85 protein-coding genes, 3 tRNA genes and 3 pseudogenes (1 of these 91 running past the window's edge) are annotated in these 115,343 nt (G+C 66.8%); 48 read left to right on the top strand and 43 right to left on the bottom strand.

Annotation, left to right across the window (positions count from 1 at the left end):
* Nucleotides 1–164 precede the first annotated feature (164 nt).
* The gene (locus IU514_RS09290; RefSeq protein ID WP_228760619.1) at nt 165–1,964 is read left to right on the top strand and encodes a S8 family peptidase; all 1,800 of its coding nucleotides are present in this window, start codon (nt 165–167) and stop codon (nt 1,962–1,964) included.
* Nucleotides 1,965–2,905: 941 nt separating this feature from the next.
* Here IU514_RS09290 and IU514_RS09295 read toward each other — a convergent pair.
* Nucleotides 2,906–4,621 carry a tetratricopeptide repeat-containing sulfotransferase family protein gene (locus IU514_RS09295; protein ID WP_194930845.1) on the bottom strand — a complete coding sequence of 572 codons (1,716 nt, stop codon included), beginning with the start codon at nt 4,619–4,621 and terminating at the stop codon, nt 2,906–2,908.
* A gap of 141 nt (nt 4,622–4,762) precedes the next feature.
* Here IU514_RS09295 and IU514_RS09300 point away from each other — a divergent pair, with 141 nt between their 5' ends.
* From IU514_RS09300 to sugE, 5 genes are all read left to right on the top strand, one after another.
* Complete coding sequence (locus tag IU514_RS09300) at nt 4,763–6,436, top strand: M4 family metallopeptidase (RefSeq protein ID WP_228760620.1); 1,674 nt, start codon at nt 4,763–4,765, stop codon at nt 6,434–6,436.
* Between the two features lie 390 nt (nt 6,437–6,826).
* Complete coding sequence (locus IU514_RS09305; protein ID WP_194930846.1) at nt 6,827–9,448, top strand: winged helix-turn-helix domain-containing protein; 2,622 nt, start codon at nt 6,827–6,829, stop codon at nt 9,446–9,448.
* A gap of 97 nt (nt 9,449–9,545) precedes the next feature.
* Nucleotides 9,546–12,002, top strand: a complete 2,457-nt coding sequence (rnr, locus tag IU514_RS09310) for a ribonuclease R (protein WP_194930847.1) — start codon at nt 9,546–9,548, stop codon at nt 12,000–12,002.
* A 50-nt stretch (nt 12,003–12,052) separates the two neighbouring features.
* Nucleotides 12,053–12,817: a 23S rRNA (guanosine(2251)-2'-O)-methyltransferase RlmB gene (gene rlmB, locus IU514_RS09315; RefSeq protein ID WP_194930848.1), complete on the top strand. Its 765-nt coding sequence runs from the start codon at nt 12,053–12,055 to the stop codon at nt 12,815–12,817.
* Between the two features lie 79 nt (nt 12,818–12,896).
* A complete protein-coding gene (sugE, locus tag IU514_RS09320) occupies nt 12,897–13,214 on the top strand; it encodes a quaternary ammonium compound efflux SMR transporter SugE (protein WP_194930849.1) in 318 nt (105 codons plus the stop codon).
* Nucleotides 13,215–13,292: 78 nt separating this feature from the next.
* Here the strand turns inward: sugE and rnt are convergent.
* From rnt to IU514_RS09390, 14 genes and pseudogenes are all read right to left on the bottom strand, one after another.
* Nucleotides 13,293–13,913 (bottom strand): annotated as a pseudogene (gene rnt, locus IU514_RS09325) (ribonuclease T); the annotation flags it as partial.
* Between the two features lie 42 nt (nt 13,914–13,955).
* A complete protein-coding gene (locus IU514_RS09330; RefSeq protein WP_194930851.1) occupies nt 13,956–14,717 on the bottom strand; it encodes an HvfC family RiPP maturation protein in 762 nt (253 codons plus the stop codon).
* The gene (locus tag IU514_RS09335; protein WP_194930852.1) at nt 14,704–15,585 is read right to left on the bottom strand and encodes an HvfB family MNIO-type RiPP peptide maturase; all 882 of its coding nucleotides are present in this window, start codon (nt 15,583–15,585) and stop codon (nt 14,704–14,706) included. The genes IU514_RS09330 and IU514_RS09335 overlap by 14 nt, the downstream gene beginning before the upstream one ends.
* 7 nt (nt 15,586–15,592) lie before the next feature.
* On the bottom strand, nt 15,593–15,991 hold the full coding sequence (locus IU514_RS09340) for an HvfA family oxazolone/thioamide-modified RiPP metallophore (RefSeq protein WP_194930853.1): 399 nt from the start codon (nt 15,989–15,991) through the stop codon (nt 15,593–15,595).
* Between the two features lie 411 nt (nt 15,992–16,402).
* Nucleotides 16,403–17,113: a phosphate signaling complex protein PhoU gene (phoU, locus tag IU514_RS09345; RefSeq protein ID WP_194930854.1), complete on the bottom strand. Its 711-nt coding sequence runs from the start codon at nt 17,111–17,113 to the stop codon at nt 16,403–16,405.
* Nucleotides 17,114–17,242: 129 nt separating this feature from the next.
* Entirely contained in the window at nt 17,243–18,052 is an 810-nt protein-coding gene (gene pstB, locus IU514_RS09350; RefSeq protein ID WP_194930855.1) for a phosphate ABC transporter ATP-binding protein PstB, read from the bottom strand.
* Nucleotides 18,053–18,092: 40 nt separating this feature from the next.
* The gene (gene pstA / locus IU514_RS09355) at nt 18,093–18,983 is read right to left on the bottom strand and encodes a phosphate ABC transporter permease PstA (RefSeq protein WP_194930856.1); all 891 of its coding nucleotides are present in this window, start codon (nt 18,981–18,983) and stop codon (nt 18,093–18,095) included.
* Nucleotides 18,983–19,948, bottom strand: coding sequence for a phosphate ABC transporter permease subunit PstC (gene pstC, locus IU514_RS09360; RefSeq protein WP_194930857.1), 966 nt, complete (start codon nt 19,946–19,948; stop codon nt 18,983–18,985). The genes pstA and pstC overlap by 1 nt, the downstream gene beginning before the upstream one ends.
* A gap of 58 nt (nt 19,949–20,006) precedes the next feature.
* The gene (gene pstS / locus IU514_RS09365) at nt 20,007–21,095 is read right to left on the bottom strand and encodes a phosphate ABC transporter substrate-binding protein PstS (protein WP_194930858.1); all 1,089 of its coding nucleotides are present in this window, start codon (nt 21,093–21,095) and stop codon (nt 20,007–20,009) included.
* A gap of 198 nt (nt 21,096–21,293) precedes the next feature.
* Entirely contained in the window at nt 21,294–22,313 is a 1,020-nt protein-coding gene (gene pstS, locus IU514_RS09370; RefSeq protein ID WP_324187807.1) for a phosphate ABC transporter substrate-binding protein PstS, read from the bottom strand.
* 198 nt (nt 22,314–22,511) lie between these two features.
* On the bottom strand, nt 22,512–23,795 hold the full coding sequence (locus IU514_RS09375; protein WP_194930860.1) for an OprO/OprP family phosphate-selective porin: 1,284 nt from the start codon (nt 23,793–23,795) through the stop codon (nt 22,512–22,514).
* A gap of 132 nt (nt 23,796–23,927) precedes the next feature.
* A complete protein-coding gene (nth, locus tag IU514_RS09380) occupies nt 23,928–24,635 on the bottom strand; it encodes an endonuclease III (RefSeq protein WP_194930861.1) in 708 nt (235 codons plus the stop codon).
* Nucleotides 24,632–24,967 (bottom strand): hypothetical protein, encoded by a 336-nt coding sequence (locus IU514_RS09385; RefSeq protein WP_194931149.1) that lies wholly within the window; start codon nt 24,965–24,967, stop codon nt 24,632–24,634. Before IU514_RS09385 ends, nth begins: the two co-directional genes overlap by 4 nt.
* A gap of 68 nt (nt 24,968–25,035) precedes the next feature.
* Entirely contained in the window at nt 25,036–25,818 is a 783-nt protein-coding gene (locus IU514_RS09390; protein ID WP_194930862.1) for an enoyl-CoA hydratase/isomerase family protein, read from the bottom strand.
* Nucleotides 25,819–25,996: 178 nt separating this feature from the next.
* Here IU514_RS09390 and IU514_RS09395 point away from each other — a divergent pair, with 178 nt between their 5' ends.
* The 4 genes and pseudogenes from IU514_RS09395 (at nt 25,997) to IU514_RS09410 (ending at nt 29,937) form a co-directional block, all read left to right on the top strand.
* A complete protein-coding gene (locus IU514_RS09395) occupies nt 25,997–26,683 on the top strand; it encodes an FKBP-type peptidyl-prolyl cis-trans isomerase N-terminal domain-containing protein (RefSeq protein WP_194930863.1) in 687 nt (228 codons plus the stop codon).
* A gap of 151 nt (nt 26,684–26,834) precedes the next feature.
* Nucleotides 26,835–27,655: pseudogene (locus IU514_RS09400) on the top strand (NUDIX hydrolase).
* Between the two features lie 10 nt (nt 27,656–27,665).
* Nucleotides 27,666–28,514, top strand: a complete 849-nt coding sequence (locus tag IU514_RS09405; protein WP_194930864.1) for a sulfurtransferase — start codon at nt 27,666–27,668, stop codon at nt 28,512–28,514.
* An 88-nt stretch (nt 28,515–28,602) separates the two neighbouring features.
* Nucleotides 28,603–29,937 carry a substrate-binding domain-containing protein gene (locus IU514_RS09410; protein WP_194930865.1) on the top strand — a complete coding sequence of 445 codons (1,335 nt, stop codon included), beginning with the start codon at nt 28,603–28,605 and terminating at the stop codon, nt 29,935–29,937.
* Between the two features lie 34 nt (nt 29,938–29,971).
* Here IU514_RS09410 and IU514_RS09415 read toward each other — a convergent pair whose 3' ends face one another.
* Nucleotides 29,972–30,733, bottom strand: a complete 762-nt coding sequence (locus IU514_RS09415; protein ID WP_194930866.1) for an enoyl-CoA hydratase/isomerase family protein — start codon at nt 30,731–30,733, stop codon at nt 29,972–29,974.
* A 67-nt stretch (nt 30,734–30,800) separates the two neighbouring features.
* Between IU514_RS09415 and IU514_RS09420 the strand changes: the two genes are divergently transcribed.
* On the top strand, nt 30,801–31,253 hold the full coding sequence (locus IU514_RS09420) for a copper chaperone PCu(A)C (protein WP_194930867.1): 453 nt from the start codon (nt 30,801–30,803) through the stop codon (nt 31,251–31,253).
* Nucleotides 31,254–31,344: 91 nt separating this feature from the next.
* Here the strand turns inward: IU514_RS09420 and IU514_RS09425 are convergent, their stop codons facing one another.
* The 3 genes and pseudogenes from IU514_RS09425 to IU514_RS09435 all read right to left on the bottom strand — a co-directional run bounded on the left by IU514_RS09425 (nt 31,345) and on the right by IU514_RS09435 (nt 35,126).
* On the bottom strand, nt 31,345–31,737 hold the full coding sequence (locus IU514_RS09425; protein WP_324187818.1) for an acyl-CoA thioesterase: 393 nt from the start codon (nt 31,735–31,737) through the stop codon (nt 31,345–31,347).
* A pseudogene (gene uvrA / locus IU514_RS09430) lies at nt 31,734–34,781 on the bottom strand (excinuclease ABC subunit UvrA). Before uvrA ends, IU514_RS09425 begins: the two are co-directional and overlap by 4 nt.
* 153 nt (nt 34,782–34,934) lie before the next feature.
* Nucleotides 34,935–35,126 (bottom strand): hypothetical protein, encoded by a 192-nt coding sequence (locus IU514_RS09435; protein WP_194930870.1) that lies wholly within the window; start codon nt 35,124–35,126, stop codon nt 34,935–34,937.
* 183 nt (nt 35,127–35,309) lie between these two features.
* On the opposite strand from IU514_RS09435, the gene rplU reads away from it, so the two are divergent.
* The 3 genes from rplU to cgtA all read left to right on the top strand — a co-directional run bounded on the left by rplU (nt 35,310) and on the right by cgtA (nt 37,107).
* Nucleotides 35,310–35,618 (top strand): 50S ribosomal protein L21, encoded by a 309-nt coding sequence (gene rplU / locus IU514_RS09440; RefSeq protein WP_194930871.1) that lies wholly within the window; start codon nt 35,310–35,312, stop codon nt 35,616–35,618.
* Nucleotides 35,619–35,633: 15 nt separating this feature from the next.
* Nucleotides 35,634–35,891 carry a 50S ribosomal protein L27 gene (rpmA, locus tag IU514_RS09445; protein WP_194930872.1) on the top strand — a complete coding sequence of 86 codons (258 nt, stop codon included), beginning with the start codon at nt 35,634–35,636 and terminating at the stop codon, nt 35,889–35,891.
* 148 nt (nt 35,892–36,039) lie between these two features.
* Nucleotides 36,040–37,107 (top strand): Obg family GTPase CgtA, encoded by a 1,068-nt coding sequence (cgtA, locus tag IU514_RS09450; RefSeq protein ID WP_194930873.1) that lies wholly within the window; start codon nt 36,040–36,042, stop codon nt 37,105–37,107.
* A gap of 94 nt (nt 37,108–37,201) precedes the next feature.
* Here cgtA and rpsT read toward each other — a convergent pair whose 3' ends face one another.
* A complete protein-coding gene (gene rpsT, locus IU514_RS09455; RefSeq protein WP_194930874.1) occupies nt 37,202–37,471 on the bottom strand; it encodes a 30S ribosomal protein S20 in 270 nt (89 codons plus the stop codon).
* 125 nt (nt 37,472–37,596) lie between these two features.
* Between rpsT and murJ the strand changes: the two genes are divergently transcribed.
* From murJ to ispH, 5 genes are all read left to right on the top strand, one after another.
* Nucleotides 37,597–39,183 carry a murein biosynthesis integral membrane protein MurJ gene (gene murJ / locus IU514_RS09460; RefSeq protein WP_194930875.1) on the top strand — a complete coding sequence of 529 codons (1,587 nt, stop codon included), beginning with the start codon at nt 37,597–37,599 and terminating at the stop codon, nt 39,181–39,183.
* 54 nt (nt 39,184–39,237) lie between these two features.
* The gene (locus IU514_RS09465) at nt 39,238–40,203 is read left to right on the top strand and encodes a bifunctional riboflavin kinase/FAD synthetase (protein ID WP_194930876.1); all 966 of its coding nucleotides are present in this window, start codon (nt 39,238–39,240) and stop codon (nt 40,201–40,203) included.
* Between the two features lie 72 nt (nt 40,204–40,275).
* Complete coding sequence (ileS, locus tag IU514_RS09470) at nt 40,276–43,089, top strand: isoleucine--tRNA ligase (protein ID WP_228760621.1); 2,814 nt, start codon at nt 40,276–40,278, stop codon at nt 43,087–43,089.
* Nucleotides 43,089–43,586 carry a signal peptidase II gene (gene lspA / locus IU514_RS09475; RefSeq protein ID WP_194930878.1) on the top strand — a complete coding sequence of 166 codons (498 nt, stop codon included), beginning with the start codon at nt 43,089–43,091 and terminating at the stop codon, nt 43,584–43,586. Before ileS ends, lspA begins: the two co-directional genes overlap by 1 nt.
* Nucleotides 43,587–43,665: 79 nt before the next feature.
* Nucleotides 43,666–44,616 carry a 4-hydroxy-3-methylbut-2-enyl diphosphate reductase gene (ispH, locus tag IU514_RS09480; protein WP_194930879.1) on the top strand — a complete coding sequence of 317 codons (951 nt, stop codon included), beginning with the start codon at nt 43,666–43,668 and terminating at the stop codon, nt 44,614–44,616.
* Nucleotides 44,617–44,662: 46 nt separating this feature from the next.
* Here the strand turns inward: ispH and IU514_RS09485 are convergent, their stop codons facing one another.
* Nucleotides 44,663–45,148 carry a hypothetical protein gene (locus IU514_RS09485; RefSeq protein WP_194930880.1) on the bottom strand — a complete coding sequence of 162 codons (486 nt, stop codon included), beginning with the start codon at nt 45,146–45,148 and terminating at the stop codon, nt 44,663–44,665.
* Between the two features lie 177 nt (nt 45,149–45,325).
* Here IU514_RS09485 and IU514_RS09490 point away from each other — a divergent pair.
* From IU514_RS09490 to radA, 3 genes are all read left to right on the top strand, one after another.
* A tRNA-Thr gene (locus IU514_RS09490) sits at nt 45,326–45,401 on the top strand.
* A 281-nt stretch (nt 45,402–45,682) separates the two neighbouring features.
* Nucleotides 45,683–45,970, top strand: a complete 288-nt coding sequence (locus IU514_RS09495; protein WP_194930881.1) for a hypothetical protein — start codon at nt 45,683–45,685, stop codon at nt 45,968–45,970.
* A gap of 81 nt (nt 45,971–46,051) precedes the next feature.
* Nucleotides 46,052–47,461, top strand: a complete 1,410-nt coding sequence (gene radA / locus IU514_RS09500) for a DNA repair protein RadA (RefSeq protein ID WP_194930882.1) — start codon at nt 46,052–46,054, stop codon at nt 47,459–47,461.
* A 61-nt stretch (nt 47,462–47,522) separates the two neighbouring features.
* On the opposite strand, the gene IU514_RS09505 is transcribed toward radA, so the two are convergent.
* The 5 genes from IU514_RS09505 to IU514_RS09525 form a co-directional block, all read right to left on the bottom strand.
* Complete coding sequence (locus IU514_RS09505) at nt 47,523–49,097, bottom strand: DHA2 family efflux MFS transporter permease subunit (RefSeq protein ID WP_194930883.1); 1,575 nt, start codon at nt 49,095–49,097, stop codon at nt 47,523–47,525.
* A gap of 19 nt (nt 49,098–49,116) precedes the next feature.
* Nucleotides 49,117–50,304: an HlyD/EmrA/EmrK family protein gene (locus IU514_RS09510; protein ID WP_194930884.1), complete on the bottom strand. Its 1,188-nt coding sequence runs from the start codon at nt 50,302–50,304 to the stop codon at nt 49,117–49,119.
* On the bottom strand, nt 50,301–51,794 hold the full coding sequence (locus IU514_RS09515) for an efflux transporter outer membrane subunit (protein WP_194930885.1): 1,494 nt from the start codon (nt 51,792–51,794) through the stop codon (nt 50,301–50,303). The genes IU514_RS09510 and IU514_RS09515 overlap by 4 nt, the downstream gene beginning before the upstream one ends.
* Before the next feature lie 2 nt (nt 51,795–51,796).
* Nucleotides 51,797–52,249 (bottom strand): MarR family winged helix-turn-helix transcriptional regulator, encoded by a 453-nt coding sequence (locus IU514_RS09520; protein ID WP_194930886.1) that lies wholly within the window; start codon nt 52,247–52,249, stop codon nt 51,797–51,799.
* Nucleotides 52,250–52,342: 93 nt separating this feature from the next.
* Entirely contained in the window at nt 52,343–53,134 is a 792-nt protein-coding gene (locus tag IU514_RS09525; protein WP_194930887.1) for a cytochrome C assembly family protein, read from the bottom strand.
* Between the two features lie 119 nt (nt 53,135–53,253).
* Between IU514_RS09525 and ffh the strand changes: the two genes are divergently transcribed.
* The 6 genes from ffh to IU514_RS09555 all read left to right on the top strand — a co-directional run bounded on the left by ffh (nt 53,254) and on the right by IU514_RS09555 (nt 57,973).
* The gene (gene ffh, locus IU514_RS09530; protein ID WP_194930888.1) at nt 53,254–54,621 is read left to right on the top strand and encodes a signal recognition particle protein; all 1,368 of its coding nucleotides are present in this window, start codon (nt 53,254–53,256) and stop codon (nt 54,619–54,621) included.
* 259 nt (nt 54,622–54,880) lie between these two features.
* Nucleotides 54,881–55,138 (top strand): 30S ribosomal protein S16, encoded by a 258-nt coding sequence (rpsP, locus tag IU514_RS09535; protein ID WP_194930889.1) that lies wholly within the window; start codon nt 54,881–54,883, stop codon nt 55,136–55,138.
* 43 nt (nt 55,139–55,181) lie between these two features.
* Nucleotides 55,182–55,697 (top strand): ribosome maturation factor RimM, encoded by a 516-nt coding sequence (rimM, locus tag IU514_RS09540; protein WP_194930890.1) that lies wholly within the window; start codon nt 55,182–55,184, stop codon nt 55,695–55,697.
* Nucleotides 55,698–55,708: 11 nt separating this feature from the next.
* The gene (trmD, locus tag IU514_RS09545) at nt 55,709–56,491 is read left to right on the top strand and encodes a tRNA (guanosine(37)-N1)-methyltransferase TrmD (protein WP_194930891.1); all 783 of its coding nucleotides are present in this window, start codon (nt 55,709–55,711) and stop codon (nt 56,489–56,491) included.
* 148 nt (nt 56,492–56,639) lie between these two features.
* Nucleotides 56,640–57,029 carry a 50S ribosomal protein L19 gene (gene rplS, locus IU514_RS09550; protein WP_194930892.1) on the top strand — a complete coding sequence of 130 codons (390 nt, stop codon included), beginning with the start codon at nt 56,640–56,642 and terminating at the stop codon, nt 57,027–57,029.
* A gap of 182 nt (nt 57,030–57,211) precedes the next feature.
* On the top strand, nt 57,212–57,973 hold the full coding sequence (locus tag IU514_RS09555; protein WP_194930893.1) for a Mut7-C RNAse domain-containing protein: 762 nt from the start codon (nt 57,212–57,214) through the stop codon (nt 57,971–57,973).
* Here the strand turns inward: IU514_RS09555 and IU514_RS09560 are convergent.
* Nucleotides 57,970–59,451 carry an MATE family efflux transporter gene (locus IU514_RS09560; RefSeq protein ID WP_194930894.1) on the bottom strand — a complete coding sequence of 494 codons (1,482 nt, stop codon included), beginning with the start codon at nt 59,449–59,451 and terminating at the stop codon, nt 57,970–57,972. The genes IU514_RS09555 and IU514_RS09560 overlap by 4 nt on opposite strands.
* Before the next feature lie 161 nt (nt 59,452–59,612).
* Here IU514_RS09560 and IU514_RS09565 point away from each other — a divergent pair, with 161 nt between their 5' ends.
* Nucleotides 59,613–60,020 carry an RNA-binding S4 domain-containing protein gene (locus tag IU514_RS09565; RefSeq protein WP_324187808.1) on the top strand — a complete coding sequence of 136 codons (408 nt, stop codon included), beginning with the start codon at nt 59,613–59,615 and terminating at the stop codon, nt 60,018–60,020.
* 40 nt (nt 60,021–60,060) lie between these two features.
* On the opposite strand, the gene IU514_RS09570 is transcribed toward IU514_RS09565, so the two are convergent.
* The 3 genes from IU514_RS09570 to mutS all read right to left on the bottom strand — a co-directional run bounded on the left by IU514_RS09570 (nt 60,061) and on the right by mutS (nt 65,999).
* A complete protein-coding gene (locus tag IU514_RS09570; RefSeq protein ID WP_194930896.1) occupies nt 60,061–60,681 on the bottom strand; it encodes a DUF937 domain-containing protein in 621 nt (206 codons plus the stop codon).
* A gap of 184 nt (nt 60,682–60,865) precedes the next feature.
* Nucleotides 60,866–63,046 carry a catalase/peroxidase HPI gene (gene katG / locus IU514_RS09575; protein WP_194930897.1) on the bottom strand — a complete coding sequence of 727 codons (2,181 nt, stop codon included), beginning with the start codon at nt 63,044–63,046 and terminating at the stop codon, nt 60,866–60,868.
* Between the two features lie 376 nt (nt 63,047–63,422).
* On the bottom strand, nt 63,423–65,999 hold the full coding sequence (mutS, locus tag IU514_RS09580; RefSeq protein ID WP_228760623.1) for a DNA mismatch repair protein MutS: 2,577 nt from the start codon (nt 65,997–65,999) through the stop codon (nt 63,423–63,425).
* A gap of 274 nt (nt 66,000–66,273) precedes the next feature.
* Between mutS and IU514_RS09585 the strand changes: the two genes are divergently transcribed.
* The 9 genes from IU514_RS09585 to IU514_RS09625 all read left to right on the top strand — a co-directional run bounded on the left by IU514_RS09585 (nt 66,274) and on the right by IU514_RS09625 (nt 75,388).
* Nucleotides 66,274–68,859, top strand: a complete 2,586-nt coding sequence (locus IU514_RS09585; RefSeq protein WP_228760624.1) for a TonB-dependent receptor — start codon at nt 66,274–66,276, stop codon at nt 68,857–68,859.
* 82 nt (nt 68,860–68,941) lie between these two features.
* On the top strand, nt 68,942–69,442 hold the full coding sequence (locus IU514_RS09590) for a CinA family protein (protein WP_194930898.1): 501 nt from the start codon (nt 68,942–68,944) through the stop codon (nt 69,440–69,442).
* A 51-nt stretch (nt 69,443–69,493) separates the two neighbouring features.
* Nucleotides 69,494–70,141 carry a transcriptional repressor LexA gene (lexA, locus tag IU514_RS09595; protein WP_194930899.1) on the top strand — a complete coding sequence of 216 codons (648 nt, stop codon included), beginning with the start codon at nt 69,494–69,496 and terminating at the stop codon, nt 70,139–70,141.
* Between the two features lie 183 nt (nt 70,142–70,324).
* A complete protein-coding gene (recA, locus tag IU514_RS09600) occupies nt 70,325–71,362 on the top strand; it encodes a recombinase RecA (protein ID WP_194930900.1) in 1,038 nt (345 codons plus the stop codon).
* Between the two features lie 17 nt (nt 71,363–71,379).
* The gene (gene recX / locus IU514_RS09605) at nt 71,380–71,892 is read left to right on the top strand and encodes a recombination regulator RecX (RefSeq protein ID WP_194930901.1); all 513 of its coding nucleotides are present in this window, start codon (nt 71,380–71,382) and stop codon (nt 71,890–71,892) included.
* Between the two features lie 163 nt (nt 71,893–72,055).
* Nucleotides 72,056–74,689, top strand: coding sequence for an alanine--tRNA ligase (gene alaS, locus IU514_RS09610; protein WP_194930902.1), 2,634 nt, complete (start codon nt 72,056–72,058; stop codon nt 74,687–74,689).
* Between the two features lie 141 nt (nt 74,690–74,830).
* Complete coding sequence (csrA, locus tag IU514_RS09615) at nt 74,831–75,031, top strand: carbon storage regulator CsrA (protein WP_194930903.1); 201 nt, start codon at nt 74,831–74,833, stop codon at nt 75,029–75,031.
* Between the two features lie 79 nt (nt 75,032–75,110).
* A tRNA-Ser gene (locus tag IU514_RS09620) sits at nt 75,111–75,203 on the top strand.
* A 108-nt stretch (nt 75,204–75,311) separates the two neighbouring features.
* Nucleotides 75,312–75,388: transfer RNA gene (locus tag IU514_RS09625), tRNA-Arg, on the top strand.
* Between the two features lie 91 nt (nt 75,389–75,479).
* On the opposite strand, the gene IU514_RS09630 is transcribed toward IU514_RS09625, so the two are convergent.
* From IU514_RS09630 to IU514_RS09645, 4 genes are all read right to left on the bottom strand, one after another.
* A complete protein-coding gene (locus IU514_RS09630; RefSeq protein ID WP_228760625.1) occupies nt 75,480–75,968 on the bottom strand; it encodes a serine acetyltransferase in 489 nt (162 codons plus the stop codon).
* A 191-nt stretch (nt 75,969–76,159) separates the two neighbouring features.
* Complete coding sequence (locus IU514_RS09635) at nt 76,160–76,750, bottom strand: serine O-acetyltransferase (protein WP_194930905.1); 591 nt, start codon at nt 76,748–76,750, stop codon at nt 76,160–76,162.
* 70 nt (nt 76,751–76,820) lie between these two features.
* A complete protein-coding gene (locus IU514_RS09640) occupies nt 76,821–78,041 on the bottom strand; it encodes a carboxylate--amine ligase (protein ID WP_194930906.1) in 1,221 nt (406 codons plus the stop codon).
* 196 nt (nt 78,042–78,237) lie between these two features.
* Nucleotides 78,238–79,077, bottom strand: a complete 840-nt coding sequence (locus tag IU514_RS09645; RefSeq protein WP_194930907.1) for a methyltransferase, TIGR04325 family — start codon at nt 79,075–79,077, stop codon at nt 78,238–78,240.
* A 126-nt stretch (nt 79,078–79,203) separates the two neighbouring features.
* Here IU514_RS09645 and IU514_RS09650 point away from each other — a divergent pair, with 126 nt between their 5' ends.
* Both IU514_RS09650 and IU514_RS09655 read left to right on the top strand, forming a co-directional pair.
* Nucleotides 79,204–80,121, top strand: a complete 918-nt coding sequence (locus IU514_RS09650; protein WP_194930908.1) for a 4'-phosphopantetheinyl transferase family protein — start codon at nt 79,204–79,206, stop codon at nt 80,119–80,121.
* The gene (locus IU514_RS09655; protein ID WP_324187809.1) at nt 80,118–81,512 is read left to right on the top strand and encodes a TIGR03013 family XrtA/PEP-CTERM system glycosyltransferase; all 1,395 of its coding nucleotides are present in this window, start codon (nt 80,118–80,120) and stop codon (nt 81,510–81,512) included. Before IU514_RS09650 ends, IU514_RS09655 begins: the two co-directional genes overlap by 4 nt.
* A gap of 19 nt (nt 81,513–81,531) precedes the next feature.
* Here the strand turns inward: IU514_RS09655 and IU514_RS09660 are convergent, their stop codons facing one another.
* Complete coding sequence (locus tag IU514_RS09660) at nt 81,532–82,077, bottom strand: J domain-containing protein (protein ID WP_194930909.1); 546 nt, start codon at nt 82,075–82,077, stop codon at nt 81,532–81,534.
* 220 nt (nt 82,078–82,297) lie between these two features.
* On the opposite strand from IU514_RS09660, the gene IU514_RS09665 reads away from it, so the two are divergent.
* Genes IU514_RS09665 through IU514_RS09690 form a run of 6 tightly spaced genes read left to right on the top strand, consistent with a single transcriptional unit; the run spans nt 82,298 to nt 100,374 of the window.
* The gene (locus IU514_RS09665) at nt 82,298–83,260 is read left to right on the top strand and encodes a cupin-like domain-containing protein (protein WP_194930910.1); all 963 of its coding nucleotides are present in this window, start codon (nt 82,298–82,300) and stop codon (nt 83,258–83,260) included.
* 8 nt (nt 83,261–83,268) lie between these two features.
* Nucleotides 83,269–90,516 (top strand): hybrid non-ribosomal peptide synthetase/type I polyketide synthase, encoded by a 7,248-nt coding sequence (locus tag IU514_RS09670; protein ID WP_228760626.1) that lies wholly within the window; start codon nt 83,269–83,271, stop codon nt 90,514–90,516.
* 5 nt (nt 90,517–90,521) lie between these two features.
* Entirely contained in the window at nt 90,522–97,004 is a 6,483-nt protein-coding gene (locus IU514_RS09675) for a non-ribosomal peptide synthetase (protein ID WP_194930912.1), read from the top strand.
* Between the two features lie 19 nt (nt 97,005–97,023).
* Nucleotides 97,024–97,875, top strand: coding sequence for an alpha/beta hydrolase family protein (locus IU514_RS09680; RefSeq protein WP_194930913.1), 852 nt, complete (start codon nt 97,024–97,026; stop codon nt 97,873–97,875).
* Nucleotides 97,876–97,879: 4 nt separating this feature from the next.
* Nucleotides 97,880–98,698, top strand: a complete 819-nt coding sequence (locus IU514_RS09685; RefSeq protein ID WP_194930914.1) for an alpha/beta fold hydrolase — start codon at nt 97,880–97,882, stop codon at nt 98,696–98,698.
* Nucleotides 98,695–100,374: a glucosamine inositolphosphorylceramide transferase family protein gene (locus tag IU514_RS09690; RefSeq protein WP_194930915.1), complete on the top strand. Its 1,680-nt coding sequence runs from the start codon at nt 98,695–98,697 to the stop codon at nt 100,372–100,374. Before IU514_RS09685 ends, IU514_RS09690 begins: the two co-directional genes overlap by 4 nt.
* 63 nt (nt 100,375–100,437) lie before the next feature.
* Here IU514_RS09690 and IU514_RS09695 read toward each other — a convergent pair whose 3' ends face one another.
* Nucleotides 100,438–102,759 carry a choice-of-anchor Q domain-containing protein gene (locus IU514_RS09695; RefSeq protein ID WP_194930916.1) on the bottom strand — a complete coding sequence of 774 codons (2,322 nt, stop codon included), beginning with the start codon at nt 102,757–102,759 and terminating at the stop codon, nt 100,438–100,440.
* A 596-nt stretch (nt 102,760–103,355) separates the two neighbouring features.
* Here IU514_RS09695 and IU514_RS09700 point away from each other — a divergent pair.
* Nucleotides 103,356–104,924, top strand: a complete 1,569-nt coding sequence (locus tag IU514_RS09700; RefSeq protein ID WP_194930917.1) for a lipopolysaccharide biosynthesis protein — start codon at nt 103,356–103,358, stop codon at nt 104,922–104,924.
* 18 nt (nt 104,925–104,942) lie between these two features.
* Nucleotides 104,943–105,692 (top strand): YdcF family protein, encoded by a 750-nt coding sequence (locus IU514_RS09705; protein ID WP_194930918.1) that lies wholly within the window; start codon nt 104,943–104,945, stop codon nt 105,690–105,692.
* A gap of 4 nt (nt 105,693–105,696) precedes the next feature.
* Here the strand turns inward: IU514_RS09705 and IU514_RS09710 are convergent, their stop codons facing one another.
* The 7 genes in view from IU514_RS09710 to IU514_RS09740 are tightly spaced (at most 3 nt apart) and all read right to left on the bottom strand, a layout consistent with a single transcriptional unit that may run on beyond the window.
* Entirely contained in the window at nt 105,697–107,331 is a 1,635-nt protein-coding gene (locus tag IU514_RS09710; protein WP_324187819.1) for a right-handed parallel beta-helix repeat-containing protein, read from the bottom strand.
* A 2-nt stretch (nt 107,332–107,333) separates the two neighbouring features.
* The gene (locus IU514_RS09715; protein ID WP_194930920.1) at nt 107,334–108,674 is read right to left on the bottom strand and encodes an O-antigen ligase family protein; all 1,341 of its coding nucleotides are present in this window, start codon (nt 108,672–108,674) and stop codon (nt 107,334–107,336) included.
* A 1-nt stretch (nt 108,675) separates the two neighbouring features.
* Nucleotides 108,676–110,553 (bottom strand): asparagine synthase (glutamine-hydrolyzing), encoded by a 1,878-nt coding sequence (asnB, locus tag IU514_RS09720; protein ID WP_194930921.1) that lies wholly within the window; start codon nt 110,551–110,553, stop codon nt 108,676–108,678.
* A gap of 3 nt (nt 110,554–110,556) precedes the next feature.
* Nucleotides 110,557–111,744 carry a glycosyltransferase family 4 protein gene (locus tag IU514_RS09725; RefSeq protein WP_194930922.1) on the bottom strand — a complete coding sequence of 396 codons (1,188 nt, stop codon included), beginning with the start codon at nt 111,742–111,744 and terminating at the stop codon, nt 110,557–110,559.
* Nucleotides 111,741–112,919 carry a glycosyltransferase family 4 protein gene (locus IU514_RS09730; protein WP_194930923.1) on the bottom strand — a complete coding sequence of 393 codons (1,179 nt, stop codon included), beginning with the start codon at nt 112,917–112,919 and terminating at the stop codon, nt 111,741–111,743. Before IU514_RS09730 ends, IU514_RS09725 begins: the two co-directional genes overlap by 4 nt.
* A complete protein-coding gene (locus tag IU514_RS09735; RefSeq protein WP_194930924.1) occupies nt 112,909–114,210 on the bottom strand; it encodes a glycosyltransferase family 4 protein in 1,302 nt (433 codons plus the stop codon). The genes IU514_RS09730 and IU514_RS09735 overlap by 11 nt, the downstream gene beginning before the upstream one ends.
* A protein-coding gene (locus IU514_RS09740; RefSeq protein ID WP_194930925.1) for a glycosyltransferase family 2 protein crosses the window boundary here: on the bottom strand, nt 114,207–115,343 show its 3' portion. 45 nt of this gene lie beyond the right edge of the window; 1,137 of the gene's 1,182 nt are visible here — the last part of the coding sequence; its start codon lies off the right edge, out of view; it ends in the stop codon at nt 114,207–114,209. Before IU514_RS09740 ends, IU514_RS09735 begins: the two co-directional genes overlap by 4 nt.

Genomic DNA, 115,343 nt, shown 5'->3' on the forward strand with positions numbered 1-115,343 from the left:
CCCCCCCCCCCCCCCCCCCCCCCCCCCCCCCCCCCCCCCCCCCCCCCCCCCCCCCCCCCCCCCCCCCCCCCCCCCCCCCCCCCCCCCCCCCCCCCCCCCCCCCCCCCGCCGCGCCCCCCCCCCCCCCCCCCCCCCCCCCGCGACACCCAGACCAGGACACACACATGAAGATCAGCCGTATGACCGCCAGCCTCCTGCTGGCCTGCGCCTGCGCGCCGGCTTTCGCCGCCGGCCGCGTCGACCTGACCGCACTGAACGACGCCACCATCACCGCCTCGCCGCGCTTCATCGTCAAGTACAGGAACGGCAGCGTTGAGCAGCTGAAGCTCACCGAGCGCCAGCGCTCGCTCGACCTGGCCGTCTCCCGTACGAAGACGAAGATGGGCGCGACCTCCCAGACCATCGCCGGCCACGCGTTCAAGGCCGTTACCGTGCGCGGCACCGCCAACGGTTCGCACGTCATCCGCGCCAACAAGCGCCTGACCCGCGCCGAAGCCCAGGCGCTGATGAACGAGATCGCCGCCAATCCGAACGTGGAGTCGGTGAAGGTCGACGCGATGATGCAGGCCGCCGCGCTGCCGAACGACCCGGCGCTGGCAACGCACCAGATCTGGCACTACGGCACCGGCGCCGGCGGCGCGCGCGTGACCTCGGCGTGGGACAGCGGTGCGACCGGTGCCGGCGTCGTGGTCGCGGTGCTCGACACCGGCGCGACGGCGCACACCGATCTGGCCGGCAACCTGCTGCCGGGCTATGACTTCATCACCGACATGCTCGTGTCCGGTCGCGGCGAGGATGGCCGCGCCGCCGGTGGCTGGGATACGGGCGACTGGACCACCGCAGGCGAATGCGGTGCCGGCTCGGCCGCGCGCAACAGCAGCTGGCACGGCACGCACGTGAGCGGCACCATCGCCGAGACGACCAACAACGGCGTCGGTGGCGCCGGCGTCGCGCCGGACGCCAAGATCGTGCCGGTTCGCGTGCTCGGCCATTGCGGCGGTTACCTCTCGGACATCAACGACGCGATCGTGTGGGCGGCCGGCGGCCACATCGACGGCGTACCGGACAACACCACTCCGGCCGAAGTGATCAACATGAGCCTCGGCGGCGTGCACGCGTGCCAGGTCGAGACCCAGTCCGCGATCAACCAGGCCGTCTCGCTCGGCGCCACCATCGTGGTCGCCGCGGGCAACAGCAACACCGATGTCTCCAGCCATTCGCCGGCCAACTGCGCCAACGTCGTCACCATCGGCGCCAGCGGCTCGATGGGCCAGCGCGCCGGCTACTCCAACTACGGCATCGGCGTGGACCTGGCGGCCCCGGGCGGCGCCGGTAGCGAAGGCGTGCCCAACGGCTACGTCTGGTCGACCCACAACAAGGGCACCACCACGCCGGTGGCGAATCCCGAGGGCGACAGGATTGTCGGCATGGGCGGCACCTCGATGGCGTCGCCGCACGTGGCCGGCGTCGTCGCGCTGATGCAGAGCGTGGCCCCGCAGGTCCTGACGCCGGTGCAGGTCGAAGACCTGCTGGTCTCCACCGCGCGCCCGTTCCCGGCCAAGCCGGACAGGCCGATTGGCTCGGGCATCGTCGACGCCGAAGCGGCCGTCAACGCCGCCCGCAACTGGGGCAAGCCGGTGGAAGGCATCGCGCTGACCGCGGGCGTCGCCACCGCGCTGCCGTCGCTGACCTCGCCGCAGAGCGTGATCTACAAGATCTCCGTGCCGGCCGGCGCCACCCGCCTCGAACTGCTGACCTACGGCGGCCGCGGCGGCAACCTGGCGATGTCCACGCAGTACGAAGCCGAGCCGACGCCGTCGAAGAACCTCGGCACTTCGGCCCGTCCGGGGACCAACCAGATCATCACCATCAACGCGCCGGCCTTCGGCACCTACTACGTGAAGGTCGTGGGCAACTCGCAGACGGCGGTCACCGGTGCGCTGATCCGGGCCACGGTGCGCTGAGCAGTCGGTATCGACCTCTAAGCCACTCTCTCCGAAGGCTAGCCCGCCGGATGTTTCCGGCGGGCTTTTTTTATGGTGGCAATGCGGGGCCGGCAGGTGCATCGCGGGATGGGCCGCGGCCGGGTCTGCTTGTCGTTCTTCGCCGATTGCGGAAGGTGCGTGTGACCGCGCCTTCGCCTTGCGCGCTAACTAGCGGAGTTCTCACCGTTCGTCCTGAGCGTAGGCCGGAGTCGAAGGAAGGAACGGTTCGGCGATGTATCCCCGCACGGACTCTGGCCTGCGATGCGTCTGCCATCAGAAAACGACGGTGTGCATCAGCGGTGTGCGCCGAACGCCATTTACTCGGCGTTCGCGCAGTGACCGGACGCATCATCGGACCGCTTCATCCTTCGACTCCGGCCTACGGCCTACGCTCAGGACGAACGGTGAGGAGCCTGGAGCCCGGAGCCTCGGCGATCAGGCTTTTTGCCCGTTCGCTGGAGCTCGGAGCCTCAGCGATGGGGCTTTTTGCTCGCTCGATGGAGCTCGGAGCTCCGGCGATGAGGCTTTTTGCCCGTTCGATGGAGCCCGGAGCCTCGGCGATGAGGCTTTTTGCTCGATCGATGGAGCGCGGAGCTCCGGCGATGAGGCTTTTTGCTCGATCGATGGAGCTCGGAGCTCCGGCGATGAGGCTTTTTGCTCGATCTATGGAGCTCGGGGCTTCGGCGACGAGCCTTTTGCTCGATCGATGGAGCTCGGAGCTTCAGCTGAGACTTCTTGCCTATGCCGGCCTCCAGCGCCAACCGTGCGCGCGTAATGCTCCCGCGGCCTGGGCACAAAAAAGCCCGCCGGAATCGCTTCCGGCGGGCGTCCCGCGCTGGCGCACCCCCACGGCCGTCAGCGTGTTCCCGTGATACGAAACCGCGGCACCTCGCCGCGGCCGTCTCAGATGTACTCGCGGCTCAGGCGCCGCCGGCCGCGGCCAGCGGCAGTTCGTCCGCCTCCGCGGTTTCTGCCTCGTAGGCACGGACGAGGTCCGACAGCAGCGCCTGCACCGGAGCCATGCCGGTCGCGTAGCGGCGCCAACCGCCGACGTTGCGCGTGTGGATCGGCTGGCGCAGCTGCAGCGTGCTGGCGGTGGTGGTGACCGACTTGTTGGCGAGGATGTTGGTGACGCCTTCCACGTGCGGCAGGCCGAGGTAGGCCTGCACGCGTCGCGCCTCGATGTCGGGCTGCGATGCCAGGTATTCGTAACGGACGTCGAGGATCCGACCCGGCGCGATGGCATGCCAATGACGCATCAGCCGCGCGTAGTTGCGGTAGTGCGTGGCCAGCTCGTCCAGCGCGTAGCTGTACGGGTAGTACTTGTGCGCGAACAGCTCCTTCAGGTTGGAGAAGCAGCTGTCCAGCGGGTGGCGGCGCAGGTGGATGATCTTGGCGTGCGGCAGGGCCTTCAGGATCGCGCCGCACCACTGGAAGTTCATCGGGTGCTTGTCGACATAGAACGCGCGGCCGTCGGCGACCCACTCGGTCTTGGCCAGGTAGCGGCGGCCGAGCAGCGTCGGATCCAGGCGGGCGACATACTTCCCGATGTCCGGGTCCAGTGTCAGTGACAGGCGCTGGTTGTTGACCCACTGCATCTGCTGGCGGAAATCGTTGAGCTCGCCGCAGGTCTTGATCTGCGGATGGTTGCCGAGGATGCGCTCGAGCAGGGTGGTGCCGGTGCGCGGCATGCCGACGACGAAGACCGGCGTGACGTCGCGCGGGACGTCGCCACAGGCGTCCAGGAAGCGCCCGGACGTCGCCGCGATCAGCGCGTCAATGGCCGCGGTTTCGCGGGCCGGATCGTGGTCGGTGACGCCGCGCCGCGCCTGCGCGCCGGCCATCAGCGAGGCCCACGCCTCGTCGGTCCTGCCCAGCGTGTCCAGCTCCTTGAACAGGCCGTAGTGCAGGTAGGTGAGGTCGTCGTTGCTGAGGTCGGGAGCCTTCAGTACTTCGCGCATGCGCGCGATGCGTTCGGGTGCGCCTTCCTTGCGTCCGAACTGGGCGCAGGACCAATGCGCATGGCCATAGTGGGGGGCGCCGGCGACAGCTTCCTCGAGGGCGGCGACCGAGGCATCGATCGGGCCGATGAAGCCCTGCACCGTCCCCTGCATGTGCGCGACGGACGGGGTGTCGAATCCGTTGGCGCGGGCTAGCTGCAGGCAGCGCAGGGCGCGCGGCTGGTCCTCCAGCGTGCTGTACAGGCGGCCCAATTCGATCCGCAGGTCCGCGTTGGCCGGGTGCTCGGGATCGACCAGGCCCAGCGTCGCGTACGCGAGATGGTGCTCGCCGACATCGACCAGGACATGGACGATTTCGAGGATCTCCGCGGCCGGCGCATTCAGGGCGCGTGTTGCGGCCTGATAGGCGTTGTGGGTGGCCTCCCGGGTCAGTCCCGCCGCGTGGCAGGTCCGCGACAGCATGGTGTAGGCCATCGGCTGGTCGGGCGCATGCTGGATCAGCTGCGCGCACAGTGCTTCGGCATCGCCGAAACGGCGCTGCTGGAACAGGGCGACGGCCTTCTCCCAGATGGATGCGAGATCGAGTTGCTGCATGGCGGATACCGGGTCGATAAGGAAGCCGGCGCAGTCCGTGGCATCGGTGCGGCGAGCGCCGTTGCTCGCGCCCAGGGGCATTGCGCCCGCATATGTAGTTGACCACCCCGGAGGGGGTGCAGGACCCCCCGCAATGGGGGGTTTCCGGGCACCGAGACGCAGCGCGAGTCTTCCGGGGTCGCGGTCGTCCGCGATGTCCAAATCATTTGAGGGGAATTTTTGATGTCGTCGCTTGCTAAGGCCATTTCCGTGGCCATTCTCATGGGCGCTGCCGGCCAGTCGGTCGCGGCCATCAATGGAGCGGCGGTGGACCGCGCCCATGCCGCCATTCGCCAGAACCCGACGGCGATCCGCGCGTCCGCTGCCGATGCCTTCACGGCGCGCAGCGTGTCGGTCGACGCCGACGGAACGGAGCACGTGCGCATGGACCGCACCTACCGTGGCCTGCGCGTGATCGGTGGCGACATGGTCGTGCACTCGCGCGGCGGCGTCATGAAGAGCGCCAGCCTGACCCTGGCCAAGCCGATCAACGTCGGCGTCACGCCGGGTCTGTCGGCCGACGACGCGATCGTCGCGGCGGGCGTGCAGTTCGGCACGCAGTTCAATGCCGTGCCGACCACCAGCCTGGTGGTGTTCGCCGGTCGCAACAATCCGAAGCTGGCCTATGACGTGGTGTACGCCGGCATGACGAAGGAAGGCACGCCGCAGCGCCTGCACTACTTCGTCGATGCGCTGAATGGCGAGATCCTCGCCACCGACAGCGCCGTCAAGACCGGCACGCTGCCGGGCGACCGTTACGGCACCGGCACTCCGCCGAGCCCGCCGGTCCTCACGCCGGCGACCGGCACCGGTAATTCGCTGTTCGCTGGCACGCAACCGCTGGGCACGGCGTGGAACGCCAGCCGCCGCCTGTTCGAGCTGAAGGACCTGACGCGCGGCAGCACGCACATCAAGGACCTGGGCAACGGCTACCGCCTCGAGGCCGGCACGCTGGTGGTCGATGCCGACAACAAGTGGGGCAACGGCGCGATGAGCGATCGCGTGAGCACCGGCGTCGACGCGGCCTACGGCTTTGCCAAGACCTGGGACTACTACAAGAGCAATTTCGGCCGCGAAGGCATCCGCGGCGACGGCGCGGGTGCCTGGGGTGGCATCCACTACTTCATCAACTACGTCAACGCCTTCTGGAGCGACGAGTGCTTCTGCATGGCGTTCGGCGACGGCGACGGCACCAGCATCCGTCCGCTGGTGACGATCGACATCATCGGCCACGAAGTCAGCCACGGCGTCACCGCCAGCACCGCCGGCCTGATCTACAGCGGCGAGTCTGGCGGCCTGAATGAGGCCACGTCGGACATCTTCGGCGCGATGATCGAGTACTACGCCAACAACGCGAAGCAGCCGCCGAACTACGTGATCGGCGAGCAGATCTTCGTCAACCAGGCCTGGAACAAGAACATCCGCACGATGTTCAAGCCGTACCTGGACAAGATCTCGCCGGACTGCTACCCGAACGACGCCAACCCGGCGGGTGGCGGCAACAGGACGCCGGCCGCGTGGGCCGGGTTGGACGTGCACTACAACTCGGGCGTGGCCAACCACTTCTTCTACCTGCTCGCCGAAGGCGCGGTGGTGCCGGCCGGCTACGAAGCCGGCACGCCGGCCAACCTGGGCCCGAGCGACCTGGTCTGCAACGGCAACACCGGCCTGGCCGGCATCGGCCGCGACGCCGCCCAGCAGATCTGGTACCGCGCGCTGACGACGTACTTCACCTCGACCACCAACTACGCCGCCGCCCGCGTGGCCACCCTGCAGGCCGCCGAGGACCTGTTCGGTGCCGGCTCGCCGCAGGTCACCGCCGTGGCCGATGCCTGGAACGCAGTGAGCGTCCTCTGAGGAACAGGGCATGCGGGCCTCTCCATAAGGGGAGGCCCGCCTGACCCCAGGAAAAACCCGCCGGTCCCGGCGGGTTTTTTTTGCCCGGCCGGAACGGCGCCTACCGGGTCTCCCCATCCGCAGGCGGTGCGTAAAAAACATGACGCCCCCCCGACGTGGGTGGGGGATTTCCGGGGACGTATGCCCCCCAAATTGAGGGCTCGGCAACCCCCCGGAGCCCCGATGGCCTTCAAATCCCTGTATGCGCCGGCCGACGCCGCCGGCCTGAGGCGGGCGCTGAGCTCCAGGGCTTCGTCACGGGGACATGGAGTGCCTACGGATTCCTCATATGGCCGGCGTATGCTGGCCGCAGTGCTCAGCGTCGACCCTGCCCGCTGGCACGCCGGGACCATGCATGAATCCGAGCTCACGCTGAAGGCCACGCCTCCGCGCATCCCGCGGACTGCCATAGAGCGCGCGAGGCTGCAGGCGTACTGGAACGACGCCCATGAACGCACCGCGCTGGCGGTCGTCGCTCCGGCGGGGTTCGGCAAGACCACGCTGCTGCTGCAGTGGCGCCGCCGATGGCTGGCGCATGGAGCGCGGGTCGCCTGGCTGACGGCCGACGACCACGACGACCCGGTGCGCTTTGCCGAGGCCCTGCTGCAGTCGATCCGCGAAGCGAGCGGGCGCCAGTCCTCGGCCAGCGCACAGGCGCGCAGCACGGGCTTCGATGCGCTGACCGAATTGCTCGGCGACATCGCCCAGCAAGGCGTCGAAACCGTGCTGATGATCGACGATGCCGAACGGTTGCCCAAGGCTACCTTGCGCGGTCCTGTTCACTACCTGCTGCTCAACGCGCCGGCCAATCTGCACCTGGTGTTCGGTTCGCGATTGGCGCTGCAGTTGCCGGTGGCGGAACTCACTGCCAAGGGCAACTTCGCCACGTTGTCGGCCGATGCGTTGCGCCTGCGGCTGGAGGAGTCGATCGAACTCCTCGAAAAGCGCCTGCCGCAACTGGGCGTGGATGAGCGCGCGCATCTGCATGACATCACCGAGGGTTGGCCGCTCGGATTGCAGCTGGCGATCGCCGCGATCGAGCACGCGCCCGACCAGGCGGCAGAACTCCAGGTGCTGTCGGCACGCCACGGAACCATCCAGGAGTACTTCGTCGAATCGCTGCTGGCGCAGCTTTCTCCGGCGCTGGCGGACTTCCTGACCCGCATCGCCATCCTCGACCGCATGAGCGCCGACCTGTGCGCGGCCGTGACGGGCGACGCGAACGCGGCGGAACTGCTCGACCAGCTCGCGAAGGAAACGCCGATCGTGATGGTGGCCGAAGGCCGGGACTCGATGCGCCTGCACGCACTCGCGCGGGACTTCCTGCTCGCCCGTTTCGAGCACCTGCCCAAGGCCGAGCAGGTGGAGTTGCACACCCGGGCTGCGCACTGGTTTGCCGGGTGCGAGCGTTTCCACGAGGCTGCCGGCCATGCGCTCGCCGCGGGGGATCGGGTACAGGCGCAGGCGTTCGCGGCGCGCTCGCTGTGGACGTTGAGCACGTCGGGCAATTACGCCGAGGCGCGCGAGTGGATTGCCCATATCCCGGCGAAGATGATGGCCAACGACCTCGACCTCCGGCTGGCTGTCGCCTCGATCCTCGCGCTGGGCGATCGCAGCGAGTACGCGCTGGAGATCGCCCGGCAGGCGATCGCTGATCCGGGCACGCCACCGTTGTCGTTGGCGGTCGCACTACGCGTCGCCGCTGGCGCCGCGGCGTACTCCGACCGCGTGGGCATGATGCGGGACCTCACCGCGCGCTGGCCGGAAGACGTCGCACAGGCCGAACCGCTTCACGCGGTGTCGCGGCTGAACACCGGAGCCCTTGCGGCATTGCATGACGGCGCCACCAGCGAAGTCCGCGAGCGCGTCGCGCAGGCACTGCACCACGGCAGCGACGGTTCGCTCCGGCTCGCCGCGGCCTTCGGGCAGATGCTGCTGGGCTTCAGTCACGTCTGGGACGGCGACGTCTGCCTCGCCGAGGTCGTGGTGCGGCCGGCGCTGGCCAAGGCCGAACGCGAGCGGCATCGGCGCAGCATGGTGCCGAGCCTGCTGGCCAGCGTGCTCGCCGCCGCGGTGTTCGAACGCGACCAGCCGGCGGCGGCACAGGCCCTGCTGGCGAACCGGCTCGACGTCATCGAACGCAGCGGGTTCCCCGACAACGTACTGCTGGCGTATCGCACGCTTGCCTACCTCGCGCTCAGCCAGAACGACGAGCGTCGTGCGCTGAACGTGCTGAAGAACCTCGAGGCCGTCGCCGAACGGCGGCAGCTGCCGCGGCTGCAGGCGCATGCGCTGGCCGAACAGGTCCGCATCCACGCGCTGCACGGCCGGCACGAGACGGTCGCCGCCTTGCTGCAGGCACTTGAGGGCATGGCCGCCGAGTTCGACCGGGACGATCGGCAGCCGTTGATCGCCGAGTACCGCTTGATGCTCGCCATCGCGCGTACGCACGCGGCGTTGGCCAAGCGCGACCTCGACGATGCGGACCAGCACCTTGCGGAAGCCGATGCGTTGGCGGCGCGGCTGCATCGCGGCCGTGCCGCTCTCACCGTCATGGTGCTGCGCGCCGTCGTCGCGCGGCAGCGTGGCAGCGACGAGGCGATGCCGCTGCTGCAGGAGGCGATGGGCCTGGCCCGGATCGCCGGCTGCACCCGCCTGCTCCCCGACACCCATCCTCTCGCCGTGGAAATGGCATCGGACATGACACTTCCACCCGAAAGCCCGCCGATGCCGCCGCCCGCCAAGGCCCCGGCCCAGATCGTGATGCCCGTGCGCAACGGCCTGTTGACCTGCAAGGAGGCCGAGATCCTGAACCTGCTCGGCAAGGGCATGTCGAACAAGCTGATCGCGCGCACGCTGGATGTCAGCGGAGAGACCGTGAAGTGGCACCTCAAGAACCTCTTCCTGAAACTCTCGGCCGCCTCGCGCAAGCATGCGGTCGACCGCGCGCGGCTGCTCGGGCTGGTCCAATAGGCGCAGTCCAAGCGTAGGCGCGGTCCAGGCCGCGTTCGTCATGGCAGCGTGGGACGATGGCGACGCCGTGTTCATGGCGATGTGCGACCATGGCTGAATGAGCAAGAAGCCCCCGAGTCGCGGCAAGTCCAGCAATCGCACCTCCGCCGGTCCCTCCGGCAAGCCTGCCAAGTCCGGCAGGAAGGCCGCAGCCCCACGCCCGGCCTGGCTTCCCGAGAACCTGCAGCACGGTCCTCCGCCGAGGAAGGGCGGCAAGTCGCCGTCAGCGGGCGCGCCGTCCGAACGCCGCGGCGGGCCACCGGCGCCGTACCACGATCCCCATGCCGAGCGTGAGGCCAGCCGCTACGCGCAGCCGATCGCCAGCCGCGAAGTGATCCTGAACATGCTCGCCTCCGCCGACGGCCCGATGCCTGCCGAGGAACTGGCCGAGCGCCTGCACCTGACCGAGCCCGATCGCTTCGAGGCACTGGGCAAGCGTCTGGGCGCGATGGTTCGCGACGGTCAGTTGCTGCGCAACCGCAAGGACGAGTACGCGCCCGCGGAGCGCATGGACCTGGTCCCGGGCGTGGTGATCGCCAATCCGGACGGATTCGGTTTCCTGCGCCCGGACTCGGGCGGGGATGATCTGTTCCTGCCGCCGTTCGAGATGCGCAAGGCGATGCACGGCGACCGCGTGCTGGCCTGCGTCACCGGCATGGACCGCCGTGGCCGCCGCGAAGGCGCGATCGTCGAGGTGCTGGAGCGCAGGCTCAACCGCCTTATCGGCCGCTTCGTCGTCGAAGCCGGCATCGGCTATGTCGTGCCTGACGATCGCCGCATCCAGCGCAACGTGATGATTCCACCGGACGCGCACATGGATGCACGCAACGGCCAGCTGGTCGTGTGCGAACTGGTGCAGGCGCCGGATCCGCAGCGGCCGCCGATCGGCCGTGTGCTGGCGGTGCTGGGCGATCGCCTGACCGCGTCGCTGGCGGTGCAGGCGGCGATCCACGGACACGAGATTCCGCACGAGTTCCCGCAGGCGGTGCTCGACGAAGCCGCGGCGGTGCCGTTGACGGTCGATGCGGCCACCGCGGCACAGCGCGTCGACCTGCGCCAGACGCCGCTGGTCACCATCGACGGCGAAGACGCCAAGGATTTCGACGACGCGGTCTACTGCGAGACCAACCGCAACGGTTTCCGGCTTGTCGTCGCCATCGCCGACGTCTCGCACTACGTGCGGCCCGGCACGCCGCTGGATGAAGAGGCCACGAAGCGGGCGACCTCGGTCTACTTCCCCGGCTTCGTCGTGCCGATGCTGCCGGAGACGCTCTCCAACGGCATCTGCTCGCTCAATCCGAAGGTCGACCGGCTGTGCTTCGTCTGCGACATGCAGATCGATCGCGACGGCGAGGTGACACAGTCGAAGTTCTACGAAGCGGTGATGAACTCGCACGCGCGACTGACCTACACGCAGGTCTGGAACGCGGTGGGCGAGGGCATCCCGCAGGACGCGCATGAAGACGCGCTTGGGCAGATCGGCTCGCTGCTGCCCGACATCCAGCGCCTGCACCAGCTCTTCCAGATCCTCGTCAAGGCGCGCGAGCGCCGCGGCGCGATCGAGTTCGAGTCGAGCGAAGTGCGCTTCGTGCTGGGACCGAAGGGCGAGGTTGTGCAGGCCGGCATGCTGCAACGGAACGACGCGCACAAGCTGATCGAGGAATGCATGATCGCCGCGAACGTGGAGGCGGCGAAATACCTGCTGGCGCACCACGTGCCGGCGCCGTACCGCATCCATGAGCGCCCGCCGGAGCAGAAGTACGCCGACCTCCAGGAGTTCCTGAAGGAGTTCAAGCTGCGGATGCCGCCCTGGGGCAAGGTCGAGCCGCGCGACTTCACTGCGCTGCTGAAGAAGATCCGTGAGCGGCCGGATGCGGCGCTGATCGAGTCGGTGCTGCTGCGCAGCCAGTCGCTGGCGGTGTATTCGCCGGACAACGTCGGCCACTTCGGCCTGGCGCTGGAGGCTTATGCGCACTTCACCTCGCCGATCCGCCGCTACCCCGACCTGCTGGTGCACCGTGCGATCAAGCACGCGCTCAGCGGCGCGAAGCCGGAGAAGTACCAGTACTCGCCGAGCGGGATGGCCGCGCTGACGCTGCAGTGTTCCGAGCGCGAGCGCCGCGCCGACGAGGCCGAGCGCGAGGTCGACGAGCGCTACCGGGCCGCCTGGATGGAGCAGCATGTCGGCGGCGAGTTCGAGGGCACGATCAGCGGCGTGACCAGCTTCGGCCTGTTTGTCGAGCTCGACGAATCCAAGGTCAACGGGCTGATCCACGTGACCCAGCTGCCCCACGACTATTACCATTTCGACCCGATCCGGAAGACCCTGGCCGGCGAGCGCACCGGACGGGAGTTCCGCCTGGGCGACCGCGTCAACATCGTCGTGATGAAGGCCAGCGTCGAGGACCGCAAGATCGACTTCAAGCTGGTCGAGAACGCGTCGGTCAGAGCGGGTGGCGCCAAGCCACTGCCGCCGCGTGGCCAGCCGGCAAAGCGGGTCAAGCAGAAATATTGATCGTCGCCGCTGCGTGAGCAGCGGCGCCAAACAACACGATTGGAAAAGCAATGAGTCAGAAGCAGTGGATCGCCGGTATCAACGCAGTTTCGGCGGCCTTGGAACACGATGCCGAACACGTGCGCGAAGTGCTGATCGAAGCGGGCGCGAAGAATCCGCGCCTCGTCGAGATCGAGGCCAACGCGCGGCGCATGGATATCGACGTGCGCCGCGTCGCCACGCAGGCGCTCGAAGGCGTGGTCGGCAACCTGCGCCACCAGGGCGTGGTCGCGCGCTATGCCGCGGCCAAGACCTGGAACGAAAACGAGCTGGAAGGGCTGGTCGAAGCCGCCGAAGGCCGCGCGCTGCTGCTGATCCTCGACGGCGTGCAGGACCCGCACAACCTCGGCGCCTGCCTGCGCAGCGCCGCGGCGGCGGGTGTGACGGCAGTGATCTTCCCGAAGGACAAGGCCGTGCAGGTCAATGCGACCGTGCGCAAGACCTCGGCCGGCGCCGCCGACAGCATCGCCGTGATCCCGGTGACCAACCTCTCGCGCACGATGCGCGACTTGCAGAAGCTCGGCGTGTGGCTGTACGGCCTCGCCGGCGAAGCGGAGACGTCGCTGTATTCGCTGGACCTGCGCGGCAATGTCGGCCTGGTGCTGGGCAGCGAGGGCGACGGCCTGCGCCGGCTGTCGCGCGAGAACTGCGACCAGCTGGTGATGATTCCGATGCCGGGCGCCAGTGGTTCCGGCGTGGAGAGCCTGAACGTTTCCGTGGCTGCAGGCGTGACGTTGTTCGAGGCGGTGCGTCAGCGCAGCATGCCCGTGAAATAATCGCCGTCACTCAGGAAGCGGGGACGACCCCGCCTCTCCACTCTCATCCGGGGACGGCCCCACTCGATTGGAGAGTGAAATGGCCTGGATCATCCTCGTGCTCGCCGGCCTGTTCGAAGTGGCCTGGGCGATCGGACTGAAATACACCGAAGGATTCACGCGACTGTGGCCGACCGTCGGCACGGTCGTGGCGATGATCATCAGTCTCGGATTGCTCGGCGTAGCGATGAAGTCGCTGCCGGTCGGCACTGCCTATGCGATCTGGGTCGGTGTCGGCGCCGTCGGCACCGTCATCCTCGGCATCGTGCTGTTCCAGGAGCCGATGAATGCGCTGCGCCTGGTCAGCGTCGGACTGATCATTGCCGGGCTGATCGGGCTGAAACTGGCGACGCCCTGATCAGGGCGCGCAAGGGTCCACAGGCTCGGCGCCGGGCGGCGCGGGTTCCGCAGACATCGCGCCGCCCAGCGACGGCAACGGCGACGGCCACGCATTGACGATCTTGCAGAACAGCTGCGCGGTGCGTTCGGTGTCGTAGACGGCCGAGTGCGCCTCCTCGCCGTTCCAGTCCAGCCCGGCCGCCTGCACGGCGCGCGCCAGTACGGTCTGGCCGTACGCGACGCCGGCCAGCGTGACCGTGTCGAATACGCTGAAGGGGTGGAACGGATTGCGCTTATGGCCGCTGCGGTTCACCGCGGCATTGAGGAAGTTCAGGTCGAAGTGCGCGTTGTGGCCGACCAGGATCGCGCGCTGGCAGCCGTGCTTCTTCAGCGCGGCGCGGACCGGTGCGAACACGCATTCCAGCGCGGCGCGTTCGGGCTTGGCGTCGCGGAACGGGTGATCGATGTCGATACCGGTGACTTCCAGCGACTTCGGGTCGATCTCGGTGCCGCTGGCGGGCACGACGTGGCTGCTGGTGATGTCGCTGACGACCAGCAGGCCGTTCTCGTCGATGTCGATCGGAGCGACGGCGATCTCGAGCAGGGCGTGGCGGTTCCAGTCGAAGCCACCGGTCTCCACGTCGACGACGACGGGCAGGAAGCCGCGAAATCGGGTGGCGAGGCGGGGCGCGGCGGCAGCGGTATCGGCATTGGGCATGACGAAAGCCTAGCAGACGCGCGCGCGGCGTCCGCTCCCGAGTCAGCGGGTTTCGATGCCGAGGACGACGCCGGTGGCGTGCATTTGTTCGAGAAGCAGCTGCCCTTGTTCGAGAAAAGCCGTCACGTTGGCATCGCCGGCTTCGAGCGCGAGTGCCTGCAGCTGTTCGCGGCCGCTGAGCCCGGAAGCCTCACCGAGCCGTTGCAGCAAGCGGAATGCCAGCGGGCTGAGCGTGGAGAAGCGCACGGTGCCGTCGGATTCCCGGCGCAGCAACAGCAGCGTGGGCGCGGGCGGCGGTGTGTCGGGCTGGTGATCGGGTCCGATCTGGTGCACCGGCCAGCGGTACGCCAGGTACCACGCGAGCGGCGACAGCACCGGTACGCCATCGAGCAGATCGCCTTGCGGATCGTACGCCGGCCCGTCGGTCTCGGCGATCTGCAGCGCCAGCTCCACCCACTCGTAATGCGCGAGCTCGAGCAGGAAGGGCGGATCGTTGGGCTCGCGCGACTCGAGGAAGCGCAGGAACTCGCGCGGCAGCTCCGGAAACAGCGGCGTCTGGCAGCGATGGTCGCGGAAGAACTCCCGCACCAATGTCTTCCAGCGGCTTTCGCCGAGCAGGCGGCTGATGACCGGAAAGTTGCCGGAAAGCAGGTTCTCGACGTTGTTGAACAACAGGTCGCGGTAGACCGCCAGGCGCCGTTCTTCGATGCCGGCCGGTGCCGGCTGGCCCTGTGGGTCGCGCAGGTGGCGGGTCAGCGACAGCTGCTGCTCGCGCAGGCGCGACGGAGCTTCAGGCGCGCGCATGCCGGGAGGGCAAACCGGTGCTGTCGTGCAGGATGCGGCGCACCGAATCGAGTTCGGCCACCAGCTCTGCGTACGGCGGGAAGTTGAAATCGCGTTCGAGCAGGGTCGGGCGCGGGCCGAAACGGCGATAGGCCTCGGCCAGCAGCAACCACACGGCGTCCTTCACCGGCGCACCGTGCGTATCGATCTTCAGGCCCTCGGCTTCGTCGTAGTGGCCGGCGACGTGGATGTAGGCGATCCGCTCTCCGGGCAGCGCGGCCAGGAATGCGTGTGGGTCGTAGCGATGGTTGATCGCGTTGACATAGATGTTGTTGACGTCGAGCAGCAGGTCGCAATCGGCTTCCGCGAGCACGGCGTTGAGGAACTCGATCTCGCTGAGCGGACGCTGGCCGGGATCGAGGCCGGGTGTGGCGTAGTAGGAGACGTTCTCGACCGCGATGCGGCGGCCGACGATGTCCTGGGTCTGGCGGATGCGCGCGGCGACGTGCTGGACCGCTTCGTCGCTGAAGGGGATCGGCAGCAGGTCGTACAACTGTCCGTCGTCGCTGCAGTAACTCAGGTGCTCGCTGTAGATCGGCACGCGGTGTTCGTCGAGAAATCGGCGCACGCGCACCAGGAAGGTTTCATCGAGCGGAGCGAAGCCGCCCAGCGACAACGACAACCCGTGGCAGACGATCGGGAAACGTGCGCTGAGCTGCTGCAACGCCTCGCCGAAGCGTCCGCCGACGCCGATCCAGTTCTCCGGGGCGCATTCGAGGAAGTCGAAGTCCTGTCGCCCGGCGTCGCGCGCCGCGACCTGCAGCGGACCCAGCAGGGCCCGCCGCAGGCCGAGACCGGCGGCATCGCGTGCGATGGCGCGCACGGTCATGCCTGGCTTACGCCATGCCGCCGCACTTGCCTTCGCCGCACTTGCCTTCCATGTCGCCCTTCTTCTTGTCGGCACCGCACTTGCCTTCGCCACACTTGCCTTCCATGTGGGCCTTCAGCTCGGCTTCGTCGATGAAGCCGTCCTTGTTGGTGTCGTGCGCGGCGAACTTGCTGGTATCGCCCTTGTGGGCCGCACCGTATTCCGCCTGCGAGACCTTGCCGTCCTTGTCGGTGTCCATCTTGCCGACGCCGCACTTGCCTTCGCCGGCCTTCGCGGCCTGCTCGCCGCCCAGCATGTAGCCGGCCGTGAGGTCGGTCATCGCGAACGCGGACGTGGACAGGGCCAAGCCGCCGACCAGGGCGGCACCGATCGCCAGGGCGACGGGTTTGTTGGTTTGCTTCGACATGGCTGGAGCTCCAGTTGCGTGATGGCGGGCGGGCCCGCATGGGACGGTCCGGAAACGAATCGGGCCGATGGAAAACTCATGGGTCTGCATGGCACAGCGCCGGCTGCGGCGCGAGGGCGACATGATGCCGCCAATTGGCGGGGAGCGGGGAAGGGGCGATGGGGGATCTGGCGCCGCGGCCTCGCTGCCCGCGCTCGCGTGGAACGGCGCGCTGACGGTCGCTTTCTGGTCGCCGATGGCTCAGCCGGGTCATGCTGCGCGTCGTCCTCCTCTACGACCCGGGGAATGGTGACGGCGCCGCAGGCGCCGCACATAGCCCAAGAGTTGGGGTCGCAGACAGAAAAACGGCGCGGAGGGGGCTCCGCGCCGTCGGGTTACGCGTAATTCAGGTTTGTCGGCAGGACGTCAACGTCAGGGCGTGACCGTCGTGCTGCTGTCATCGCGCTTCTCACGCGGAGGCAGCTGTTCCTCGCCCTTGACCAGGAACCATACATTCTCGGCGATGTTGGTCGCGTGGTCGCCGATGCGTTCGATGTTCTTGGCCATGAACAGCAGGTGCGTGCAGGCTGTGATGCTGCGCGCGTCCTCCATCATGTAGGTCAGCAGTTCGCGGAACAGCGCGGTGTAGGCGACGTCGATCTCGGCATCGCGCGCACGCACGCGCTGCGCCAGTTCGATGTCGCTGTCGCGGTAGGCGGTCATCACATCGCGGACCTGCTGCACGGCGAGGACGCCGATCGCCTGCAGGCCGCTGACGTGCGGCAGCGGCGGCAGCACGTTCAGCGCCGTGGAGCGCTTGGCGACGTTGGCGGCGTAGTCGCCGATGCGTTCGATGTCGGCGGTGATGCGGATCGCGGCGAGGATCTCGCGCAGGTCGCGCGCCATCGGCCCGCGCAGCGCCAGCTTCATGACGTCGTGGCTGACTTCCTGTTCCAGCGCGTCGATCGCCTCGTCGTTGGCGATGATGCGTTCGGCGGCCTTGTCGTCGCGGCGCTGCACGACGTCGAGCGCGGCCTGCAGCTGCGCGGCGGCCATTTCGCCCATGCGCAAGGTCTCGTTGAGGAGGCGGCGCTGCTCTTCGTCGTAGCTCTTGACGATGTGGTCGTGCATTGGGTTGCCCATGTTGGTGTCCTGATATGTCTACACCCTTCTCCCGCTTGCGAAAGAAGGTGCCCGGAGGGCGGATGAGGGTGCTCCGGCGATTCCCTCACCCCAACCCCTCTCCCGCTTGCGGGGGAGGGGCTTGAAGCATCAGCCGAACCTACCGGTGATGTAGTCCTCGGTCTGCTGCTTGGTCGGGTTGGAGAAAATGGTTTCCGTGGTGCCGTGCTCGATCAGGTCGCCCAGGTACATGAAGGCGGTGTAGTCCGAGACGCGCGCCGCCTGCTGCATGTTGTGTGTGACGATCGCTATCGTGTAGTCCTTCTTCAGCTCCTCGACCAGCTGCTCGATGCGGCTGGTGGAGATCGGGTCCAGCGCCGAAGTCGGTTCGTCGAGCAGCAGCACGTCAGGGCGCAGCGCCACCGCGCGGGCGATGCACAGACGCTGCTGCTGACCGCCGGAGAGGCCGAGCGCGCTCTGTCCCAGCTTGTCCTTGACCTCGTCCCACAGCGCACCCTGGCGCAGCGCATGCTCGACGCGGTCGTTCATCTCGCTCTTGGACAGCTTCTCGTGATGGCGGATGCCGTAGGCGATGTTCTCGAAGATCGTCATCGGGAACGGCACCGGCTTCTGGAACACCATGCCGACCTTGCTGCGCAGCCGGTTCATCGGGTACTTGGGGTCGAGGATGTTCTGGCCATCCAGCAACACCTCACCGCGGGCTTCCAGCTTCGGGTAGAGCGCATAGATGCGATTGAAGATACGCAGCAGCGTCGACTTGCCGCAGCCCGACGGCCCGATCAGCGCGGTGACGCGCTTCTCCGGGATTTCCAGGTTGATGTCCTTCAACGCATGGAACTTGTCGTAGTAGAAGTTGAGCCCGCGCGCGGCGAGCTTCACCGGCGCCGCGGACGCGAGTTCGCGCGGCTTGGTGGCGACACTGATGCGGGCATCGTTCATGGCCGTGCTTCCAGCGGGCGATCCAGGTGTTCCAGCGAAGTTAGTCATGGCTGATCTTGTTGCGCAGCACGATGGAGCGGGCCACCAGGCTGACGATGAGGACGAAGACGGTGAGCACCAGCGCGCCGGCCCAGGCCAGCACCTGCCAGGACTCGTACGGGCTGCCGGCGAACTGGTTCATCACCACCGGCACGCTCGCCATCGGCTGCAGGACGTTGCTGCTCCAGTACTGGTTGCCGAATGCCGTGAACAGCAGCGGTGCGGTTTCGCCGGAGATGCGCGCCAGCGCCAGCAGCACGCCGGTGACGATGCCGGCCGAAGCGCTGCGGTACAGCACCTGCACGATCACCTTCCACTGCGGCACGCCCAGCGACAGCGCGGCCTCGCGCATCTGCGCCGGTACCAGGCGAAGCATCTCGTCGGTGGTGCGCACCACCACCGGCAGCACGATGAAGGCCAGCGAGATCGCACCGGCCAGCGCGGAGAAGTTGCCGCCAGTCTGCATCACCACCAGCGTGTAGACGAACAGGCCGAGCACGATCGACGGCGCCGACAGCAGGATGTCGTTGACGAAGCGGACCACCGTGCCGATCTTGCGGGCGTGGCCGTACTCGGCCAGCCAGGTGCCGGCGGCGATGCCGAGCGGCGTGCCGATCAGGATCGCGATCACGCACATCACGGCACTGCCGAAGAAGGCGTTCATCAGGCCGCCCTCCTGCATCGGCGGCGGCGTGTTCTGGGTGAACAGCGCCCAGTTGATGCCACCGAGGCCCTTGGAGATCAGCGTCCACAGGATCCAGCCGAGGAAGAACAGGCCGAACAGCGCGGCGGCGCAGGCCAGCAGGACGGAGACCGCGTTGACGATGCGGCGGCGACGGTACAGCGCGTCGGCCGTCTTCAGTTCCTTGGCGGAAATGGCAGTCGCGTTCATCAGTTGCCCTCCTTGCGCGACAGCTGGAGCAGCATCAGGCGGGCGATCGCCAGCACGACGAAGGTCACGATGAACAGCACGAAGCCGAGCAGCAGCAGCGCCGAGCGGTAGGTTTCAGTGGCTTCGCCGAAGTCGTTGGCGATCAGCGCGGCGATGGTCGTGCCCGGCTCCAGCAGCGAGGCCGAGAAGTTGACGCTGTTGCCGATCACGAAAGCCACTGCCATCGTCTCGCCGAGCGCGCGGCCCAGGCCGAGGAAGATGCCGCCGATCACGGCCGAGCGCGTGTACGGCAGCACGATGTCCCAGCTGACTTCCCACTTGGTCGAGCCGAGCGCGTAGGCCGACTCCTTGAGCCGCGTCGGCACGGTGAGGAACACCTCACGCATCACCGAGGAGATGAACGGGATCACCATGATCGCCAGCACGACGCCGGCGGTCAGCATGCCGATGCCCAGCGGCGGGCCCTGGAACAGCTTGCCGATCAGAGGCAGGCTGCCGACGTGGTCGTTGAGCCACGGGGTCACGTACTCGGTCATCACCGGCACCAGCACGAACAGGCCCCACATGCCGTAGATGATCGAAGGAATGCCGGCCAGCAGTTCGATGGCGGTGCCGATCGGGCCGCGGGCCCAGCGCGGGGCTACCTCGGTCAGGAAGAACGCGATGCCGAAGCTCACCGGCACGGCGATCAGCATCGCGATCATCGCGGTGACGACGGTGCCGTAGATCGGCACCAGCGCGCCGTACTTGTCCTCGACCGGATTCCATTCCGAGGTGAAGAAGAAATCGAGGCCGGACGCGGCGAGCACGTGGCGGCCACCCCACAGCATCGACAGCGCGGCGCTGGCCAGCGCGACCAGCACGAAGACGACCGTGCCGATCAGCACGTAGCGGAACAGCCGGTCGTTGCGCGCGTCCTTGTCGTCGCGTGCGCTTGCAGGAGCGGGGAGGGTGGTGGTGTTCATCGGGTCGTGGTTGGAGGCCTGCCGGCGTTGAGACCGTGTGGGTACACGGTCCGGTGCGTCACTTGAACTCTGCAGCCCAGTACGCCTCGACCTGCTGCACCAGCTCCGGCGGCAGCGGCACGTAGTCCAGCGCCTGCGCCTGGTTCTGGCCGTTCTCGAAGGCCCACTTGAAGAAGGCGATCGTGTCGGCGCTGCGCTTGGCGTCCTTGGGCTGCTTGTACATCAGGATGAAGTTGGTCGCGGTGATCGGCCACGCCTCCGGAGCGGTGGCATTGGTGATCACCAGGTTGAAGTCCTTCGCGCTCTTCCAGTCCGCCGCCGAGGCCGCGGCCTGGAACGACTTCGCATTGGGCTGCACCCAGTTGCCGGACGCGTTCTGCAACGACGCGTGCGCCATCTTGTTCTGCATCGCGTAGGCCAGTTCGACGTAGCCGATCGATCCCTTGATCTGCTTCACGTACGAAGCGACGCCTTCGTTGCCCTTGCCGCCGACGCCACCCGTCCACTGCACCGAGGTGCCTTCGCCGACCTTGGTCTTCCACTCGGGGCTGACCTTGGACAGGTAGTTCGTGAAGTTGAAGGTGGTGCCCGAGCCGTCGGAGCGGTGGACGATGTTGATCTTGGTCGCGGGAAGCGTGACGCCCGGATTCAGTGCGGCGATCGCCGGATCGTTCCAGGACGTGATCTTGCCGAGGAAGACGTCGGCCAGCAGCGGGCCGGTCAGGCGCAGCTTGCCCGCCTCGATGCCCTCCAGGTTGACCACGGGCACGACACCGCCGATTGCCGACGGGAACTGGCCGAGGCCGGACGCGGCCAGGTCTTCGCTGGTCAGCGGCTTGTCGGAGGAACCGAAGTCGACCGTGCCCGCCTTGATCTGGGCGATGCCGCCGCCGGAGCCGATCGACTGGTAGTTGACCTTGGCGCCGGTGGCCTTGTTGTAGTCGTCCGACCACTTGGAGATCAGCGGGTAGATGAAGGTCGCACCTGCGCCGGTGATCTGCGCGGCGACCTTGTCGCCGGCCGGCGCGGCTGCGGTGGCGGTGCTGCCTTCGGCAGGGGCCTGGGCGTCGCCGGCAGGCTTGCAGGCCGCCATGGTCAGGGCGATGGCGAAGGCGAGGGCGGCGAGACGGGCCGACGACGGGTTCATGCGCAACTCCGGGGTAAAGAGGGTCCGGCTCGGTGGCCGGGCTGCGCCATTGGATGATCTTTTTGTTACACCCCGATGACATCGAACGGTCACATTTCTGTAGCGTTCGTTCAGACAAAGAAAAAGCGGGCCCGGAGGCCCGCTTGTTCAGGTTGCGCCTGTTCAGCCACCGAGCCGGATGGCTCAGTAGCTCACGGCTTAGTAGCTCATATTTGCCGACCAGTACTTCTCGATCTGCTGGACCAGGGCGTCCGGCAGCGGCACGTAGTCCAGGGCCTTGGCCTGGGTGTCGCCGTTGGCGTAGACCCAGCGGAAGAATTCCTTGGCGTTCTTGGCGCCGTCGGCGTTCTTCGGCTGCTTGTACATCAGGATGAAGTTGGTGGCGGTGATCGGCCAGGAGTTCTCACCCGGGGCGTTGGTCATCACCAGGTAGAAGTCCTTCGCTGTGCCCCAGTCGGCGCTCGCGGCGGCGGCCTGGAACGTCTCGTCGGAGGGCAGCACGAAGTTGCCCGCGGCGTTCTTCATGCGCGAGTAGGCCATCTTGTTCTGCAGCGCGTACGACAGTTCGACGTAGCCGATGCCGCCCTTGATCTGCTTCACGTAGGCGGCCACGCCTTCGTTGCCCTTGCCGCCGATGCCGACCGGCCACTTCACGGCCGTGCCTTCGCCCACCTGCGACTTCCACTCCGGGCTGACCTTGGACAGGTAGTTGACGAAGTTGAAGGTGGTGCCCGAACCGTCGGAGCGGTGCACGACAGTGATCTTCGCGTCGGGCAGCTTCACGCCGCCGTTGAGCGCGACGATGCGCGGGTCGTTCCACTTGGTGACCTTGCCGAGGAAGATGTCGGCCAGGACCGCACCGTCAAGCTTCATCGCGCCCGACACCACGCCCGGGACGTTGACCACCGGCACCACGCCGCCGATCACCGACGGGAACTGCGCCAGGCCGAACTTGGCCAGCTCTTCCGGCTTGAGCGGAGCGTCGGACGAGCCGAAGTCCACGGTCGCGGCCTTGATCTGGGCGATGCCGCCGCCGGAACCGATCGACTGGTAGTTCACGCGCTTGCCGGCGGTCTTGGCGTAGTCGGCCGACCACTTCGACATGACCGGGTACACGAACGAAGCGCCGGCGCCGGTGACATCGGCGGCCTGCGCGTTGATCGCGAACGAGGCGGCCAGCGCCAGCGTCGCGATGCGGATATGGGTGGTTTTGAACACGAGAGTCTCCTGGAGAGAGGCGGCGGAGCATGACGCCCGCTTCGCCGCGCATTTCATAACGGTTGGATGACAACCCCGAGACCGGCGCATGACATCTGTGTGACAGCGCGCTCCGACGGGCACGTGGCAACAAAAAGGGGCGCGGTGAACCGCGCCCCGAAATGAATCACACGATCAGGGGGAGGGAGAAACGATGGATTACCAGTACAGCTGGACGCGGGCTTCCAGGATGTCCGGGTTGTCGTCGACGACGCGGTTCACCAGGACGTTGTTGTTGGCCGGGTTGTCGGCGTACGGAGCGGCCGGCGTGCGGATGAAGTACTTCGAGCTGTCGACCTTCACGTAATTCAGCATGAACTTGAAGTTGGAGCGCCAGTACCAGTTCACGCCGAGGGTCCAGGTGTCCATCTCGCCGCCGAGGACGCCATCGATGCGCGAAGCGGCGGTCGGCGTGGCGCCCGGGATCACGGTGCCGTCGTTGAGGTCCATCGTGTCGAAGCGCAGGCCGACCTGCCACATGCCGCGGCCGGGTTCGTCGGGCAGCGGGGTGGTCGGCACGCCGTCCTTGTAGCCCCAGGTCTCGCCGGTGATGTTCCACAGACCGCTGACGTACCAGCTGTCGCCGTCGAAGTCCTTCGACTGCAGCGCGTTGCCGTTGTTGTAACGGTCAACCGACGTCTTCATGTACTCGCCCTGCAGCTTGACCGGGCCGGTGACCCACATCGCTTCGCCGCCGATGGTCTTCTGGCGGTCGGCGTTGGTCATGTTGCCGGTGTCGACCAGGCGCTGGCCGGCGAGGTCGGCGTCCGGACGGGCGCGCAGGCGCACGGTGTCCTGGAAGGTGTCGTAATCCACGTACGACAGACCGAGGTGCAGGATGCTGCCCTTGTCGTTGATCGGCGCCCAGTTGCCGCGCACGCCGTAGCCCGGGCCGTGCGGCGTCGGAGCCGGATGCTCGGTCAGCTCGCGGGTGAAGAAGCTGCCGGTCACGCCCCAGTTGTTGTCGCCGTAACGGTAGGCGGCGCCGAGGCGGCGGGCGATGCCGAAGGTGTTGGTGACCATCGACTTCGAGATGAAGTCGTTGTTCTTGGTCGACGACAGCTCTTCCAGGCTGTTGGGCTGCTTGAACTGGCCCAACTGGAAGAAGTGGTTGGCGTTGCCGCCGAGCTTGTACTTGGCATTGACGTCGAGCCACTTGTCGGCCTTGGCGTCGTAGCCCAGGACCCACTCGATGTTGCCCGGGCCCTTGCCCTTCAGCACGAGTTCGGCACGGCGCATCTCGTTGTCGCTGCTCTTGCCGTCCGGAGCGTCGCCGTTGAGGTTGGCGAAGTCGTTGTTGAAGTCGTTGTAGTCGGCCTGGACCAGACCTTCGAACGAGATCTCCGAACCGCCGATGACGTCGAAGGCGATTTCGGCGTGTGCGGCCGGCGCGACCAGCGCGGCGAGCAGCGCGACGGACAGGGTGCTGCGGGACAGTTTCATGGGTGGGTGCCCTGAGGCGTGGGAAGATGCCGCGCAGCCTAGGGTGTGAAAGTTGCGTAAATATGACAGCGCTGACTTATTTCCGGGGGATGACGGGGTGATGACCCGTGCCTTGCCCGCCTTGGCGGAAAGCTAGGAAGAAAGCGGTTCCGGCTCGCCTGGTGTCTTGTCTTTGAACCGACACAGATCGCGGATCGCGCAGTGCGGGCAATCCGGCTTGCGTGCCTTGCAGACATAGCGGCCGTGCAGGATCAACCAGTGGTGGGCATCGTGCAGGTAGGCCGGCGGGACCACCTTGAGCAGTCCGTCCTCGACCGCGCGCACGTCCTTGCCCGGAGCCAGGCCGGTACGGTTGGCGACACGGAAGATGTGGGTGTCCACCGCCATGGTCGGCTCGCCGAAGGCGGTGTTGAGCACGACGTTGGCGGTCTTGCGGCCGACGCCGGGCAGGGCTTCGAGCGCGTCCCGGTCGCGCGGGACTTCGCCGCCGTGGTGCTCGATCAGCTGCTCGGCCATGGCGACGACATTCGCCGCCTTGGTGTTGTACAGGCCGATCGTGGAGATGTAGGGCTTCAGTCCTTCCACGCCCAGCGCCGCGATCTGCTGCGGGGTGTTGGCGATCGGGAACAGGCGTCGGGTTGCCTTGTTGACGCCGACGTCGGTGGCTTGCGCCGATAGCGTCACCGCTACGAGCAGCTCGTACGGATTGGAGAACTCGAGTTCCGTGGTCGGCTTGGGGTTGAGCGTTTTAAGCCGCGAGAACATCTCCTCGATCTGCTCGGCGGACAGCAGGCTGACGCGCCGCCTGGCGGCCTTCTTCTTGCGGACGACGGGGCTCATGGCTTGTGGCGGTCGGCGGCCTTGGCGCGCGCCCGGGCCAGCGCGGCGGCGGCCGCGGAGGGCAGGGCCGGTTTGGCCGGGACGGTTTCGCTTGCGGCCGCCGCAGGTGCCCGCGGCGCCTCGCGTTGCCGGTCTCGTTCGCGCTGGCGGCGCTGCAGGCGCGCCTCGCGGGCGCGGTAGCGGTCACGGGCGGCCAGTGCCCGCACGCGTGCATCGCGGGCCGCCCGGACCTGCGCCTGGCAGGCGGGTGTGCAGGCGGCGCAGGTCACATCGTCGAGCAGACCCAGTTCGAGCGCGCGATCGACATCGTCCGCGGCCAGTGCGGCCGCGATGGCGTGCGTCTTCGCGCCTTCGGCCCGGGTGCAGCCGCAGAGGCAGGCCGGCGTCGGCTCGGTGGAGGTCACTGACCGGTGAAGGAGGGCTTGCGGCGTTCGAGGAACGCCGTGGTTCCTTCGCGCATGTCCTGCGTCGAGAACATCAGGCCGAACTGCGCGGTCTCGTATTCGAGGCCTTCCTCGATGCCGCATTCGCCGCCGACGTTGACGCAGTCCAGGATGCCGCGCAGCGCGAGCGGTGCGGCATTGGCCAGCTGGTCGGCAAGCTTCATGGTCTCGGCTTCGAGTTCGGCGGCAGCGACCACGCGGTTGACGATGCCCAGCTCACGCGCACGCGCCGCATCGATCGGCGCACCCGCCAGGCAAAGTTCCAGGGTCGCGGCGCGACCAGCCAGGCGCAGCAGGCGCTGGGTGCCGCCAAAGCCCGGGATCAGGCCGAGGTTGATTTCCGGCTGGCCGACCTTGGCCGTGTCGGCGGCAATGCGAAGGTGGCAGCCCATCGCCAGTTCGAGGCCGCCGCCCAGGGCGAAGCCGTTGACCATGGCGATCACCGGCTTGGGCATCTTCTCGACGCCGCGCATCAGCTTTTGCCCGCGCAGCGAGAAGTCGCGGCCCTGGACCGGGGTCAGCGAGTTCATCTCGGCGATGTCGGCGCCGGCGACGAACGCCTTGGGGCCGGCGCCGGTCAGGACCACGCAGCGCACGCCCGGATCGGCCGCCGCCGCATGGAAGGCGGCCAGCAGGGCATCCAGCGTCTCCGCGTTGAGCGCGTTCAGCTTGTCGGGGCGGTTGACGGTGATGACTCGGACGGCGCCGCGGTCGGCGGTCAGGACGGGCATTTCGGACATGGAGTTAAAAGATCGTTTTTTTTGGAATCGGGAGAGAGGCCGGCACCGCGGAACTTCAAGCAGGACGCGGGGTCTAGATCGGGCGGTGTCAGTGGCGATTAAGCCGGGGCACCGCTATCCTAGCGCGTCCATCCGGGCGGGTTCGACCGCCCTGATCCAATACCGGAGATTCCACCGAATGAAGTTGCGTTTGATTGCTGCCGCCGTCGCGGCCATGGCTCTGACCGCCGGCAACGCCGTCGCGCAGGACACTTCGACCGAGAAGGGGAAGCTCAGCTACGCCCTCGGTTACGACCTCGGCCGCAACGCGATTGAGAGCGGCGAGCAGATCGATGTGAACACCATCATCAAGGGCCTGCAGGACGGCTACGGCAAGAAGCAGCCGTCGGTGCCGGTCGAGCAGCTGCGCAGCGCCGTGCAGAACATGCAGCAGCGCCAGCAGACCAAGGCCAAGGCTGCGTGGGACAAGGCTTCCGCCGAGAACAAGACCAAGAGCGACACGTTCCTGGCATCGAACAAGGGCAAGACCGGCGTGAAGGTTCTGCCGAGCGGCGTGCAGTACCGCGTCGTCGAGAACGGCACCGGCGCCAAGCCGACCCAGGCCAACACCGTGCAGCTGGAAGTCGCTGGCCCGTACGCGTGGGGCGAGCGTCCGCAGCAGGCCCGTCCGGCGCAGTCGATCCCGGCCATCAAGGTCAGCGAGATCGAAATGCCGGCGATGCGCGAAGCGCTGCTGCAGATGCCGGCCGGTTCGAAGTGGGAAATCACCCTGCCGCCGGACAAGGCCTACGGTGCCGACCCGCGCACGCCGTTCCCGCCGAACGTGGCCGTGCAGTTCGAAGTCAAGCTGGTCAGCGTCAAGTGACGTGTTGGGCCGCTCGCGCATAGCGAGCGGTCTTGCCAGCCAAAGCGAACGAAGTCGGGTCGGCTCAATGCCGGCCCGACTTTTTTTCAGGAGTGCCTCCGATCATGTGTCGGTTGAATCCCCCACGCTCCCGACTTAGGTTGTCGATCCAATGAATACCCTGTTCCGCGCCGTGCTCAGCCCATGCATCGGTGTCTGCAGCCTGCGCGACGATGGACTGTGCGAAGGCTGCCTTCGTTCTTCCGCGGAGATCGCGCGCTGGTCGCAGATGAGCGACGACGAACGCCTGCGCCTGATGGAACACGTACTGCCCTCACGAGAAGCGCGGCGCTGATGACGCCGCCCGTGGCCGATCGCGCAGATCTGCTTGCCGCGCTGCATCCGCTGGCGCAGGCGCCGCAAGGCCCGGGCTGGAATCGCGCCGAACTCGCCGACTTCGTTGCGCCCGATGCGGCGCTCGTCGAAGCAGCCGTGCTGGTCGGCCTGGTACCGCGCGAGGCAGGCACCGGCGTGCTGCTCACCCGGCGCACGGATCTGCTGCGCCACCACGCCGGCCAGGTGAGTTTTCCCGGCGGGCGAATCGAACTCTTCGATGCCGACGCCGTCGCCGCCGCGGTGCGCGAAGCAGGCGAGGAGATCGGCCTGGTCCCGCAGCAGATCTCGCCGTTGGGATACCTCGATCCGTTGGCAACGATCACCGGCTTCCGCGTGATGCCGGTGGTGGCGACCATCGCCACCGACTACGTTCCCCGGCCCGACCCGAACGAAGTGGCCGAGGTCTTCGAAGTGCCGTTGTCGTTCGTGCTGGACCCGGCCAACCTGACGGTCAGGACGCTCGACCTGCGCGGACGGCCGCGCCAGGTGCTGGAATTCGTGAACCGGGGAGTGCCCGCCCAGCGTATCTGGGGGGCTACCGCGTCGATACTCTGGAACCTCCGCGCACGCCTGGAAGGCGAAGGTTCCCCACACTGAGGGGGTCGTAATGGCAGGCTGGACGAATCTGGTGCAGGCCGAAACCCTGGCGATCGCGTTGAGTCGCCCGGACCTGGCCATCGTGGATTGCCGTTTCTCGTTGGCCGCGCCCGGCGCGGGCGAGGCCGCGTTCCAGCAGGGCCATATCCCGCATGCGGTCTACGCGCACCTGGATCGCGACCTGTCCGACATGCGCAAGCACGGGGAGGGCCGGCATCCGTGGCCCGACGCCAGCGACTTCACCGCCAAGCTGGCTGCGTGGGGCATCACCCCGGATCATCAGGTGGTCGCTTACGACGACGGGGATGGCGCACACGCGGCGCGCTTCTGGTTCCTCATGCGCGCGCTGGGGCATGAAAAGGTCGCAGTGCTCGACGGCGGCTGGGCACGCTGGACCGCGATCGGCCAGCCGGTGGATACGCACTACCGGGCGCCGGCGCCGCGCAAGTATTCAGGCGAGTTCGATTCCTCGCGCCTGCTTGATCCCGCGCAGGTGCAGGAGCGGCTCGATGCCGGGGACCTCCTGCTCGATGCGCGTGCTGCGGCGCGTTTCCGCGGCGAGACCGAGCCGCTCGACCGCATCGCCGGACACGTTCCCGGTGCACGCAACCGGCCCTACGCCGACAACCTGGCCGATGGCCGCTTCAAGCCGCCGGCGCAACTGGCCGACGAGTTCCGCGCGCTGCTCGATGGCCGCTCGCCCGACCATGCCGTCGTCATGTGCGGTTCCGGCGTGACCGCGTGCCATCACCTGCTGGCGATGGAGCGTGCGGGACTGCGTGGCGCGCGACTCTTCACCGGCTCGTGGAGTGGCTGGATCAGCGATCCGGCGCGCCCCATCGCCACCGGAGATGCGTGACCGCATCGCGATGTGATCGCCGTCGTGTAATGCGGCGGTAACCAACAGGGCCGATCCTTGCGCGATTTCGCACAGGGGAGTGCGCGCGATGTTGCGTGCGATCGGTTCTGCTTTGTTGTTGTCGTTGATTGGTTTTGCCGGCGTGCCGGCGCACGCGCAGGACGTGGAGCGCGTGCGCATCCGGGGATCGCAGACGCTGGCGACCGGCCTGGTGCCGGCGGTCGCATCGTCGTGGCTGCGCGACATCGGTTACGAAGATCTTCGCGTGGTGCGCAAGGGGGCGCTCACCGAGATCCACGCCGTGCGCGACGATCTTCCGCTGATCGTCGAGATCGGCGCCAGCAGTTCCGCCATCGGCTTCACCGACCTGGTTGACGGCAACGCGCAGTTGGCGATGATGACGCGCCGTCCGACCGCGCAGGAGCTGGACGCCGGTTGGCAGCTCGGCGACCTGGCCTCGCAGGACCAGGAGTTCGTGCTGGCGCTCGACGGCGTGGCCGTCATTGTCAACCAGCGCAATCCGGTGGCTGGGTTGAGCCTGGCGCAACTGCAACGCATGTTCGCAGGGCAGATGCGCGACTGGCGCGAGGCCGGTGGTACCGCCGGCGCGCCGGCGCTGCACGTATTGGCAGCACCGTCGGCGGCGCGCGACCTCATGGAAGAGCGCGTGATGCGCGGCACGCGCTGGGCTTCGGCGCGCACGCATGCGGACCTGCGCGGCCTGCTTGCGGCCGTCGCCGCCGACCCGGGCGCCATTGCCTTCGTCGACCTGCAGCAGGCGTTGCCGGCTGGCGTGCGGCCGCTCGCGCTGTCGGACGGCGGCCGCGCCATCGCACCGACCCGGGTCGCCGTGATGAGCGAGGACTATCCGCTGACGAGGCGGCTGTACCTCTACGGAAGCCAGATGATGGGCGCACTGGCGCGCAGCTTCGCGCTGTACGCAATGACGCTGCCCGGGCAGCACGCAGTGGAGCGGGCTGGTTATCGTGCGGTCATGCTGCGTCCAGGCCAGCCTGGACCCATGCTTGCCGGGCCGGTCGATTACCGCCAGCTCGTGCATGACGCCGTGCGCCTTCCACTCAGCCTGCGCTTCAACTTCGCCGGCAACAACGACAGCGGCGTCGCCGCCAGCGTCTACGACAGCCGGTCGGTGCGCGACATCGAACGGGTGGCGGCGTTGATGAAGCAGCCTGCCTATCGCGGACGCAGCCTGATCGTGGTGGGCTTCGGCGATGCCGGTGCGGGGTCCGCGGCCGCCGCGATGATGATGAGCAACGACCGCGCCGACATGGTTGCCCATGAACTGATGGCGATGGGTCTGCAGGTCGCGCATGCGCGCGGCATGGGCGCGCTGCTGCCGCTGATGCGCGCGGCCGGCGATGCGCGTTACCGCAACGAACGCGTCGAGATCTGGTTGCGTTGAGGCAGAATGCTGCGGCTCGCTGCCGCGGCGTTCGTCAGGCCTTGCCGAGCTTCGCCACCAACGCACGCAGCGCCGCCTGCGTGCCGGCGTCATACCAGGAGCCAATGAAGCGATCGAGCTCGATGTGGCGCGGCTGCAGCGCCTCGATGAGATCGGCACGGGCCAGCGCGCGGGTCTGCAGCATCGCCTGCGGCGGCAGGGTCAGCAGGCCCTCCAGCCAGATGCGTGCGCGCTCCGAGACGTTTTCGATTTCGACCAGTTCGTCGACCAGCCCCAACCGGACTGCTTGCTCGGCGTCGATCATTTCGCCTGCCACCAGCAGGCGCTCGGCGCGATAAGTGCCGACCACGCGGCGCATCAGGCGCTGGATGCCCTCCGGCGCCACCAGTCCGACCTGGGTTTCGTTGAGGCCGATGCGGAACGGCCCCGAAGCCATGATCCGGTAATCGCAGCACAGGGCGAGCACGCAGCCGCCGGCCGGTGCGTGGCCCGCGATCGCTGCGACCACCGGCACCGGACAGGTGGCCAGCACCATCGCGGCATCGAAGAAGACCTCCCAGGCCAGCGTCAGCGCGTGGCGGTCGTCGCCGAGCGACAGCAGGTGCGGAACATCGAGTCCTGCCGAAAAGACCTTCGGGCCACCCGACAGGATGACGCCACGTGCGCCGCTCGCGACGGCGGCGGAGAGCGCGGACGCGAGGTCGTGGCAGAGCGCGGGATTCAGCGCGTTGACCGGCGGGCGCGCCAGTTTCACTTCGACGATGTCGCCGTGGCGCTGGGTTTCGACGAGGCTCATGCAGTCATTCCTTGGCCGATGGGGGAGCCGGGAGTCCATGCTCCCAAGCAGCCGGTATCATAGGCCTATGACGTCCTTTCGCACCTGCATCGCCGTGCTCGCGCTTGCCGCAGGCGCAGCCATCTCCTTCGCGCCCGCGCATGCGGCCGATTGCCTGCCCAGCGTTCGCGACGGCTGGGTCCGCATGCCGCCCGCGTCGATGCCGATGATGGCCGGCTTCGGCACGATCGAGAACCGCTGCACCGCGCCCGTCACGATCGTCGGCGTCAGCAGCCCCGCATTCGCCGATGTGTCGTTGCACGAGACCCGCATCGTCGACGGCGTCAGCCGCATGCGTGCGCTACCTGAGCTGCGCATCGGTCCGGGCGGCTCAGCCACGCTCAAGCCTGGCGGCATGCACCTGATGCTGATGCAGCCGCGCGCGCCGCTGAAGCCCGGTAGCAAGGTGGCGGTGGAGTTTGCGCTGAAGGGCGGCGGCAAGCTGCTCGGCGAGTTTGTGGTGCGCAAGCCGGGCGAGTAATGCAGCGCGCAGCACGCGCCATTCGTGTGGAATGGCGCGGATGACGATCAGCAGCAGCTGATCAGCAGAGGTCGATCAGAGCAGGAGCCGATCAGGAGCACGCCGTGCGCACGGCTTCCGGAAGCGTGGCGGCGCGGCCGCTGTTGCGGTCGATCCACACCATCACCACGTTGCCGTCGCAGTACAGGACATCGCCATCCTTCGCGTCGACGATGCGATGGCCGATGCTGAGACTGGTGTTGCCCAGGCGCTCGACAAAGAGTTCGATCGCCACCTCCGCGGGCCATTCGATGGGCCGGCGGTAGTTGAGGTTGGCGGCCGCTACGACCGGCGCGACATGGTCGTCCAAGCCCTGGCCCGGCACGGTCAGCATCCAGTGCAGGCGCGCTTCTTCCAGATAGCTCAGGTACTGCGAATTGTTGACGTGGTTGAACGCGTCCAGGTCGCGCCAGCGCACCGACAGCGGTACGCGGATCAGCGTCACCGGAGCCGGAGCGACCGCCTCGGCTTTCGCAGCCGGCGTGGCGATCTGTTCGATCGCCGTCGTCTCGGCAGCGACGGCCTTGGCGCTTTTCTTCGCGGCCGGCCGGCGCTTGCGCGGTGCCGGTTTCTTCGCCTTGGGGGTAGCGGTGTCGCTCATGCGGCGGATTTCTTCTTCGATTTCGGTTTGGATTCGCCCGGCGTGACGCCCAGCAGCGGTGCCAGGAAGCGGCCGGTGTGCGAATGCGGCAGCGCGGCGATCTGTTCCGGCGTGCCGGTGGCGAGGATGGTGCCGCCACGATGGCCACCTTCCGGCCCGAGGTCGATCACCCAGTCGGCGGTCTTGATGACGTCGAGGTTGTGCTCGATGACCACGACGGTGTTGCCGTCGTCGCGCAGGCGGTGCAGTACCGCGAGCAGGTGCTCGATGTCGTGGAAATGCAGGCCGGTGGTCGGTTCATCGAGGATGTAGAGCGTGCGTCCCGTGTCGCGCCGGGAGAGCTCCTTCGACAGCTTCACGCGCTGCGCCTCGCCGCCCGACAGCGTGGTCGCGCTCTGGCCGAGCTTGATGTAGCTCAGGCCGACGTCCAGCAGCGTTTCCAGCTTGCGCGCGATCGCCGGGATGGCCTCGAACAGGCCCAGCGCATCTTCGACGGTCATCTCCAGCACGTCGTTGATGTTGTAGCCCTTGTAAAGGATCTCCAGCGTCTCGCGGTTGTAGCGCTTGCCGCCGCACACGTCGCAGGGAACGTACACGTCGGGGAGGAAGTGCATCTCGACCTTGATCAGGCCGTCGCCCTGGCAGGCTTCGCAGCGGCCGCCGCGCACGTTGAAGCTGAAACGGCCCGGCGAATAGCCACGGGCGCGCGCCTCGGGAACCTGCGCGAACAGTTCGCGCAGCGGCGTGAACAGGCCGGTGTAGGTGGCTGGGTTGCTGCGAGGCGTGCGGCCGATCGGCGACTGGTCGATGTCGACAACCTTGTCCCACAGCTCGATGTTCTCGTGAGCGCGGAAAGGCGCCGGCGTGTGCGAGGCGCCGTTGAGCTCGTTGGCGGCGATGGCGAACAGCGTGTCGTTGATCAGCGTCGACTTGCCCGACCCGGACACGCCGGTGATGGCGGTGAACAGCCCGCTCGGGATCGCCAGGTCGACGTCCTTGAGGTTGTTGCCGGTGGCGCCCTGCAGGTGGAATGTCGTCTTCGGATCGGGCTTGTGGCGCTTGCCCGGAATCTCGATGCGCTTCTTGCCACTCAGGTACTGGCCGGTCAGTGAGCGCGGCGCCTTCAGCACGTCGGCGAGCTGGCCATGGGCGATCACTTCGCCGCCGTGCACGCCGGCACCAGGGCCGATGTCGACGATGTGGTCGGCCAGGCGGATCGCATCCTCGTCGTGCTCGACGACGATGACCGTATTGCCGAGGTCGCGCAGCCGCGTGAGCGTGCCGAGCAGGCGTTCGTTGTCGCGCTGGTGGAGGCCGATCGAGGGCTCGTCCAGCACGTACATCACGCCCACCAGGCCCGCGCCGATCTGCGAGGCCAGGCGGATGCGCTGCGCTTCGCCACCGGACAGCGAATCCGCCTTGCGCTCGAGCGTGAGGTAGTCGAGGCCGACGTCGACCAGGAAGCGCAGGCGGTCGGTGATCTCCTTGACGATCTTCGTGGCGATCTCGCCGCGCCAGCCGGGCAGGTTGAGTCCCTTGAAGAACGCCAGTGCCTCGTCGACCGGCAGCACCACGATCTGCGGCAACTGCTTGTCGGCGACGAACACGCTGCGCGCGGCGCGGTTGAGGCGGGCACCGCCGCAAACGGTACAGGCCCGTTCGCTGATGTACTTGGCCAGTTCCTCGCGCACGGCCGCCGATTCGGTCTCGCGGTAACGGCGCTCGAGGTTGGGAACGATGCCTTCGAAGCGGTGCTTGCGCTGGCTGCGCCCGCCGCTCTCGGTGAGGTAAGTGAAGGTGACCAGGTCTTCGCCGCTGCCGAACAGCACTGCCTCGCGCACCTTCTCCGGCAGCGATTGCCACGGCGCATCGACGTCGAACTTGTAGTGCTTGGCCAGCGACTGGATCAGCTGGAAGTAGTACGCATTGCGTCGGTCCCAGCCGCGCACCGCGCCGGCGGACAGCGACAGCTCGGGGTGCACGACCACGCGCGCCGGGTCAAAGAACTGGGCCACGCCCAGGCCGTCGCAGGTCGGGCAGGCGCCCATCGGCGAGTTGAAGGAGAACAGCCGCGGTTCCAGCTCCGGCAGCGAGTAATCGCAGACCGGGCAGCTGTACTTCGAGGAGAACAGCAGCGCCGGTGCGTCGGCGTTGTCGAGCGACATCACCTGCGCCATGCCGTCGCCGAGCTTCAGCGCGGTTTCGAACGATTCGGCCAGGCGCTGCTTGATGTCGTCGCGCGGCTTGAAGCGGTCGATCACGGCTTCGATCGTGTGCTTCTGGCGCAGCGCCAGCGGCGGTACCGCATCGATCTCATGCAGCTGTCCGTCCACGCGCACGCGCACATAGCCCTGTGCGCGCAACTGCTCGAAGACCTGTGCGTGCTCGCCCTTGCGCTCGCGGATGACCGGCGCCAGCAGCATGTAGCGATGCTCGCGGCCCTCCTCGGTATCGCCGAGGGCGACCACCTGGTCGACCATCTGGCTGACGGTCTGCGCTTCCAGCGGGTAGCCGTGGTCGGGGCAGCGGGGCGTGCCGACGCGGGCGTAGAGCAGGCGCAGGTAGTCGTAGATCTCGGTGATCGTGCCGACCGTGGAGCGCGGGTTGTGCGAGGTCGACTTCTGCTCGATCGAGATGGCCGGCGACAGGCCTTCGATGTGGTCGACGTCGGGCTTCTCCATGACCGACAGGAACTGCCGGGCGTAGGCCGACAGCGATTCGACGTAGCGGCGCTGCCCTTCGGCGTAGATGGTGTCGAACGCGAGGGATGACTTGCCCGACCCGGACAGGCCGGTGATCACGATCAGCTTGTCGCGCGGCAGGTCGAGGTCGATGTTCTTGAGGTTGTGCGTCCGCGCGCCGCGGATGCGGATGTAGTCCAGCGCCATCGGGTGCCTGTATGGGGGAGGGCGGCCGTCTGTGCGACGGCGAACCGCTGAGCCTATCGACTGGCGGCAGTCCGAGCAATGCGCCCGATGCCCCGCCGATTCAAGCCCGGCCGGGGAAGTTCAGCGGCTGGCCTTCAGACTCGTCGACGGCGCTCAATGGGAGCCTGGCGGAGGCTCTTTCGTTGAATGGTCGATGTTGACCAGATCCTCGCTGAGCTCGGTCATCCAGGCCCGGAAGCGGCTGCCCTGGGCCTGTTCCTGCGGGGCTTCATCCGAGGGCTCGGGGGCGGGAGGCGCATGCAGGTGAAGGCGGCGTTCGATTTGTTCCCAAAGGGGCAGTTTCATGGCGAAACCCCTGTTCAGCTTGTACCGGGCGTGGAGCCGCCCGGCCCCGCCAGTAGACCACCCGTGGCGTTAAGGGGAGGGAATCCCGATGGTTGCCGTAACTCGCTGAAACCCATACAATTCCGCTTCTGTCCGTCCACCAGGGCGCGGCAGCGACCAAAATAACTACAGAGGAATCTGGTCATGTACGCAGTTGTAGTCACCGGCGGTAAGCAGTACCGCGTGATGCAGGGCGAAACCCTGCGCGTCGAGCTGCTCGATGCCGAAGTCGGCAGCGAGATCAAGCTGGACACCGTCCTGATGCTGGGCGGCAGCGATGGCGTGAAGATTGGCGACGCCGTGAAGGGCGCCACCGTTTCCGCCAAGGTCGTCGGCCACGGCCGCGCCGACAAGGTGCGCATCGTGAAGTTCCGTCGCCGCAAGCACCATCGCAAGCAGATGGGCCATCGCCAGCATTACACCGAAATCGAAATCACCGGCATCGCCGGCTAATCAGGAGAAGCAGCCATGGCACACAAAAAGGGCGTAGGTTCCACCCGTAACGGCCGCGACTCCAACCCGAAGTACCTCGGCGTGAAGATGTACGGCGGCCAGGCCATCGAGGCCGGCAACATCATCGTCCGTCAGCGCGGCACCCAGTTCCATCCGGGCTCCGGCGTCGGTCTCGGTCGCGACCACACGCTGTTCGCACTGGTCGACGGCAAGGTCGAGTTCTCGACCAAGGGCCCGAAGAAGCGCCGCACCGTCAGCGTCGTCGCCGAGTAACTCGCGCGATGCTGTGGCGAAGGGCCCCGCTTCGGCGGGGCTTTTCGTTTGAAGCGGACGACAAGGCCAGGCCTGCGTCCGCGCCGCTGAAGCCCTAGACTTCCTGCGGCTTCACCTGTTGTCCTCCCTCGCTCCCCGGTCCCATCCCATGAAGCTCGTCGACGAAGCCGAAATCCAGGTCATAGCAGGCAACGGCGGCAACGGCTGCGTCGGTTTTCGTCGCGAGAAGTTCATCCCGCTGGGCGGCCCCGACGGCGGCGACGGCGGCGATGGTGGCAGCGTCTGGCTGCTCGCCGACGAGAACCTCAACACGCTGGTCGACTTCCGCCATCAGAAGCAGTTCCGCGCCAAGCGCGGCGAGAACGGCATGGGGCGGCAGATGTACGGCAAGGGCGGCGATGATCTGGTCATCACCGTGCCGGTCGGTACCGTCGTCACCAACGTCGAAACCGATGAGGTCATCGGCGATCTGACGCATCACGGCGATCGGCTGCTGGTAGCCAAGGGCGGCAAGGGTGGCCTGGGCAACATGCATTTCAAGAGTTCGATCAATCGCTCGCCGCGCAAGGCGCTGCCGGGCCTGCCGGGCGAAGAGCGCGAGCTCAAGCTGGAACTGAAGCTGCTGGCTGACGTCGGCCTGCTCGGCTTTCCCAATGCCGGCAAGAGCACCCTGATTCGAGCGGTATCGGCGGCGACGCCGAAAGTGGCCGACTATCCGTTCACCACGCTCTATCCGAATCTCGGCGTCGTCAGCGTCGAGGCGCATCGCAGCTTCGTCATCGCCGACATCCCTGGCCTGATCGAGGGTGCGGCCGAAGGTGCGGGCCTGGGCACGCAGTTCCTCAAGCACCTGCAGCGCACGCGCCTGCTGCTGCACCTGGTCGACATCGCGCCGATGGAGGGCGGGGTGGAGGGCGTCAGCCCGGCGGATCAGGTGCGCGCGATCGAGCGTGAGCTGGAGAAGCACGACCCGGAACTGCTGAACAAGCCTCGCTGGCTGGTGTTCAACAAGGCTGACCTGCTGCTCGAGGAAGAGCAGCAGGCTGCCGCCCGGGCCATCATCGACGAGCTTGGCTGGAAGGATCGCTGGTACCTGGTGTCGGCCATCGGCCGCGAAGGTACCTGGCCGATCATGCTCGACGTGATGGCGTTCTTCGATCGCCAGCGCGAGGCCGCGCTGGAAGCCGCGCAGGCGGCAGGCGACCATGCGCCCTGAGGGCTTCATGCAGGCAACAAAAAACCCGGCAGCTGCCGGGTTTTTGTTGACCGCTACCGCACGGCGCGCCTGCTGGCGCGCCGCCGGCGTGGCATCAGGCCGCCTTGAGGGCCTTGATGCGGGCGGTCAGGCGGCTCTTGTGGCGAGCGGCCTTGTTCTTGTGGATGAGACCACGCGAGCTGAAGCGATCGAGGATCGGCTGAGCAACGGCAAAGGCGGTCTCGGCGCCGGCGGCGTCGTTCTCGCCCAGGGCCTTCAGCACCTTCTTGACGGCGGTACGCAGCATCGAACGCTGGCTGGCGTTGCGGGCATTGCGGACGACGGTCTGCTTGGCGCGCTTCTTGGCGGACTTGATGTTAGCCACGGCAAATTCCTGAAAACGGGTAAGAGAAAGATGGGATTACGGGAAATCAGACCGGAAAGTATGGAGGATTCAGTGGGTTGGGTCAACCATGGGGACCCGGAGGTTCGGGCGTGACGGCACCAAGGATGATCAGGGGGCTGCTGTCGTTCAGCAGCATGACCATGGTGTCGCGTGTCCTCGGCCTGGTCCGGGATATCGCGATCAACCAGGCCTTCGGCGCGAATGCGGGCACCGACGCCTTCTGGGTGGCCTTCCGCATCCCGAACTTCATGCGTCGATTGTTCGCCGAGGGCTCGTTTTCGACGGCGTTCGTGCCGGTTTTCACGGAGATCAAGGAAACCCGCACGCATGCCGACCTGAAGGAGCTGGTCGCACGGGTTTCGGGCACCCTCGGCGGGGTGTTGCTGGTCGTGACCGCGCTGGGCCTGATCTTCTCCCCGCAGATCGCGCTGCTGTTCGGTGGCGGCGATCACCAGGAGAAGTACGGGCTGACCGTGGAACTGCTGCGCCTGACGTTCCCGTTCATCCTGTTCGTGTCGTTGACCGCGTTGGCGGGCGGCGCGCTCAACAGTTTCCATCGCTTCGGCCTGCCGGCATTCACGCCGGTCATCCTCAACCTGTTCATGATCGCCGGCGCGTTGTGGCTCGCGCCGCGTCTTGAAGTGCCGATCCTCGCACTGGGTTGGGCCGTGCTGCTGGGTGGCCTCGCGCAACTGCTGTTCCAGTTGCCGGCGATGCGCAAGCTGGATCTGTTGACCCTGCCGCGCTGGGGCTGGAGCCACCCGGACGTGCGCAAGGTGATGAAGCTGATGGTGCCGACGCTGTTCGGCTCGTCGGTCGCGCAGATCAACCTGCTGCTGGACACCGTCATCGCTGCATGGCTCTTCACCGGTTCGCAGACCTGGCTGTCGCAGGCCGACCGGTTCCTCGAACTGCCGCTGGGCGTGTTCGGCATCGCCCTGGGTACCGTGATCCTGCCGACGCTGGCGCGCCATCACGTCAACACCGACCATGCGGGCTTCTCCAAGGCGCTCGATTGGGGCCTGCGCACGACGTTGCTGATCGCGGTTCCGGCCATGCTCGGCCTGATGCTGCTGTCGCAGCCGCTGGTGGCGACGCTGTTCCAGCACGGCAAGTTCACCGCCTTCGACACCAGGATGGCGGCAATGTCGGTATTCGGCCTGAGCTTCGGCCTGCCGGCGTTCGCGCTGGTCAAAATCGTGCTGCCCGCGTTCTACGCGCGCCAGGACACGCGTACCCCGGTGCGCGCGGGCATCGCCTCGCTGATCGCCAACATGGTGCTCAACGGCCTGTTTCTGCTTGGGCTGTACCACTTGTGGACGACGCCTGAAGTGCGCGCAGGTGGCGTGATGCATGCGCTTGCGAGTACTCCCGGCCTGCACCTGGCCCTGGGTCTGGCCAGCGCGGCCGCCAGCTACATCAACCTGGCACTGCTCTGGCACTGGCTGCGCAAGGCTGGTGTCTACGACCGCCAGCCCGGCTGGACGCGATACCTGGTGAGGCTGGGCACTGCCTGCGCGGCGATGACGCTGGCGCTGCTGGTCGCGCTGCACTGGACTCCGGATTTCACCCTGATCGGCAAATGGGAGCGCATCGGGTACCTGGCGGTGCTGGTCGGCGGCGGCGTATCCGTCTACCTGCTGGCGTTGCTGGCACTGGGCTTCCGCCCGCGCGACCTGCGCGAGCACTGACAAAGGCGGATGGCAAGCCTTGGTGAATGGGCATCGCGGCTATACTTCAGGCCAATGAGCAGGCTTTTTCGTGACGTCGAGGGCGGGCCCCGGTGCCCGCACGGCAGTGTGGTCTGCATCGGCGCTTTCGACGGCCTGCATCTCGGGCATCAGGCGTTGGTGCGCCACACCGCCGCGCGTGCGCGCGTGATTGGCGTGCCGGCGGTCGTGTTGAGCTTCGAGCCGCTGCCGCGCGAGTTCTTCGCGCCTGCCGCGCCGCCGCCGCGACTGCTGCTGCCGCGCGCCAAGGCGCGACGGCTGTTTGCGATGGATGCCGACCAGGTCGGCCTGCTGCGCTTCGATCGCCGCTTCAGCAGCCTCGCCGCGGAAGAGTTCATCGACAAGGTGCTGGTCGAGCGGCTGGCGGCTACGGAAGTCTGGGTCGGGCCCGAGTTCCGTTTCGGCAAGGGACGTGCGGGCGACATCGGCCTGTTGCAGCGCATGGGCGACACGCACGGTTTCGTCGCCGGCGAGATCGAGCCCGTCATGCTGGATGGCGAGCGCGTGTCGAGTACGCGCATCCGCGAGGCTCTCGTCGCTGGCGATTTCACCACCGCCACGCGTTTCCTCGGCCGCCCGTATGCCATCGACGGCCATGTCGTGCAGGGCAAGCAATTGGGAAGGACTCTGGGCTTTCCCACCGCCAACCTCCGTTTCGGCGGCAAGGTGCCGGCGTTGTCGGGCATCTATGCCACCTGGGTGCACGGCGTAGCCGACCGCCCGTGGCCGTCGGTGTCGAGCCTGGGTACGCGTCCGACCGTCGCTGGCGTGGAGCCGCTGCTTGAAGCCCACCTGTTCGACTTCGATGCGGACCTCTATGGCCGCCGCATCGAAGTGGAGTTCGTTGCCAAGTTGCGCGACGAAATGAAGTTCCCCGATCTGCCCTCATTGACCGAGCAGATGCATTGCGATGCCGCGCAGGCGCGCGCCATCCTCCAGACACATCAACCCCCAGTCTCGTCGACCACGAGCTTCGCGTGAGCGCCCGCTGTGACCAGTAACGATTCCAACCAGTACAAAGCCACCCTGCATTTGCCGGCAACGGATTTTCCGATGCGCGGCGACCTGCCCAAGCGCGAGCCGGAGACGCTGGCCCGCTGGGAGGGCGAGGGCCTGTACCAGCGAATCCGCGAGAAGGTCGGCAAGCGCGAGCGCAGCTTCGTGCTGCACGACGGCCCGCCGTACGCCAACGGCGCGATCCACTTGGGCCACGCGGTCAACAAGGTGCTCAAGGACGCGGTGGTGAAGTCCAAGCTGCTGGCGGGCTTCGATGCGCCCTACGTGCCGGGCTGGGACTGCCACGGCCTGCCGATCGAGCATCAGGTCGAGAAGGCCCACGGCAAGGTCGGCGACAAGCTCGATGCGGCCCAGTTCCGGCAGAAATGCCGCGACTACGCTGCCGAGCAGATCGACCTGCAGCGCAAGGACTTCAAGCGCCTGGGCGTGCTCGGCGACTGGGAGAATCCGTACCGCACGATGGACTTCCGCTACGAGGCGGACATCATGCGATCGCTGGCGAAGATCGTCGAACGCGGCCACCTGGTGCGCGGCGCGAAGCCGGTTCACTGGTGTTTCGATTGCGGGTCGGCGCTGGCTGAAGCCGAGATCGAATACGCCGACAAGGAATCGTGGGCGATCGACGTCGCCTACGACGCACAGCGTCCCTCGGAACTGGCCGCGCTGTTCGGCGTGACCGTCGACGACGGCGTGCGGGTGGCGATGCCGATCTGGACGACCACGCCGTGGACGCTGCCGGCGAGCCTGGCGGTGTCCGTCGGCCCCGAACTCGACTACGTGCTGGTTGAAGGACCGCGCCTGGCCGACGGCGGCCGCCGCTTGCTGGTGCTGGCCGAAGCGCTGGTCGGCAAGGCGCTGTCGCGTTATGGCGTCGAGGACGTGACCGTCCTCGGGCGCGCACTCGGCAGCGACCTCGAGAACCAGTTGCTGCAGCATCCGTTCTATGCCGATCGCGAGATCCCCGTGCTGGTGGGTGACCACGTTTCGGCCGAAGACGGCACTGGCGTGGTCCATACCGCGCCTGGCCACGGCCAGGAAGACTACGCGGTCGCACTGAAGTACGGCCTGGTCGATCGCTACACCGCGGCGCAGATCAATCCGGTCGACGCGCGCGGCCTGTACCTGCCTTCGACGCCACCGGCGGATGGTGTCGAGCTCGCGGGCCGGCACATCTGGAAGGCCAACGAGGCGATCGTCGACGTCATCCGCGCAAGCGGCCACCTGCTGGCATCGCACAAGTTGACCCACAGCTATCCGCATTGCTGGCGCCACAAGACGCCGGTGGCGTTCCGCGCAACGCCTCAGTGGTTCATCTCGATGGAGCAGGCCGGCCTGCGCCGCGACGCGCTCGCCGAGATCGGCAAGGTCGGCTGGATCCCCGAATGGGGCGAAGCCCGCATCTACAACATGATCGAGGGCCGTCCGGACTGGACGATCTCGCGCCAGCGCTACTGGGGCGTGCCGATCGCGCTGTTCTTCCACCGCGAGACCGGCGAGCCGCATCCGCGCTCGGCGGAGGTGATGCGCCAGGTCGCAGAAAAGGTCGAGCACGAAGGCGTCGAAGCCTGGTACGCGATGACGGCCGAGGAACTGCTGGATGACGACGCCGCCCATTACGAAAAGGTCACCGACATCCTCGACGTCTGGTTCGATTCCGGCGTCAGCCACGAATGCGTGCTCGGCCAGCGCCCGCAGGACGGCCTGCACAAGCCTGCCGACCTCTACCTGGAAGGTTCCGACCAGCACCGCGGCTGGTTCCACAGCTCGCTGCTGACCGGTGTGGCGATGGACGGCGTGGCGCCGTACCGCCAGGTGCTGACGCACGGCTTCACCGTCGATGCGCAGGGCAAGAAGATGTCCAAGTCGCTGCAGAACACGCTGGCGCCGCAGAAGGTGATCGATGCAATGGGCGCGGACGTGCTGCGCCTGTGGATCACCTCGACCGACTACCGCAACGAGATGTCCGTCTCCGACGACATCCTCAAGCGCAATGCGGACGTCTATCGCCGCATCCGCAACACCGCGCGTTTCCTGCTGGCCAACCTCAACGGTTTCGATCCGGCCGTGCACCTGCGTCCGCTCGAGGACATGGTCGCGCTGGACCGCTGGATCGTGCATCGCGCCGCGCAGCTGCAGGATCGCATCGCCAGCGCCTACGAGCGCTACGACTTCGCCGAAATCGTGCAGATGCTGTCGAACTTCTGCAGCGTCGATCTCGGCTCCCTGTACCTGGACGTCACCAAGGACCGCCTGTACACGATGCAGGAGGACTCGCGCGGCCGTCGTTCGGCGCAAAGCGCGATGTACCGCATCGCCGAGGCGTTCGTGCGCTGGATCGCGCCGATCCTGAGCTTCACGGCTGACGAGATGTGGCGTCACCTGCCGTCCAATACCGGCAATGGCAAGCGCGAGGACAACGTGCTGTTCACCACCTGGTACGACGGACTGGCCGTGCTGGCCGACGATGCGGCGTTGTCGGAAGAGGATTTCGACCGCTTGCTCGCCTTGCGCGAAGAAGTCAGCAGGACGCTGGAGCCGATGCGTGCCGCCGGCGAGATCGGTGCCGCACTGGAGGCCGAGATCCAGCTTCGCTGCGGCGTGGCCGACCAGAACCGCCTGGCTCCGCTCGCCGAGGAACTGCGCTTCCTGTTCATCAGTGGCGACGTGGAAGTGATCGTCGATGACGCCGTGACCGACATCGCCGTACTGGCCAGGCCTACGGCGAAAACCAAGTGCGTGCGCTGCTGGCATTACCGGGCCGACGTCGGCAGCGACGCCGCGCATCCCGGGTTGTGCGGACGCTGCGTGGTCAACGTGGCCGGTCAGGGCGAAGCCCGGGAGTGGTTCTGATGGCGCCCGTGCGTCCGAATGCGTTGCCCTGGCTGCTGCTGTCGGTGGCGGTGATCGTGCTCGACCAGTTGACCAAGCTGTGGGTGCTGAACTCGCTGCCCGAGCACACAGCAGTGCCGGTCATCGAGGGCGTCTGGAACTGGTACCGCACCTACAACACCGGAGCGGCCTTCAGTTTCCTGAGCGATGCCGGCGGCTGGCAGAAGTACTTCTTCGTCGTACTCGCGATGGGCATCAGCGGCCTGCTCGGGTACTGGCTGACCCGCACCCGCCGTGGCGACTGGCGTAACGCCCTGCCGTACTCGCTGGTGATCGGCGGGGCGCTCGGCAATGTCATCGACAGACTGCTGCACGGCCACGTCGTCGACTTCATCCAGTGGCATTGGCGCGACCATTACTGGCCGGCCTTCAATGTCGCCGATTCGGCGATCGTCGCCGGAGCCATCGGCATCGCCCTGTTCGGCCTGTTCTCCAAGGACGGCCGGGCCGTCAAGTAACCATTCGGGCTGGCCGGTGGGGGCGGGGGTACAATTCCCCATCCCTGTTCCAGGCTCGTCCAGCTGACCGGATCCCCCCATGGATGTCCTGCTCGCCAATCCCCGCGGTTTCTGTGCCGGTGTCGACCGCGCCATCGAGATCGTCAAGCGCGCCATCGAAACACTGGGCGCACCGATCTACGTGCGCCACGAAGTCGTGCACAACCGTTTCGTGGTCGACGACCTCAAGCACCGCGGCGCGATCTTCGTCGAGGAGCTGCATGAGGTGCCCGACGGCGCCACCGTGATCTTCAGTGCTCATGGCGTGTCCAAGGCCGTGCGCGCCGAGGCCGAGCATCGCGGGCTGAAGGTGTTCGACGCGACGTGTCCGCTGGTCACCAAGGTCCATCTCGAAGTCGCGCGCCAATGCCGTGCCGGCCGCGACATGGTGCTGATCGGCCACGAAGGACACCCTGAGGTCGAGGGCACGATGGGGCAGTGGAGCCGCGAGGCGGGCAAGGGTCGCATCTACCTGGTCGAGGACATCCACGATGTCGCCGAGCTCGTGGTGGATCAGCCGGACAACCTGGCCTACACGACCCAGACCACGCTGTCGGTGGACGACACCCGCGCGGTGATCGAAGCCCTGAAGGCGAAGTTCCCGGCCACGCAGGGGCCCAAGAACGACGACATCTGTTACGCCACGCAGAACCGCCAGGATGCGGTCCGCGAGTTGGCCTCGCGCTGCGACCTCGTGCTGGTGGTCGGTTCGGTCAACAGCTCCAATTCGAACCGCCTGCGCGAGCTGGCCGAACGCGAGGGCGTGGAGGCCTATCTGATCGACGGCGCGATCGAGATCGATCCTCAATGGGTGCAGGGCCGTTCACAGATTGGCGTGACCGCCGGGGCCTCGGCTCCTGAAGTGCTGGTGCGCGGCGTGATCGAACGCCTGCGCGAGCTGGGCGCATTGCACGTCGCCGAACTGGATGGCGAGCCCGAAGACATGGTCTTCGCGCTGCCGAAGGAATTGCGGCTGCAGTTGGTCGACTGAACGACACAGGCGCGCCGGGTGGCGCGCCTGGAGCATCGGGAGATGATCAGCGGCCTGGGCAGCCTACCGTCAGGCCGTCCGTACAGCTCTGGCCGCTCCGCATGGCGCTCTCGGCATCGAGCTTCTCCGCGCGCATCTGCGCGACGGTCTTGCACACCGTCTCTGGCCGGTTGCTGCCGACAGGCTTGACCCGCTTGCACACCATGCGCTCGTCTTCCGCCTGGTTGATGATGGCCTCGATGGCCTCGAGCGAATTGAACACGGCGATCTGATCCGTTTCGGGAAGATCGGTGGTGCTCGCTACGCCTTCAAGCATCAGATTCACCTTGTCCTGGTGCGCGAACAGTTCCTGGCGCTTGGCCTCGGCCATGTCCTTGTAGCGCCCCTTCTTATTCATCGCCTCGGTCCGGATTCCGGCCTGCTGGTCCAGGATGGTCCTGGCGTCGGTGTTGCGGGTGTTGTTGGCGCTGACCGGCGGAGCCGCCAGACACATGAGGGCGATGGCGGCAGCGAACAGCAAAGGCAAACGCATGAGCTTTCTCCTGAAAGGGTTGTCCGATCCTGCATGGGCGGCGCCGGCCGGCGCACTTGCCGAAGCCTACCTGTCATCGCAAGGTTCTGGAATCGGGCGGAAGCATCGGCCGGCACGGCGCCGGGGCCTGGTTCGATTGACCGTATCAGCCGATCCCGCCTACAATTCCATCCCTTCGCCGGAATAGCTCAGTTGGTAGAGCGGCGCATTCGTAATGCGTAGGTCGTAGGTTCGATTCCTATTTCCGGCACCATATGAACCCGACGGCAGAACTACCGTCGGCGCAATGATCCGAAGGGTGTTACCCCGCCGGACCATGCTCGAAAGCCCCGCCACGATGCGGGGCTTTTGTTTTTTTCGGGCGTCTGCCTGAGTCGCGTCACCTGTACGGCGCGTGGTTGTGAAGCCGGGACTCCTCGCAGCAACACGTCGCCCTGAATGCTTTCATACGCCTGCAATGCCACGTTCACCATTCCTTAGCCGATGGCTCGCCACCATGGCGCCCGTTTTGAATGGATCGACAGGGTGTTGGCCATGCGAATGGATGTATTCGTGGTGGGGCGGGAAGATGGTTACGTAGTCGCGCCCAGTGGTGCGGCGTTGCCGGACGACGAACTGTCCGCATTGGGCGAGCTGCATTTCGGCTGGATCGTCGACAGCGACGCGGCGCCACCGCGGCTGGACTGGCAGGGCATCGGCAAGGACATCGACGCCCGCGGCTACAGCATCGTGCCGCAGGGCGAAGTGGCGGGGCTGCTGGGCACGCCGCAACAGGAACTGAGTGCGTTCTACCCCGAGTTCCACTTGCGCTACCTCGCCTGATACCGACGCGGCCGGTTTCCGTCTCGCACGGCGAGACCGCGGCCCGGTAAAGTGCGGTCACTGCCGCTTTGCCGATCCCGCATGTCCAAGTCCGCTCTGAAGTCCCCGGGCAAGGCCCGCACGGCCTATGTCTGTTCCGAATGCGGCGCCGACCACAACAAGTGGCAGGGGCAGTGCGGTGAATGCGGCGGCTGGAACACGCTCAGCGAGTTCGTCGTCGAACCTGCGGCCAAGGCCGGCGGCAGCGTTGCCGCGAGCCGACGCAGCAGCTGGGCCGGCAAGGCGGATGCGCCTTCGGTTACCGCGCTCAAGGACGTGCGCCACAGCGAGGAGGCCCGGGTCGGCACCGGCATCGGCGAGTTCGACCGCGTGCTCGGGGGTGGCCTCGTGCACGGCTCGGTCGTGCTAGTCGGCGGCGACCCCGGCATTGGCAAGTCGACCTTGCTGCTGCAGGCGATCAGCAAGATGGCGCAGACGTTGCCCGGCTTGTACGTGACGGGCGAGGAATCGCTGGCACAGGTGGCTGGCCGCGCCGCGCGCCTGGGCGTGCCGGTCGATGGCGTGCACGCGTTGGCCGAGACCGGGGTCGAGCGGATCCTCGAGCATGCGGTGACGATGCGGCCCGGCCTGATCGTCGCCGACTCCGTGCAGACCCTGTGGACCGAGGAGCTGAGCGCGGCACCCGGCTCGGTCAGCCAGGTACGAGAAAGCGCGGCGCGCCTGGTCCGCTATGCCAAGGAAACCGGCACGGCCGTCTTCCTGGTCGGACACGTCACCAAGGAAGGCGGCATTGCCGGTCCGCGCGTGCTCGAGCACATGGTCGACGCGGTCCTGTATTTCGAAGGCGAAAGCGGCAGCCGCTTCCGCGTGCTGCGCGCGTTCAAGAACCGCTTCGGCGCGGTCAACGAATTGGGCGTGTTCGCGATGGGCGAGAAGGGCCTGCGCGAAGTACCCAATCCGTCTGCGATCTTCCTGTCCGGAAGCCAGAGTCCGCAGCCGGGCAGCTGCGTGATGGTCACGCGCGAAGGCACCCGGCCATTGCTGGTGGAGGTGCAGGCGCTGGTCGATGCCTCGCCGCTGTCCAACCCACGCCGTGTCGCGGTCGGCATGGAGGGCAATCGCCTGGCGATGCTGCTGGCGGTACTGCATCGCCACGGTGGCATCGGCGTCGGCGATCAGGACGTGTTCGTCAACGTCGTCGGCGGCATCCGCGTTCAGGAGACTGCGGCGGATCTGCCGGTGCTGCTGGCAGTGCTGTCGTCGCTGCGCGACCGGCCCCTGGTCGACCGTACCGTGGCGTTCGGCGAGGTCGGCCTGTCCGGCGAGATCCGCCCGGTGCCCAACGGCGAGGACCGCCTCAAGGAGGCCGCCACCCATGGCTTCAAGCGCGCCATCGTGCCCAAGGGCAATGCGCCCAAGTCCGGACGCGTGGGCGAAATGGAAGTCATCGGCGTGGAGCGGCTGGCCGACGCACTGCACGCCGGAACCTGATCGATTCGCACATGGCAAGAAAAAAAGGCCGGGGAGATCCCGGCCTTTTTCCGAGCGGCGATCAGTGACCGCCCGCTGTTTCCGCGGCGCCCGCGATCTTTGGCGTGAACGGTGGCTTGGCGAACCACACGAATGCGATCACCACCAGGAAGATGATTCCGAGCAGGTGGAAGATCTCGTTGAAACCGATCTGCGCGGCCTGGTTGGAAATCATCCGTTCCAGCATCGCCGCGCCGCGTTGCAGGTCTCCACCGCCGACGCGCGCGATCATGCCGGTGGTGGCCGGATCGTAGGCCGAGAGCTTCTCGGTGATGTGCGCATGGTGCACGGCGCCGCGTTCGGTCCAGGCGTACGTCGTCAGCGACGCGGCGAAACTGCCACCGAGCGTGCGCATGAAGGTCGCCAGTCCCGAGCCCGCGGCGATCTCGTGCGGCTGCAGGTCTGACAGCAGGATCTGCAGCACCGGCATGAAGAACAGCGCCACGCCGAAGCCCTGGAACAACTGCACCATTGCGATGTGGCGGAAATCCACGTCGAGGTTGAAGCCGGAGCGGGCGAAGCTGGTCATCGACATGGCGATGAAGGCGATCGTCGCCAGCCAGCGCAGGTCGAACTTGTGGGCGTACTTGCCGACGAAAGGCGTCAGGATCACCGGCAGGATGCCGATCGGCGCGGTTGCGAAGCCGGCCCATATCGGCGTGAAACCGAGATTGCGCTGCAGCCACAGCGGCACCAGGATGCCGACGCTGAAGAACGCCGCGTACGCCACCACCATCGCCGCCGTGCCTGCGCTGAAATTGCGATGGCGGAACAGGCGCAGGTTGACGATCGGGTCGCGGTCGGTGAGTTCCCAGATCACGAACACCACCAGCGAGATCGCAGACGCGATCGCCAGCCAGACGATCAGCTCGGAACGGAACCAGTCCTCGTCGTTGCCGAGGTCGAGCAGGATCTGCAGCGCGCCGACGCCGATGACCAGCGTGATCAGTCCGACGTAATCCATCTTCGGCTTTTCCAGCCGTTCGGGACGTCCCCGCAACTGGCTGCCGACCACGAAGCTGGCGAACAGGCCGATCGGCACGTTGATGAAGAAGATCCATTCCCAGCTGTAGTTGTCGGTGATCCAACCGCCGAGGATGGGTCCGGCGATCGGAGCGACCACGGTAACCATCGCCAGCAGCGCGATGGCTTGCCCGCGTTTGTGCGCTGGATAGATCGAGATCAGCAGCGCCTGCGTGATCGGGTACATCGGACCGGCGACGAAGCCCTGCAGCGCGCGCGCCGCCACCAGCAAGCCCATGCTGCTGGCCAGGCCGCACAGCAGGGATGCGATCACGAACAGGAATGTCGCCCAGACGAACAGCTTGCGCTCACCGAAATGGCGGGTGAGCCAGCCGGTGAGGGGCAGGGCGATCGCGTTGCTCACCGCGAACGACGTGATCACCCACGTCGCCTGGTTCGCGCTGCCGCCGAGGTTGCCGGAGATCGTCGGTAACGAGACGTTGGCGATCGTCAGGTCCAGCACCTGCATGAACGACGCCAGCGCCAGGCCGAGCGTCGTCAGCGGGATGTTGGCAGGCCGGAATCCGGCCTGCGGCGCCGGTGCTGCGGGCGCCGCGGCTGTGGTGGCTGACATCGGAAAGCGCCTGTCGTGATCAGCTGTGACGGCCGTTGGCCATGTTGCTGCGGATGACGTCCTGGATCAGCGCATCGGCGTCCGCGAGCTGCTTGGCATAGGCGTCGGTGGTCAGCACCGGCTTGCCGGCGGGTGCTTGTGCAAGCACGGCGCCGTTCTGGTCGCGGATGGCGACGTCCACGCTCATGCTCAGGCCCAGGCGCAGCGGATGATCGGCCAGCTGCGTTTCGTCGAGATCGATGCGCACGGGCACGCGCTGCACGATCTTGATCCAGTTGCCGCTGGCGTTCTGCGCCGGCAGCAGTGCGAACGCGCTGCCGGTCCCGAGGCCGAGGCTGTTGAGCGTGCCCCGGTAGGTCACGTCCTTGCCGTAGAGGTCGGCGTGCAGTGTCACCGGCTGGCCGATGCGCATTTTCGCCAGCTGCGTTTCCTTGAAGTTGGCTTCGACCCAGACCTGGTCGAGCGGCACCACCGTCATCATCGTCGTGCCCGGCTGCACGCGCTGTCCGAGCTGCACGGTGCGCTTGGCGACGTAGCCGGTGACGGGCGCGACGATCGCCGAGCGCTGCAGGTTCAGGTAGGCCTGGCGCAGCTGCGCGGCCGCGGCCTGCACCTGCGGCTGGTTGCCGACCTGCGTGGCGTCGACCAACGCCTGGTTGCGGGCGAGATTGCCGCTGGAGGAGCGAAGGCCGGCTTCGAGCACAGCGAGTTCGTTGCGTGCGTGCGCGAGCTCCTCCGCCGACACCGCACCGTCGCTGACCAGCCCTTCGCGGCGCTTGAGGTCGGCGCGAGCGCGCTCGACGCTGGCCGTGCGCGCTGCGAGATCGGCCTGGCCGGAATCGACGGCGCTGTACAGACCGCGCACCTGGCGCACGGTGTTGGCGAGGTTGGCGACGGCCTGCTCGTAGGCAACCTTCGCGTCATTCGGATCGAGCTTCACCAGCACCTGGCCGGCGGTGACCTTCATGCCGTCATCGGCGCCGATGCTGACGACCGTGCCGGTGGTCTGCGGCGAGATGCTGACGACGTTGCCCTGCACATAGGCGTCGTCGGTGTCTTCGTGCCAGCGCGCGACCAGCAGGTACCACGCCGTCCAGGCGAGGCCTGCGATCACGACCACTGCAGCCAGGATCATCAGCGCCTTCTTGCGCTTGCCGTTTGCTTGTGCCGCCGCGGCGGCGCCATTGGGGTTCATTTCAGTGGTCATGGCGTGGGGGCCTTGGCGAGAGCGTTGGAATCGTTCGAGTCGGGAGTGACGAGGACCAGGCCGCCGCCGAGCGCGCGGTCGAGGTCGATGGAGGCGGCCAGGCGCTGTGCGCGAAGCACGGTCAGCTGCCGGTCGAGGTCGAGCAGAGGACGTTGCGCGGCAAGCACGTCGAGCTGCGTGCCCAGGCCGGCCTTGTAGCGCTTGGCGGCGATGTCCCAGGCCTGCTGCGCGGCGTCGCGAGCGCGCGTGGCCGAGACGATCTGCGCGTCGAACGCATGCGCGGACTGCACGGCGTCGGTGACTTCGCGCACGGCGCCCACCAGCGTCTGGTTGTACTGGGCGACGGCGAGGTCGTACTCGGCGTCGCTGCGTGCCAACTGGTTGCGCAGGCGTCCACCGTCGAAGATCGGCAGGCTCAGCGCCGGTCCGCCCTGCAGCAACAGCGCATCGCCGCCGAACAGGTCGCCGACGTTGGTGGCTGCGAGGCCGACCATCGCCGCGAGGTTGAGCGTCGGGTAGAAAGCGGCCTTGCTCGCCTTGATGCCGTGCTGCGCTGATTCGACGCGCCAGCGTGCGGCGACGACGTCGGGGCGATGTCCGAGCAGTTCGCTCGGCAGCACCGAAGGCACCTGCGGCGACGCGGCATTCAACAGCGTCGGGCGGGCGATGTCGCGGCCGCGGTCGGGACCCTTGCCCAGCAGCGCGGCGATCGCGTTCTGCGTGGTTTCGATTTCGTGTTCGCTGGCCTGGATCTGCAGTTCGGCGCTGGCCAAGGCGCTTTCCGCCTGGTGGATCTGCAACTGGTTGTCGAGACCGGCGGCGACGCGCTGGCGGCCGAGTTCCAGCAGCCGAGCGGCGCGTTCGTGGTCGGAGCTTGCGACATCGTGCGCGGCATGCGCCTGCGCGAGCTGCACATAGGCCCGGGCGATGTTCGACGACAGCGTCAGGCGCGTGGCCTGCGCATCGATTTCCGCAGCGCGGGCCTGGCCAACGGCGGCCTGCCAGCGGGCGCGGTCTCCGCCCCACAGGTCGACCGTGTAGTGGAAGCCCACGCGCAACACGCCCACGCCCAGGTAGCTGCCGCCGATGGGTTCGGGCGCGACGGTTTCGGGCAACTGCACGCCCGCGTACTCGGCGGTGCCGTTGAGCGTCGGCTTGCGAGTGGCATCGACGATTCCTGCCTGGGCGACGGCCTGGCGCACGCGCGCATCGGCGGCGTCGAGGGTCGGCGTGCCGGCCAACGCTTCGGAGATCAGCGCATCGAGCTGGGGATCACCGAGCGACGTCCACCAGTCCTGCCTCGGAAACGAGGCATCTGACACCGCGGCATCGGCGAGGCTGCGCTGTGCCTGCAGCGCATCGGCGTCGAGCAGGCGGCCTTCCGGCGCCAGGCCTCGCGAGCTGGCGCAGCCGGCCAGGACGAGCGCAACCGTCAAGGCGGTGAGCACGGGCTTCAGCCCGCGGTGCGGGCGAGGGTGGAGGTGGGCCATGGTCAGGAACCGGTAAAGGAAAGGTTGTCGCGCACGTGTTCGAGCAGGCGCATGAGCTGGTTGCGTTCGTCGTCGCTGAGGCCGGCCATCGCGCGCTCGCGCACGCGCTGACCGCACTGGTTGACGTCCAGCCACATGGCCTGGCCGGCCTCGGTGAGGTGGATATGCAGAGCGCGACGGTCAGCGGGGTCGGCCACGCGCGCGATGAAGCCCCGGGCCTCCAGCTTGTCGAGCAGGCGGGTCATCGCGCCCGGGTTGAGTTCGGCATAGCGCGCCAGATCGGTCACCCCGGCCGGCCCGCTGGAGAGCATCTTCAGGGTGATGTACTGGCTGAAGGTCAGCTCATGGCCGGCCTGGGCCAGCTCGTGCTCCATCCGGCCCCACATGGCGTCGCGGACCTGGCGGAACAGCAGGCCCAGCGTCGAGCCGCTGCAGGAGGGGAAGGGCGCATTCATCGGGCAGATCTTCGTAGCCCGAACAATATTTGTCAATGCAAATATTGTGTCTGCAATAAATCGCCCGATGGGGCAAACTGAACGGCGGGACGATCAGGTGGCTTGGCCGAGGACCAGCTCAAGTACGAACTTGCTGCCGAAGAAGGCAAGGATCAGCAGGCCCATCGCGATCAGGGTCCAGCGCACGGCCACCGCGCCGCGCCAGCCATAGCGCCAGCGGCCGATCAGCAGCCCGCCGAACGCGAGCCAGGACAGCACGCTGAGCACGGTCTTGTGGACCAGATGCTGGGAGAACAGGTTCTCGACGAACAGCACGCCGGTCAGCAGGGTTGCCGTAAGCAGGGCGAAGCCGACCGCGATGGTCCGGAATAGCAGGGTTTCCAGTTCGACCAGCGGAGGCAGCGCGCGCAGCCATGAATGGAACTCGCGTCGCCGCAGGGCGCGCTCCTGCAGCCACAGCATGATCGCCAGCAGGGCGGCGATGGCCAGCGTGGCGTACGCCAGCAGGGCCATCCAGGCATGCAGTTGCAGGCGCCAGTCGAGGGTTTCGGCAATGACATGGCCGTGGTGGTGGTAACCGAACAACACCAGTGCCGCGAGCGGGAAAACCACCACGCCCAGCGCCGCCATCCGGCCGGCGGCGCCGACCAGGCTGGTCAGCGTGGCCATGCCCAGCCCGACCAGAGACAACGCGGCGAAGAAGTGCAGATCCGCGCCGCCCGCCTTGCGCCATGCGACGAGATGCGCGCTGCCATGCAGCACCACCGCGGTCACCGCAGGCAGCAGCCACAGGCGCGAATGCTTGCCATTGCCGCGGCGGACATCGAGGACGAGGAGGGCGGCGGCGATCAGATAGAGAGCGACCGCGATGAGAACGATTGTCATCGCCGGAGTGTCGCACAGCCGCGAGACGAACCGCAGGGCCCGGTTCACAAGCCCGGTTGATGCAGCCGGCGGGCTATACTTCGCGCCCCGTTTTTGCTTTCTCCCCAGGTAGCTTCCGCATGTTCGAGTCCCTGACCCAGCGTCTCTCCGGCACCATCGAGCGCCTGCGCGGCCGCGGCCGGCTGACCGAGGAGAACATCCGTGAGGCGACCCGCGAGGTCCGTATCGCGCTGCTTGAGGCTGACGTCGCGCTGCCGGTCGTGCAGGCGTTGATCGAGCGCATCAAGGTGCGTGCGGTCGGCCAGGAAGTGCTCAAGTCGCTGACTCCGGGCCAGGCGCTGATCAAGGTCGTGCGCGACGAGTTGACCGCGGTCATGGGCTCGCAGGCGTCCGACTTGAACCTCAACGTGCCGGCGCCGGCGGTCATCCTGATGGCCGGCCTGCAAGGCGCGGGCAAGACCACCACGGTCGCCAAGCTCGCCAAGCACCTGAAGGAAAAGCGCAAGAAGAAGGTGATGGTGGTGTCGGCCGACGTCTACCGTCCGGCCGCGATCGAGCAGTTGAAGACGCTCGCGCAGCAGGTCGACGTGCTGTTCTTCCCGTCCAGCGCAGACCAGAAGCCCGAAGCGATCGTCAAGGCGGCCATCGACGATGCGCGCAAGTCCTACGTCGACGTGCTGCTGGTCGACACCGCCGGCCGTACCAGCATCGACGAAGCGATGATGGCCGAGATCAAGGCGCTGCACGCCGCGGTCAATCCGGTCGAGACGCTGTTCGTGGTCGACTCGATGACCGGCCAGGACGCCGCCGTCACCGCCAAGCATTTCGGTGAAGCACTGCCGCTGACCGGCGTGGTGTTGACCAAGACCGACGGCGACGCGCGCGGCGGCGCCGCGCTGAGTGTTCGCTACATCACCCAGCGTCCGATCAAGTTCATCGGTGTCGGCGAGAAGCCCGACGGCCTGGACGTGTTCCATCCGGACCGCATCGCCAGCCGCATCCTCGACATGGGCGACGTGCTGTCGCTGGTCGAGCAGGTCGAGCAGCAGGTCGACAAGGACAAGGCGCAGAAGCTGGCCGAGAAGGTCGCCAAGGGCAAGAAGTTCGACCTGAACGACATGAAGGACCAGCTCGAGCAGATGCAGAACATGGGCGGCCTGCACGGCCTCATGGACAAGCTGCCGGGCATGGGCCAGATCCCGGACTCCGTGAAGAGCCAGGTCACCGGCAAGGAAGTGCCGCGGATGGTGGCCATCATCAATTCGATGACCAGGAAGGAACGCCGCAACCCGACGTTGCTGAACGGCTCGCGTCGCGCCCGCATCGCCAAGGGCGCAGGCCTGACCCCGGCCGACGTCAACAAGCTGATGAAGCAGTATCAGCAGATGGAAAAGATGATGAGCAAGCTGTCCGGCGGCGGCATGAAGGGCCTGATGCGGGGCATGAAGGGCATGATGGGCGCCCGCGGCGGCATGCCGTTCCGGTAAGCCTCACCCCTCTCCCTGGCCGCCTGCGGCGGCCTGTCTCTCTCCCGCAAGGGGAGAGGGGAGCGTCCCGCCAGGAGCTTTTCCCTCCTCCCCTTGCGGGAGAAGGGGGGCGAAGGGCGGAAGTGAGGGCGCGAAACGCGCCGCCTTCCTGAACGCAGCGCCTCGCCAGCGCCGGACTTTCCTCGTCCCGATCAATGGCTTACAATTTCCGGCTTACCTCGCCATTCCGGCGACTGGGCAACACAGGAAACACCGAACCATGGTCAAGATTCGTCTCGCTCGCGGCGGCGCCAAGAAGCGTCCCTTCTACCACGTCATCGTCACCGACAGCCGCAACGCCCGTGACGGCCGCAACATCGAGCGCGTGGGCTTTTACAACCCGGTCGCCCAGGGCGCCGAGAAGCGCGTCGAGCTGAACGTCGAGCGCATCAAGCATTGGGTCGGCAACGGCGCGCAGCTGACCGACAAGGTCGCCGTGCTGTACAAGGAAGCGGCCAAGGCCGCGACCGCAGCCTGATCTGCAGGCCGCGCGTCTTCCACGGCGCGCGGCCGCTTTTCGTATGAAAGACACCGGGCGTCGCATCCTGTTGGGCAGGGTGGCTGGCGCCTTTGGCATTCGTGGCGAATGCAAGCTCGAGTCGTGGACCGAGCCACGTAGCGCGATCTTCCGCTACCAGCCCTGGATCCTGCGCGATGCGCAAGGCAATGAGCGCGAGATCACCGGCGTCCGCGGCAAGGAAAGCGGAAAGCACGTCGTGGCGACATTTCCCGACGTCGCCGATCGCGACGCGATCGAAGCGATGCGTGGTACCGAGATTTACGTTCCGCGTTCGGCGCTGCCGCCTCCGCGCGAAGGCGAATACTACTGGGTCGACCTGGAAGGCTTGAAGGTCGTCACCGTCGACGGCGTTTCCTTCGGCACCGTTTCGCACATATTCGCCACTGGCGCCAACGACGTGCTCGTGGCTCGCGACGACGAGCGTGAGCGCATGATTCCGTTCGTGCAGCCGCAGTTCGTGAAGTCGGTCGATTTCGAGGCCGGCGTGGTCACGGTCGACTGGGATCCGGATTTCTAGCGATAGCCGGCATGCGCATCGACGTCATCAGCCTGTTCCCGGAGTTCATCGCCCAGTGCGCCGCGTTCGGCGTGGTCGGGCGCGCGGGTGAGCGCGGCCTGCTGTCGATGCAAGGCTGGAACCCGCGCGACTACGCCGAGGGTAACTATCGCCGCGTCGACGATCGACCTTTCGGCGGCGGCCCCGGCATGGTCATGCTGATCGACCCGCTGCGTGCCTGCCTGCGTGCCGCGCGTGAGGCCGATCCGGCTCCGGCCAGGGTCGTCTACCTCAGCCCGCAGGGCGCACCGCTCACCCAGGCCAAGGTCCGCGAGCTAGCCGGGCGCGAGCGCCTGATCCTGCTGTGCGGCCGCTATGAAGGCATCGACGAGCGCCTGATCCAGGCCGAAGTCGACGAGGAACTGTCGATCGGCGACTACGTGCTGTCCGGTGGTGAGCTGGCGGCAGCGGTCGTGGTGGATGCCGTCGCCCGCCTGCGCGAAGGGGTGCTGGGGGATGCCGAGTCGGCCGTCCAGGACAGCTTCGAGGACGGACTGCTGGATTGCCCGCATTACACCCGGCCGGTCGAGCACGAGCTGGGCGCCGTCCCGCCGGTGCTGATGTCCGGGAACCACGCCGAAATCGCCCGCTGGCGGCGCAAGCAGGCGCTGGGCCGGACCTGGTTGAGGCGTCCGGACCTGATCGATGAGGCCGCCCTGTCGAAGGCCGATCGCAAGCTCCTGGACGCTTTCCGGGCTGAACTGAACGGGGTAGGGGATGCCGCCCCGGCCCAGGACGTGGCAAAAAACGCGTAAGCGCCAGTCGCACAAGGGAAAAATACCGCTATAATGCGCGGCTTGGTTTCACCCTGCGGTACCCATTAGCTCCGCCATGCCAGACGCGGGTCCACGTGCACTCGCGCTACAACGACACCAACAGGCAAGTCTTCAAACAGGTCCCACCATGAACAAGCCCTCGCTCCATACGCTGCTGCAGAACTTCGAAGCCGAGCAGATCCAGCGCCAGCTGCCCGCTTTCGGCCAAGGCGACACCGTCGTCGTCAACGTCAAGGTCAAGGAAGGCAACCGTGAGCGCGTCCAGGCCTATGAAGGCGTGGTCATCGCGATCAAGAACGCCGGCCTGAACTCGTCGTTCACCGTCCGCAAGATCTCGCACGGCTACGGCGTCGAGCGCGTGTTCCAGACCCATAGCGCGACGATCGACTCGGTCGACGTCAAGCGCCGCGGTAAGGTCCGCTCGGGCAAGCTGTACTACCTGCGTGGCCTGGAAGGCAAGAAGGCCCGCATCAAGGAAGACCTGGCTGCTTACGCGAAGGCCAAGGCCGCGCAGTAAGTTCCACCTCGCGCGAGTCTCTCGCAGCGACATCTCCAACGGCCGCCTCAGGGCGGCCGTTGGCGTTTCTGAAGCCGCGCTTTTCGACAACGTTTTCGACGACGGGTTTCGACACCAGACATCACGTGCACAGGCGTAAGCTGCCGGGGCGGCGATCATCGCTGCGCCACACGGAGTCCACCGTGGCGAACGGCTCGCGCCACTGCGAGTTCCGCTTCTACGAGGAGTTGGGCACCTTCCTGCCACCCGCGTGCAGGAAGCAGGCCTTCATCCACGTCTTCGATGGCACTCCCACGGTCAAGGACCGGATCGAGTCGCTGGGCGTTCCGCACACCGAAGTCGACCTGATCCTGGTCGATGGCGAGCCGGTAGGGTTCTCGCACAAGCTGCATGGCGGCGAGCGTGTGTCGGTGTACCCCATGTTCGAATGTTTCGAGCTGGGCGATGCGTGCCGTCTGCGTCCACATCCGTTGCGCGAGCCCCGGTTCGTGCTCGATGTGCATCTCGGGCGTCTGGCGGCTTACCTGCGCCTGCTCGGGTTCGACAGCCTCTACCGCAACGACTACGAAGACGACCAGTTGTTGTGGGTCTCCCGCGCGGAGCATCGCATCCTGCTCAGTCGCGACACCGGATTGCTCAAGCGCGCAGCATTGACCCACGGTGCCTTCCTGCATGCGACCGATCCGCGCCGCCAGGTTCGCGAAGTCATGGATCGGTTCCAACTGGACGCATTGGTCGCGCCATTCACGCGGTGCGCGCGCTGCAACGGGCCGGTTGCGCCGGTCCACGAAGCCGAGCAGGAAAGCGTAGCAGCGAGCATCGGTTTCGTTCCCGCGGCTGGCGGCAGGTTCAGCCGCTGCGGCGATTGTGGGCAGTTGTACTGGCCAGGCAGCCACCTGGTCCGCCTGCGCAAGCGCCTGGCTGAAGTCGGCGTGTCCATCTAGCGGGAGGTCGCGCCCGCTGCCGGCTCATCATTCGTTTCCACGTCGGGATCGGCGACGGGGGAGGGCGGAGTCGCTGGCACCTCGGCTGGCGTGGCGACCTCGTGCGGATCAACGCGCAGCATGCGCGCACGGCGCCAACCGCCCCATCGGTAGTACGCGATGGCCAAAGCCATCGAGCACAGCGAACTGATCGGGAAGCTCCACCAGATTGCGTCAGCCCCCCAGGCCGGCTGCAGCAGTTCTGCGAAAGGAACGCGCACGCCCCACAGCGCCAGCGCCAGGATCACCAATGGCGGGACGACCGCGCCGGTAGAGCGCACCACGCCGGATACGACGAACGTCGCCCCGAAGAACAGGAACGACCACACCGCGATGTGGTTGAGGTGGCGTGCGATCTCCAGCGCATCACTGCCCTGCGGCAGGAACAGCGACAGGGTCCATTGATCCAGCACGATCAGCGGCACGATCAACGCACCGGTCAGCGCGAAGTTGATCAGGACACCGGCACGCGCGGTCGCCGCCACGCGATCCCAGCGGTTCGCGCCGACATTCTGCGCAGCCATCGACGAGCAGGCCGCGCCGATGGCCATGGCCGGCATCTGCACGTAGGTCCACAGCTGCATCGCGGCGCCGTACGCCGCCGAGGTGTCGGTACCGTGCCGGTTGACCATCGTCATCATCGCGATCATCGCCAGGGAGATGACGACCATCTGCATTCCCATGGGAATGCCCTTGACGATGAGCGCGCGCAGTATGGCGCCGTTGATCTTGAGCAGGTGGATGTCCTGCCTGCCCAACCAGAGCGGATGGCGCTTTCGGCGCAGGTACACCAGCAGTGCGCCAAGCGTCAGCCCTTGCGACAACAGGGTCGACCAGGCCGCACCGGCGATGCCGAGCTTCGGAAAGGGGCCGATACCGAAGATCAGAAGGGGGTTGAACGCGATGTCGAGCACCACCGCCACCAGCAGAAACCGGAAAGGCGTTCGGGAGTCGCCCGCGCCGCGTAGTGCCGCCGACAGGAAGGCGAATGCATACAGCACCGGCATCGCCAGGAAGATCACCTTGAGGTAATCCTCGGCCAGATGCAGTGATGCCAGCGGAGTGCCCATGGCATCGAGCAGGTGCCGGGACATCCACCAGCCCAATCCCGCGATGACCGCTGCCAATCCCATGAAGAACGTGGCACTGGTTCCCATCACCTGTCGGGCGCGGCCGACATCGCGCGCGCCGATGGCCTGTGCGATCAGGATCGTCGCGGCCATGCCGATGCCGAACACCGAGCCGAGCAGGAAGAACATGATGTTGTTGGCGTTGGCAACCGCCGTCAGCGCTTCCTCGCCGAGGAAGCGTCCCACCCACACCGCGTTCACCGAACCGTTCAGCGATTGCGCGATGTTGCCCGCGAGGATGGGCAGCGAGAAGGCCAGCAGGTTGCGGCCAATCGATCCTTCGGTGAGGTTGTGAGGGGTGGGCGGCATCGGAACTCGCAGTGGCTCGTGGGCGCGGGGAGCGCGCAAGCTAGCATCGCCGCTCGGGAAAATCCGCCCCGCCTTACGGCAGGCGCCGATAGGCTCGTGGTCTGAGATAATGCGCAAGCAGGATGGCAATCAGTAGGAACCCGGAGATCCCGGAAGTTGCTGTGACCGAACAACAGAATCCGACACCGTCGGTGCGCCTAGATCTGTGGTTGTGGGCCGCCAGATTCTTCAAGACGCGCGCCCTGGCCAAGCAGGCTGTCGAAACCGGTAAGGTCGAGGCGGGCGGTCAACGTGCCAAGGCCTCGCGTGCGGTGCGCGTCGGCGACGCGCTGCGAGTGGCGCGGGGCGAGGAGATCTTCGAGATCGCCGTGACTGCGCTCAGCGATGTGCGCGGACCGGCCAGCGTTGCGCAGACCCTGTATGACGAAAGCGAGGCCTCGAAGCAGGCTCGGGCGGAAGTGCGTGCGCGGCGCGCCGCGGAACGCACGGGTTATCAGGCGCCGGTGACCAAACCCGACAAGCGGGCGCGCCGCCTGATCCGTGCGCTCGGGGACATCGACGCTACGTGATCGTGATCGTGGGCGCAGGTGCGAGCCTGCGCCACGAGGTTCAACGCGGGCCGCCGAGGAATGAGCCAGCCAGGCCCATCAGATCGGTGAAGTCGGTATCGCCGTCGCCATCGCGATCGAGCACGGCACCCAGCAGGCCGCCGCCCAGGCCGCCCTGCTGGGTAATCGACTGATGCTCCTCGCCCAGCATCTGCCCCAGCCCTTGCGGCGATGCGCCGAGCTGGTTCGCCGCTGTGGCTCCACCTTGCGAGAACATGCGCTGTGCCAGGAAGCTGAGCACGATGGGCGCCAAGACCTTCAGCAAGGTACCTGCCTGATCACCGCCGAGCCCGGTAGCCGCGCCGAGTCCCTGCGCCGCGCCCTGCTGACGTGCGCCGAAGATGTGTCCGAGGATCTGCTGCCCCTGACCACCGCCGCCGAGCACCGAGCCCAGCACGCTGCCGATGTCGAGACTGGAGTGATCGCGCTGCAGCGCTCCGAACAGGGCCTCGGCCCCTTGCGGCTGGCTCGCATTGCGGCCAAGCGCACCCAGCAGCAGCGGAAGTGCAGCTGAGACGGCGCCCGAGGCCTGCGACGGCGACAACCCGAGCTGGTTGCCGATATCGGCGAGGGGTTGGCCCTGCAACTGATTGAGCAGGTCGTCGGTCAGTGAGGCGCTCATGGCAGCCAGTCCTTGGGTGGGGGAAGACCGATGCTAGCGCCAATGAGTTCAGCGGGGGTGATGGTGCAGCGCCTTCGGCGTGCACTGTGATTTCCCGGTGTTGTCACAGTTATCTGGCCTTTGGGTTGGCATGAAAAAAGCCCGGCGATTGCTCGCCGGGCTGCATGCACATGCATCGTTGCTCTCAACTCCTGAGGTCGAAGCGATCCAGGTTCATCACCTTGTTCCAGGCCGCCACGAAGTCTCTGGCGAACTTTTCCTGTGCATCGGCACTTCCATACACTTCGGCCAGGGCGCGAAGCTGGGAGTTCGAGCCGAAGATGAGATCGACACGGCTGCCGGTCCACTTGAGTTGACCGTTCTTGCGGTCGCGCGCTTCGAACACGGCTTCGTCGCCGGTCTTCGCCTTCCACTCCGTGCACATGTCGAGCAGGTTGACGAAGAAGTCGTTGGTCAGTGCTTCCTCGCGTTCAGTGAAAACGCCAAGCCGGGTCTGTCCGACGTTGCCACCAAGAACGCGCAGGCCGCCGACCAGCACCGTCATCTCCGGCGCGGTCAGGGTCAGCAGTTGCGCCTTGTCGACCAGCAGGGTTTCGGACGGAATGCTGAACTTGTCCTTGAGGTAATTGCGGAAGCCGTCCGCGAGCGGTTCGAGCGGTGCGAAGGATGCGACATCCGTTTGCTCCTGCGAGGCGTCCGTGCGACCAGGAGAGAAGGGGACATTGACCGGGTGGCCGGCATTTCTCGCCGCTTGTTCGACACCGGCGGCGCCGCCCAGGACGATCAGGTCCGCAAGCGAGACTTTCTTCCCGCCCGGCGCTCCGTCGTTGAATTCCTTCTGTATGCCTTCGAGCGTCTTGAGCACGCCGGCAAGTTGCTTGGGCTCGTTGACCGGCCAGTCCTTCTGCGGTGCCAGGCGGATGCGGGCACCGTTAGCGCCACCGCGCTTGTCGGAGCCGCGGAACGTGGATGCCGAAGCCCAGGCGGTCGATACCAGCTGGGAAACCGACAGGCCCGACGCAAGGATCTTCGCCTTCAGCGCGGTGATGTCCTTCTCATCGATCAATGGATGATCGACGGCCGGAACGGGGTCCTGCCAGATGAGCTGCTCAGCTGGCACTTCGGGGCCGAGATAGCGCGCACGCGGGCCCATGTCGCGATGGGTGAGCTTGAACCAGGCGCGTGCGAACGCATCCGCGAACTGATCCGGGTTCTCCAGGAAGCGCCTGGAGATCTTCTCGTAGGCCGGATCGAAGCGAAGCGAGAGATCGGTGGTCAGCATGCCGGGGGCACGCCGCTTGCTCGGGTCGTGCGCTTCCGGGACCGTGTTCGCGCCACCGCCGTTCTTGGGCTGCCACTGGTGCGCGCCGCCGGGACTCTTCGTCAGTTCCCATTCGTAGCCGAACAGGTTCCAGAAGAAGTTGTTGCTCCACTTGGTCGGCGAACTGGTCCATGTGACCTCGAGGCCGCTGGTGATCGCATCGCCGGCAGCGCCGGTGCCGTGCGTGCTGTGCCAGCCGAGCCCCTGTGCGACGATGTCGTCGCCTTCCGGCGCGACACCCACGTTCTTGGGATCACCGGCGCCGTGGGTCTTGCCGAACGTATGGCCGCCGGCGATCAGTGCGACGGTCTCCTCGTCGTTCATCGCCATGCGCGCAAACGTCTCGCGGATGTCGCGCGCGGCCGCGATCGGATCCGGATTGCCATTGGGACCTTCAGGATTGACGTAGATCAGACCCATCTGCACGGCGCCGAAAGGATTGGCCAGTTCGCGATCGCCGGAATAGCGTTCGTCGCCCAGCCACTTGGCCTCCAGGCCCCAGTTGACGTCGTGATCCGGTTCCCATGTGTCCTCGCGACCACCGGCGAAACCGAATGTCTTGAAGCCCATCGACTCCAGCGCGACGTTGCCGGCGAGGATCATCAGGTCGGCCCAGGAAATCTTGCGGCCGTACTTCTTCTTGATCGGCCACAGCAGTCGTCGCGCCTTGTCCAGGCTGACGTTGTCCGGCCAACTGTTGAGCGGCGCGAAGCGTTGCTGTCCGCGGCCACCGCCGCCACGGCCATCGCCGATGCGATAGGTGCCGGCGCTGTGCCAGGCCATGCGGATGAAAAGCGGGCCGTAGTGACCGAAGTCGGCGGGCCACCAATCCTGCGAGTCGGTCATCAACGCCGTTAGGTCCTGCTTCAGGGCCTTCAGGTCGAGGCTTTTGAACTCCTTGGCGTAGTCGAACTCCTCGCCCATGGGATTCGACTTCGACGAATGCTGGGCAAGCAGATCCAGTTGCAGTTGTTCCGGCCACCAGTCGCGATTGGACCTGCCGCTGCCAGCGTGATGGAACGGGCACTTCGCTTCGAGATTCATGGGTTCTCTCCTTTGTCGTTTGCGCCCGACTGCGGCGGCTGGAAGTCCGTGTACGTATGAACGCGTTTTCCTGCGAATGGCGCTGCCCCGCTGCGTCCGCTTTCGCCGGGCCGCAGCCATGTTCTTGTTGTTGGTGTCGACGACGGGTGCAGCGCGACCGACGCAGGTTCACTGCGCGACCGCGGGCTCCCCGGTTCGGGAGCCCTGGACCCACATTAGTCAGAGTCAATCGACAGTTGAAATCGAATAATTTGAATAATTCGATATGCGCTGGCTATGAATATTCACGCGGACATAACGACCGAAGGCCGTGGGCCCTTGGCGACGCTGGTGGACTGGATGTGCCCGGCACGAGACCGGGCCATCCGCGCCAACGTCAGGACAGCGCTTTCAGGCGGTAAAGCGCCTCGAGTGCCTGCTTGGGCGTGAGGTCGTCAGGATCGATCGATGCGAGCGCGTCGAGTGCGGCGGACGAGGGTGCGAACAGGCCGAACTGCTGCGGCGCGTCCAGCGCTGCAGGCGCCAGCGAAGGCATCGGCGCATCGCGGCTCTGCTGTTCGAGCTCCGCCAGCCGTCCACGCGCCTGCTGCACCACGGCTTTTGGCAGGCCGGCCAGCGCCGCCACCTGCAGGCCAAAGCTGCGATCGGCGGGCCCGTCCTTGACCGCATGCATGAAGACCAACTGGTCGCCGTGCTCGACCGCGTCGAGGTGCACGTTGGCGATGCCGCTGCCGGGTTCGGCCAGGGTGGTCAGTTCGAAGTAGTGCGTGGCGAACAACGTGTACGCGCGATTGTGGTGCGCCAGGTGGCGTGCACACGCTTCGGCCAAGGCCAGGCCATCGTAGGTCGAAGTGCCGCGGCCGATCTCGTCCATCAGCACCAGCGACTGCGACGTGGCGTGGTGGAGGATGTAACTGGTTTCGCTCATCTCGACCATGAAGGTCGACTGGCCACGGGCAAGATCGTCGCCGGCGCCGATGCGCGTCAGGATGCGGTCGATCGGGCCGATCACGGCTCGCGAAGCCGGCACGAAACTGCCGATATGTGCCAGCAGCACGATCAGTGCGTTCTGGCGCATGTAGGTCGATTTACCGCCCATGTTCGGACCGGTGATGACCAGCATGCGGCGGTCGCCGTGCAGGATCAGGTCGTTGGGCTCGAACGGATCGGTGCGCACCGCTTCGACGACAGGGTGACGGCCGCGCTCGATGCGCAGGCCCGCATCGTCGGACAGGTCCGGTTGCGCCCAATCCAGCGATTGCGCCCGCTCCGCGAAGCAGGCCAGCACGTCCAGTTCGGCCAGCGCGGAGGCGCAGCGCTTGAGCGGCTCCAGGCGTTCGTTGAGCGCGTCGAGCAACTGCTCGTAGAGGAAACGCTCGCGGCCGAGAGAGCGTTCCCTGGCCGACAGCACCTTGTCCTCGAACTGCTTCAGCTCCTCGGTGATGTAACGCTCGGCGCCGGTCAGCGTCTGCCGGCGGGTGTAATGCGTCGGCGCCTTGTCGCTCTGGCCCTTGCTGATTTCGATGTAGTAACCGTGCACGCGGTTGTAGCCGACCTTGAGCGTCGGAATGCCGCTGCTGGCGCGTTCGCGCGCTTCCAGGTCGATCAGGAACTGGTCGGCATGGGTCGACAGCGTGCGCAGTTCGTCCAGCTCGGCGTCATAGCCTTCGGCGAAGATGCCGCCGTCGCGTGCCAGCACCGGCGGCTGAGGGACGATCGCAGACTTAAGCAGGTGCGCATGCTCGTCATGCTCACCGAGTTCGGCGCAGAGTTCGGCCAGGCGGGGCGAGTCGACAGGTGCCAGCAGGCCGCGCACATCCGGCAGCAGGCCGAGACCGTCGCGCAGCGTCGACAAATCGCGTGGGCGCGCGCTGCGAAGCGCGATGCGAGAGAGGATGCGCTCCAGGTCGCCCAGAGCGCGGAACGACTCGCGCACACCGTCCCCGGTGCGGGATTCGACCAGCGCGGCCACCGCCTGCTGCCGCATCCGCAGCGGGATGCGTTCCCGAAGCGGGCGATGCAGCCAGCGGCGGAGCAGGCGCCCGCCCATTGGCGTCACCGTCGAATCGAGCACGCCAAGCAGCGTGTGGCGGTTGTCGCCATCGATGCGCGTGTCGAGTTCGAGATGGCGGCGCGTGGCCGCGTTCATCGCGATCGCGCCATCGCCGGATTCGACCGCGATCGACGTCAGGTGCGGCAAACGCTGCTTCTGGGTTTCCTCGACGTAGCCGAGCAGGGCGGCGGCGGCGGCCACCGACAACGGCTTGTCTTCCAGGCCGAAGCCCGACAGGTCATGGAGGTTGAAGAAGCGCAGCAGCTGGCGGCGGCCGCTGTCGGCGTCGAACAGCCATGGCGCCCGGCGCCGCAGGCCGGTGCGCTCGCCGAGGAATGCCGGCCAGCCGTCCTCATCAGCGATCAGTGTTTCTGCCGGTTCCAGGCGCGCGAGCTCGGCTTCCAGCGCGTCCTCATTGGCGACCTCGTTGACCAGGAAGCGGCCACCGGCGAGGTCGGCCCAGGCCAGGCCGAAGCCGGATTTCCCCCGGGCCACGGCCAGCAGCAGGGTGTCGCGGCGCTCGTTGAGCAGGGCCTCGTCGGTGACGGTGCCCGGCGTGACGATGCGCACCACCTTGCGCTCGACGATGCCCTTGGCCAGGGCCGGGTCGCCGATCTGCTCGCAGATCGCGACCGACTCGCCGAGTGCCACCAGCCGGGCCAGGTAGCCTTCGGCGGAGTGATGCGGCACGCCGGCCATCGGAATCGGCTGGCCGCCCGACTGGCCGCGCTGGGTCAGGGTGATGTCGAGCAGCCGCGCGGCTTTGCGCGCATCGTCGTAGAACAGCTCGTAAAAGTCGCCCATCCGGAAGAACAGCAGCACGTCCGGATGCTCCGCCTTGGCGGCGAAGAACTGCTTCATCAGGGGGGTGTGCTCGGGCGGCCGGTCGGCTGGACTCATGGAATCTGCAGGCAATTCAGGCAAAGGGGTGGCCAAGTCGGCCACGAAAGGCCGCCTAGGCTATCAGCCAAGGACTCTGGCGTGATCCCCGGCCGCCTTGGAACAGGCCGGATGTTGCGCTGCGGCGTGTTGGCCGGCCCCCGGCGTGTTTAATTTCCTCTTAACGTTCGCTGCCGTACGCCCGATCTTGGGCGCGAGGTGTTGGGGAGCACAGGCGACGTCAGCCGCGACGAGGGGCGCGGTCCATAAATCACATAAATAGAAAGGGGGAGCGATGCGTTCGATTACGTCGGCCGTGCCTGTCGGAACCCGGAAGCTGCTGGCGCTGGCCATCTCGGCCGCGTTCGCGTCGATGCCGGTGCTTGCGGCATCCGCCCAGGAACCCGCCGGGCAGAAAAAGGAAGAGAAAGAGGCGACCACGCTCGCCGCGCTCACCGTTACCGCGCAGAAACGCGAGGAGGCCCTGCAGGAGGTGCCGATCGCGATCACCGCGCTGCCCGAACAACTGCTGCAGGACACAGGCGTGCGCGACGTCAAGGACCTGCAGGTGCTGGTTCCCGGCCTCACCGTCACCAGCACCCAGAGCGAGGCGCAGACCGTCGCGCGTATCCGCGGCATCGGTACCGTCGGCGACAACGCAGGCCTGGAATCCTCGGTCGGCATTCTGATCGATGGCGTGTACCGTCCCCGCAACGGCGTCGGCTTCGGCGACCTCGGCGAGATCGAGCGCATCGAAGTGCTGAAAGGTCCACAAGGCACGGTGTTCGGCAAGAACACTTCCGCCGGCGTCATCAACGTCATCACCAAGCGTCCGCACTACAACACCACGGTCGAGGGCGAGCTGACCGTCGGCAACTACAACGCGCTGGGCGTGTCCGGCTCGCTCAACACGCCGATTGGCGACAACGCCGCATTCCGCATCTACGGCGCCAAGCGCAAGCGAGATGGCTATACCGACGTGCGCACCGGCGCGGGTCCGCGCACGGAGACCGAGGACGGCGACCAGAACTTCCACACGCTGCGCGGCCAGTTGCTGTTCGAACCGACCGACACACTCGACATCAACCTCATCGCGGACTTCACCAGCCGCGAGGAGAACTGCTGCGTCGGCGTCACCACCGTGCGCGGCGCGACGGCCAACATCATCGACGCACTCGCGCCGGACGAGGGCGTGGTGCGCGTGGCCGACCCGTTCGCACGCGTCGCCTACAGCAACCGCAGCACCGAGCAGGACATCAAGGACAAGGGCGTCGCTGCCGAGGTCAACTGGATCACGCCCTGGTTCGACGGCGCCACGCTGACCTCGATCACCGCATGGCGCGACTGGGGTTCGATCAATGGGCTGGACTTCGACTTCAGCAGTGCCGACCTGCTGTATCGCGATGCAAAGGAGAACGAGTCGTTCACCGGCTTCAAGACTTTCAGCCAGGAGTTCCGGCTGACCGGCTCCAGTGACAGCTTCGACTGGATGTTCGGCGCGTTCTATTCCGACGAGGACCTCGACCGCAACGAAACGTACCGCATCGGCAATGCCTACGAGCCGTACCTGTCGGTGGCGCTGCTGTCGATGATCAACCCGGCGCTGGGGCAGAGCCCGACTGCGCCGCTGTTCCTGTCGCAGGCCACCGGGCGGCCGTTCGGCACGGTGTTCGCCGGCTTCGGCGCCAATGACGTCTATCGCCAGAACGCCAAGAGCGCGGCACTGTTCACCAACAACACCTGGCATGCGACCGACGCGCTCGACGTCACGCTGGGCCTGCGCTACACGACCGAAGACAAGAAGCTCGATTCGACCTACAGCAACCCCAACGGCAGCCCAGGCTGCTCGGCCATGCTGGGCCCAGGCGGACAGGCGCGAGTGGCGCAGGCGCTGCTGGCGCGGGGTGTGCCGGCAGCGGCACTGCCGCAGGTGATTCCGCAGGTCATCGGTTTCTCGTGCCTGCCCTGGGCGAACCCGCTGCACAACGGACGCGCGACCCATCAGGAGAGCGAAGAGAAGGAGTGGTCGGGCACGCTCAAGGCGGCCTACCAGTTCAACGAGCACGTGATGGGCTACGTGTCGGGCGCGCGCGGCTACAAGGCCGGCGGCTTCAACCTCGACCGCGTGCAGTCCAATACGGGCCTGTCCAGCGGTGGCTCGGGCATCCTGCCGGTGAACGACACTTCGTTCCCGGGCGAGTTCGTCGACAGCTACGAGCTCGGCGCCAAGACCACCTGGGCCGACGGCAACCTGCTCGCGAATGCCACGTTGTTCCACCAGGAATACGAAGACTTCCAGCTCAACAGCTTCCTCGGCACCAGCTTCGTGGTTCGCTCGATTCCTGAAGTCGTGTCCAAGGGCATCGACACCGAACTGCTGTGGCAGGCGACCGACGGCCTGATGCTGCAGGGCGGCGTGACCTATGCCGACACGCGTTACGGCGACAACATCCCGGGCGGCGATTTCGTCGCGCCAACCGGTGCGCTGTACAAGCTGCCGGGAAATCGCGTCAGCTTCGCGCCTTACTGGTCTGCAGCGGGCTCGGCCACCTACGAGATGGATATCGGCAACAGCCTTGTTGCGCGCTTCAACCTGGGCGCCAAGTACATGTCCGACTACAACACCGGCTCAGACCTCGATGTCGAGAAGGTGCAGGACAGCTTCACGGTGTGGAATGCGAGAGTCGGTTTCGGCGCACGCAACAAGCGCTGGATGGTGGAGCTGTGGGGGCTGAACCTCACCGACGAGGAATACGTGCAGGTCGGCTTCGACGCGCCGCTGCAGAATGTCTCTCCCGCGCCGAACAACCCGTTCAATTCGTTCAATGCATTCCTCGGTGCCCCGCGCACCTACGGCATGACACTTCGGGTGATGTACTGATCGGTTGCCCGGAGGTCCTCCATCCGTGGAGGGCCTCCTGGCGCCGTAAGCGCCACCACGGCTTGCCGTTATAGTGGGCGGCATGAAAACCGACGTTGCCGACGACTCCCTTCGCCGCCTTGCCGAACAGGTGGGCGAAGCCGCACGCATCAACCGCCATACCCTGGTCACCGCGGAAAGCTGCACCGGCGGTTGGATCGCGAAGATGCTGACCGACATTCCGGGCTCCTCGGGCTGGTTCGAGTGCGGCCTGGCGGCCTACAGCTACGAGGCCAAGCAGGCCTTGCTCGGCGTGCGGCCGCAGACCCTGGAACAGCACGGTGCGGTGAGCCGCGAGACGGTGATCGAGATGGTGTCCGGCGCATTGGTCCATTCCGGAGCCACGCTTGCGGTCGCAGTGACCGGCATCGCCGGGCCCACCGGCGGCACCGAGGACAAACCGGTCGGCACCGTCTGGATTGCATGGAAGCGCCGTGGCGGTTATCCCACGGCCGTGACCTTCCATTTCGATGGCGATCGCGATTCGGTCCGGCGCCAGAGCGTCGCCGCCGCCCTGCATGGCCTGGCCGAGCTGATGACCTGATCGGCGGGCGGGGTTGACGCCCGCGAAAATCCATTAGTAGTATTGCTACTAATGGACATCACCGACACCCAGCGCGCCATCCTCGCCCTGATCGCCGAGCGGATCGATGCTGAGGGCGTGCCGCCCTCGCAGACCGAGATCGCCCGCGCCATGGGCTTCAGCAGCGTTCGTGCGGCCCAGTATCACCTCGAGGCCCTCGAGCAGGCAGGCGCGATCCAGCGCATGCCGGGTCGCGCCCGCGGCATCCGCGTGTGCGTCCCCCCGGAGCAGATTGCATCTGCGACGGTCGCTGCGGAGGCGCCGGCATCGGATGACGCCCTGCGCCTGCCGGTGCTGGGGCAGGTGGCCGCCGGGCGGCCGATCGGCGCCGATATCGGTTCGGACAACGTCGTGCTGCTGGATCGCGTGTTCTTCTCGCCGACGCCGGACTACCTGCTCAAGGTCAAGGGCGACTCGATGCGCGACGAGGGGATCTTCGACGGCGACCTGATCGGCGTGCACCGCACGCGCGACGCACGCTCGGGGCAGATCGTGGTGGCGCGCATCGATGACGAGATCACAGTGAAGCTGCTGAAGATAGGCAGGGACCGGATCCGCCTGCTGCCACGCAACCCGGATTACGCGCCCATCGAGGTCGAGCCCGGCCAGGACTTCGCCATCGAGGGGCTGTACTGCGGACTGGTCAGGCCGAACCGGTGATCTCCCATGGAGGTTTCCGCAACCAGGACTGCGGCGCTTTCCGACCTCCCGATCCTCGATCCCCTGCCTACATCGCTTTCTCCACACCACTAATTTCTGCAACGGGCTCCGGTGTCTCAACTCGTGCGACCAGTGCCCGCTAGATTGCCCTCCAACAAGCAACCGACCTCCAAGGAATCCACGATGGACGAGAACAAGAAGCGCGCCCTTTCGGCCGCACTGGGCCAGATCGAAAAGCAGTTCGGCAAGGGCTCGGTGATGCGTATGGGCGACCGCGTGGCCGAGCCGGCCGAGGTCATTGGCACCGGCTCGCTGATGCTCGACATCGCCCTCGGCATCGGTGGTCTGCCCAAGGGCCGCGTAGTCGAGATCTACGGACCGGAGTCCTCCGGCAAGACCACGCTGACGCTGCAAGCCATCGCGCAGTGCCAGAAGCTCGGCGGTACGGCGGCTTTCGTTGACGCCGAGCATGCGCTCGATCCGACCTATGCCGCCAAACTCGGCGTCAACGTCGACGACCTGCTGGTCAGCCAGCCCGACACCGGCGAGCAGGCGCTGGAAATTGCCGACATGCTGGTGCGCTCGGGCGCGGTCGACATGGTGGTGATCGACTCGGTCGCGGCACTGACGCCGAAGGCCGAGATCGAAGGCGAGATGGGTGACCAGCTTCCGGGTCTGCAGGCCCGCCTGATGAGCCAGGCGCTGCGCAAGCTGACCGGCAACATCAAGCGCAGCAACTGCATGGTGATCTTCATCAACCAGCTGCGCATGAAGATCGGCGTGATGATGCCGGGCCAGAGTCCGGAAACCACCACCGGCGGCAACGCGCTGAAGTTCTATGCCTCGGTGCGCCTGGACATCCGCCGCATCGGCTCGATCAAGAAGGGCGACGAGATCATCGGCAACCAGACTCGTATCAAGGTGGTCAAGAACAAGCTGGCGCCTCCGTTCAAGCAGGTTGTCACCGAGATCCTCTACGGCGAAGGCATTTCGCGCGAAGGCGAGCTGATCGACATGGGCGTCGATGCCAAGCTGGTCGAGAAGTCCGGCGCCTGGTACAGCGCCTATGACGAGCGCATCGGGCAGGGCAAGGAAAACGCCCGCCAGTACCTCAAGGACAACCCGGAAGTGGCGGCGCGCCTGGAAGCTGCCCTGCGCGAGAAGTTCGTGCCGGCCGAGGCCAGCCGCGACGAAGGCGCAGGTGAGGGTCAGGACGACTGATCTGCCGGAGGTTCCGGATGCACGATGATCACGCGGATGGCGGAGAGGGCGAAGGCGGGCGCAGCCCCGCCAAGCGCAAGCGCGTCCGCGAACAGAGCCCGACGCAGCGCGCGCTCGGGCTGCTGGTCAGGCGCGAACATTCGCGCAAGGAACTGACCCGCAAGCTCTCCGCCCGGGGCCTGGAGTCCAATGAAGTGGCCGCCGCGGTCGACCGACTGGCCAGGGAGGGCTGGCAGGATGACGCCCGGTTCGCTGAAGGGCTGGTCCGCAGCCGGGCTAACAGTGGCTACGGACCCATCCGCATCCGGGCTGAACTCGCCACGCATGGGCTCGATCGCGAGCTGATCGCCCGTGCGATGGACAGCCATGAGGGCGACTGGGGGCAGATCGCGCAGGACCTGGTCCGACGCCGTTTCGGCGCATCCATGGATGACCTTGCAGCGCGGCGCAAGGCTGCCGATTTCCTTCTCCGCCGCGGCTTCGACTCGTCCACCATCCGCAGCGCCACACGGTTCGACCCTGACGATTGAGCCCTGATGGGCGGGCCTGCCCGCATCTGCGCACGCGGCCGTGGCTCCTGATACCCTAGCGGGCTTTCGGGTTTTGGGTTGCCTGCTCCAGTCTTGCCCCCATTCTGGGGGGTACCGGCCGGTCTGAGCGTCCGCTCCCGGTCCACCGAACCTGCGCGCAGCAATGAAGACCACTACCGAAATCCGCAGCGATTTCCTCGAATTCTTCCGTGGCAAAGGCCACACCATCGTGCCGTCCGCGCCCCTGGTGCCGGCGAACGACCCGACGTTGCTGTTCACCAACTCGGGCATGGTCCAGTTCAAGAACGTGTTCCTGGGCAGCGAGAAGCTCGGCTTCGTCCGAGCGGCCGACGTGCAGCGCTGCCTGCGGGCAGGCGGCAAGCACAACGACCTCGACCAGGTCGGCTACACCGCCCGTCATCACACCTTCTTCGAGATGCTGGGCAACTGGTCGTTCGGCGACTACTTCAAGGAAGACGCCATCGCCTGGGCTTGGGAACTGCTGACCAAGGTCTGGAAGCTGCCGGCCGAGCGCCTGCTCGTCACGGTCTATCACACCGATGACGAAGCGTTCGCAATCTGGAACCAGAAGATGGGTCTGCCGGCCGAGCGCATCGTTCGCATCGGCGACAACAAGGGCGCGCCGTTCGCCTCCGACAATTTCTGGCAGATGGCCGACACCGGCCCGTGTGGTCCCTGCACCGAGATCTTCTACGACCATGGCGCCCACATCGCCGGTGGCCCGCCGGGCTCGCCTGACGAGGACGGCGACCGCTTCATCGAGATCTGGAACCTGGTGTTCATGCAGTTCGATCGCCAGCCCGACGGCACGCTGTTGCCGCTGCCGGCTCCGTGCGTGGATACCGGCATGGGGCTGGAGCGTCTCGCTGCCGTCCTGCAGGGCGTGCACGGCAATTACGAGATCGACCTGTTCCGCCACCTGATCGGCAAGGCTGCCGAGTACACCGGCACCGCCGACCTGGGCAACAAGTCGCTCCGCGTCATCGCCGATCACATCCGCGCCTGCGCGTTCCTGATCGTCGACGGCGTGTTGCCGTCCAACGAGGGGCGTGGCTACGTGTTGCGCCGGATCATCCGTCGCGCACTGCGCCATGGCTGGATGCTCGGTCAGAAGGGGCCGTTCTTCCATCGCATGGTTGCGCCGCTGGTCGAGGTGATGGGCGATGCTTATCCGGAACTGACGGCCAAGCGCGATTTCGTCGAACGCGCACTGCTGGCCGAAGAAGAACGCTTCGCCGAGACGCTCGATGCTGGCATGCGAATCTTCGACGAGGTGGCCGCACGTTCGAAGGGCGTTATTCCTGGTGTCGATGCGTTCCGGCTCTACGATACCTATGGGTTCCCGGTGGACCTGACCGCCGACATCGCGCGCGAGCGCGGCCTGTCGGTGGATATGGAAGGCTTCGATGCCGCCATGGAACAACAGCGCGAGACCGCGCGCGCCGCGGGCAAGTTCGGCAACGCTGCGACGATGCCGGCTGAGTTGGCCGCCCAGCTCGCGCCGACCCAGTTCCTCGGTTACGAGCAGCTGAGTGCGGATGGCCTGGAAGTGCTGGCCCTGCTCAAGGACGGCCGTCCGGTCGAGCAGGTGACGGCAGGCGAAGAAGTCGTCGTGATCCTGGATCGCACACCGTTCTATGCCGAAAGCGGCGGCCAGGTCGGCGACACCGGCGAGTTCGAAGCCGGCGCGGCGCGCTTCGCTGTGCGCGACACGCAGAAGTTCGCCGGGCAGTTCCATGGCCACGTGGGCGCGCTCGCGTCGGGCACCCTCAAGCGCGGCGATCGCCTCCGTGCCACGGTCGACGCGTCTCGCCGGGCCGCCACGGTATTGAATCACTCGGCAACGCACCTGCTGCACGCCGCGCTGCGTGGCGTTCTCGGCGATCACGTGACACAGAAGGGCTCGCTGGTCGCGCCCGACCGGCTGCGCTTCGACTTCGCCCATTTCGCCCCGCTCACGGGCAGCGAGCTGGCGGAGATCGAACGTCGCGTCAACGCCGAGATCCGTGGCAACTCCGAAGCCGAAGTGCACCACATGGGCATGCAGGAGGCGCTGGATTTCGGTGCGATGGCTCTGTTCGGCGAGAAGTACGGCGACCACGTGCGCGTGCTGCGCATGGGCGAAACCTCGACCGAGTTGTGCGGCGGTACCCACGTGTCCCGGACCGGCGACATCGGCCTGTTCAAGGTGGTGTCAGAAGGTGGTGTGTCGGCTGGCGTCCGCCGCATCGAGGCGTTGACCGGGCAGGGCGCCCTGGATTTCGTCTCTGACGAGGAGCGCAGACTCGGCGATGCGGCCCGCCTGCTCGGCGGTAATGTGTCGGATGTCACTGATAAGCTAAAGGCTCTGCTGGACCGCCAGAAGCGGCTCGAGCGGGAGCTGGAGGGCCTCAAGGCCAAGGCGGCTTCGGGCGCCACGGCCGATCTGGCCTCCGCCGCGACCGATGTCGGTGGCATCAAGGTCGTGGCGACGCGGCTGGAAGGGTTCGATGCCAAGGCGTTGCGCGAGGCGGTGGACCGCCTGAAGCAGCAGCTCGGAGATGCCGTGATCCTGTTGGCCGGGGCCAGTGATGGCAAGGCCGCTCTTGTCGCCGGAGTGAATGGTGCGGCCACCGGCAAGATCAAGGCGGGTGAACTCATCGCCGAGGTTGCGGGTCGAATCAATGGAAAGGGAGGCGGCCGTGCGGATATGGCCCAGGGTGGAGGCGACGATGGCCCCGCACTGGCACAGGCTCTGTCCGAGGTAGCCGCCTGGGTAGGTAGCAGGCTGACCTGAACGATGAACGGTGCGTGCCCTCGCTTGTGACCGGAAACGGCCGCTCGCTATGATGGTTTAACGTACATAGGAAATTGGAAGCGTCCTGGTCATGCGGGGCGCCAGAGCCGGCAAACGATTTGCCGGCAGAGGAGAATCACCATGTTGATCCTGACGCGTCGCGTCGGCGAAACCCTGATGATCGGCGACTCGGTGACGGTTACCGTGCTCGGCGTGAAGGGTAATCAGGTGCGTATCGGCATCACCGCACCGAAGGATGTTGCGGTTCATCGCGAAGAAATCTATCAGCGCATCCAGCGCGGCGAAGAGCCGTCCGAAGATTCTGGCAAGAGCGCCGGCTAATAAACCGCGGCTGACAAAAAGTTTGCCGTGCGGGTGCCGAGCCGTTATGCTTTGCGCCCGCAAGACGTCGTAGTCCCGCGGAGACTTGCCCGAGAGGCCGAAGGGGCTCCCCTGCTAAGGGAGTATGGGGTCAAAAGCTCCATCGAGGGTTCGAATCCCTCAGTCTCCGCCAGTTCTTCAACGCCTTGCGGTGTTGGTCATTCGGTCCGCGATCGGATGACAGAAAGATCCGGAAAATGTTTGACGAATCGGTAACGAGCAGTCATAATTTTCCGACTGAGCGCCCGTAGCTCAGCTGGATAGAGCACCAGGCTACGAACTTGGTGGTCGGGAGTTCGAATCTCTCCGGGCGCGCCACTACAAATGCACAAAGGCCAGTGAAGCAATTCACTGGCCTTTGTGTTTTTTGCGCCGATTTTGCGAGCAGGTCGAATAGCGCATCGCCACGTCATGAATGGCGATTACGCGGTGGCCAACGATTGACCACGTAGCGTCCAGGCTCGCTCATCGAGATCACCCGCGCTGGATTGCCGGCAACGGTCGCACCCGCAGGAACGTTCTTCACCACAATGGCGCCGGCGCCGATGGTGGCATCGTTTCCGACACGCACGGCTTCGACGATGCAGACGCTCGGCCCGATGTACACGTTGTCGCCGATCACGGCGGCTTGCTCGTAGTTGGAACCTATCGTCGTGAACTGGCTGATGTTGCAGTTGTTGCCGATCCGCGCCGTGTGATTGACCAGGATGCCTATGGGATGGCCGATGTAGAGGCCGAAGCCGATCTCGCAGTCGGCATGGATGCGAACCCCGTACTTGAATCGCAAATGTCTGTGCATGACCGCAGCGATGAAGCGCAGCGGAGCGAACTTTGCCCGGCGAAGCCGCAGCCAGAAGCTGTATTTGAAGGAACGGTTGAAAGTCAGGTGCTTGAGCATTGCGCTCAGCGAGGTGGTCCCTGCATACCGGTACAGGTCGCTTTTGATGTACTCGTATGGCGAAACCGGATCCGGTGTCCGGATTGCGGATCCTGTGGCTCGGAGCACGTTCTTCTCACGGCGTTCCGTCAACGGGTCCTGCTGGAGCATCCGCGCCGGAAAGCGCGACGCGCGCGGGCGCAGCGGCGCGTCTACGGCCGAATCTGGGCATGCTGCTGCGCTGTCACGGATTTGGCTGCGTTTCCAGACCATCGGTTGGCGACATAACGTCCAGGTTTGTTCATCGAAATGACCCGGGCCGGATTTCCCGCCGCTGTTGCGCCTTCCGCGACGTCGTTCACGACGACTGAACCGGCCCCGATCGTGGCGTTGCTGCCGATGACGACGTCCTCGACGATGCACGCCCCAGGGCCGATGTATACGTTGTCGCCGATGACGGCCGCGTGCTCGTGGTTGGAACCGATGGTCGTGAACTGACTGAGATTGCAGTTGCTGCCGATGCGCGCCGTGTGATTGACCACCAGTCCGACCGCATGGCCGATGAAGAGGCCATGCCCGATCTGCGTGCTCGCAGGAATGTGGATGCCGTACTTGATCGACAAGTGCCGGTGGACGATCTTGGCCACCACGCGAACCACTCGGGACCTGCAGCCGCAAAGGCGCAGCCAGAAGCTGTAGCGGAATGACCAGTTGGTGGCCAGGTGCCGGAGCAGGGCGCCGGAGGAAGTCCCGCCTTCGTAGCGGTGGAGGTCGCTGAGGATGTATTCGATGACCGCGCTCATGGCACTCGCCTCACCCGATGAGGGGCTGGAATCCCCCACTCGGGTGAACGGCTTCGCGGTCAGCTACCGGTCAGGTCAGGAACCCCCGCACCAGCCTCCAGGACGCCAGCAGTCCGGGACCTGGATCGTCCATGCGGAATACGTGGTGGTAGGAACGCAACCACTGCCCCAGTGTTTTCAGCAGCGGGGCCCGGTTGGCAGGATCCTGGGCGAGCACGGAGCGGAAATCCGACACCAGGTTCACGCAGCTTGCGCCGATCGGATAGTTCCTGGATGAGGGCGTGACCGGCCTGTCTAGCGCGTCCTCATACGCCATCCGGCAGACATTGACGCCGCAGCGCGTGGCGAACTCCACGTACCACCAGGCACGCGTGTTGACCTCGAGGATGCGGAACTCGCCGTTCCTCGAGTCGCGCTTGAACTCGGCGCTGAAGATCCCGCGGTATTGCAGCTTTTCCAACAACAGCGTCAGGCCTTCGAGTGCGCTTCCCACTTCGCTCAGCGGAATGCTCCTGGAATACGTGCTGTTGCCGAAGTCCGGCGGATAGAGCCGCTCCCGGCGCCGGGCGAACAGCCCGGGCAAGTTCCCATCGCGGTCGCGGAATCCGTCGATGAGGTAATGGTCGGACGAACTGCCTGGAACGTATTCCTGGGCGACCAGCTTGAACCCTTGCTCATCCAGCTGATGCCAAACATCCATGAACTCCGAGTGGTCCTTGGCCCAATAGCCTTTTGCACCCGTCGCCCGGCTGAACTTCTGCGAATCGGCGGGTTTGATGAATACCCGGTCCAACTCCGCGAACGGGATGGCTGCGATGTCGTCGAACGAAGTGATCGTGAACGTGCGCGGATGCGGAATCCCGATGTGCCCCAGGAACTCACCGAACAGGGTCTTGTCCTGAAGGATCTGCAGGCTTGCGTGGCTGCTGGAAGAAACCTTGAAGCGTTCCGATAGCGGAGTTCCCGGAAGTTTGGATAGCCAGAGCGCGGCGTCGTCGGCGCCCGGCACCAGCACCGCCTTTTGCAATGGCATCTGCTCCAGGGCGCGCATCGCTTCCGGACCGATCGTGCCGTCCCATGGCGTGGCGCCGGGTGTTGGCCGGTACCAGCGCGAGCGTGTGGCGACGTCATCGCCCGGGCAGGCGATGTACGTGGGGATTCCCGCCGTGGCGAGCGACCGCAGCGTGCCGAGTCCGGTGTAGCCGCGTCCAAGCGCAATCGCCGGAATCGCTTTGTCGTTACGTTTCGACATGCTCGTTGCGACCCCTGTCTTTCTCGTGGTATCGGACATCCGGCGGGCGAATCCTCGCCTGCGGCACGCGTGCTGCAGACCAAGTCGACGTGCGTGGTTCGCGCTGATGGTGCGACGCGAGGTGCTGTGTTGCCTAGACACCTGATCGGGTTAGGTACGGCAAACCCTGTGCAGGAAGTGTCATGCTTAATAGTTATGTTTGTTATTGCCTTGCTTCGGAACGCCGCAATGCGGACTAGTCGTCGGCGCGGCGGAAGTAGATGCCGGTGTAACGATCGATCGCGAGATCGTCGGAGAAGGGGACGCGCAATCCGCGCTCTTGCGACTCCCATCGGTCGACCACGGAGTAACCGAGTTTCTCGATGGATGCGATGAACTCCCCGGTCGCCATGACGCGATAGGGGCAAATCGCCACACCGATGTTCTGCAGGGTGAAGAACCCGCGATGGGGATGCATCGGCGTCAGGTTCACCAGGATATGTCGCGGGGGGTCCAGCAGTTCCTCGAGCAGTTCGGACAGCGTGTAATCCAGGTATTGCAGCGCGCCGGACGATATGAGCACGTCATGGCCGTCGGCCGCCTGGCGCGATTCGGTGAACGAGAGGCGCTGCTCCGGATCCAGTTCGCTGGCGCGTTGGCGCCCTGCGGTGACCACCGCCGGCACGTCGTGGACCAGCCACCGCAGGTCGTCCGGGTATTCGAGATGCCGGCGGAAGCCGTAGTAGCTGATGCCGATATGACCGCCGAGATCGAAGATGCGGCGCTGTCCCGCCTGCAGGAGACGCGACAACCAATACACCATCGGGTAATCGCTGACCCGGATACTGTCGATGCGCTCCGCGTACATCTTGCCCGCCGCGGCCAGGTCGTAGGTCGCCGGCAACGATTCGGGCACTACCGCCTTGGCCTGGGCGTAGCTGTCGAACACGCCGTAGTAGGCATTGCCGTCCCAGTACGGGCGCTTGAAGGCACGCCGGTACAGCGGCTCCGTCATCAGCCGAACCACCGGGAGCTCCGCGGCTTCGCGTGCGATCAGTTTCAGCTTGCTGCGGAAGACGCGGGCACTGCTACGCATCTGGAGACCCTGGTTCGTTGAAGGCGACTTGCAACGCAACGCTCATCAATCCTGTACGGGAAACAGCGCGTTTCGGGGACAAAATGCGCGTAATGGTGCGGTCGGAATCGTATCCAGGGCGCCGTCATGTGGCCGTGTTTTGCCGTTCGATTGCGTTCTATTGCTTCGGACAACGCGCAACGATCGGGGAATCCGGTGTCACGACTTGGTTGCATTTCTGAACAAAAGCCGAAGCCGTCCATTGATGCGCGTATCCACCACACCTTCATCGAAGCGTGGGAGGCGCGTGACGCGGGCACGCTCGAATCCCCGACAATTCTCGTTGCCTTGGCTCGGACGCTGGCATGGCGGCCATGGCTGCCGCAGGCGGAGCGGATGCTGGATGCGGCCGATCTCGCCAGGGTGCGCCGCCGGCGGGCCAGTCGTGATCGCGAACAACTGACGTTGGCATACGCATTGCATAGGGCGATGCTCGGCGCGGTGCTTGGAATGCCGCCCGAAGGAGTGCCGCTGTACCGCGACGCGAAAGGGTGTCCCCGACTGGAGGGCGGTATTGCCGCGACCAGCCTGAGCCACACCGATGGCGCAATCGCCATCGCGGTGACCCGCGCTTCGACCGTGGGCATCGACATCGAACCGGCGGAACGCGCGGGCGTCATGAGCGAGATCGCCGGTCGCCTGTGCCATCCACGCGAACTCCACGCAGCCAATGCCACGCCCGAACCCCGGCGAGGTGCCGCTTGGCTTGCCTTGTGGGTTCGCAAGGAAGCCCTGTTGAAAGCGGCCGGAACGGGATTCGAGATCGAACCCGACGCTTTCGAGGCGCCGGACCAGACCGTGGTCGAACTGCCGGGCGCCGGTGGACTCGCCGTCGGCATGCTCGACGCCGGACACGGCTGGAGCGCCGCCGTCGCAGGGATGCCCGGCGCGGCGATCGAGTATGGCTGGACCGGACCGCACGGCCCGCTGCGTTATCAGAAGTTGGGACTGGCCGCAGGACGCCCCGTGGAGGCGGCCGCCGGAACTTCGGAGTGGAAAGCGTGAAGGCTGCGCTGACGAGCCGGAAAAGCCGGGTCATCCGCCTGCTCTGGCTGGCGGAGCTGGTACTGCTGGTGCTTGCCGTCATGCTGGCGGCCTGGGTGCGCTTCCTCAAGGACCCGGAGGGGTTCGCCGTCTTCATCAGCGACGCGCCGCTACGTGCAGTGGTCGTGGCTAGCTTCATCACGGTCGCGATGCTGGCCTTCGGCCTGTACCAGGTCCACGTCAGGTTGAACCGGCTCGATTTCGTGCTGCGCCTGCTCATGTCGTTCGCGTTCGGCGGCATCGGCTTGCTGGTTCTCTATTACCTGGTGCCGGCTGCCTACATTGGCCGTGGAGTGCTGGCATTGGCGCTGTGCCTTGGGCTGCTGGGCGTGCTGCTGCTGCGCTGGCTGCTGCTTACGGTGCTGGGTGCGGATGCCTTCAAGCGGCGCGTGCTCGTGCTTGGGGCCGGTGGCAACGCCTGCCTGATCACCAAGCGCCTGCGCCGCAGGAACGATCGCCAGTCGTTCGTGCTCGTCGGTTTCATTCCGGCGCCGGAACAACCCGTGATGGTTCCGGAAGAGATGCTGCTGAGCACGAACTTCGGAGTGGCCGAGATCGCACGCTGGCTGCACGTCGACGAGATCGTCGTGGCCGTCGACGAACGTCGCGGCGGGTTGCCGATGGCCGAAATGCTGGCATGCGCGCAGGAAGGCGTGGTGGTGTCTGACCTGTCGACGTTCTTCGAGCGCGAAGCGGGCATGGTGAGGCTGGACGTGGCCGACCCGTCATCGCTGGTGTTCTCCGGAGGATTCGATCACTCCGTGCCCAGGCGCCTGAACAAGCGGTTGTTCGACCTGATGGCGGCCAGCGCGCTGCTGCTGGTCGCCTGGCCCTTCATGCTCCTGGTGGCATTGGCGATCTGGCACGAATCTGGCGAACCGATCTTCTATCGCCAGACCCGCGTGGGGTTGAATGGACGGCCGTTCGAGCTGGTCAAGTTCCGCAGCATGCGCGTGGATGCCGAGCAGGATGGCGTGGCGCGTTGGGCGCGCCGGGACGACGATCGCAGCACGCGGGTCGGGCGCTTCATCCGCACGACCCGGCTCGACGAACTGCCGCAGTTGTTCAACGTGCTTCGTGGCGAGATGAGCTTCGTCGGCCCGCGTCCGGAGCGGCCGCAATTCGTCGACATGCTCAGCCAGGAAATCCGCTACTACGACGTCAGGCACTGCATGAAGCCCGGCCTGACCGGATGGGCCCAACTGCGGTATCCCTATGGCGCCTCGGTGGAGGACGCTGCCGAGAAGCTGACCTTCGACCTGTTCTACGTGAAGAACCACGGCCTGCTGTTCGACCTGATGATCCTGTTGCAGACGGTCGAGGTGGTGCTGTTCCGGCGTGGAGCGCGCTGATCCGCGGAACACCGGTCGGTCAGTGGACGGCGATCGCTTCCCGCGGCTTGCTTGCTTCCGGCGTCTCCTTCGACGCTCCGGTAGGCCGGGTTTCTTCCGATGCCGGCACGCTTTCGGTGCGGCCCATGCTGTTGGCGGTGGAACCTTCGACAGTCGTCGAAACAGCGGTTTCGGGCACGATGCCGACCGGCAACCCGCTCACCTCGTCACCGACATTGGACGACAAACGATCCCAGGACGTCTGCAGGATCAGCAGCAGTGCGATCAGCAGGATCGCGATGATGAGCGTGCGGGCGAACGGCAGCTTTGGCTCGTCCTCGCGTGCAGGAGGCGACGCCGGTGGCATCCGGCGAGGTGTTGAACGAAGCGGCGCCGACGCAGCGCTGCGTACATGCAGCCCGCCGGGCAGGCGTCCGTACTGCCTGTGAAACTGGATTGCGGCGGTGTAGAGCGCGATCAGGTCGGGCAGCGCCAGGTTCTGTTCGACTTCCGGAGGATGTAGTCCAGCGCGGTCCGGATGCAGTTCGGCAACTCGCCGGCGGTAGGCACGCTTGAGCTCCACCAACGTGCAGCCGGGGCGCAGACCCAGTTCCGAGTAGAGCTGTGCGAAATCCTGCGTCATCACATCCGCGGATGGAGGGCCCTGTTGGGCATAGCGTAGCGCGCCGCAGCGCCTGTGTACGCATTTTGCTTGGTATGCCCGGATTGGCCGCTGGTCCCGGGTCGGTACGTTCCTATCTAAGCCCTAAATGGCGCATCCCACAGCGCAAGAGGGAGTTTAGAGGATGGCCCTTACAGTTCCGAAGCCGGTGGCGCTCGCGAAGGATGAGCACCAGCGGCTGGTGCCGCAGATCGAGTTCGACCCGGCGGCGTTCGACCCCTGGCGCATACAGCCCGTGCGCCATCTCCTGAGCGACCATCCACTGCTTCAGCTCGAGGCGCTGACGGCGTTGGGTGCACGACTGGAAGCGGCGGGGCGCATCCGTACGCACGCCAACGATGCGACCGCCGGAACGCCTTTCAACAACGCGCCGGATCTGCATCCGAATACGCGCTCGGCCGTGGACACCTTGAGTTCGCTGCGCGAAGCCAAGGCGTGGACGTCGCTGCTCAATGTCCAGACCGATTCCGTCTACCGCGAACTGGTCGGCATGGTGCTCGACAGCGTCCAGCCGCTGGTCGAGCAGCGCGACCCCGGCATGTGCCATCGCGCGGGGTGGATATTCGTTTCCTCGCCGCGCACGGTCACGCCATTCCATTTTGACAAGGAACACAACTTCATCCTGCAGATCCACGGCCGCAAGCGCGTGTACGTCTGGGATCACCGTGACACCGTCGTCGCCAGCGAGCTGGCGCGCGATCGCTTCCACCAGCGCCACGACCGCGACCAGCTGCAGTGGAAGGAATCGTTCCGCGAGCGTGCGCAGGTGTTCGACCTGCTGCCGGGGCAGGGCGCCTACATGCCGTCGACCAGTCCGCACATGGTCGAGAACGGGGACGATCCATCGATCACGATCAGCTTCACGTACTACACCGATTCAACGCGGCGCGACGCAATGCTGCACAAGACCCATGCGGTGTTGCGCGATCTCGGCGTGACACTCCCCGAGGTCGGGCGCTGGCCGCTGCTCGACGGTGCGACGGCGGTTGGCGTGCAGAGCGCGTTGGCGCTGCGCGCATTGGCCGCGCGCCTGACCGGTCGAGCCGGCGCGCCCGGGTACGCGCGTTTCGCGCAGGTGGGCATGTAGGGATGGCCATGCACGCACCGAACCAGGAAGAAAGGCTTTCATTGCTGGACGTGCTGCCCCAGCGTGCCGGCGATGCCGGGTGCGCGGCCATGCGCTTCACGCTCGATCCGGACCTCGCTGACATTGATCAGGAGGCGTTGACGGCGGCGCTCGCCGTGGTCGAATCGCGCCTGACCGGCCAGGACGACGTCGTCGCGACGAAGATCGGCGCGGGCATCGTGCAGGTCGACGCCCGCGTTCCCCAGCGTGGACCCTGCGCGGATTGGAGTGCCCATCTTGCCTCGGCGATGCGTGCCGGTACGAAACCCCTGCGGCAGGTGGCGTGGGCCACTTGCAGTGGCGAGCCGGACACCGCGTCGGCGAATTCGGCCTGGCGCGTGGTCGACGGAAGCACAGTCGAGGTGACCTATCGCGAGCCGCTGGGTTCCGAGGCCATGGAACTGGTATGGCAGTGCGTGCAGCGGGCGCTGCACTGGCTTGCGCAGCCGGCCGCGACCTTCGAAGGCCTGGACCTGATGAGCGAGGACGAGCGTTCGCGGGTGATGGGCGAATGGAACGACACCTCGGTCGCGAAGAGCGGAAGTGCGACCGTCCACGGCCGTTTCGCCGAGATCCGCGACCGGCAGCCGGATGCGCCCGCGGCCATCGACGACGTTTCGACGCTGAGCTATGCCGAACTCGACCGCCGTGCGGACATCCTGGCGCGACGCCTGCATGCGGCCGGCGTCCGGCCGGGCGGCGTCGTCGCCGTCGCCGCGCAACGCTCGGTGTCGGCCGTCGTCGCGGTGCTGGGCATCCTGAAGGCGGGCGCGGCGTACCTGCCGCTGGATGCGCATCATCCCTGCGAACGCCTGAAGTTCATGGTCGACGACGCAGGTGCCAGCGTGGTGCTGGTCGACCTGGATGGCGACGAGCTCACGCTGCCGTCGGGTACGCACGCGCTGGTCATCGATGACGGCTGGAGCGACCACGACTGGGCGGCCACCGACGACATCGTCAGCACCGGCGATTCGCTCGCCTACGTGATGTACACGTCGGGATCGACCGGAACACCCAAGGGGGTGGAGATCCGTCATCGTTCCATCCTGCGCCTGGTCTGCGGCGTCGCTTACATCGAGCTGGGTTCGAGCACGCGGATGTTGCATGCGGCCCCGCTGGGGTTCGATGCATCGACGCTTGAAATCTGGGGCGCGCTGCTCAATGGCGGTTGCGTGGTCGTGCACGGGGAAGCGGTTCCGACTGGCGAGGGGCTCGCCTCGACGATCTCGCGCCATGGCGTGACCACGGCCTGGTTGACGGCGGCGCTGTTCAACACCGTAGTCGACGAGAATCCGCAGCACCTGGCCGGGCTGGACGAGCTGTTCACCGGGGGCGAGGCGCTGTCGGTGGAGCACGTGCGCCGCATGCGGCTGGAGGCGCCCGCCACGCGCCTGCGCAACGGCTACGGCCCCACGGAATGCACCACGTTCACCTGCACCCACGCGATCGATGACGTTCCGGACGAGGACAGCACTTCGATTCCGATCGGGCGTCCAATTGCGGACACGCAGGTCTACATCCTCAATGCCCGCCGGGAGCCGGTACCCGCCGGCGTGATCGGCGAGCTGTACGTGGGCGGGGAGGGTCTGGCCCGGGGCTACCTCAACCGTCCGGAGCTGACCGCCGAACGCTTCGTCGCCAATCCCTTCGGTGAAGCGGGCGACCGGCTGTATCGCACCGGCGACCAGGTGCGTTGGCGTGACGACGGCACCATCGAGTTCGTCGGCCGCGCCGATACGCAGGTCAAGATCCGCGGTTTCCGCATCGAGCTGGGCGAGATCGAAGCCACGCTCGCGCGTCACTCCGCGATCCAGTCGTGCGCGGTGCTCGCGCGCGCCGATCAACCCGGCGACAAGCGCCTGGTCGCCTATTATGTCGCCCGTCGCGAGCCGCCCTCGGCGACCGCGTTGCGGTCGTATCTCGCCTCACGTCTGCCTGATTTCATGGTGCCGGTGCGATACATCCGGCTTGGCGCTTTGCCCGTCACCGCCAACGGCAAGCTCGATCGCCGTGCGCTGCCGGCACCGGACCGGAGCCGTCCCGAACTGGCCGCCGCGTTCGAACCCGCGGTCAACGACGCCGAACATCGGATCTGCGAGGCCTTCGCGTCGCTGCTGGACGTCGAGCGCGTCGGGCGCAACGACAACTTCTTCGAACTGGGCGGCAGCTCGCTGGTCGGGTTGCGCCTGCTCGAACAACTGCGCCACCTGTTCCCGGTGCATGCCGCGGGCATCGCCGTGACCGTCCTGTTCCGTTGCCCGACGCCGGCGATGCTGGCGTTGGAGCTGGGCACGCGTGCCGCCACCGCGAAGCAGGAGCCGCGTGAGCCGGTCTTTGCCAGCGCAGACAGCGTGCACGAGGCGATCGCGATCGTGGCGATGGCCGGCCGTTTCCCGGGGGCCGGTGACATCGAAGCCTTCTGGAACAACCTGTGCGAAGGCAGGGACTCGATCACCGTGTTCGCCGCGGACCAGCTCGATCCGTCCATCGGCTGGGCCGAGCGCAGCGATCCGTCGTATGTGCCCGCGCGCGGCGTGATCGAGGGCGTGGATCAGTTCGATGCGGCGTTCTTCGGCATCAGTCCGAATGAAGCCGAATTGATGGATCCGCAGCAGCGCATCTTCCTGGAGCTGTGCTGGGAATGCCTGGAGCGTGGCGGGCACGTGCCCGACGAAGGAACGTCGCGGATCGGCGTGTTCGCCGGCATGTACAACGCCACCTATTTCCAGAGGCACCTGGCGGGACGCGGTGACCTGATCGACCGCATCGGCGCATTCCAGGTGATGCTCGACAACGAGAAGGACTACATCGCCACCCGAACCGCCCACAAGCTCAACCTGACGGGGCCTGCGATCAGCGTCCACACGGCCTGCTCGACTTCTCTGGTGGCGATCTGCCAGGCGATGGACAGCCTGCGTGCGGGCCGCTGCGGGATGACCCTGGCCGGAGGCGCGTCGGTAACGTGCCCACCGCACAGCGGCTACCGCTACCAGGAAGGCGCGATGCTGTCGCCGGACGGGCATACGCGCACGTTCGACGCGCGCGCGCAGGGCACCGTGTTCAGCGACGGCGCGGCCGTGGTGCTGCTCAAGCGCTGGTCCGACGCAGTCCGCGACGGCAATCCGGTCTATGCGGTGATCCTCGGCGGCGCGGTCAACAACGACGGCGGTTACAAGGCCAGCTTCACCGCGCCGAGCAGCGAGGGGCAGGCGGCGGTGATCGCCGCCGCGCACGATGACGCCCGCGTGGCGCCGCGCAGCATCGGCTACGTGGAAGCGCACGGCACGGCGACGCCGCTGGGTGACCCGATCGAGATCGAAGGCCTGACCAAGGCGTTCCATCGCAGCACGCAGGACACCGGCTTCTGCCGCATCGGTTCGGTCAAGACCAACGTCGGCCATACCGTCATCGCAGCGGGAGCCGCGGGTGTCATCAAGACCGCTCTGGCGCTGACCGAGGAGCGCATCCCGGGCAACGTGCATTTCCATGCGCCCAATCCCTCGATCGCGCTAGATGGATCGCCGTTCGTGGTCAACGCGTCGCTGAGTGCGTGGCCGCGCGGCGAACAGCCGCGCCGCGCAGGTGTCAGCTCGTTCGGCGTTGGCGGCACCAATGCCCACGTCGTGCTCGAAGAAGCGCCGCTGCGACCCGAGTCGCAACCGGCCGAAGGTCCGCAACTGCTGGTGCTTTCGGCGCGCACGCCCACTGCACTGGCGCGCGCCGCGGCCGACCTCGCCGGGCACCTCACCAGCCACCCGGATGCCAACCTGGCCGACGTTGCCTGGACACTGGCCGTAGGACGCAAGGCCTTCGCGCATCGTCTGGCGATCGCCGCCGACAGTGTGGAGGCGGCCGCGACCGCGCTCGATTCGCCCGAGACCAATGCCACCGCGATGCGCAGCCGTCCTGCGCGCGGGCGCGACGCCGTGCTTCTGTTCCCGGGGCAGGGCGCCACTTATCCCGGCATCGGGCGCGGACTTTACGACAGCGAGCCGGCATTCCGTGCTGCCGTTGACGAGTGCGCCGGCATGCTGGCGGACGAACTCGGCTTCGATCTGCGCGAGCGGATGTTCTCGGTCGACGAGCAGGCACTGCTGCAGACATCGATCATGCAGCCGGCCACGTTCGCGATCGAGTACGCGCTGGCACGTCTGTGGATGAGCCATGGCGTGACGCCAGCAGCAATGATCGGCCACAGTGTGGGTGAGTTCGTCGCGGCCACGCTGGCCGGCGTCTTCGCGTTGCCCGATGCGTTGCGCCTGGTGGCGCGACGGGGCGCGTTGATGCAGGCGCAGCCGGCGGGCGGCATGCTGTCGGTACGCCTGGCGCTGGACGACCTGCTGCCGAGGATTCCCGAGGCGTTGTCGCTGGCGGCCGAGAACGCGCCCGGCAGTTGCGTCGTCGCCGGTCCCTTGGAAGCATTGGCGGCGTTCCAGGCGCAACTGGAAGGCGAGGGCGTCGCGTGCCGCGCACTGCGTACCTCGCACGCTTTCCATTCGGCCATGATGGATCCGGTCGTCGCGCCATTCCGCGCGGAAGTGGCCGCGATCACGCGATCGGCGCCCTCCATTCCGATCATCTCGACCGCCACCGGCGATTGGCTCGACGCGAACATGGCGGTGTCGCCGGACTACTGGGCAAGGCACCTTCGCGAGCCGGTGCGCTTCGCGGCGGCGTTGGGACGCCTGCTTGAGAACACCGGCCACGTGCTGCTCGAAACGGGCCCACGAGCAACCTTGTCGACGCTGGCGCGGCAGCATCCGTTGGCGCAGAAGCAGCAGACCGTCGCCATCGCCACGCTGGCCGACGAGCCCGATCGCGAACGCTCCGCGTTCTTCGCGGCTGCGGGTGCGTTGTGGTGCAGCGGCGTCGCGCCCGACCTGGAAAGCTTCGACCGGCGTTCGCACCGTCGCCGCCTGCTGTTGCCCACCTATCCCTTCGAACGCCAGCGCTACTGGGTCGATGCCGCTCCGGCCATGCCGGCGGTGGCTGCCGATATCGCGCCGGCTCCGTCCCCCGTGGCCGTCGACGAGACGGTTCTGGAGAACACCATGCCGCAATCCGCCATTCCCGCCGTGTCCGTCGATCGTCGTCCGCGCCTGGTCGCGCAACTGAAGGACGTGTTCGAGGATGTGGCCGGATTCGACATGGCCGACGCCGAGCCCGAGGCGAACTTCATGGAGCTCGGGCTCGACAGCCTGATGCTGACCCAGGTCGCGCTGCAGCTGGAGAAGACGTTCGGCGTCAAAGTCAGTTTCCGGCAGCTGATGGGTGACTGCGCCAGCCTCGAACGGCTCGCGGCGATGATCGACGCGGCGCTGCCACCCGATGCGATGCCCGCACCGTCGCCCGCAGTGGCACCGCCCGCAATGCCGGCTGCCGCTGCTGGACAGGCGGTTGCCGCGATCCCGCCGATCCCGGCGATGCCTGCGGCGGCCGGAACAAGCGATTTCGCCCGCCAGGTCATCGCGCAGCAGATGCAGTTGATGGCGCAGCAACTTGCGCTGCTGTCGGGCAGTCCGGCAATGGGCGGCGCGGCGCCGCCGATGGCGCCTGCCGCATCCGTCGGACCGCCGCCTCCGGTGGCGCAGGCGCCAGTCGTCGCTGCTGCGCCGCCGGCCGCTGGCGAAGGCGGAACCGACGAAGAGGCCGCATTGGCCCACACCCGCTACGACGTGAAGAAGGCCTTCGGCGCGATCGCGCGTATCGACAGCCACTCGATGATCGAACTCAGCGACCGGCAGCGCGCCAGGCTCGACGACTTCATGGCCCGCTACGTGGCGCGCACGCGCAAGTCGAAGGAGTACACGCAGCAGCATCGCGACCACATGGCCGATCCGCGTGTCGTCAACGGCTTCCGCCCGCTGACCAAGGAGATCGTTTACCAGATCGTGATCGAGCGCTCCAAGGGCTCGCACATGGTCGACCTCGATGGCAACGACTACGTCGACGCGCTCAATGGCTTCGGCATGAGCCTGTTCGGATGGCAGCCGGACTTCGTGCTCGATGCGATCCGGCAGCAGCTCGAGCTGGGTTACGAGATCGGTCCGCAACATCCGTTGGCGGGCGAGGTGGCCAGGCTGGTCTGCGACGTCACCGGGCACGACCGCGCCGCCTTGTGCAATACCGGCTCGGAAGCGGTGCTCGGCGCGCTGCGCGTCGCCCGGACCGTCACGGGCCGCGAGACCGTGGTGCTGTTCACCGGCTCCTACCACGGCATCATCGACGAGATGATCGTGCGCGGCACCAAGAAGCTGCGCGCGGTGCCAGCCGCACCTGGCATCCTGCGCAACACCGCCGAGCACGTGCTGGTGCTGGATTACGGCACGCCGGAATCGATGCAGATCATCCGCGAGCGCGCCAGCGAGATTGCCGCGGTGCTGGTGGAGCCGGTGCAGAGCCGGCGCCCGGACTTCCAGCCGCGCGAGTTCCTGAAGGAACTCCGCCAGGTCACCTCCGATGCCGGCGCTCTCTTGATCTTCGATGAAGTGGTGACCGGTTTCCGCGCGCATCCGGCCGGTGCACAGGGGCTGTTCGGCATCGCTGCCGACCTGGCAACGTATGGAAAGGTGGTCGGCGGCGGCTATCCGATCGGCGTCATCGCCGGAAAACGCGATTATATGGATGCGCTGGACGGCGGCCATTGGCAGTTCGGCGACGACTCCGTGCCGACCGTGGGCGTCACGTACTTCGCGGGCACCTTCGTGCGGCACCCGCTGGCGCTCGCAGCCGCGCACGCCGTGCTGACCCACATCAAGGCGCACGGCGAGTCGCTGCAGCAATCGCTCAACGATCGCGCCAAGGCGATGGTTACGGAGCTCAACGGGTTCTGTTCCGAGCGCGGAGCGCCGATCGAAGTCAGGAGCTTCTCCTCGGTATGGAAGACGTTCTTCCTCGAGGACCACCCGCTGCAGGACCTGCTGTTCGCGATGATGCGCAGCCGCGGCGTGCACATCCTCGACAACTTCCCCTGTTTCCTCACCACGGCGCACACCGAGGCCGACATCCAGCGCATCGTCACCGCCTTCAAGGAGTCGGTGGTCGAGTTGCAGGAGGCCGAGTTCCTGCCCCGGCACAGCGCGACGCCGAACACCGTGATGGATTCCACCCGGCCGACGGTGGCCGGTGCGCGGCTCGGGCGCGATCCCGACGGGCGTCCCGCCTGGTTCGTACCGAATCCCGATCAGCCCGGCAAATACCTGAAGGTGGGGGGATGAGGGGGATGAGTACCGTGCGGCCGTCCTTGCAGAATCCGGTCGACTACGACCCGTTTGCCGAAGGTGCGCTGGCGAGGGTGGTGCCGACCACCGAGCCGCAGCGCGAGATCTGGCTGGCCGACCGGCTCGGTCCGGATGCTTCGCTGGCGTTCAACGAATCCGCGCGGATGCGCCTGCGCGGCCGCCTCGACGTCGCCGCGTTGCGTGCATCGCTGCAGGAACTGGTGGACCGCCATGACGCCCTGCGCTCGGGTTTCGGGCCCGACGGCGAAACCTTGTGCGTGCTGGACCACGTGACGCTGGAGATCGACGAGCGCGACCTGTGCGCACTCGATCGGCAGGACCGCACGCAACTGGTCGACCGGCACCTGCGCCTGGCGGTCGACACCCCGTTCTCGCTGGAACACGACCCCCTGTTCCGCGCCGAGTTGCTGAAGCTGGCGCCGGAAGAGCACGTCCTGATCCTCACCGCGCACCACATCGTCTGCGACGGCTGGTCGTGGTGGGTGCTGGTGCAGGAGCTCGGTGCCCTCTACGCCAGGCGGACTGGCGTGTCGATGAAGGAGCTCGCGCCGGCCGACAGTTTCGCCGACTACGCACTGACGCAAAGCGAGGCGCCGGTGCTGGCCGAGGACGAGCGTTACTGGTTGTCGCGCTTCAGCGGCGAAGCGCCGGTGCTCGACCTTCCCAGCGATCGTCCGCGCCCGGCGCGCCGGAGCTTCGCATCCTCGCGCGAGGACTATGAACTCGATGCGACACTGGTGGAGGCGCTGCGCAAGCTGGGTGCCAAGCGTGGCTTCAGCCTGTTCGCAACGCTGCTGGCCAGTTTCTCCGGCCTGCTGGCACGCCTCAGCGGGCAGTCGCAGATCGTGGTGGGCATTCCCGCGGCAGGGCAGGCCCTGGATGGGCATGACCATCTGGTCGGCCACTGCGTCAACACGTTGCCGCTGCTGTTCGACGTGGAACTGGACAAGCCGGTCGCGCACGCGCTCGCGCAGGCGCAGTCGACCCTGCTCGATGCGATCGAGCACCAGCGCTACACCTTGGGCACGCTGATGCGGAAGCTCAAGATCGGCCGCGATCCGTCGCGCCTGCCGCTGATCAGTGTCATGTTCAACATCGACCAGGCACTGGAACAGCAGCGCCATGCGCTGCCTGGCCTGGAACTGGATTTCGCGACCAACCCGCGCAGCCACGAGAACTTCGAGCTGTTCGTCAACGCCGTGCAAACCGAAACCGGGCTTCGCCTGGAATGCCAGTACAACACCGCGCTGTTCGATGCCAGCACCATCCGGCGCTGGTGCGGCTATTGGCGCACGATGCTTGAGTCGATGGTGGCCGAGCCGGACCGGGCGTTCGGCCGGCTGCCGCTGCTGTCCGAGACCGAGCGCTGGCAGGTGCTGGAAAAGTGGAACGACACCGAGGCCGACTACGCACTCGACCGTTGCCTGCATGAGCTGGTCGAAGCGCAGGTCGAACGCACGCCGCAAGCGCCGGCGGTGGTATTCGACGGACATGGCCTTTCGTATGCAGAACTCAATGCGCGCGCGAACCGGCTGGCCCGGCACCTGCGCGCGCTCGGCGCCGGGCCGGACCAGCGCGTAGCCGTCTGTGCCGAACGCAGCCCGGAAATGGTGGTCGCACTGCTGGCCATCCTCAAGGCCGGCGCAGCCTACGTGCCGCTCGATCCGACCTATCCGCCGGACCGCCTGGCCTACATGCTGGAGGACAGCGTTCCCAGCGTGGTGCTGACCCAGGCGCGCCTGCAGGGGCTGCTCGGCGAAGGTGCGCGGACCGTGCTGGTGCTGGATGCACCATCGCCGGCATGGGCGAGCCAGAGCGGCGCCAATCTCGAACGCGCCGGCCTCGATTCCAGCCACCTGGCCTACATGATCTACACCTCGGGCTCGACCGGGCAGCCCAAGGGCGCGATGAACGAACATCGCGGCATCGTCAACCGCCTGCTGTGGATGCAGGACGAATACAGGATCGGCGCCGACGACGCGGTGCTGCAGAAGACGCCTTTCAGTTTCGATGTGTCGGTGTGGGAGTTCTTCTGGCCGCTGATGACGGGTGCGCGGCTGGTGATGGCTCGTCCCGACGGCCACAAGGATCCGGCCTACCTGGCCGATGTCATCCAGCGTGAGCGCATCACGACGATGCACTTCGTGCCGTCGATGCTGCACGTGTTCCTGGAGTCGACGGTCGAGCGCGGCCGGATGGCCTCCCTTCGCCGCGTGATGTGCAGCGGCGAGGCGTTGCCGGCGTCGCTGGCGACGCGCTTCCACGAGTGCATCCCCGGGATCGAGCTGCACAACCTTTACGGTCCGACCGAAGCGGCGGTCGACGTCACCGCCTGGGCCTGCCTGCCGGGCGCGAAGGAAACCACGGTGCCGATCGGCCGGCCGATCGCGAACACGCGGATGTACGTGCTCGACCGGTACGGACAGCCGGTGCCGATGGGCGTGGCGGGCGAGCTGTTCATTGGCGGCATCCAGGTCGGACGCGGCTACCTCAATCGCGCCGAACTGACCGTGGAACGCTTCCTGGCCGATCCGTTCGCGCGCGAGGCCGGGGCGCGGATGTACAAGACCGGCGACCTCGGGCGCTGGCGGCACGACGGCAGCATCGAGTATCTCGGCCGCAATGACTTCCAGGTCAAGCTGCGCGGCTTCCGCATCGAACTGGGCGAGATCGAGAAGCGGCTCGAAACGCATCCCGGCGTTGCGCAGGCGGTGGTGATCGCGCGGGAGGACCGGCCGGGCGACATGCGCCTGGTCGCCTACCTGGCGCCGCGCGCGGGTGCTTCGCTGGATGCCTCGGCGTTGGCCGAACATCTGAAATCGGGCCTGCCCGAGTACATGGTGCCCTCGCATTTCATCGTGCTGGATGCGATTCCGCTGTCGCCCAATGGCAAGGTCGATCGCAAGGCGCTGCCCGCGCCGGAGCTCGAGCAAGCCTCGGGCGATGCGGAGCAGGCCGCGCCGCGGGACGCGCTGGAGGAGGCGGTGGCTTCGGCGATGGCGTCGGTGCTAGGCCGCACGTCGATGGGCATCCACGACGGTTTCTTCGAGCTCGGCGGTCACTCGCTGCTGGCGGCGCAGGTGTGCGCGCGGCTGACCCGCGAACTGTCCATGGAAGTGCCGCTGCGCAGCCTGTTCGATGCGCCGACGCCGGCGCGGCTGGCAGAGCAGTTGCGCCAGCAGCAGGACGCACCGCGCGGCGATGCGCATCCGAGCTGGGTGGTGTCGCGCCGGTCGCAGCAGGCGAGGGCGCCGATGTCGCTGATGCAGCAGCGCCTGTGGGTGCTGGAGCAGATGGAACCCGACGGGGTGACGTGGAATACGCCGTCCGCGCACCGCCTTCGTGGCGACCTCGACATCGAGGCGTTGGAGCGTGCGTTCCAGGAAGTGGTTCGACGCCAACCGTCGCTGCGCACGCGCTTCGTGACCGACAGCGATGGCGACAACGCCGTGCAGCAGATCGAGGATTCGATCGATGTCTCGCTGCTGCCACTGGAGGATTTCTCCGATACAGACGAGGGCAGTCGCGAGCGCCTGCTGCGCGACCGCATCGAAAGCCTGATTGCAAAGCCATTCCGGCTCGACGAGGCGCCGCTGTTCCGCGCCCGCCTGTTTCGGCTGGGTCCGCAGGACCATGTCCTGTTCTTCATGACCCACCACATCATCTGGGACGGCTGGTCGTTCGACCTGTTCTACGAAGAGATGTCCGCGCTGTACGCGGCCTATAGCCGCGGCATGCCCGCGCCGCTCGCGGAACTCGAGGTGAGCTATGGCGATTACGCCGAATGGCACCTGCAGCGTCTGAGCGGTGACGAACTCAAGCGGCAGCTCGAGTACTGGCAGGGCCAGTTGCAGGGCGCGCTGGAGCCGCTGGACCTGCCGACCGACTTCCCGCGTCCGCCCGAGATGAGTGGCGGGGGCAGCACGGAGTGGCTGAAGTTCGACCGCGCCACCACCGAGTCGCTGCGTGCGCTCGGTGCGCAGGCCGAAGCGACGCTGTTCATGACGCTTCTGGCTGCGTACTGCGTGCTGCTGCATCGCATGACGGGACAGCGCGAGCTGGTGATCGGAATTCCGGTGCGCAATCGCCCGACCGAGGCGCTCGAGCGTGTCATGGGCCTGTTCGTCAACATGCTGCCGCTGCGCCTGAGCGTCGATCCGGAACGGCCATTCGTCGATCTAGTCCGGCACGTGCGCGAACGGGTGGTGGAGGCGTTCTCGTATCCGGATGTGCCGTTCGAGCAACTCGTGCGCTCGCTGCGGATCCCGCGCGATCCGAGCCGGTCGCCGATCTACCAGGCGCTGTTCTCGTTCCAGGACGTGCGCCAGCGACCGACCCACTGGGGCGCGCTCAAGCACGAGCGGTTCCCGGTGTTCCAGCCGGGAACCAGCCAGGACATCGGCCTGTGGTTCGTCGAGAACGCACAGGGACTGGTGGGCGGCCTGACCTACAACACCGACATCCTGGCGTCCGCGACGGTGGCACGGTTCCATCAGCGCCTGGCGGGGATGCTGGATACGCTGCGCACCGATCCTTCCAGGGCGGTCGGCGACATCGACATGTGCGCCGCCAGCGACCAGGAATCGCTGCGTGCATGGAACGATACCGCGAGCGAGCCGGCCGGCACGCAGACGCTGCACGCCGTGCTCGAACAGCAGGCGCGGCGCACGCCGGACCGGACGGCACTTCGCTTCGGCGAGAGAACGGTCACCTATGCCGCGCTGGATGCTTCCAGCAACCGCATCGCGCACACGCTGCGCCGGCGAGGCGTCGGCCAGGGCGATCTGGTCGGCATCTGCTTGGAGCGCGGCCCGGACCTGGTCGCGGCCATGATCGGCGTGCTGAAGGCGGGTGCGGGTTACGTTCCGCTGGACCCGGGCTATCCGCCCGCGCGGCTGCATTTCATCGCCGAGGACGCCGGGCTGTCGCTGATCGTGTCCGAGGGCCAACTCGCGGCTCCCATGGACTTCCCGAGGCATCGCCTGCTGCTGCTCGACGAGGACCGGCCGGCGATCGACGCTGCAATCGCCGAGACCGCGCCGGAACTGGACGCGACTGATCCGGAGTCGGTCGCCTACGCCATCTACACATCGGGTTCCACCGGCCAGCCCAAGGGCGTGCGCATTCCGCATTGCGCGGTGCTGAACTTCCTCGCCAGCATGCAGCGCGAGCCCGGGCTCGCCGCGAATGACCGGTTGCTGGCGGTGACGACGACCTCCTTCGACATCGCGGTGCTGGAACTGTTCCTGCCGCTGTCGATCGGTGCCGAAGTGATCATCGCCAGCCGCGAGCAGGCCGGCGATGGCCATGCATTGGCAGTACTGCTGTCTGCAAGCGGCGCCACGGTGATGCAGGCCACGCCGTCGACGTGGCGGATGCTGATCGATGCGGGCTGGCGCGGCGCGCCCCGCCTGCGCGTGCTGGTCGGCGGCGAACCGCTGTCGGCGGAACTTGCGTCGCAGCTGCGTGGCGGCTGTGCTGAAGTCTGGAACATGTACGGCCCCACCGAAACCACGGTGTGGTCGACCTGCTGCAAGGTGGAACATCCCGAAGCCGGCATTTCGATCGGACGCCCGATCGCCAACACCACGGTGTGGGTGCGCGACGAGCGCGGCCAGCTGTGTCCGGTCGGTGTGCCCGGCGAAATCTGGATCGGCGGCGACGGCGTCGCGCTCGGCTACCACCTGCGCCCGGAGCTCGATGCGCAGCGTTTCGTGCCGGACCCGTATTCGTCCGCAGACGGAGCGCGGTTGTACCGGACCGGCGATCGCGGGCGCTGGCGTGCGGATGGCACGCTGGAACATCTCGGACGCCTCGACTTCCAGGTGAAGTTGCGCGGTCATCGCATCGAACTGGGCGAGATCGAGGCGCGAGTGTCGGCCGATCCTGCCGTCGCGAGCACGGTGGCGGTGGTGCGCGAGGACCGGCCGGGTGACGTGCGTCTGGTCGCCTACGCGGTGCCGCGTGCCGGGGCGCAGATCGACGTCGCCGGACTGCGTGCGCGCCTGCGTTCCGTGCTGCCGGATTACATGGTGCCGCAGCACATCGTCGCGCTGGAGGTCATGCCGCTGTTGCCGAACGGCAAGATCGACCGCAAGGCATTGCCGCTTCCGCTTGCTGCCGGGGCCGAAGGCACGGCACCGGCGATGGAAGAGATCGCCGATCCGCGCGTCCGCTACCTGGTGGGGATCTGGACGGAGCTGCTCGCCACGACGGCAGGGCCGGACGACAACTTCTTCGATCTCGGCGGCCATTCGATGCTGGCGGTGCAGATGGCCAACCGCGTCGCACGCGACACCGGCGCGCGGATCCGACTGGTGCGTCTGGCGACGCAGACGTTGTCACAGGTCGCCGCCGAGCTTCCGGAGAACCTCAAGGAGCCCGCCGCGGCGGTGGCGGGGAAGGGGCTGGTGCGCAACGTGATGCGGTTGTTCGGCATTTCCGCGTCGGAGGGCAAGCCTTGATCCGCAGGCACCACCACCGGTGCGTGCATGGAACCCGCAGGCCAACCTGCGGGCGGAAGGAATGACCGTGGGCGTCTGGGAACCGTTCTGGCTCGGTGCTGGCGAGCAGCGCCTCTACGCCGCCCTGCACCGGGCGAATCTGCCATCGCCTCGTCTCGGCCTGGTGCTGGCGCCGCCTCTCTTGCATGAGCAGCCGCGCAGCCGTCGCCTGTTGACCGAGCTGGCGACGGCGCTGGCGCAGGAAGGCGTGCCGTGCGTGCGCTTCGATTACTTCGGAACAGGCGATTCCGACGGCAGCGGCGAGCAGCTCGACTTCGCCTCGATGCGCCGGGACCTGCAGTTCGCGGCGGACAGCCTCATCGCACGCGGCGGCGTCGAGCGGATTGGCGTGCTGGCCGTGCGCGGCGCGACCTTGCCGGTCTTCTCGTGGCTTCGCGGCGGCGGCGCGGCGAACCTGCTGGTGCTGTGGGAGCCCGTGGTCGACGGTGAGAGCTGGCTCGCCGAACTGGAGACCCGCGATGCGATGGAGCGCCGGTCGCCGTTGCGCTATCCGACCGCAGCCGGCGCGCCTCCGAATGGCGTCTCCAGCGATGATCTGCAGTTGATGGGGTATCCGGTGTCCACGCAGTTGCGTCGCGACATTGCCCAGGCGCGTGTCATCGACGACGGCGTGCGCGCCTTCCCGCGCTGCTGGAGCGTGCTCCGCGAGGATGCCGACATGCTGCCGGTCACGTGCGAGCGCGTGTTCCGGCTGCCGACCGATACTCCGTTGATTGGCGGCGCGGTCAGCATGGATGCCTCGGTGTTCGTCACGCCGGGGCTGCAGCGCGTGGTCGATGAACTGGCTCAAGCCTTGCGAAAGGAGCGCTGAGGCGATGGACACCATGGTGCAGTTCGGACCGGAGCAGCGCCTGGTCGGCGTGCTGACCGGTAATCCAGGGGCGTCGGGCATGCCGCTGGTGGTGTTGCCCAGTGCGGGCCTGTTGCCCCGGGCCGGTCCCTTCCGCCTGCATGTCGAGCTGTCCCGCCGACTCGCACGCCAGGGCGTAAGCAGCTTCCGTTTCGACGTGCCGGGTGTCGGCGAGGCGCCGCGCCTGAAAGGTTGCGGCAGCCGCGAAGCGACACTGGCCGCGCTCGAGCATCTCGCCAGCATGCACGGTGCGCGGCAGTTCATCGTCGGCGGCGTTTGCAGCGCGGCCGACGTGGCGTGGAGCGTGGCACTGGCGGATTCACGCGTGTGCGGCGTGCTGATGCTCGATGGATTGAGCTACACCGGTCCCTGGTTCCGGCTCGCCCTCGCGGCCGGCGTGCTGAGGCGGCCGATGCGCGAGTGGCCGAGCGTGATGAAGCGTTTGCTCGGGCGCATGCAGGAAAGCTCGAGCGAGCGCGCGCCAGTGATCGAGGATTACCGCGACTGGCCCGAGCGGCCCCAGGCGCAGAGTGAGTTCGCCAGGCTGGTCGCGCGCGACGTTCGTTCACTGTGGGTCTACACGGGCGGCTACACCGCACGCTTCCTGCATCCACGCCAGTTCGCCTGGAGCTTTGGCGGCGCCGTGCGCGACCGTCGCGTGGCGATGCACTACTGGCCCGACTGCGACCACACGTTCTTTGCCCGCGTGCACCGCGACCGGTTGATGGATACCGTCGAAGGCTGGCTCGTCAGTAACTTCCGGTCGCAGGGCGCGCCGGCATGAGCGCCGAACCGGCGGTACCCGACCTCACGTCGTCCACCGGGGAGCGCGTGAGCGCGCATACGCCACTCTATGCAACCGCGCATGCACGACGCTTGCGTGTGGCGTGCGTGATGCCCGCGCGCGCACCTGCCTGGCTCGCGCACCTGCAGGAGTTGGCGTCGGAACACGATTGGCTGGAATGGACGTCCATTCCGGTGGCGGGGCCGGAAGCGTCGGCGGCAGCGCGGATGCCGCGCGACCTGGCCGCGTTCCTGCGTCACGAGCGTTCGCGGCTGCATGGCGTCGGCGCCTTCGCGGCCACGACACTGCCCGTGTCAGTGCGCTCGGGAAATCCGGACGCGGTGGCGACGCGGGTGGCGGCGTTGCGGCCGGACCTGATCCTGTTGCGTGGCCCTGATTCGTGGGCTGCGACGCTCGCACCGCTTGCGGCATACGGCTGCTGGCTCATCGACGATACGCTCGGCGATGAGGGAGTCGCGGCGCAAGCGTTGCTTGCGCCGTTGCTTCGCGGCGACGACGCCACCGCGGTCGAACTTGAACTCGTGTCGCAGGACTCTCCGAGTGCCCGGCTCGTTGCCAGTTGGGGCTCCACCTGCAAGGCGTCGGTCACGCAGCAATGCGAACTCGCATTCCGCAAGATGCCAGCGCTGGTGCTGCGTTCACTGCGCCGGCTGCATCAGGGCGATCATCCGCAAGGAACGTCGCATGCCATCGCAACCTTGCGGCTGAAGGCTCGTCCGGTGCCGCCCCTGCCGGGTTTGCGCGCGATGGTGCGCACGTTCGCGGAACGCGTCGCGATCCGCTGGCGGCAGAAACACCAACCGTACGAGGATCCGTGGTTCGTGCTGATCCGACAGGATGGCGAGCCGCTGCGGCCCGAGCGCCCGGATGTGCCGGGCTTTGCCAGGCTGGTGGCTTCGAGTGCGCTCGGGGTGCAGGTCTGGGCCGATCCCTGCTGCGTCGAGGACGGTGATCGCCGGTTTGTTTTCGTCGAGGAATGGACACCCGGGGAAAGCAAGGCCCACATCGCATGCCTGGAGGTTCCGCAGCAAGGACCGGTGCGTCGCCTGGGCGTCGTGCTGGACCGCCCCTACCACCTGTCGTTTCCGCAGGTGTTTTCCTGGGAGCGGCAGTGGTACATGACGGTGGAATCGGGACAGGCGCGCTGCGCCACGCTGTATCGCGCGCAGGGCTTCCCGATGATGTGGCATCCGGTAAAGGACCTGATCAGCGGGCGCCAGTGCGTCGATCCGGTGTTGCATCACCACGAGGGCCGCTGGTACCTGTTCGCCAACATCGCCGAAAGCGGCGGCAGTACCTGGGACGAGCTTTTCCTGTTCGTCGCCGACTCGCTCACCGGTCCGTACGTACCACACCCGGCCAACCCCATCGTTGCCGACGTGCGCCGTGCCCGGCCGGCGGGACGCCTGTTCGTGCGGGATGGTCGCCTGATCCGTCCGGCGCAGGACTGCGCGGCCAGTTACGGTGCCGCGATCGTGTTCAACGACGTGTTGGAATTGAGCCCGACCCATTATTCAGAACAACCGCTCGGACGGCTGGACGCGTCGTTCGCGAAGGGCCTGGACGGATGCCATACCTACAGCGAGAGCGGTGGCCTGGAAGTCCTGGACGCACGCGGCGTCCCGGAACGCGTGACGCACAGGCAGGTGGTCTGAGGCAGGCAAAAAAAAGGGGTGCCCGGTTAGGGGCACCCCACAACGTTCGACTACGAACGAGGATCAGTAGACCGAGAAGGTCGAGTTGGCGGTGGCCGTCTTGCTGCTGTAGGTAGCGGCAGAGGTCAGCTTGTAGGAGCCCTTCGAGCTCGAGCCGGTACCGGTCACGAAGCTCCAGCGGGCATAGCCATCAGCACCGGTGGTCACGGTCTTGACGATCGTGTCCACGCCATTCGGCTTGAGCGCGGTGAACTTCACGGTGGCGCCGCTGACAGCCTTGCCGTCGAGGAGCACACGCGAGCTCATGGTCACGGTCGAACCGGCGGCGTACGACGTCTTGTCGGTGCCCACGGTGTCGGTCAGGCCGGTCGGAGCCGGAGCGGTCGCCGAGCCGACGGTGAACGTCGAGTTGGCAGTGGCGCTCGCAGAGCCGCTGGTGGCGACGGCCGACAGCTGGTACGTGCCGATCGAGGTCGAACCGGTACCGGTGACGAAGTTCCAGCGGGCATAGCCGTCGGCGCCAGTGGTCACGGTCTTGACGATCTTGTCGATACCGTTCGGCTTGACCGCGGTGAACTTGACGCTGGCACCGCTGACGGCCTGGCCGTTGAGCAGCACGCGCGAGCTCATGTAGACGGTCGCACCGGCCGCATAGGCAGTCTTGTCAGTGGCAACGGTGTCGCTCAGGCCCGTGGCCGGCGGCGGGGTCGGGTCGGTCGTCGGCGGCAGAGTCGGATCGGTCGGCGGGTTGGTCGGCGGAGTGGTCGGCGGGGTGGTGCCACCGGCCTGGACCTCATAGGCACCGATGTCGGCCTGGGCACCCGACGGACGCGGAGCCAGCACGAAGTCGCTGTTCACGCCGCTGATGACCGGAACCTTGTCGATCACCGGGCTGCCGGCGAGCGGCTGCGCGTCGAACGAGGCGAGGTTCGTGTTGGTCAGCTTCGGATCCTGACAGACGCTGCCGGACGGGCACTGGCTGTTCTTGACGTTGTAGAACAGGTTGCCGGCGTAGCTCACCGTGGCCGTGCTGTTGTAGACGATGTGACCGATCGACTGCACGTTGGTGCCGGCGACGGCCGCCAGGTAGTACGGCTTGCCGATGATGGCGTTGTTCTGGATGTTCAGCTTCGCGGAAGCCGAACCGCCGGTGTTCATGATCGCACCCTGGCCTTCGCTGATGATCGTGTTGTGACGCACGTTCACCACGTTGCCGTCCACCATCGAGATCGACAGCGCGTTGCCGTTGGCGCGGCACTGGTCGCCGGCCTGCATGAAGCCCTTGCCGCTGTAGTAGCTGCAGTAGCCGGTCAGGACCGAGTTCTCGATCGTCGCGTTGCCGTTGGTCTTGAGCTGGTTGCCGGCATTGGCGTACGAGTGCAGGCGACGCACGGTCAGCGTGGTGCCGGCCTTGCCGTCGAGGTACAGCAGGTCGACGCCGTCGGACGTGTTGTGGTGGACGTCGGAGTCCTCGATCAGCCACTGGCCGCCGGTGTAGTAGGTGCCCAGACCGTCGCCGTAACCGCCGGCCTTCTGGCCCCAGCAGTTGACCTTCTCGCCGGTCGACGGGTTCTCACCGCAACCGTTGTAGGCGATTTCGACCTGGCGCAGGATCATCTGGCCGCTGTTGCTGCTCGACGATTCGCCGACGTTGCCGTCCCAGCCGGCCCAGCCGTTGGCGTTGATCTTGACGCGCTCCATCGTCCAGTTGGCGAGACCGCCGGCGTTGACGCCGTGCAGGCCCAGGCCATGGATGTTGAGGTCGTGCAGATAGACGTTGCTGGAGGCGCTGGCAGACAGGCCGATCGAGGCCCAGTTGCCGGTGGTGGCGCACTTGGCCGCAGCGTTGCTGTGGCCCTTGATGCACTGGTCCTTGTCGGTGATTTCGAGGTTACCGATCTCGACGTTGTTGCTGCCGTTGAGGTTCAGCACGCTCCAGGTGCCATTGGCGCCCCACAGCTTCGGTGCCTTGGAGCCGGTACCGAGGATGCGGGTCTTGGCAGTGGCGCTCGGGCCGCTGGGGATCTTGCTGAGCGAGCACGAGCTCTTGTCGCCGGTCGCACAGCCGCCGCCCATGCCGGGCGCGCCGTAGCCGATCATGTATTCACCGGAACCGATGTACAGCGTGTCGCCGCCGGCGATACGCGGCGTGCCGCTGTTCGGCAGCGCGAAATAAGGATGCTTCCACGCGCAGTTCTGACCGGTGCCGCTGCCGGAATAGGGAGCGTCAGCCTTGCCGTTACATTGCGTGGCGTCACCGCCGTCGGTACGGACGTAGAAGTTGGTGGCGGCCTGGGCGGAGCCCATGGCGGCGAAACCGATCGGGGCGAGGAGCAGGGAGAAAGCAGACTGCGTCAGAGCGCGACGCGAAATAGCGAGAGACATCAGGAATGAACTCCTGTAGGCCACCGTAGTAGCGGGAAGAAACGAGGTGGCACCTCCTTGAGCCAGGGGCGCATCCTAGGGACGGGTAGCCGGGCAAAATGTGGCACGCTTCACAAATCGTGCCCGCATGAGGTCACGGGTCCTTCACGGCCCCGTTCACGAATGTGGACCGTTCACAAAAGCCCGGATTCACTGAAATCAAGCGTAAAAACGCGGTTAACCGTGGCTGGGCACGGGTCACAGTTGCGCCGCGGCGCGCGGCTGCCGCGCATCCCCATGGGCTCGGCGCGGCCTGTTCACGGTTGAGCGGCGATCCCCGTTTTCATCCGTTCGTGGCGAACTTGAACCGCTTTTCAGCAAGCGGCGTGGCGGTGCATGCACGGCTGTACTGGCCGTTGGGTAGTCCCGCGCACGTTGGTTGATATGTGCCGACGCTGTGCCTTCCCCGCATGCGTCGTCGCCAAATCCACAACAAAGGCGGGCCGTGAGCGGGCAAGAACGATGCAGGCATTTCCCAAGATCGCGATGACCGCCCCTGTTTCCTGCGAACCACCCGACTTCCGCGATGCATGCCTCAGGCAAGGCGTGCGGGCTGCATGCGGCAGCATCAATGGGCGATGGCGCCGATGACGCCGCCGTCTGCCAACAGCATCAGCCAGGGCCAGTCGGCGGCATCCGTGAAACCCGCGAATACCGTCGGCGTCGGCAAGCACTACATGCGCTATTCCAGCGCGACCGTGCTGGTGATGCTGGCCGGGCTGATCTCGTTTCCGGCGCTGACGCGCCTGCTCGACAACACCCAGTACGGCATCCTCGGCTACTACGACACCTGGATCATGATGACCGTCGCGGTCATCAAGCTCGGCGCGCAGCACGCGATCCTCAGGCTTTATCCGTTCGGCGGCGACGAAACGCGGCTGACCCACTTCGCCACCAACCTCGTGTTCCTGCCGATGATCATCTCGGTGGCGTTGTGGAGCATCGGGATCATCGCCTTCAGCAGCGTCGCCTGGTGGCAGGGCGACACGATCCAGCCGGTGCTGTGGTGCGCGATCATTTCGATCCCCCTGCTGGTGTTCAACAGCCAGGTGGAGATGACGCTGCGCGTGAGCGAGCGTTCGCGACTGCTCACCACGACCAAGATCGCTTCGCGCTGGATGGAACTGGTCATCGTGCTGAGTGCGGTGGTGCTGATCCAGCGCAGCGCGCTGTCGGTATATGTCGGCAAGCTGCTGTCGATGTCGGTCGTGGTCATTTTCTATGCGCGCTGGGTGTACCAGCATCTGCACTTCTCGAGGAAATCGATCGACCTGACGGCGTACCGGGCTTCACTGCATTACAGCGTTCCGCTGGTCATCAATGAGATCGCCGGTGCGGCGCTGGTCTCCATCGACCGCGTGATGCTCAAGCACATGACAGGCGATTTTGCCGCCGTGGGCATCTACACCATCGGGTATGCGCTGGCGATGCAGCTGGGTGTGCTGGTCAACGCACCGATGTGGGACGCCTTCAACCCGGTGGCCAATCGCGTGCATGAAGTCGAGGGTGCCGCCAAGGTGCGGGCGTTGAAGGCCAAGGTGCTGCTGCCGGCGACCTACGCCTGCATCGGCGTGGCCGTGGCGATCTGGGCGATCGGTTCCGATGGGCTGCAGATGCTGAGCGGACCCGGCAAAGCGGCATCGGGCCCGGTGTTCGCCTGGGTCGGCACGATGTTCGCGCTGGTGCTGCTGCTGGACCTGAGCGGCTATGGCCTGCTGCTGCTCAAGCGATCGAAGACCGTGCTGGCCCTGATGCTGCTGGCGCTGGCGGTCAACATCGGGCTCAACCTGATCTGGATCCCGGCCTACGGCTACATGGGCGCGGTGTATGCCACCGTCGCCGGTTACATGACGCTGGGCATCTCGCGTTGCCTGTTGTGCCCGCGGGACCTGTTCCAGGGCCCCGATCCCCGCGCGCTGGCCACTGCGATCGGGGGCGCGGCTGCCTTCCTGGTGGCCGTGCACTTCGCCGACCTGTCGGCGTTCCACGCGCCATGGCAGCGGGTCCTGGCGGCTGGCGCATTGTGGATCGCGTGCTATGCGTTGCCGGTGCTCTTGCTGGATCATCGCGTCTGGCGCCTGATCACGCACTGGCGCACCGAGATGTCGTTGGGCCTGGGGCGCTGAGCAACCGAGGAAGAGGGGATGTGGCTGTTGTCGCCGTTGAGCTGGCTGCTGCTGGCAGGGGTCGGCGCCTGCGTCGCTGCACGGCGGCGCTCGCGGCGTTGGCTGCGCGCGTGCCTGGGGTTGGCTTTGCTTTCGGTGGTGGCGATGACGCCGCTGTTCGCCAATCTGCTGCTCGGATGGCTGGAGCGTCCGCTACCGGTGCCCGCGGATTGCAGCACATCGCCGCCTCGGGTGGCGGTGGTGCTGGCCGGTGGCGTGGACGCGATTTCCAGCGACGAGAACGACCTGTCCGTGCTCGGCGTGGCTTCGCGGCGCCGGATGGAGCGTGCTGTCGATTGGTGGCGTGAGGCGCCCGGACGCACGATCGTGATCGCCGGTGGCCCCGCCTGGCGCGGAGGAGTCGCAGAGAGCCGCTGGATGATCGGGCACGCGCGGCGCCTGGGTGTGCCGGCTGCGGTGCTGCGTGGCGAGACGCGTTCCTCGAATACGTGGGGGAACGCGCACGAACTGGCGGCACTCGTGCCGCCGTTGCCCAGGCGGGTGGTGCTGGTGAGCTCGGCGATGCACCTGCCGCGTGCGCGTTATGCGATGGAACGCGCGGGCTTCCAGGTTTGCCCGATCGCGACCGACTGGCGGCGGACCACCTTCGGCATTCCCGGCTACTTCATCCCACAGAGCAGCGCGTTGCTGAAGACCGAAGCGGCGCTGCATGAACTTGCGGGTTCGGCCTACTACCGTTGGCTGGCCTGGCGCGAACGGCGCGGCTGAGGATCTATTTCGCCGAACCCTTCGCCTGGATGGCGCCGATGTCGGGCGGGCTGCCGCGCGGCTTGCGTTGGAAATCGTCCTTGGGCAAGGGCAGTGCCTTGCCTGCGCCGATCAATGGGCTGCCGGCGCGCGGCGTCGCGTTGAAGTGGGCCATCGACTCGTCCGTCAGCGCGGGATCGCGCCCGCACACATTGCCGGATGGACAGAAGTCGCCCTTGAGCTTCCAGAACAGATTGCGTTCGAACACGACCGTGGCGTCGCTGTCGCTGGCGTAATGTCCGCATACCTCGTCGTGGCGGGAGGGGTCCTTCGACCGCCATTCGCTGCCGCCGAGGAATACGTTGTTCTGCACCAGCACCTTCGCGTCGCCGTTGCCTCCCTGCGTGATCAGCAGGCAATCGCCCTGGCCGGTGAGCGTGTTGTTGCGAAGTGTCGCGAGCGAACTGCCGGTCAGCGTCAGGGAGATGGTGTTGCCCATCGCGCGGCAATGGTCGGCCTCGATCATGTTCGAGGTGGGAAAGCTGGCGAAGTAGGCGCAACTGCCGACGGCGATGCTGTTCTCGATGGTCACCGGGCCGGCGGTCTTGATCTGGTTGCCTCCGTTGCCTTCGGCGCGAACGCGCCGGATCGTCACGCTGCCGCTGCCATCCATGTAGAGCAGGTCCAGTCCATCGGACGTGTTGTGGTGGACCAGCATGTCCTCGAACAGCCAGTCGCCGCCGCTGCGTGCGGTGCCGAGTCCGTCGCCGTAGCCGCCCTGTTTCTGCCCCCAGCAGCCGAACACCTGCTTGCCGGGATAGCGTTCGCCGCAGCCGTTCCAGGCGATCTCGCCGCCGCTGAAGACGATCCGTCCGGCGTTGGCGGAGCTGCCGCCCTTGTCCTGGCTGACGTTGCCGTCCCAGCCGCCCCAGCCATTGGCGCGCAGCTTCACGCGCTGCAGCGTCCAGTCGCGCAGGCGGCCGGCGCGGACACCATTGACCGCCATGCCGTGGATGTCGAGATCGCGCAGCAGCACATTTGAGGAGTCGCGGGCGTGGATGCCGTACTCGCCCCATTCGCCGAACGGTGCCGCGTCGCTGCGGCAGCGCGCCGTCTCGCCACGGGCGTCGGCGGCGGCATGGTTGTGACCCTTGATGCAGCTGCTGTGGTCGGTGATCTCCAGGCAGGCGATCTCGACATGCGAGCTGCCGTCGAGGTTTAGCACCGAGCGGGCACGCTCGGTGGCCCACAGCTCGGGTGGCTTGCCCTTGCATTGCCCGCTCGCGGAGCTGCCGAGGATTCGCGTCGGCTGTGAAGCCGAAGGGCCGCTGGGCACGGCGGCCATGACGCACTCTGCGCGTGCATCGCCGTCGCAGCCATCGGTATCGGGCGCGCCGAAGCCCATCATGTAGGCGCCATCGTGGATCACCAGCGTGTCGCCGCCGGCGATGCGAGGTGGCTTGCCCGGCGGCAGCGCGACGAAAGGATGCTTCCAGGCGCAGGCCTGGTCGCTGCCCTTGCCGGGATAGGGCGCATCGGCGCGGCCATTGCATTGCCCGCCGTCGCCGCCATCGCTGCGCACGTGCCAAGTCGTCGCGAATGCCGGAGTCGCAGCCGCAAGTTGCAACAGCACGCAGGCCAGCATGCAGGCGCGGTGCATGGTCACTTCGAGCCGATCCGGTAGCGTCCGGGCAGGACGCGCTCCGACAGCGGATAACGGCCCGCGATCGCCTCGGTCAGCGCGATGCGGGGCGTATCGGCTTCGCGGTGCGCCGCGAGTACGGCCCGGCGCTTCAGCAGGGTGTAGCGTTCCACCAGGCCGCACATGATCCAGAAATTGGCCATGACCAGGCCTTCGTGGAACGGCGAGCCGTAGAGGTTGCCCATCGCCATCGCGATCACGGCGACCGTGAATCCCAGTCCCAGCGCCTTGACCTCCACGTCGGCTTCGTCGCCGGATCTTCGCAGCGCCAGCGCCAGACGCAGCATGCGCCACAGCACCCAGAGCAGTGCGATGAGGCCGAGCGGTCCGCACTCGGCCAGCATCAGCACGTACATGTTGTGCGCGTCGAAGTTCTGGTACTCCGAGTAATCGCCGATCTTGCGGGGGAAGCGGTCGAGGCCGACGCCGGCGGGATGGTCTTTCCACATCTTCAATGCACCGCTCCAGATGTCGAAACGGCTGGCCGTGCTGACGTCGAGCTGTGCACGACCGGTACTGCTGTACTGCTGGGTCTCCGCGACACGCTGGGTCACGCCCGGTGGCAGCAGGCTGATCGCCGGAATGGCGGCGAGGCCGAGCAGCACGGCCAGCACCACATGGCGGCGCACCATGAGCAGGGCGACGGCGATGACCGCGATCAGATAGGACTGGCGCGAGTAGGTCAGCATGATTGCCGCCGCGACGATCGCGCAGCCGGCGATCGAGACGGCAGACCAGATCTTGCGTCCGCGCAGGAACAGCGCGAAGGCCGCGAACATCGGCAGGAACATCGCGAAGAACACGCCCGCGCGGTTGGCGGAGCGGTAGTCGCCGAATGGCCCGGCAAAGCGGTTGGTCTCGGAGTAGCCGGAAAACGCGTCGTTGGCCAGGCCCTGAAGCACCAGGTCGATGCCCGCAACGACCACCACGAGGAGGCTCAGGACGATCAGCTGCCGTGTCCCGCGCAGATCCTGCTTGCAGCGCCGGTAAACGAAGTACAGCAGCGGATAGAACACGAAGTTCTTGAGGCTGGTGAGGTCGGAGACACCATCGCCGGGCAGGGTGGTGACGGCGATGAAGTAGCCGATCACCACCGTCGCGAACAGGAACAGCAGCGGCGGCGTCAGCACGCCCATGGTATGGCGGGTCAGCTCGTCGCGCGGGGAGATGAGCAGGGCCATCACCACCATGATCAGCAGCAGGTTGGCGAGGTTGATCGACGGGATGCCGGTGTCGAGGGGCACGTACAGCAGGTTCGGCATCAGCACGATCGGGATGGCAAGGATCAGGCGCAGCAGCATTTCAGTTCCCCGCTGGCGTGGCATCGAGGAAGCGCTGCGCCCACAGCTCCAGGCAGATCACCTGCCACAGCGCTTCGCGGCGGTCGGCGCGTCCGCTGACGTGCTCGTCGAGCAGCGCACGCGCGGCGCGGTAGTCGCACAGCCCGCGTTCCCGGAAGGCGCGGCTGGTGAACAGGTCGGTGGCCATCCCGCGCAATGGTCCGCGGAACCACTGCGCCAGCGGGATCGCGAACCCCTGCTTGGGCTTGGTCAGCGAGCGCTGCGGCAACCAGCGCTCGGCGACGCGGCGCAGCAGAAACTTGCCGCGGCCGTGGCGAAGGCGGAACGATTCCGGCAGGCTCAGCGCGAAGCCGGCCAGCCGCGGTTCCAGGAACGGCGAACGGCCTTCCAGCGAGTTCGCCATTGCCATGCGGTCCAGCTTCACGAGGATGTCGTCGGGCAGGTAGCTCTGCAGGTCGATCGCGACGGCGCGATCGAGCGAAGAGCGTCCCGCGCCGAGATCGGCATCGGCCTCGTCCAGGAACGGCAGGTGGTAGTGGCGGTCGCCGCCTGCTTCTGGATGCAGCGCACGCGCGGTGTCGGCACGCATCAGCGCGACGCCGCTGAGGTAGCGATGCTCGCGCGGCAGTTGCAGGCGTTCGCCGATGCGGCCCAGCCGGCCGCCGAGCGGATCGGGCAGCAGCGCTCCGGCCACGCGCAGCGCCGCCGCCGCGGGACGGCCGAGCATGCCCAGTTGTTCGAGCGTCAGCAGTCGCAGGTAGCGGTCGTAGCCGCCGAAGAGTTCGTCGCCGCCATCGCCGGTCAGCACCATCTTCACGTGGCGTCGCGCCAGTTGCGAGACGAGAAACGTGGGGACCGCCGAGGAGTCCGCGAAGGGCTCGTCAAAGTGCCAGGCCAGTTCGTGCAGCAGCGACACCGCGTCGGGCTCGACCACCAGTTCGTGGTGTTCGGTGCCGAGATGGCGGGCCACCTGGCGCGCGTCGTCGAGTTCGCTGAAGTCGGCTTCCTTGAAGCCGATCGTGAAGGTCTTCACCGGCTGCGACAGGTGACGCGCCATCAGCGCGACGACGGTGCTGGAGTCGAGGCCGCCGCTGAGGAAGGCGCCGAACGGCACGTCCGACACCAGTCGGCTGGACACGGCCCGGTCGAGCAGTCCGGCCAGTTCCTCGATGGCGTCGGCTTCGCTGAGCGACGTCTTCGCTTCCAGGCTGGGACGCCAGTAGCGATGCAACTCGACGCGGCCGTCGCGGCAACGCAGCCAATGGCCCGGCGGCAGCTTGGAGACGCCGGCGAAGATGCTGCCCGGCGACGGCACGTAGCCGTAGGTCAGGAATGCGCGCAGCGCGTCCGGCGCGACGTCGCGCGGGCAGTCGGTCGACTGCAGCAGCGATTTGAGCTCGGAGCCGAACAGCAGGCGGCGCGCGTTGTTGGTGTAGTACAGCGGCTTCTCGCCGAAGCGGTCGCGGGCAAGCAGCAGGTCCTTGCTGCGACGGTCCCAGATCGCGATCGCGAACATGCCATCCAGCCGCGCGAACACGTCGGCGCCATGGCGCAGGTATCCCTGCAGGATGACCTCGCCGTCGCCATGGGTGCGGAAGACATGGCCTTCGCGTTCCAGTTCGCGGCGCAGTTCGCGGAAGTTGTAGATCTCGCCATTGAACACCAGGCAGACCTGGCCTTCGGCGGCATAGAGTGGCTGGTGGCCACCCTCGACGTCGATGATCGAAAGACGGCGCATGCCAAGCATCGCCTGCTCGTCGCAATGCAGTCCGTCGTCGTCGGGGCCGCGATGGCGGATCACGTCGATCATGCGACGTCCCAGCGGCGCCGATGGCGGCCTCTGGCCCGCGGAAACCACCATGCCTGCGATGCCGCACATGGCTCAGGCGCTCCCGTTCGGGACAGCGGTGGAGGCGACGGGTTGTGGCTCGCCGTCGTACAGCGCGACCAGTCTCTGGAGCACGCCGTCGAGGCCGGCCTGGCGGATGACGGTCGTGCGCGCGGACTCGCCCATCGCATGCCAGCGATCGCGATCCAGCGAGGCGGCCTCGTCGAGGCAGGAGGCCAGGCCGTTGCGGTCGCCGACCTCGAACAGCCAGCCGTTCTCGCGATGCCGCACGAAATCCTCGTTGCCGCTGATGCGGCTGGCCACCATCGGAAGCCCCGACGCCATGCATTCGAGCAGCGTGTTGGACAGGCCCTCCATCCGCGAAGGCAGGACGCCGATCGTGGCGTCCGCGAGCAGTGGCTCGATATCGCTGCGATGCCCGGTGAACGTCACGTGGCTGCCGATGCCCAGCGCCTTCACGTCGGCTTCGAGATGGGCCCGCTGTGGCCCGGTGCCGACGATCGTCAGGTGCGCCCGCGGATGGCGCGGCAGGATGTCGGCGAACGCGGCCAGCAGCGCAGGCAGCCCCTTCTCGCGCACCAGCCGGCCGATAAACAGGAATCGGGTTGGCTCGATCGCATCGCGCTCCGGAAGCAGGAAACGCGCCGCATCCACCGCGTTGGGTATCTCGGCGATGCGTTGCGGTGGAATGCCGCGCGAGGGCAGGGTTGCCGCGATCCGGTGACTGATCGCCTGCCAGGCATCGGCACGCATCAACACGCGACGCACCAGCCGGCCGCGCCAGCCCGAATCGGGTGACAGCGCACCCATCTCCAGATCCCAGGAGCCCGACACCTTGATGATCACGCGCTTGCCGAGCCAAGGGCCGAGCAGGGCGCACACGACGCCCCATTGCCGGGCGACGTGGACGTGCCAGACATCGAAGTCATCGCGATGACGCACGAGGAAGCGCGCCAGTGCCAGCCACAGCGCCGGTCCGCCGATGAACCGGATCTGCGGATAGCGAAGCCGGTACACCGGCACGTTGTCGACGTGCGAGAACTCGAGCTTGGGTGCATGGTCGGTGAGCGGCGCCACCACGGCGACCTGAAATCCACGCGCATGCATGGTCCGGGTCAGCGTGCGCACCTGCGCCTCGGCGCCGCCTCCGCGCTCAGGCGGATAGGGGCCATCCAGCACCATCAGGACGCGTGCATGGACAGTGGCGTCGTCGCGGCTCATGTGCGGTCGTCCATGGCGGAACGGCCGGGAAGGCGGCCACCGCTGCGGGTGGTGCGGGGTTCGGGTCCGCGCAGGACGCGGTCGTAGACCTCGGTGGTGTCGGCGACCATTGCCGGCACGGTATGACGCTCGTGCACCTGGCATTGCGCCTGCGCGGAGACGCGCTCGCGGAACGCCGGATCGGTCGCCAGGCGGCGCAGGCAGGCACCGAGCGCATGGTGATCGTCGTTGGCGAACAGCAGGCCGGTGCGCCGGTCTTCGATCAGTTCGCGGTTGCCGCCGACGGCCGACGCGATCACGGGACAGCCCACCGCCATCGCTTCCAGCACGGCGTTGGACATGCCTTCCTGGCACGAAGGCAGCACGAGGAAGTCGGCGGCCTGCATGAGGTCGGTGGCGTCGCGCCGCTCCCCGAGGAAACTGATGTCGGCCGTCAGCCCCGTGGATGCGACCATCATGCCGAGGTCGTCGCGCAGCGGACCGTCACCGGCAATGGCCATCCACGGCCGCGATTGAGGCGACAGGCCGGCGAGTGCCCGGACCATGCAGGCGGGGTTCTTTTCGCGCACCAGGCGGCCGACGAACAGCCCGAAGGCGCGTCCCTCCGGTGCGCCGATGCGTGCGCGAAGCGCGGCGCGCTGGCGTTCGCCGAGCATCGCGGGAATGTCCACGCCATTGGCGACGATGTCGAAGCGCTCCAGCGGTACGCCGGTGCGCATCGACGTCGCCTGCGCGCAAGCCCGTGCGTTGGCGATGATGGCGTCGCTGCGGCCGAGCACGAAGCGCTTGAGCTTCCAGAAGCGGGGCGACTCGCTCAGGTACAGCCCGCGCACCGACGAGATCTGTCGCGGGGCGTGCCGTACGAGCATCCGCGCCACGGCCGTCCACAGCTCGGCGGTCATCGAGAATGCGTGGACGAGGTCGTAGCGGCCCTCGCGCAGCAGCGAGGCATAGCGCAGCACGAAACCAGGATCGAGGCGTCCTTCCTTGGGCAGGTGATGCACGAGGATGCCCAGATCTTCGACCTCGTCGATCAGGAACGAGGGATTGCGGAAATACAACAGCTCCGGTTGCCAGCGCGTGCGGTCCAATCCGCGCAGCAGATGCGTGATCTGGCGCTGGCTGCCGCCGACCTCCATCTCGTCGCTCACCACCAGCAGTCGCTTAGCGGCCATGCACCACCTCCGCCATGTAACCGTGCAGGCGGGAGGCTTCCTTGCGCGCGTCGAAGGCGTGCTCGATGCGGGCGCGGGCACGCGCGGCCAGGCGCGCGCGCAACTCGGGTTCTGCGAGCAGTTGCTGGATCGCGTCGGCCAGGGCTTCGGGATCGCGCTCCGGCACCAGCAGGCCGTCGCGGTTGTCCTCGATCAGCTCGGGAATGCCCGACACGCGCGTGCTGATCACCGGACAGCCACTGGCCATCGCCTCCATCAGCGCCACGGGGATGCCGTCGCGGTTGCCATCGTCGGCCACTTCCGAGGGGAGCACGAACAACGTTGCCGAGTTCATCGATCCGCGCACGACGTCCTGCGTCTGCGCGCCGGCGAAGTCGATCATGTCGGCCACGCCACAGTCGTGCGCGAACTGGCGCAGTTCGTCGTCGAGCGGACCGGAGCCGATCAGCCGGCAGTGCAGGTGGGCTCCGCGTTCGCGCAGCAGTCGCAGGGCGTCGATGAGGGTTGCGAAGCCCTTGATCGGATCGAGCCGGCCGACGGCGAGCAGGGTTGCCGTGGAGCGGTTGTGGGGCTGCCATGCGTTGCGGTCGAGGTCGACGCCGCAATGCACCACCTTGAGTTTGTCGCTGGCCCTGGGCGTCGCATGCGAACTGAGCCAGTCGACATTGAAGTGCGAAATGGTGACGGCAAGCGCCGAGTCGTCGATCTTGCGCGCCAGCATCTGCCGTTCGATGAAGATGTCGTGCGCATGGCAGGTGAAGCTGAAAGGACGGTGCAGCACGCGGCCGAGCACCCATGCCACCGTGGTGGGATAGGTCGCCCAGTGGGCGTGGATCAGCTGCGGATCGAAGCGCCGCAGCCACGCCACGTGCTCAAGACCGCGCAACACGGACACCAGCGACTTCACCGCGACGACGGGGTGCCGCCAGCTGTCGGCGACGATGGCAGCCAGCGAACCGAGCACCTGGCGGGGTTCGCGCAACGTGACGGCCAGCGATCCGAAGATCGTGCCCAGCAGATGGGGATGCCTCACGCGGTCGAGGAGCGGCGCCGACTCGCGCTGGATGGGATGCGGCGATGGCGCCTTCAGCGACAGGATGCGCACGTCCACGCCCTCGGAAACCAGCGTGGCGATCTCGCGGGCGATGAAGGTTTCATGCAGGCAGGGGAACTGCGAGACGACATACACCACCCGCCGCAGCGGAGCATGGCCCGTGGCAGCCGACGGCGCGACGGTGTCCGTCGCGGCTTGTTGCGGCAGCGTCGCTTGCATGGGAGCGGGTTCGCTCATCGGTACAGCTCCCGGTGCGGCGTCGTCCGCCAGAGGTGGGCGTTTGGATTGCGCACGTAATCGGCCAGCCCGAGCAGGGCGCTGGCGTTGAGGCTCAGGAATGCCGCGGCGATGCGTGCCGGCATCCAGGCCCGCGCGAGCGCCGGCACGCCACGGCCGAGCAGTGCCAGCGCATAGGCGGCCAGTTGCAGCAGGAACAGGATCAGATAGACGCGACCGCCCAGCACGGCCAATGCCGCGTTGCTGGCCAGTGCCAGCAGCATCAGCCACGGCGCGAGAAGACGCAGCCATTTGTGGCCCCACAGCCGCCACGCCAGCGGATGCGCGCCCGGCACGGCCAGTTGCGGCCAGCGATGCAGCAGCTGGTAGTTGCCGCCGAGCGTGCGCCGCTTGCGTGTTTCCTCGACGGCCGGATCGCTGGCGGCGGCGTCGTAGGCCAGTGCCTGCGGGACGAACACGACGCGGTAGCCAGCGGACGCGATCCGCAGCGGGATCCACATGTCGTCGAGCACGATGCCGGCGGGCACGTCGCCGATCACGCTGCGCCGCGCCGCATAGAGCGCGCCGGTGACTCCCACCAGCGAGCCGCTGGCGCTCTCCAGGCGGCGGATAAGCTTCTCGTAGCGCCAATACGCATCGATGCCCCGGCCGAAACCGTCGGCGGCCTCGAATACCAGTTCGCCGCTGGCGGCACCCACGTGGTCGTCCGCCAGCGCCGCGGCCAATGCGCGCAGCGCACCGGCATCCACGCGTTGGCGCACGTCGGTGAACAGCACGATGTCGGCGTCGAGCGAGCCCAGCGTGGCACCGATGCAGGCGGACTTGCCCCGGCGCTCGCGATGCGTGAATACGCGCACGCGCGCAGGATCCGCCAGGTGCGCGATGGCTTCGGTCCCGTCGCCGCAACCGTCGCAGACGACGTTGATCCGCAGCCGGTCCGATGGGTAGTCCAGCGACAGCAGGTTTCGCAGTTTGGCGTCGAGCTGGCCCGCGGCATCGTGCACGACCAGCAGCACATCGACCCGGGGTGTCTGTGCGCTCGACCGTACCGGCCGCGGCCGCAACCGTGCCAGGGCCGCCATCAGCAGCGGATAGCCGGCGTAGGTGAAGAGGAGGGCGCCGACGCTGAGCCA

Origin of the sequence: Lysobacter niastensis (assembly GCF_015453285.1) — a bacterium.
Classification (GTDB): Bacteria; Pseudomonadota; Gammaproteobacteria; order Xanthomonadales; family Xanthomonadaceae; genus Lysobacter_J; species Lysobacter_J niastensis.

Bases quoted from the DNA above. Each gene is read 5' to 3' on its own strand.
- IU514_RS09435 (WP_194930870.1), bottom strand. From the start codon at position 35,126: ATGAAACTGCCCCTTTGGGAACAAATCGAACGCCGCCTTCACCTGCAT.
- IU514_RS09645 (WP_194930907.1), bottom strand. From the start codon at position 79,077: ATGCGTAGCAGTGCCCGCGTCTTCCGCAGCAAGCTGAAACTGATCGCA.
- IU514_RS09715 (WP_194930920.1), bottom strand. From the start codon at position 108,674: ATGCTGCTGCGCCTGATCCTTGCCATCCCGATCGTGCTGATGCCGAAC.
- IU514_RS09665 (WP_194930910.1), top strand. From the start codon at position 82,298: ATGGCCCTTACAGTTCCGAAGCCGGTGGCGCTCGCGAAGGATGAGCAC.
- ispH (WP_194930879.1), top strand. From the start codon at position 43,666: ATGGATGTCCTGCTCGCCAATCCCCGCGGTTTCTGTGCCGGTGTCGAC.
- IU514_RS09735 (WP_194930924.1), bottom strand. From the start codon at position 114,210: ATGAGCGAACCCGCTCCCATGCAAGCGACGCTGCCGCAACAAGCCGCG.
- IU514_RS09505 (WP_194930883.1), bottom strand. From the start codon at position 49,097: ATGTCAGCCACCACAGCCGCGGCGCCCGCAGCACCGGCGCCGCAGGCC.
- IU514_RS09635 (WP_194930905.1), bottom strand. From the start codon at position 76,750: ATGAGCGCGGTCATCGAATACATCCTCAGCGACCTCCACCGCTACGAA.
- ffh (WP_194930888.1), top strand. From the start codon at position 53,254: ATGTTCGAGTCCCTGACCCAGCGTCTCTCCGGCACCATCGAGCGCCTG.
- lexA (WP_194930899.1), top strand. From the start codon at position 69,494: ATGGACATCACCGACACCCAGCGCGCCATCCTCGCCCTGATCGCCGAG.
- pstA (WP_194930856.1), bottom strand. From the start codon at position 18,983: ATGAACGCGACTGCCATTTCCGCCAAGGAACTGAAGACGGCCGACGCG.
- IU514_RS09570 (WP_194930896.1), bottom strand. From the start codon at position 60,681: ATGAGCGCCTCACTGACCGACGACCTGCTCAATCAGTTGCAGGGCCAA.
- rplU (WP_194930871.1), top strand. From the start codon at position 35,310: ATGTACGCAGTTGTAGTCACCGGCGGTAAGCAGTACCGCGTGATGCAG.
- IU514_RS09710 (WP_324187819.1), bottom strand. From the start codon at position 107,331: ATGCACCGCGCCTGCATGCTGGCCTGCGTGCTGTTGCAACTTGCGGCT.
- nth (WP_194930861.1), bottom strand. From the start codon at position 24,635: ATGAGCCCCGTCGTCCGCAAGAAGAAGGCCGCCAGGCGGCGCGTCAGC.
- IU514_RS09520 (WP_194930886.1), bottom strand. From the start codon at position 52,249: ATGAATGCGCCCTTCCCCTCCTGCAGCGGCTCGACGCTGGGCCTGCTG.
- IU514_RS09690 (WP_194930915.1), top strand. From the start codon at position 98,695: ATGAGCGCCGAACCGGCGGTACCCGACCTCACGTCGTCCACCGGGGAG.
- IU514_RS09730 (WP_194930923.1), bottom strand. From the start codon at position 112,919: ATGGCCGCTAAGCGACTGCTGGTGGTGAGCGACGAGATGGAGGTCGGC.
- IU514_RS09295 (WP_194930845.1), bottom strand. From the start codon at position 4,621: ATGCCCCTGGGCGCGAGCAACGGCGCTCGCCGCACCGATGCCACGGAC.
- csrA (WP_194930903.1), top strand. From the start codon at position 74,831: ATGTTGATCCTGACGCGTCGCGTCGGCGAAACCCTGATGATCGGCGAC.
- phoU (WP_194930854.1), bottom strand. From the start codon at position 17,113: ATGGGCAACCCAATGCACGACCACATCGTCAAGAGCTACGACGAAGAG.
- IU514_RS09410 (WP_194930865.1), top strand. From the start codon at position 28,603: ATGTTGCGTGCGATCGGTTCTGCTTTGTTGTTGTCGTTGATTGGTTTT.
- IU514_RS09415 (WP_194930866.1), bottom strand. From the start codon at position 30,733: ATGAGCCTCGTCGAAACCCAGCGCCACGGCGACATCGTCGAAGTGAAA.
- alaS (WP_194930902.1), top strand. From the start codon at position 72,056: ATGAAGACCACTACCGAAATCCGCAGCGATTTCCTCGAATTCTTCCGT.
- IU514_RS09650 (WP_194930908.1), top strand. From the start codon at position 79,204: ATGTGGCCGTGTTTTGCCGTTCGATTGCGTTCTATTGCTTCGGACAAC.
- lspA (WP_194930878.1), top strand. From the start codon at position 43,089: ATGGCGCCCGTGCGTCCGAATGCGTTGCCCTGGCTGCTGCTGTCGGTG.
- radA (WP_194930882.1), top strand. From the start codon at position 46,052: ATGTCCAAGTCCGCTCTGAAGTCCCCGGGCAAGGCCCGCACGGCCTAT.
- mutS (WP_228760623.1), bottom strand. From the start codon at position 65,999: ATGAGTCCAGCCGACCGGCCGCCCGAGCACACCCCCCTGATGAAGCAG.
- IU514_RS09300 (WP_228760620.1), top strand. From the start codon at position 4,763: ATGTCGTCGCTTGCTAAGGCCATTTCCGTGGCCATTCTCATGGGCGCT.
- sugE (WP_194930849.1), top strand. From the start codon at position 12,897: ATGGCCTGGATCATCCTCGTGCTCGCCGGCCTGTTCGAAGTGGCCTGG.
- IU514_RS09675 (WP_194930912.1), top strand. From the start codon at position 90,522: ATGAGTACCGTGCGGCCGTCCTTGCAGAATCCGGTCGACTACGACCCG.
- ileS (WP_228760621.1), top strand. From the start codon at position 40,276: ATGCGCGGCGACCTGCCCAAGCGCGAGCCGGAGACGCTGGCCCGCTGG.
- IU514_RS09700 (WP_194930917.1), top strand. From the start codon at position 103,356: ATGCGGCAGCATCAATGGGCGATGGCGCCGATGACGCCGCCGTCTGCC.
- IU514_RS09525 (WP_194930887.1), bottom strand. From the start codon at position 53,134: ATGACAATCGTTCTCATCGCGGTCGCTCTCTATCTGATCGCCGCCGCC.
- IU514_RS09630 (WP_228760625.1), bottom strand. From the start codon at position 75,968: ATGCTCAAGCACCTGACTTTCAACCGTTCCTTCAAATACAGCTTCTGG.
- murJ (WP_194930875.1), top strand. From the start codon at position 37,597: ATGATCAGGGGGCTGCTGTCGTTCAGCAGCATGACCATGGTGTCGCGT.
- rpsP (WP_194930889.1), top strand. From the start codon at position 54,881: ATGGTCAAGATTCGTCTCGCTCGCGGCGGCGCCAAGAAGCGTCCCTTC.
- pstS (WP_194930858.1), bottom strand. From the start codon at position 21,095: ATGAACCCGTCGTCGGCCCGTCTCGCCGCCCTCGCCTTCGCCATCGCC.
- IU514_RS09395 (WP_194930863.1), top strand. From the start codon at position 25,997: ATGAAGTTGCGTTTGATTGCTGCCGCCGTCGCGGCCATGGCTCTGACC.
- IU514_RS09335 (WP_194930852.1), bottom strand. From the start codon at position 15,585: ATGACCGTGCGCGCCATCGCACGCGATGCCGCCGGTCTCGGCCTGCGG.
- IU514_RS09670 (WP_228760626.1), top strand. From the start codon at position 83,269: ATGCACGCACCGAACCAGGAAGAAAGGCTTTCATTGCTGGACGTGCTG.
- IU514_RS09510 (WP_194930884.1), bottom strand. From the start codon at position 50,304: ATGACCACTGAAATGAACCCCAATGGCGCCGCCGCGGCGGCACAAGCA.
- trmD (WP_194930891.1), top strand. From the start codon at position 55,709: ATGCGCATCGACGTCATCAGCCTGTTCCCGGAGTTCATCGCCCAGTGC.
- rlmB (WP_194930848.1), top strand. From the start codon at position 12,053: ATGAGTCAGAAGCAGTGGATCGCCGGTATCAACGCAGTTTCGGCGGCC.
- katG (WP_194930897.1), bottom strand. From the start codon at position 63,046: ATGAATCTCGAAGCGAAGTGCCCGTTCCATCACGCTGGCAGCGGCAGG.
- IU514_RS09340 (WP_194930853.1), bottom strand. From the start codon at position 15,991: ATGTCGAAGCAAACCAACAAACCCGTCGCCCTGGCGATCGGTGCCGCC.
- IU514_RS09705 (WP_194930918.1), top strand. From the start codon at position 104,943: ATGTGGCTGTTGTCGCCGTTGAGCTGGCTGCTGCTGGCAGGGGTCGGC.
- IU514_RS09330 (WP_194930851.1), bottom strand. From the start codon at position 14,717: ATGCGCGCGCCTGAAGCTCCGTCGCGCCTGCGCGAGCAGCAGCTGTCG.
- IU514_RS09560 (WP_194930894.1), bottom strand. From the start codon at position 59,451: ATGCCGCCCACCCCTCACAACCTCACCGAAGGATCGATTGGCCGCAAC.
- IU514_RS09640 (WP_194930906.1), bottom strand. From the start codon at position 78,041: ATGTCCGATACCACGAGAAAGACAGGGGTCGCAACGAGCATGTCGAAA.
- IU514_RS09465 (WP_194930876.1), top strand. From the start codon at position 39,238: ATGAGCAGGCTTTTTCGTGACGTCGAGGGCGGGCCCCGGTGCCCGCAC.
- pstB (WP_194930855.1), bottom strand. From the start codon at position 18,052: ATGAACGATGCCCGCATCAGTGTCGCCACCAAGCCGCGCGAACTCGCG.
- IU514_RS09390 (WP_194930862.1), bottom strand. From the start codon at position 25,818: ATGTCCGAAATGCCCGTCCTGACCGCCGACCGCGGCGCCGTCCGAGTC.
- pstC (WP_194930857.1), bottom strand. From the start codon at position 19,948: ATGAACACCACCACCCTCCCCGCTCCTGCAAGCGCACGCGACGACAAG.
- IU514_RS09420 (WP_194930867.1), top strand. From the start codon at position 30,801: ATGACGTCCTTTCGCACCTGCATCGCCGTGCTCGCGCTTGCCGCAGGC.
- rpmA (WP_194930872.1), top strand. From the start codon at position 35,634: ATGGCACACAAAAAGGGCGTAGGTTCCACCCGTAACGGCCGCGACTCC.
- IU514_RS09405 (WP_194930864.1), top strand. From the start codon at position 27,666: ATGGCAGGCTGGACGAATCTGGTGCAGGCCGAAACCCTGGCGATCGCG.
- IU514_RS09290 (WP_228760619.1), top strand. From the start codon at position 165: ATGAAGATCAGCCGTATGACCGCCAGCCTCCTGCTGGCCTGCGCCTGC.
- recA (WP_194930900.1), top strand. From the start codon at position 70,325: ATGGACGAGAACAAGAAGCGCGCCCTTTCGGCCGCACTGGGCCAGATC.
- IU514_RS09585 (WP_228760624.1), top strand. From the start codon at position 66,274: ATGCGTTCGATTACGTCGGCCGTGCCTGTCGGAACCCGGAAGCTGCTG.
- IU514_RS09495 (WP_194930881.1), top strand. From the start codon at position 45,683: ATGCGAATGGATGTATTCGTGGTGGGGCGGGAAGATGGTTACGTAGTC.
- IU514_RS09305 (WP_194930846.1), top strand. From the start codon at position 6,827: ATGCATGAATCCGAGCTCACGCTGAAGGCCACGCCTCCGCGCATCCCG.
- IU514_RS09695 (WP_194930916.1), bottom strand. From the start codon at position 102,759: ATGTCTCTCGCTATTTCGCGTCGCGCTCTGACGCAGTCTGCTTTCTCC.
- IU514_RS09685 (WP_194930914.1), top strand. From the start codon at position 97,880: ATGGACACCATGGTGCAGTTCGGACCGGAGCAGCGCCTGGTCGGCGTG.
- IU514_RS09725 (WP_194930922.1), bottom strand. From the start codon at position 111,744: ATGAGCCGCGACGACGCCACTGTCCATGCACGCGTCCTGATGGTGCTG.
- IU514_RS09590 (WP_194930898.1), top strand. From the start codon at position 68,942: ATGAAAACCGACGTTGCCGACGACTCCCTTCGCCGCCTTGCCGAACAG.
- IU514_RS09515 (WP_194930885.1), bottom strand. From the start codon at position 51,794: ATGGCCCACCTCCACCCTCGCCCGCACCGCGGGCTGAAGCCCGTGCTC.
- rplS (WP_194930892.1), top strand. From the start codon at position 56,640: ATGAACAAGCCCTCGCTCCATACGCTGCTGCAGAACTTCGAAGCCGAG.
- asnB (WP_194930921.1), bottom strand. From the start codon at position 110,553: ATGTGCGGCATCGCAGGCATGGTGGTTTCCGCGGGCCAGAGGCCGCCA.
- rnr (WP_194930847.1), top strand. From the start codon at position 9,546: ATGAGCAAGAAGCCCCCGAGTCGCGGCAAGTCCAGCAATCGCACCTCC.
- IU514_RS09485 (WP_194930880.1), bottom strand. From the start codon at position 45,148: ATGCGTTTGCCTTTGCTGTTCGCTGCCGCCATCGCCCTCATGTGTCTG.
- cgtA (WP_194930873.1), top strand. From the start codon at position 36,040: ATGAAGCTCGTCGACGAAGCCGAAATCCAGGTCATAGCAGGCAACGGC.
- rimM (WP_194930890.1), top strand. From the start codon at position 55,182: ATGAAAGACACCGGGCGTCGCATCCTGTTGGGCAGGGTGGCTGGCGCC.
- recX (WP_194930901.1), top strand. From the start codon at position 71,380: ATGCACGATGATCACGCGGATGGCGGAGAGGGCGAAGGCGGGCGCAGC.
- IU514_RS09375 (WP_194930860.1), bottom strand. From the start codon at position 23,795: ATGAAACTGTCCCGCAGCACCCTGTCCGTCGCGCTGCTCGCCGCGCTG.